The organism is Lysobacter antibioticus (assembly GCF_001442535.1).
GTDB lineage: Bacteria > Pseudomonadota > Gammaproteobacteria > Xanthomonadales > Xanthomonadaceae > Lysobacter > Lysobacter antibioticus.
This window is the reverse complement of the sequence record NZ_CP013141.1, coordinates 171,763-284,134: the sequence shown is the minus strand read 5'-3', so window position 1 is coordinate 284,134 and position 112,372 is coordinate 171,763. Positions and strand designations below refer to the sequence as shown.

General features: G+C 67.7%; 95 protein-coding genes, 2 tRNA genes and 1 pseudogene (1 of these 98 cut by a window edge). 32 read left to right on the top strand and 66 right to left on the bottom strand.

Annotation, left to right across the window (positions count from 1 at the left end; all coding sequences use genetic code 11):
* Positions 1-85: 85 nt before the first annotated feature.
* Together GLA29479_RS25530 and GLA29479_RS01160 are read left to right on the top strand one after the other, a co-directional pair.
* Positions 86-709, top strand: a complete 624-nt coding sequence (locus tag GLA29479_RS25530; RefSeq protein ID WP_081930626.1) for an antitoxin Xre/MbcA/ParS toxin-binding domain-containing protein — start codon at positions 86-88, stop codon at positions 707-709.
* A gap of 34 nt (positions 710-743) precedes the next feature.
* Complete coding sequence (locus tag GLA29479_RS01160) at positions 744-1,220, top strand: RES family NAD+ phosphorylase (protein ID WP_057918208.1); 477 nt, start codon at positions 744-746, stop codon at positions 1,218-1,220.
* Positions 1,221-1,336: 116 nt separating this feature from the next.
* Here the strand turns inward: GLA29479_RS01160 and GLA29479_RS01155 are convergent, their stop codons facing one another.
* Genes GLA29479_RS01155 through GLA29479_RS01140 form a run of 4 tightly spaced genes read right to left on the bottom strand, consistent with a single transcriptional unit; the run spans position 1,337 to position 4,786 of the window.
* On the bottom strand, positions 1,337-2,065 hold the full coding sequence (locus GLA29479_RS01155) for a DUF4166 domain-containing protein (protein ID WP_057918209.1): 729 nt from the start codon (positions 2,063-2,065) through the stop codon (positions 1,337-1,339).
* Entirely contained in the window at positions 2,031-3,602 is a 1,572-nt protein-coding gene (locus tag GLA29479_RS01150; protein WP_057970526.1) for a TIGR01777 family oxidoreductase, read from the bottom strand. Before GLA29479_RS01150 ends, GLA29479_RS01155 begins: the two co-directional genes overlap by 35 nt.
* A gap of 13 nt (positions 3,603-3,615) precedes the next feature.
* Entirely contained in the window at positions 3,616-4,053 is a 438-nt protein-coding gene (locus GLA29479_RS01145) for a thiol-disulfide oxidoreductase DCC family protein (RefSeq protein ID WP_057970525.1), read from the bottom strand.
* A gap of 55 nt (positions 4,054-4,108) precedes the next feature.
* Positions 4,109-4,786: a GbsR/MarR family transcriptional regulator gene (locus tag GLA29479_RS01140; protein WP_082638185.1), complete on the bottom strand. Its 678-nt coding sequence runs from the start codon at positions 4,784-4,786 to the stop codon at positions 4,109-4,111.
* Between the two features lie 383 nt (positions 4,787-5,169).
* Here GLA29479_RS01140 and lexA point away from each other — a divergent pair, with 383 nt between their 5' ends.
* From lexA to GLA29479_RS01120, 4 genes and pseudogenes are all read left to right on the top strand, one after another.
* The gene (gene lexA, locus GLA29479_RS01135) at positions 5,170-5,868 is read left to right on the top strand and encodes a transcriptional repressor LexA (protein ID WP_057970524.1); all 699 of its coding nucleotides are present in this window, start codon (positions 5,170-5,172) and stop codon (positions 5,866-5,868) included.
* 8 nt (positions 5,869-5,876) lie between these two features.
* Positions 5,877-6,500 (top strand): annotated as a pseudogene (gene imuA, locus GLA29479_RS01130) (translesion DNA synthesis-associated protein ImuA); the annotation flags it as partial.
* Between the two features lie 217 nt (positions 6,501-6,717).
* On the top strand, positions 6,718-8,157 hold the full coding sequence (locus tag GLA29479_RS01125) for a Y-family DNA polymerase (RefSeq protein WP_057970523.1): 1,440 nt from the start codon (positions 6,718-6,720) through the stop codon (positions 8,155-8,157).
* Complete coding sequence (locus GLA29479_RS01120; protein ID WP_057970522.1) at positions 8,154-11,279, top strand: error-prone DNA polymerase; 3,126 nt, start codon at positions 8,154-8,156, stop codon at positions 11,277-11,279. Before GLA29479_RS01125 ends, GLA29479_RS01120 begins: the two co-directional genes overlap by 4 nt.
* Positions 11,280-11,475: 196 nt before the next feature.
* On the opposite strand, the gene pssA is transcribed toward GLA29479_RS01120, so the two are convergent.
* Positions 11,476-12,090 carry a CDP-diacylglycerol--serine O-phosphatidyltransferase gene (gene pssA / locus GLA29479_RS01115; RefSeq protein ID WP_031370836.1) on the bottom strand — a complete coding sequence of 205 codons (615 nt, stop codon included), beginning with the start codon at positions 12,088-12,090 and terminating at the stop codon, positions 11,476-11,478.
* 280 nt (positions 12,091-12,370) lie between these two features.
* Entirely contained in the window at positions 12,371-14,344 is a 1,974-nt protein-coding gene (locus GLA29479_RS01110; protein WP_248842780.1) for a D-(-)-3-hydroxybutyrate oligomer hydrolase, read from the bottom strand.
* A gap of 111 nt (positions 14,345-14,455) precedes the next feature.
* On the opposite strand from GLA29479_RS01110, the gene GLA29479_RS01105 reads away from it, so the two are divergent.
* Entirely contained in the window at positions 14,456-15,121 is a 666-nt protein-coding gene (locus tag GLA29479_RS01105) for a response regulator transcription factor (protein ID WP_031370838.1), read from the top strand.
* A gap of 349 nt (positions 15,122-15,470) precedes the next feature.
* Here GLA29479_RS01105 and GLA29479_RS01100 read toward each other — a convergent pair whose 3' ends face one another.
* Positions 15,471-18,821, bottom strand: coding sequence for a hybrid sensor histidine kinase/response regulator (locus GLA29479_RS01100; RefSeq protein WP_057970521.1), 3,351 nt, complete (start codon positions 18,819-18,821; stop codon positions 15,471-15,473).
* Positions 18,822-19,269: 448 nt separating this feature from the next.
* Entirely contained in the window at positions 19,270-21,456 is a 2,187-nt protein-coding gene (locus tag GLA29479_RS01095; protein WP_057920081.1) for a TonB-dependent receptor, read from the bottom strand.
* Positions 21,457-21,759: 303 nt separating this feature from the next.
* Between GLA29479_RS01095 and GLA29479_RS01090 the strand changes: the two genes are divergently transcribed.
* The gene (locus GLA29479_RS01090) at positions 21,760-23,157 is read left to right on the top strand and encodes a GntP family permease (protein ID WP_057970520.1); all 1,398 of its coding nucleotides are present in this window, start codon (positions 21,760-21,762) and stop codon (positions 23,155-23,157) included.
* 105 nt (positions 23,158-23,262) lie between these two features.
* Here GLA29479_RS01090 and GLA29479_RS01085 read toward each other — a convergent pair whose 3' ends face one another.
* Positions 23,263-25,353, bottom strand: coding sequence for a S8 family serine peptidase (locus GLA29479_RS01085; protein ID WP_057970519.1), 2,091 nt, complete (start codon positions 25,351-25,353; stop codon positions 23,263-23,265).
* A gap of 513 nt (positions 25,354-25,866) precedes the next feature.
* On the opposite strand from GLA29479_RS01085, the gene GLA29479_RS01080 reads away from it, so the two are divergent.
* A complete protein-coding gene (locus GLA29479_RS01080) occupies positions 25,867-26,979 on the top strand; it encodes a glycoside hydrolase family 99 protein (RefSeq protein ID WP_057970518.1) in 1,113 nt (370 codons plus the stop codon).
* 199 nt (positions 26,980-27,178) lie between these two features.
* Here the strand turns inward: GLA29479_RS01080 and GLA29479_RS01075 are convergent, their stop codons facing one another.
* A complete protein-coding gene (locus GLA29479_RS01075; RefSeq protein WP_057918220.1) occupies positions 27,179-27,721 on the bottom strand; it encodes a response regulator transcription factor in 543 nt (180 codons plus the stop codon).
* Entirely contained in the window at positions 27,718-28,926 is a 1,209-nt protein-coding gene (locus tag GLA29479_RS01070) for an ATP-binding protein (RefSeq protein WP_057970517.1), read from the bottom strand. The genes GLA29479_RS01075 and GLA29479_RS01070 overlap by 4 nt, the downstream gene beginning before the upstream one ends.
* Before the next feature lie 228 nt (positions 28,927-29,154).
* Here GLA29479_RS01070 and GLA29479_RS01065 point away from each other — a divergent pair, with 228 nt between their 5' ends.
* A complete protein-coding gene (locus tag GLA29479_RS01065; RefSeq protein WP_057970516.1) occupies positions 29,155-29,565 on the top strand; it encodes a hypothetical protein in 411 nt (136 codons plus the stop codon).
* Between the two features lie 92 nt (positions 29,566-29,657).
* Here GLA29479_RS01065 and GLA29479_RS01060 read toward each other — a convergent pair whose 3' ends face one another.
* Positions 29,658-32,399 carry a TonB-dependent receptor plug domain-containing protein gene (locus tag GLA29479_RS01060; protein ID WP_057970515.1) on the bottom strand — a complete coding sequence of 914 codons (2,742 nt, stop codon included), beginning with the start codon at positions 32,397-32,399 and terminating at the stop codon, positions 29,658-29,660.
* Between the two features lie 106 nt (positions 32,400-32,505).
* Here GLA29479_RS01060 and GLA29479_RS24165 point away from each other — a divergent pair, with 106 nt between their 5' ends.
* From GLA29479_RS24165 to GLA29479_RS01050, 3 genes are all read left to right on the top strand, one after another.
* Positions 32,506-32,805: a hypothetical protein gene (locus tag GLA29479_RS24165; protein WP_144436278.1), complete on the top strand. Its 300-nt coding sequence runs from the start codon at positions 32,506-32,508 to the stop codon at positions 32,803-32,805.
* Between the two features lie 76 nt (positions 32,806-32,881).
* On the top strand, positions 32,882-34,639 hold the full coding sequence (locus GLA29479_RS01055; RefSeq protein ID WP_057970514.1) for a DUF1800 domain-containing protein: 1,758 nt from the start codon (positions 32,882-32,884) through the stop codon (positions 34,637-34,639).
* Positions 34,640-34,651: 12 nt separating this feature from the next.
* Positions 34,652-36,085 carry a DUF1501 domain-containing protein gene (locus GLA29479_RS01050; RefSeq protein WP_057970513.1) on the top strand — a complete coding sequence of 478 codons (1,434 nt, stop codon included), beginning with the start codon at positions 34,652-34,654 and terminating at the stop codon, positions 36,083-36,085.
* A 261-nt stretch (positions 36,086-36,346) separates the two neighbouring features.
* On the opposite strand, the gene GLA29479_RS01045 is transcribed toward GLA29479_RS01050, so the two are convergent.
* Entirely contained in the window at positions 36,347-37,252 is a 906-nt protein-coding gene (locus GLA29479_RS01045) for a LysR family transcriptional regulator (RefSeq protein WP_057970512.1), read from the bottom strand.
* 154 nt (positions 37,253-37,406) lie between these two features.
* On the opposite strand from GLA29479_RS01045, the gene GLA29479_RS01040 reads away from it, so the two are divergent.
* Both GLA29479_RS01040 and GLA29479_RS01035 read left to right on the top strand, forming a co-directional pair.
* Entirely contained in the window at positions 37,407-38,159 is a 753-nt protein-coding gene (locus GLA29479_RS01040) for an SDR family oxidoreductase (RefSeq protein ID WP_057970511.1), read from the top strand.
* An 89-nt stretch (positions 38,160-38,248) separates the two neighbouring features.
* The gene (locus tag GLA29479_RS01035) at positions 38,249-39,163 is read left to right on the top strand and encodes an SDR family oxidoreductase (protein WP_057970510.1); all 915 of its coding nucleotides are present in this window, start codon (positions 38,249-38,251) and stop codon (positions 39,161-39,163) included.
* Between the two features lie 46 nt (positions 39,164-39,209).
* Here the strand turns inward: GLA29479_RS01035 and GLA29479_RS01030 are convergent, their stop codons facing one another.
* Positions 39,210-39,650: a hypothetical protein gene (locus tag GLA29479_RS01030; protein ID WP_057970509.1), complete on the bottom strand. Its 441-nt coding sequence runs from the start codon at positions 39,648-39,650 to the stop codon at positions 39,210-39,212.
* Positions 39,647-40,297, bottom strand: coding sequence for a DUF5671 domain-containing protein (locus tag GLA29479_RS01025; protein ID WP_057918230.1), 651 nt, complete (start codon positions 40,295-40,297; stop codon positions 39,647-39,649). The genes GLA29479_RS01030 and GLA29479_RS01025 overlap by 4 nt, the downstream gene beginning before the upstream one ends.
* Positions 40,298-40,818: 521 nt before the next feature.
* Between GLA29479_RS01025 and GLA29479_RS01020 the strand changes: the two genes are divergently transcribed.
* Positions 40,819-41,154, top strand: a complete 336-nt coding sequence (locus tag GLA29479_RS01020) for a nuclear transport factor 2 family protein (RefSeq protein ID WP_057920082.1) — start codon at positions 40,819-40,821, stop codon at positions 41,152-41,154.
* A 93-nt stretch (positions 41,155-41,247) separates the two neighbouring features.
* Here GLA29479_RS01020 and GLA29479_RS01015 read toward each other — a convergent pair whose 3' ends face one another.
* A complete protein-coding gene (locus GLA29479_RS01015) occupies positions 41,248-41,691 on the bottom strand; it encodes a helix-turn-helix transcriptional regulator (RefSeq protein WP_057970508.1) in 444 nt (147 codons plus the stop codon).
* A gap of 372 nt (positions 41,692-42,063) precedes the next feature.
* Between GLA29479_RS01015 and GLA29479_RS01010 the strand changes: the two genes are divergently transcribed.
* Positions 42,064-43,599 carry a discoidin domain-containing protein gene (locus GLA29479_RS01010; protein WP_144436277.1) on the top strand — a complete coding sequence of 512 codons (1,536 nt, stop codon included), beginning with the start codon at positions 42,064-42,066 and terminating at the stop codon, positions 43,597-43,599.
* A gap of 142 nt (positions 43,600-43,741) precedes the next feature.
* Here GLA29479_RS01010 and GLA29479_RS01005 read toward each other — a convergent pair whose 3' ends face one another.
* The 28 genes from GLA29479_RS01005 to tpiA form a co-directional block, all read right to left on the bottom strand.
* Positions 43,742-44,773 (bottom strand): TraB/GumN family protein, encoded by a 1,032-nt coding sequence (locus GLA29479_RS01005; protein ID WP_082638180.1) that lies wholly within the window; start codon positions 44,771-44,773, stop codon positions 43,742-43,744.
* 166 nt (positions 44,774-44,939) lie between these two features.
* Positions 44,940-47,048, bottom strand: coding sequence for a polyribonucleotide nucleotidyltransferase (gene pnp, locus GLA29479_RS01000; protein WP_057918234.1), 2,109 nt, complete (start codon positions 47,046-47,048; stop codon positions 44,940-44,942).
* 256 nt (positions 47,049-47,304) lie between these two features.
* Positions 47,305-47,565, bottom strand: a complete 261-nt coding sequence (gene rpsO / locus GLA29479_RS00995; protein ID WP_031370860.1) for a 30S ribosomal protein S15 — start codon at positions 47,563-47,565, stop codon at positions 47,305-47,307.
* A 226-nt stretch (positions 47,566-47,791) separates the two neighbouring features.
* Entirely contained in the window at positions 47,792-48,406 is a 615-nt protein-coding gene (locus GLA29479_RS00990; RefSeq protein ID WP_144436276.1) for a hypothetical protein, read from the bottom strand.
* Between the two features lie 51 nt (positions 48,407-48,457).
* Positions 48,458-49,390 (bottom strand): tRNA pseudouridine(55) synthase TruB, encoded by a 933-nt coding sequence (gene truB / locus GLA29479_RS00985; protein ID WP_057970504.1) that lies wholly within the window; start codon positions 49,388-49,390, stop codon positions 48,458-48,460.
* The gene (locus tag GLA29479_RS00980; RefSeq protein WP_200875798.1) at positions 49,374-49,748 is read right to left on the bottom strand and encodes a GlcG/HbpS family heme-binding protein; all 375 of its coding nucleotides are present in this window, start codon (positions 49,746-49,748) and stop codon (positions 49,374-49,376) included. The genes truB and GLA29479_RS00980 overlap by 17 nt, the downstream gene beginning before the upstream one ends.
* Before the next feature lie 246 nt (positions 49,749-49,994).
* Positions 49,995-50,408: a 30S ribosome-binding factor RbfA gene (rbfA, locus tag GLA29479_RS00975; RefSeq protein ID WP_057918238.1), complete on the bottom strand. Its 414-nt coding sequence runs from the start codon at positions 50,406-50,408 to the stop codon at positions 49,995-49,997.
* Between the two features lie 108 nt (positions 50,409-50,516).
* Positions 50,517-53,159 (bottom strand): translation initiation factor IF-2, encoded by a 2,643-nt coding sequence (gene infB, locus GLA29479_RS00970; RefSeq protein ID WP_031370865.1) that lies wholly within the window; start codon positions 53,157-53,159, stop codon positions 50,517-50,519.
* Positions 53,160-53,366: 207 nt separating this feature from the next.
* Positions 53,367-54,854 carry a transcription termination factor NusA gene (gene nusA, locus GLA29479_RS00965; RefSeq protein ID WP_031370866.1) on the bottom strand — a complete coding sequence of 496 codons (1,488 nt, stop codon included), beginning with the start codon at positions 54,852-54,854 and terminating at the stop codon, positions 53,367-53,369.
* Between the two features lie 76 nt (positions 54,855-54,930).
* Positions 54,931-55,527 carry a ribosome maturation factor RimP gene (gene rimP / locus GLA29479_RS00960; RefSeq protein ID WP_057970503.1) on the bottom strand — a complete coding sequence of 199 codons (597 nt, stop codon included), beginning with the start codon at positions 55,525-55,527 and terminating at the stop codon, positions 54,931-54,933.
* Positions 55,528-55,820: 293 nt separating this feature from the next.
* Positions 55,821-55,897 (bottom strand) — tRNA-Met (locus tag GLA29479_RS00955).
* A 448-nt stretch (positions 55,898-56,345) separates the two neighbouring features.
* Positions 56,346-57,791 (bottom strand): NADH-quinone oxidoreductase subunit NuoN, encoded by a 1,446-nt coding sequence (gene nuoN, locus GLA29479_RS00950; RefSeq protein ID WP_057918241.1) that lies wholly within the window; start codon positions 57,789-57,791, stop codon positions 56,346-56,348.
* Between the two features lie 158 nt (positions 57,792-57,949).
* The gene (locus tag GLA29479_RS00945; protein ID WP_057970502.1) at positions 57,950-59,467 is read right to left on the bottom strand and encodes an NADH-quinone oxidoreductase subunit M; all 1,518 of its coding nucleotides are present in this window, start codon (positions 59,465-59,467) and stop codon (positions 57,950-57,952) included.
* A gap of 19 nt (positions 59,468-59,486) precedes the next feature.
* On the bottom strand, positions 59,487-61,625 hold the full coding sequence (gene nuoL, locus GLA29479_RS00940) for an NADH-quinone oxidoreductase subunit L (protein WP_057918243.1): 2,139 nt from the start codon (positions 61,623-61,625) through the stop codon (positions 59,487-59,489).
* 6 nt (positions 61,626-61,631) lie between these two features.
* Positions 61,632-61,958 (bottom strand): NADH-quinone oxidoreductase subunit NuoK, encoded by a 327-nt coding sequence (gene nuoK, locus GLA29479_RS00935; RefSeq protein ID WP_057918244.1) that lies wholly within the window; start codon positions 61,956-61,958, stop codon positions 61,632-61,634.
* Entirely contained in the window at positions 61,955-62,593 is a 639-nt protein-coding gene (locus GLA29479_RS00930; RefSeq protein ID WP_057918245.1) for an NADH-quinone oxidoreductase subunit J, read from the bottom strand. Before GLA29479_RS00930 ends, nuoK begins: the two co-directional genes overlap by 4 nt.
* An 11-nt stretch (positions 62,594-62,604) precedes the next feature.
* Positions 62,605-63,093, bottom strand: a complete 489-nt coding sequence (gene nuoI / locus GLA29479_RS00925) for an NADH-quinone oxidoreductase subunit NuoI (RefSeq protein ID WP_031370873.1) — start codon at positions 63,091-63,093, stop codon at positions 62,605-62,607.
* A 13-nt stretch (positions 63,094-63,106) separates the two neighbouring features.
* Positions 63,107-64,183 carry an NADH-quinone oxidoreductase subunit NuoH gene (nuoH, locus tag GLA29479_RS00920; protein ID WP_031370874.1) on the bottom strand — a complete coding sequence of 359 codons (1,077 nt, stop codon included), beginning with the start codon at positions 64,181-64,183 and terminating at the stop codon, positions 63,107-63,109.
* 5 nt (positions 64,184-64,188) lie between these two features.
* Positions 64,189-66,420, bottom strand: a complete 2,232-nt coding sequence (gene nuoG / locus GLA29479_RS00915; protein WP_057970501.1) for an NADH-quinone oxidoreductase subunit NuoG — start codon at positions 66,418-66,420, stop codon at positions 64,189-64,191.
* Between the two features lie 103 nt (positions 66,421-66,523).
* The gene (gene nuoF / locus GLA29479_RS00910) at positions 66,524-67,888 is read right to left on the bottom strand and encodes an NADH-quinone oxidoreductase subunit NuoF (RefSeq protein WP_057918248.1); all 1,365 of its coding nucleotides are present in this window, start codon (positions 67,886-67,888) and stop codon (positions 66,524-66,526) included.
* A gap of 11 nt (positions 67,889-67,899) precedes the next feature.
* Positions 67,900-68,427 carry an NADH-quinone oxidoreductase subunit NuoE gene (gene nuoE, locus GLA29479_RS00905; RefSeq protein ID WP_057970500.1) on the bottom strand — a complete coding sequence of 176 codons (528 nt, stop codon included), beginning with the start codon at positions 68,425-68,427 and terminating at the stop codon, positions 67,900-67,902.
* 151 nt (positions 68,428-68,578) lie between these two features.
* Complete coding sequence (locus tag GLA29479_RS00900) at positions 68,579-69,868, bottom strand: NADH-quinone oxidoreductase subunit D (protein ID WP_057920083.1); 1,290 nt, start codon at positions 69,866-69,868, stop codon at positions 68,579-68,581.
* Positions 69,869-69,888: 20 nt separating this feature from the next.
* Positions 69,889-70,608, bottom strand: a complete 720-nt coding sequence (locus tag GLA29479_RS00895) for an NADH-quinone oxidoreductase subunit C (RefSeq protein ID WP_057970499.1) — start codon at positions 70,606-70,608, stop codon at positions 69,889-69,891.
* The gene (locus tag GLA29479_RS00890; RefSeq protein WP_031370880.1) at positions 70,605-71,192 is read right to left on the bottom strand and encodes a NuoB/complex I 20 kDa subunit family protein; all 588 of its coding nucleotides are present in this window, start codon (positions 71,190-71,192) and stop codon (positions 70,605-70,607) included. The genes GLA29479_RS00895 and GLA29479_RS00890 overlap by 4 nt, the downstream gene beginning before the upstream one ends.
* Positions 71,183-71,539 carry an NADH-quinone oxidoreductase subunit A gene (locus GLA29479_RS00885; RefSeq protein WP_031370881.1) on the bottom strand — a complete coding sequence of 119 codons (357 nt, stop codon included), beginning with the start codon at positions 71,537-71,539 and terminating at the stop codon, positions 71,183-71,185. Before GLA29479_RS00885 ends, GLA29479_RS00890 begins: the two co-directional genes overlap by 10 nt.
* A gap of 178 nt (positions 71,540-71,717) precedes the next feature.
* Positions 71,718-71,802: transfer RNA gene (locus tag GLA29479_RS00880), tRNA-Leu, on the bottom strand.
* Positions 71,803-71,924: 122 nt separating this feature from the next.
* Complete coding sequence (secG, locus tag GLA29479_RS00875; RefSeq protein WP_057970498.1) at positions 71,925-72,419, bottom strand: preprotein translocase subunit SecG; 495 nt, start codon at positions 72,417-72,419, stop codon at positions 71,925-71,927.
* 73 nt (positions 72,420-72,492) lie between these two features.
* Positions 72,493-73,245 carry a triose-phosphate isomerase gene (gene tpiA / locus GLA29479_RS00870; RefSeq protein WP_057970497.1) on the bottom strand — a complete coding sequence of 251 codons (753 nt, stop codon included), beginning with the start codon at positions 73,243-73,245 and terminating at the stop codon, positions 72,493-72,495.
* Between the two features lie 201 nt (positions 73,246-73,446).
* On the opposite strand from tpiA, the gene GLA29479_RS00865 reads away from it, so the two are divergent.
* Together GLA29479_RS00865 and GLA29479_RS00860 are read left to right on the top strand one after the other, a co-directional pair.
* On the top strand, positions 73,447-73,983 hold the full coding sequence (locus tag GLA29479_RS00865) for a DNA-deoxyinosine glycosylase (RefSeq protein ID WP_057970496.1): 537 nt from the start codon (positions 73,447-73,449) through the stop codon (positions 73,981-73,983).
* A gap of 547 nt (positions 73,984-74,530) precedes the next feature.
* The gene (locus GLA29479_RS00860; RefSeq protein WP_057970495.1) at positions 74,531-75,679 is read left to right on the top strand and encodes a trypsin-like serine peptidase; all 1,149 of its coding nucleotides are present in this window, start codon (positions 74,531-74,533) and stop codon (positions 75,677-75,679) included.
* Positions 75,680-75,967: 288 nt separating this feature from the next.
* On the opposite strand, the gene GLA29479_RS00855 is transcribed toward GLA29479_RS00860, so the two are convergent.
* Entirely contained in the window at positions 75,968-76,903 is a 936-nt protein-coding gene (locus GLA29479_RS00855) for an isopenicillin N synthase family dioxygenase (RefSeq protein WP_057970494.1), read from the bottom strand.
* A gap of 313 nt (positions 76,904-77,216) precedes the next feature.
* Here GLA29479_RS00855 and GLA29479_RS00850 point away from each other — a divergent pair, with 313 nt between their 5' ends.
* A complete protein-coding gene (locus GLA29479_RS00850; protein WP_057970493.1) occupies positions 77,217-79,076 on the top strand; it encodes a DUF3413 domain-containing protein in 1,860 nt (619 codons plus the stop codon).
* A 406-nt stretch (positions 79,077-79,482) separates the two neighbouring features.
* Here GLA29479_RS00850 and glmM read toward each other — a convergent pair whose 3' ends face one another.
* The 4 genes from glmM to trpB form a co-directional block, all read right to left on the bottom strand.
* Entirely contained in the window at positions 79,483-80,823 is a 1,341-nt protein-coding gene (gene glmM / locus GLA29479_RS00845; protein ID WP_057918257.1) for a phosphoglucosamine mutase, read from the bottom strand.
* Between the two features lie 184 nt (positions 80,824-81,007).
* Positions 81,008-81,898 carry an acetyl-CoA carboxylase, carboxyltransferase subunit beta gene (gene accD / locus GLA29479_RS00840; RefSeq protein WP_031370889.1) on the bottom strand — a complete coding sequence of 297 codons (891 nt, stop codon included), beginning with the start codon at positions 81,896-81,898 and terminating at the stop codon, positions 81,008-81,010.
* 115 nt (positions 81,899-82,013) lie between these two features.
* Complete coding sequence (gene trpA / locus GLA29479_RS00835; RefSeq protein ID WP_057918258.1) at positions 82,014-82,814, bottom strand: tryptophan synthase subunit alpha; 801 nt, start codon at positions 82,812-82,814, stop codon at positions 82,014-82,016.
* Between the two features lie 983 nt (positions 82,815-83,797).
* Positions 83,798-85,015 (bottom strand): tryptophan synthase subunit beta, encoded by a 1,218-nt coding sequence (gene trpB / locus GLA29479_RS00830; protein ID WP_057970492.1) that lies wholly within the window; start codon positions 85,013-85,015, stop codon positions 83,798-83,800.
* A 105-nt stretch (positions 85,016-85,120) separates the two neighbouring features.
* On the opposite strand from trpB, the gene GLA29479_RS00825 reads away from it, so the two are divergent.
* Entirely contained in the window at positions 85,121-86,017 is an 897-nt protein-coding gene (locus GLA29479_RS00825; protein ID WP_057970491.1) for a LysR family transcriptional regulator, read from the top strand.
* Positions 86,018-86,189: 172 nt separating this feature from the next.
* On the opposite strand, the gene GLA29479_RS00820 is transcribed toward GLA29479_RS00825, so the two are convergent.
* The 7 genes from GLA29479_RS00820 to prmB all read right to left on the bottom strand — a co-directional run bounded on the left by GLA29479_RS00820 (position 86,190) and on the right by prmB (position 94,932).
* Positions 86,190-86,858, bottom strand: coding sequence for a phosphoribosylanthranilate isomerase (locus GLA29479_RS00820; RefSeq protein ID WP_031370892.1), 669 nt, complete (start codon positions 86,856-86,858; stop codon positions 86,190-86,192).
* Positions 86,855-87,634, bottom strand: a complete 780-nt coding sequence (gene truA / locus GLA29479_RS00815; protein WP_057920084.1) for a tRNA pseudouridine(38-40) synthase TruA — start codon at positions 87,632-87,634, stop codon at positions 86,855-86,857. Before truA ends, GLA29479_RS00820 begins: the two co-directional genes overlap by 4 nt.
* A gap of 112 nt (positions 87,635-87,746) precedes the next feature.
* Positions 87,747-89,714, bottom strand: coding sequence for a motility hub landmark protein FimV (locus tag GLA29479_RS00810; RefSeq protein ID WP_057970490.1), 1,968 nt, complete (start codon positions 89,712-89,714; stop codon positions 87,747-87,749).
* A gap of 382 nt (positions 89,715-90,096) precedes the next feature.
* Positions 90,097-91,119 carry an aspartate-semialdehyde dehydrogenase gene (locus GLA29479_RS00805; protein WP_057918262.1) on the bottom strand — a complete coding sequence of 341 codons (1,023 nt, stop codon included), beginning with the start codon at positions 91,117-91,119 and terminating at the stop codon, positions 90,097-90,099.
* Positions 91,120-91,225: 106 nt separating this feature from the next.
* Entirely contained in the window at positions 91,226-92,272 is a 1,047-nt protein-coding gene (locus GLA29479_RS00800; RefSeq protein ID WP_057918263.1) for a 2-hydroxyacid dehydrogenase, read from the bottom strand.
* Positions 92,259-93,374: a chorismate synthase gene (gene aroC / locus GLA29479_RS00795; protein WP_057970489.1), complete on the bottom strand. Its 1,116-nt coding sequence runs from the start codon at positions 93,372-93,374 to the stop codon at positions 92,259-92,261. Before aroC ends, GLA29479_RS00800 begins: the two co-directional genes overlap by 14 nt.
* A gap of 628 nt (positions 93,375-94,002) precedes the next feature.
* Entirely contained in the window at positions 94,003-94,932 is a 930-nt protein-coding gene (prmB, locus tag GLA29479_RS00790) for a 50S ribosomal protein L3 N(5)-glutamine methyltransferase (protein WP_057918265.1), read from the bottom strand.
* 237 nt (positions 94,933-95,169) lie between these two features.
* On the opposite strand from prmB, the gene GLA29479_RS00785 reads away from it, so the two are divergent.
* The 3 genes from GLA29479_RS00785 to GLA29479_RS00775 are packed head-to-tail and all read left to right on the top strand — an operon-like array spanning position 95,170 to position 97,695.
* Entirely contained in the window at positions 95,170-95,817 is a 648-nt protein-coding gene (locus GLA29479_RS00785) for an SCO family protein (RefSeq protein WP_057970488.1), read from the top strand.
* Positions 95,814-96,662: an archaetidylserine decarboxylase gene (gene asd, locus GLA29479_RS00780; protein WP_057918267.1), complete on the top strand. Its 849-nt coding sequence runs from the start codon at positions 95,814-95,816 to the stop codon at positions 96,660-96,662. Before GLA29479_RS00785 ends, asd begins: the two co-directional genes overlap by 4 nt.
* A gap of 40 nt (positions 96,663-96,702) precedes the next feature.
* Complete coding sequence (locus GLA29479_RS00775; RefSeq protein WP_144436274.1) at positions 96,703-97,695, top strand: hypothetical protein; 993 nt, start codon at positions 96,703-96,705, stop codon at positions 97,693-97,695.
* A gap of 51 nt (positions 97,696-97,746) precedes the next feature.
* Here GLA29479_RS00775 and GLA29479_RS00770 read toward each other — a convergent pair whose 3' ends face one another.
* The 6 genes from GLA29479_RS00770 to GLA29479_RS00755 form a co-directional block, all read right to left on the bottom strand.
* Entirely contained in the window at positions 97,747-99,525 is a 1,779-nt protein-coding gene (locus GLA29479_RS00770) for an XVIPCD domain-containing protein (RefSeq protein ID WP_057970486.1), read from the bottom strand.
* Between the two features lie 76 nt (positions 99,526-99,601).
* Complete coding sequence (locus GLA29479_RS00765; protein WP_057970485.1) at positions 99,602-100,066, bottom strand: hypothetical protein; 465 nt, start codon at positions 100,064-100,066, stop codon at positions 99,602-99,604.
* A gap of 107 nt (positions 100,067-100,173) precedes the next feature.
* On the bottom strand, positions 100,174-100,860 hold the full coding sequence (locus GLA29479_RS00760) for a lysoplasmalogenase (protein WP_057970484.1): 687 nt from the start codon (positions 100,858-100,860) through the stop codon (positions 100,174-100,176).
* Entirely contained in the window at positions 100,857-101,120 is a 264-nt protein-coding gene (locus GLA29479_RS24160) for a hypothetical protein (RefSeq protein ID WP_144436273.1), read from the bottom strand. The genes GLA29479_RS00760 and GLA29479_RS24160 overlap by 4 nt, the downstream gene beginning before the upstream one ends.
* 39 nt (positions 101,121-101,159) lie before the next feature.
* Positions 101,160-101,285, bottom strand: coding sequence for a hypothetical protein (locus GLA29479_RS25910; RefSeq protein WP_257720574.1), 126 nt, complete (start codon positions 101,283-101,285; stop codon positions 101,160-101,162).
* Between the two features lie 26 nt (positions 101,286-101,311).
* Complete coding sequence (locus GLA29479_RS00755) at positions 101,312-102,892, bottom strand: transglycosylase SLT domain-containing protein (RefSeq protein ID WP_057970483.1); 1,581 nt, start codon at positions 102,890-102,892, stop codon at positions 101,312-101,314.
* 241 nt (positions 102,893-103,133) lie between these two features.
* On the opposite strand from GLA29479_RS00755, the gene GLA29479_RS00750 reads away from it, so the two are divergent.
* The 4 genes from GLA29479_RS00750 to GLA29479_RS00735 all read left to right on the top strand — a co-directional run bounded on the left by GLA29479_RS00750 (position 103,134) and on the right by GLA29479_RS00735 (position 106,303).
* Positions 103,134-104,669, top strand: coding sequence for a helicase HerA-like domain-containing protein (locus GLA29479_RS00750; protein WP_057970482.1), 1,536 nt, complete (start codon positions 103,134-103,136; stop codon positions 104,667-104,669).
* Between the two features lie 120 nt (positions 104,670-104,789).
* On the top strand, positions 104,790-105,290 hold the full coding sequence (locus GLA29479_RS00745; protein ID WP_082638176.1) for a copper resistance protein NlpE: 501 nt from the start codon (positions 104,790-104,792) through the stop codon (positions 105,288-105,290).
* A 10-nt stretch (positions 105,291-105,300) separates the two neighbouring features.
* Positions 105,301-105,816: a transcription elongation factor GreB gene (gene greB, locus GLA29479_RS00740; RefSeq protein WP_057918274.1), complete on the top strand. Its 516-nt coding sequence runs from the start codon at positions 105,301-105,303 to the stop codon at positions 105,814-105,816.
* A gap of 7 nt (positions 105,817-105,823) precedes the next feature.
* On the top strand, positions 105,824-106,303 hold the full coding sequence (locus GLA29479_RS00735; protein ID WP_057970481.1) for a GNAT family N-acetyltransferase: 480 nt from the start codon (positions 105,824-105,826) through the stop codon (positions 106,301-106,303).
* A gap of 72 nt (positions 106,304-106,375) precedes the next feature.
* On the opposite strand, the gene GLA29479_RS00730 is transcribed toward GLA29479_RS00735, so the two are convergent.
* Positions 106,376-107,020 (bottom strand): hypothetical protein, encoded by a 645-nt coding sequence (locus GLA29479_RS00730; protein ID WP_057918276.1) that lies wholly within the window; start codon positions 107,018-107,020, stop codon positions 106,376-106,378.
* Positions 107,021-107,175: 155 nt separating this feature from the next.
* A complete protein-coding gene (locus GLA29479_RS00725) occupies positions 107,176-107,580 on the bottom strand; it encodes a hypothetical protein (RefSeq protein WP_057918277.1) in 405 nt (134 codons plus the stop codon).
* Positions 107,581-107,712: 132 nt separating this feature from the next.
* On the opposite strand from GLA29479_RS00725, the gene GLA29479_RS00720 reads away from it, so the two are divergent.
* From GLA29479_RS00720 to GLA29479_RS00705, 4 genes are all read left to right on the top strand, one after another.
* On the top strand, positions 107,713-108,531 hold the full coding sequence (locus tag GLA29479_RS00720) for a helix-turn-helix domain-containing protein (protein WP_144436272.1): 819 nt from the start codon (positions 107,713-107,715) through the stop codon (positions 108,529-108,531).
* 91 nt (positions 108,532-108,622) lie between these two features.
* Positions 108,623-109,042 (top strand): ArsR/SmtB family transcription factor, encoded by a 420-nt coding sequence (locus GLA29479_RS00715; RefSeq protein ID WP_057970479.1) that lies wholly within the window; start codon positions 108,623-108,625, stop codon positions 109,040-109,042.
* 44 nt (positions 109,043-109,086) lie between these two features.
* On the top strand, positions 109,087-109,638 hold the full coding sequence (locus tag GLA29479_RS00710; protein ID WP_057970478.1) for an SRPBCC family protein: 552 nt from the start codon (positions 109,087-109,089) through the stop codon (positions 109,636-109,638).
* A 189-nt stretch (positions 109,639-109,827) separates the two neighbouring features.
* Positions 109,828-110,250 (top strand): FKBP-type peptidyl-prolyl cis-trans isomerase, encoded by a 423-nt coding sequence (locus tag GLA29479_RS00705; protein WP_057920086.1) that lies wholly within the window; start codon positions 109,828-109,830, stop codon positions 110,248-110,250.
* A gap of 1,351 nt (positions 110,251-111,601) precedes the next feature.
* Here the strand turns inward: GLA29479_RS00705 and GLA29479_RS00700 are convergent.
* A complete protein-coding gene (locus GLA29479_RS00700) occupies positions 111,602-111,829 on the bottom strand; it encodes a hypothetical protein (RefSeq protein ID WP_144436271.1) in 228 nt (75 codons plus the stop codon).
* Between the two features lie 250 nt (positions 111,830-112,079).
* Positions 112,080-112,372 carry the final stretch of an LLM class flavin-dependent oxidoreductase gene (locus GLA29479_RS00695; RefSeq protein WP_057970476.1) on the bottom strand. It continues 691 nt past the right edge of the window, so 293 of the gene's 984 nt are visible here — the last part of the coding sequence; its start codon lies off the right edge, out of view; its stop codon occupies positions 112,080-112,082.

Sequence of the window (112,372 nt, the reverse complement as noted above, 5' to 3'; positions counted from 1 at the left end):
GGGCGGCCCGGGCGGGCCCGGCGCCACTTGTGATGGCCGTCCAGTTTTGTGCTAGAGTGAGTCCCGATCCAGACAGAGCCCCGCCATGAGCAAAGCCGCCAAGAAGCCCTCGCCGGCCAAGCCGCTCGCCAAGTCGGCGGGGCGCGCGCAGTCCAGCGTGCACGAAAGCAAGCTCGGCCTGCAGGAATCGCAGGCCTACCCCGCCTCCCAACGCCAGCGCGGTCTGTCGGTCAAGGAGCCGCCGCTGGACGTCCACGGCGCCCCCGCCACGCTCAAGGGCTACGTCAGTTATCTGCGCTCGGCGACGCCGCTGCAGCGCGTGGCGGCCGAACGCCAGGGCGTGCCGGCGCAGGTCGTCAAGCACATGGCCGCGAGCATGGAGCTGCCGGCAGTGCGCATGTTCAACATCCTCGGCATCGCCAAGGCCACCGCCGAAAGCAAGGCCGCGCAACAGGCGCGCATCGCCGGCGCCAGCGGCCAGGCCGCGCTCGGCATCATGCGCTTGCTCGGCATCACCGAGGCCATCGTCGATGCGAGCACCGCCGAAGGCGCGCGCGGCTTCGATTCGGCCAAGTGGCTGGGGCGCTGGATCGAGCAGCCGCAGCCCGCGCTCGGCGGCCGCAAGCCGGCCGATCTGCTCGACACCCCGACCGGCTTCGATGTCGTCGCGCGTTTGCTCGGCTCGCTCGAAAGCGGCTCCTACCAGTGACGTCCGGCGCAGCCGCAAGGACGAGGCCGGCCTCATGAAACTCTGGCGCATCGCCACCGAAACCCGCGCCTATCGCGCCGACGATCTCAGCGGCGCCGGCGCGGCCGCGCGTCCCGGGCGTTGGAACGACGACGGCCAGCGGGTGCTCTACACCGCCACCTCATTGGCGCTGGCGGCGCTGGAAACCGCGGCCTATGTCGATGCGCACGGTCTGCCCTTGAACCGGCACGTGGTGTCGATCGACGTGCCCGCCGCGGTTTGGAAGGCGCGCCTGCAGCTGTCGCCGCAGGAACTGCCGGGCGCTTGGGACGCGGTGCCGGCGGGCATGGCCAGCGTGCGCGTGGGTTCGCAATGGCTGGCCAGCCAAGCCTCGGCGATTCTGTTGGTGCCGTCGGTGATCGTGCCGGAGGAATACAACGCCCTGATCAATCCCGAGCACCGCGACGCCAGGAAACTGCGCGCGACCACCGGCCGGCGCTTCCACTACAACGTGTTGTTCCGGGTGGCCTGAGCCGCATCGGTGCTGCGTGGCGCGGTGCATTCCCTGCCCCGCGCCAGGCCGTCCATGGCCCCTGCGCCGTCCTTGTCGGCGCTTCCCTGCGCCCTTCCCGGCGTCTCCTTCGCCGGTCAGACCCGCGCCGCTTCCATGCGCTCGAAGGTTCCGTCCTGATGGAACAGCGGTCCGAACCACGGGTGCACGACATCGATCGTGACTTCGAAATGCGCTGCGTCGAGGTCTCTATGCACAAGAACGAAGCGGCCCGGCCAGAACGGCCGCGGCAACGGCAAACGCAGGCCGCGCCAGTGCAGGAAAAACCCCTGGTCGACGAACACCAGCCGGTTCGGCAGCACCTCCAGGCGCACGCGCATGCCCAGGCCGCCGCCGAAATGCTCGAGCAATTCGCCGTTTTCGCCGAGGACCATGCGCGAGCGGAAACTGAACACCTCGTCGATGAAGTGATAGGTGCGGGTCTTGATCCAGCCCAGGCCGCTGCGCAAAGGTTGCACGTCGAAACGGAACGGCACCTCGTCGGCGTTCTGGTGCGGCAGCACGCGCGCGTAGCGGATCGCGCGCGCGAACAAACCGCCCAGGCGCGTGCAGCGCACCTGGTGCATGTTGCCGACGTACTCGGCCTGCGCCTCGCCGTCGCCGAGAGTGAAGCGCGCCTGGATATGCGGATGCAGCAACTTCCAACGCGCTCCGAGCGCAGCCCGCAGCAAGGCGGCGAGATCGCCGGATGCTTCGGGTAAACGCGTTTCGCCGCGCGTACCGGCAAGGCCGCGTTCGGTCGCGGTTGCCTCGCTCGCCGTTGCGACGGGCTTAAAGCAGGCCAGAATGTATGCGGCCCGATTCATCACAGCCTGCTTCATGACGGAGTGATTCATTCCGGCCCGATTCAACAGTTCCATGTTGGTCCCCTGGGTGTTCTTCACCCGAATAAGTAGAACGGCAAGCGCGCTCGCGACCGGCGCTGAGTGCGCCGTCGAGATCGGGATGCAGGAAGCGATAACGCTGATCGAGCAGTCGGCGCGGTTCGACCTTCGGCCCGTCGAGCAGCATCGTCGACATCTCACCGAGCGCTTGGCGCAACGGCCAGGCCGGCATGCGCAGCCAGGCCGGCCGATGCAGGCCGCGCGCCAACGCGCGAGTGAACTCGGCCTGGGTGCAGCCGCCCGGCGCGACCAGGTTGTAGGGGCCGCGCATGCCGACGTGCTCGACGGCTTGTTCGACGAAGCGCAGCACGTCGTCCAGATGCACCCAGGCGAACCACTGCTTGCCGTCGCCGAGCACCGCGCCGGCGCCGAGCGAGGCCGACAGCGACAGCATCGGCAACACCCCGCCGCTGCGGTGCAGGACCAGGCCCAGGCGCATCGTGGTCAGGCGCACGCCCCACTCGCTGACCGGCGCGGCGGCGCGTTCCCAGTCGCGACACAGCTCGCTGGCGAAATCGCCGGCCTGCGCCGCGGGCTCGCGCAATTCCGGCCCGCTGCGCGCATGCGCGCCGTACAGGCCGATCGCGCTGGCCTGCAGCCACAGCGCCGGCTTGTGCTGCGAACGCTCGCACCAGGCGCGCAAGGCATGGGTGGTGTCGAGGCGGCTCGCGCGCAACGCATGCTTGCGCGTTGGCGTCCAACGCGGGCCGACCACCGGTGCGCCGGCAAGATTGACCACCACGTCGATGGCTTCGTCGCCGCGCAATTCGGCGGTATCGGCGATGCAACGCACGCGGCCGCCGAAGCGCAAGGCGGCGCGGCGCGGATCGCGACTGAGCACGGTCACGCGATGGCCGCCGGCGACCAGGCCCTCGACCAGCGCCGTACCGATGAAACCGGTGCCGCCGCTGATCAGGAAACCGGTCTGCGGCTGGCCGGCGAGCAAGGCGCGCGGCGCCGGTTCGGCAGCATTGACGCGTGCGGCGAGTCCATCGCGCAGCGCCGAGACGCCGATGCCGAGCGCCGCGGCGGTCAGCGCCCATGACGCCCAACCGTGCGAGATCGGCAGCAAGGCGCTCGGCGCGCTCCAGTCCTGTGCGGTCGCCAGGGCGTACACGGCGAACATCGCGCCGCCGTTGACGGCAAGGACGGTGTGCAGCACGCGCTCGGTCGGCGGCAGCAGGCGGGTCGCATCCTCGACCACGAAATCCCACAGGGTGATGGCGACCTCGACCAGCACCAGCGCCCACACCAGCGCCAGCCACAGGCCTTGCGGATGCAGCCAGGCGAACACCAGGAACAACGCGCCGTAGATGAAGGCGCGCGCCGAATGCAGTTTCAGTTCGAGCGCGGCGCTGCGGCGGTTGGCGAGTTTTTCCATCAGTTCGTGATGGGCGACGGTGTCGATCGCGCCCAGTACGACCTGGAGCAGCAACAAGGCGATGAAGACACGTTCCATGATCGCGCTCCGCTCAGAAGTGGGTCGGGCAATGCTCGTTGTCGCAGCGCGGCGCGGGCTCGTGCCCGGCCTCGCGATAGCCGAGCCAGCGCGACACGCGGTGCCGGTTCGGCGCGATCCAGCGGTAGGCGCGCGCGGCCATGCGCCCCGCTCCCGGCACGCGCAACGGCCAGGTCAGCCAGCCCAGGCCGACCGCGCGATAGGTCTCGGCGATGCCGGGCACGCCGATCCGCCATTCGCCGTTCGGCAGGCGCACATGCAGGGCATTGCGCAGCGCCTCCAACTCGAAGCCCCACTGCGCGGCATCGAAGTCCGGCGCGGCGATGTCGATCAGTTGCAGGCGGCCGCGACGGTCGTGGGCCTTCAATCGGTGCATCTCGGTGCGGCACAGCGGACAAGCGTGGTCGTACAGGGCGATGACGGCGTGCGGGGCGGGATCGTGCTTGCTCATGGCCTGCTCCTACAGTTATTTCGGTAATTAGAGAAATTGCCGGGCAAAAAAACGCTCAGGACGGGTCGTCCCCGGCGCGTGCGCGGCCGGCTTCGGGCTGGCGCGCGTCGGGCTGGCCTGCTTCGGGGTCTGCTTCGAGATCGGCAACCGCCCCGGCATAAGGCTCGACCGGCGGCGCCTGCGCAGGCGGCAGCGGCTTGACCGGGCCGCGCACGTACTGCTGGATGCGCGCGCCCATCTTGAGCAGCTTGATCAGGGTCTTGGGGTCGAGCCGGTTCATCTCGTCGATCCAGCTCGTGCCGGTCTCCATGAAGTCCAGCACCTCGCGCATGCGCTCCAGGGTGCGCTGGTCGCGCGGATCGGCCGGGTGGCTGGCGCTGTCGAGCACCGAGCTGCGCAGCATGCTCAGGGTCGGCTCGATCTCGCGCCGGCGGCGCTCCTGGACCACGGCGCGGAAGATGTCCCAGACGTCCTTGTAGGTCTCGAAGTGGTCGCGGCGGTCGCCGAGCACGTGGGTGACCCGGGCCAGGTTCCAGCCCTGCAGCTCCTTGAGGCTGGTGCTGACGTTGGAACGCGCCAGGCTGAGGGTCTCGCAGATCTCGTCGGCGGTGATCGCGCGCTCGGACAGGAACAGCAGCGCGTGGATCTGGGCGACCGTGCGGTTGACGCCCCAACGGCTGCCCATCTCGCCCCAGTGGAGGATGAATTTCTCTTGGAGCGGGCTGAGCTGCATGGGCCTTCTCTTATTTCTGTTTAGACAGAAATTAAAGAATGAACCGACCGGAGTCAATCTCCGTTCGTCGGCGCGCCGCCGGTTCGGATCAAGGCTTCAAAGGGTAGGAGCGGCGCAAGCCGCGACCGCCCGAAGCCTCGAATACGCAGGCCCTTCAGATCATTTCGAAGCCGCACAGCTTGCGGCCAGCGACGACCTCCCGGCCGGGGTCGCGGCTTGCGCCGCTCCTACCCCGAATTCCCGTCCCCCGGAATCCCGAGCACGAAGCCGCGATCTCAGCCTGCGCGACCGGCCCGACGCAGGCTCGCGCTGCGAGCCGGACCATCCGTCGGCTGCCTCGATCAAGTCTTACCGGCTTGCCCATTTGTTACTAAGATTAGTACATGAGCCTGACCGATACCCGCCGCGCCCTCCTCGCCTACCTGCGCGAACGCATCGCCGCCGACGGCCTGCCGCCGTCGCAGCAGGAGATCGCCGCGCATTTCGGCTTCCGCCAGAACCGTTCGGCCGGCTACCACCTGCAGGCCTTACAGGCCGAAGGGCTGATCGAGCTGCTGCCCGGCCGCGCCCGCGGCATCCGCCTGGTCCACCAGGGCGGCCTGGACGGCGGCTTCGATACGAGCGGCTTCGATACGGGCGACTTCGACACCGGCAGCTACGACCACACCGACCGCGCCGTTGTCGCCGCCAGCGACGATTCGCGCCTGCCCCTGCCGATCCTCGGCCGGGTCGCCGCCGGCGCGCCGATCGGCGCCGCCGCCGAGGCCGAGAGCCACGTCCTGATCGACCGCCTGCTGTTCTCGCCGCGCCCGGACTACCTGCTGCGGGTCAAGGGCGATTCGATGCGCGAAGACGGCATCCTCGACGGCGACCTGGTCGCCGTGCACCGCACCCGCGACGCCGCCAACGGCCAGACCGTGGTCGCGCGCATCGGCGAGGAAATCACCATCAAGCGCCTGAAGATCACCGCCGACGGCATCGAGTTGCTGCCGCGCAATCCCGACTACGCGCCTATCGTGATCGCCGCCGACGCCGACTTCGCCATCGAAGGCATTTACTGCGGCCTGGTACGCCGGGCCTGAGCGCGGCCATGAGCAACATCGTCGCGTTGGATCGCTTGATCGACACCCGCCAGGTCTGGCGCGGGCAGTCGGCGAACCTGGCGCCTTCCTCGCAATCCACCGGTCACGCCGCGCTCGACGCCGCCCTGCCGACCGGCGGCTGGCCCGAGGCGGCCTTGAGCGAATTGCTGTTGCCGGCCAACGGCGTCGGCGAACTGGAACTGCTGTGGCCGGCGTTGGCGCGGCTGTCGCAGGACGACGCTCTGCACGGCGGCCGCATGATCGTCCTGATCGACCCGCCGTTCGTGCCGTATGCACCGGCCTGGCGCGATGCCGGGGTGGCGCCGGCGCGCTTGCAATGGGTGCGCGCCCAGCATCGCGATGCCTTGTGGGCGGCCGAGCAATGCCTGCGCTCAGGCGCTTGCGCCGCAGTGCTGTGCTGGCCGCAGCGCGCCGACGACCGCGCATTGCGCCGGCTGCAGGTCGCGGCCGAGACCGGGCAATGCCTGGGCTTCGCCCTGCGCGACAGCCGCGCGGCGTTAAACCCTTCGCCGGCGGCGCTGCGCATCGCCATCGACACCGCGCCGCGGCAGCTGCGCGTGCTCAAGTGCCGCGGCGGCAATGCGCCGGCCCGGCCGATCGCCTTCGCCCATGGCGCGCGCAGCGGCATCGCCGATGCGGCGGCGTCGACGCGCATCGAAACGATCCGTAGCGAAAGCGAACCGGGCCACAGCGAACCCGCCGTGCCGCCACCGATCCGCCTCGCCGCGCAGCCGAGCCCAGGCGCGCGTGTCGATCCCGCGCGTCCCGACCCGTCGCCGGCGCGTCCCGCGCAGGTCCTGCCCCTGCGCCCGCGTTGAGCCGACGGACATGCGCTGGGCCTGCCTGCTGTTGCCGCAACTGGCGCTCGACGTGGTCCTGCGCGGACATGCAGAACCGGAACGCGCGCTGGCCCTGGTCGACGGCCCGCAAGCGCGACGGCGTTTGTATGCGGTCAACGCCGGCGCACGCGCACTCGGCCTGAAACCCGGCATGTCGCTGATCGCCGCGCAGGCGATCGCCGACGGGTTCCAGACCGTCGACCACGATCCGCAAGCCGCCGAACACGCGCGCCAATTGCTCGCCGCCTGGGCCTATCGCTACAGCTCGCAGGTCAGCACCGTTTTTCCGCATGCGATCGTGCTTGAGGTCGGGCGCAGCCGGCGTTTGTTCGGGCCGTGGCCGCAGTTGCGCGAACGGCTCGCGCAGGAATTGCACGAACTGGGTTTCCGCCATCGCATCGCCGCCGCCCCGAACCCGCATGCCGCGCGCGTGCTGACCAACATCGAAGACGGGCTGTGCTGCGACGACGACCGGCTCGAAGCGATGCTGGCGAAGTTGCCGATCGAACGCAGCGGTTTCGACGCCGACACCGTCGAAGCCCTGCAGCGCATGGGCCTGCGCAAACTCGGCGCGGTCTTCGCCCTGCCGCGCGCGCCGCTGGCGCGGCGCTTCGGCCAGGACGTGCTGACCCGGCTCGACGCATTGCGCGGCGCGGCGACGCCGCCGTTGGTCTATTTCCAACCGCCGGACGCCTTCGACGCGCGCATCGAGCTCGGCCACGAAGTCGAATCCAGCCTGGCGTTGTTGTTTCCCCTGCGCCGGCTCACCGCCGACTTATCGGCCTATCTGTCCGGCCGCGACGGCGGCGTCGAACGCTTCAAGCTGATCCTCGAACACGAGCGCCACGCCCACCACCTGAATCATCCGCCGACCGAGGTCGTCGTCGGGCTGCTCGCGCCGGAACGCGATGCGACGATGCTGTTCGAACTCGCGCGCGGCCGCCTGCAGCAGGCGCAGCTGCCGGCCGCGGTGGTCGGCTTGCGCCTGCTTGCCGAGGCCTTGCCGCCGTTCGTGCCGGCGCGCCGCGACCTGTTCGACACCCGCCCGCAACAGGCGCTGCCGTGGACGCAGTTGCGCGAACGCCTGCGCGCGCGGCTCGGCGACGATGGCGTGCAGGGTCTCGCGCCGCAAGCCGACCATCGTCCCGAGCGCGCCTGGCGCAGCCTGCCCGGCGATGTCGCCGCGCGCGCCGACAAGCACGCACGCAAAGTGCTGCGCCCGGGTTGGCTGCTGCGCGAACCCGAGCCGCTGCACGACAAGGTCGCCCGGGTCCTGGCCGGCCCGGAGCGCATCGAATCGGGCTGGTGGGACGAAGGCGACGTGCGCCGCGACTATTACCTGGTCGAAACCGTCAAAGGCCAGCGCGCCTGGGTCTACCGCAGCGCCGGCAGCGACGGCCCGCTGATCCTGCACGGCTGGTTCGCATGAGCGCCCCGCCCGACCGCGCCCTGCCCGACTACGCCGAACTGCATTGCCTGTCGGCTTTCAGTTTCCAGCGCGGCGCCTCGATCGCCAGCGAATTGTTCGAGCGCGCGCAAGCGCTGGGCTATCGCGCCCTGGCGATCACCGACGAGTGCACCCTGGCCGGCATCGTGCGTGCCTGGCAGGCGGCCAAACAGACCGGCCTGGCGCTGATCGTCGGCAGCGAGATCCGCATCGACGGCGGGCCCAGAATCGTGCTGCTGGTCGCCGAACCGGCCGGTTACGCCTCGCTGTGCGGATTGATCACTACCGCGCGGCGACGCGCGAAGAAAGGCGAATACCGCTCGCTGCCCGAGGATTTCGACGGCCGCTGCGAAGGCCTGCTGGCGCTGTGGCTGCCCGACGGCGACGACCGCGACGACGCCCACGCGGCCTGGCTACGCGAGCGTTTCGGCGCGCGCCTGTGGCTGGCGGTGGAACTGCATCGCGGCCCCGACGACGACGCTCGCCTGGTCGAGCTGCAGGCGCTGGCGGCGCGCCATGGCCTGGCGACCGTCGCCGCCGGCGACGTGCACATGCACGAACGCGCGCGCCGGCCCTTGCAGGACGTGTTGACCGCGATCCGCCACCGCACCACCGTCGCCGAGGCCGGCCACCGCCTGTTCCCGAACGGCGAGCGCCACCTGCGCATCCGCAAGGCGCTCGCGGCGATCTATCCGCGCGCGATGCTCGAAGAAAGCGTGAGGATCGCGGCGATGTGCCGTTTCGACCTCAAGCGCGACCTCGAATACCAGTACCCGCACGAGTTGATCCCGGCCGGCGAAACCCCGAAGACCTGGCTGCCGCGGCTGGTCGCCAAAGGCGCCGCCGCGCGTTGGCCGCACGGCGTGCCGGCGGATGCGCAAAAGCAGATCGACCACGAGCTGCGCGTCATCGCCCACCTCGACTACGAGTCGTATTTCCTCACCGTCCACGACATCGTCGATTTCGCCCGTTCGCAAGACATTCTCTGCCAGGGCCGCGGCTCGGCGGCGAATTCGGTGGTCTGTTACGCGCTGGGCATCACCGAGATCGACCCGGTCCGCATGGGCATGCTGTTCGAACGTTTCATGTCGATCGAGCGCAACGAACCGCCGGACATCGACGTCGACTTCGAGCACGAACGGCGCGAGGAAGTGCTGCAATACGTGTTCAACCGCTACGGCCGAGAACGCGCGGCGCTGACCGCGGTGGCGATCAGCTACCGCGGCCGCAGCGCGGTGCGCAACGTCGCCGCCGCCCTGGGCATGCCGCAGGACCAGATCGGCGAACTCGCGCGCACGCTCGACCGCTGGAGCGAGGACGTGCCCTTGCCCGAGCACCTGCGCGAACGCGGCTTCGACCCGGATTCGCCCCTGCTGCAACGCGTGGTCGCGCTGTCCGCGCATCTGGTGCAACAGGGCTTCCCGCGCCATCTGTCGCAGCACCCGGGCGGCTTCGTGATCTCCGAGCGGCCGCTGCACACCCTGGTGCCGGTCGAGAACGCGGCCATGGACGACCGCACCGTGGTGCAATGGGACAAGGACGATCTCGACGCCCTGGGCATCCTCAAGGTCGACTGCCTGGCGCTCGGCATGCTGACCGCGGTGCGCAAGACCCTGGCCTCGCTCGAGCGCCAGGGCCACGGCCAGCTCGACATGGCCGGCATCCTCGCCCGCGGCGAGGACGAGGCCGTCTACGACATGATCTGCGAGGCCGACACCATCGGCGTGTTCCAGATCGAATCGCGCGCGCAGATGTCGATGCTGCCGCGGCTGCGCCCACGCACTTTCTACGACTTGGTGATCGAGATCGCGATCGTGCGGCCCGGGCCGATCCAGGGCGACATGGTCAACCCCTACCTGCTGCGGCGCAAGAATCCCGAGTTGGTCGAATACCCCTCGGAAGCGCTGCGCACGGTGCTGGTGCGCACCCTCGGCGTGCCCCTGTTCCAGGAACAGGTCATGCAGATCGCCATCGTCGCCGCCGGCTACGAGCCCGGCGAGGCCGATGAGCTGCGCCGCTCGATGGCGGCCTGGAAACGTCACGGCGGGCTCGAACCGCATCGCGACAAATTGCGCGAGGGCATGCTCGAACGGGGCTATACGGAAGACTTCGCCCACCGCATCTTCGAGCAGATCAAGGGTTTCGGCAGCTACGGCTTTCCCGAGTCGCATGCCGCCAGCTTCGCCCTGATCACCTACGTCAGCTGCTGGCTCAAGCATCACCACCCGGCCGCGTTCGCCTGCGGGGTCATCAACTCGATGCCGATGGGCTTCTACACGCCCGGGCAAATCCTCCACGACGCGCGCCGCCACGGCGTCGCAGTGCTACCGGTCGACGTGCGCTACAGCGAATGGGACTGCACCCTGGAACCGGTGCACGGCCGGGTCGGCAAGCATCCGCATGCGATCCGCATGGGGTTGCGCCTGATCAACGGTTTCGACGAGGCCTCGGCCGAGCGCATCGCCGACGCGCGCGTGCGGGCGCCGTGGCGCGACGTCGAAGACCTGTGCACGCGCGCCGCCATCGACACCCGCGTGCGCGCCCTGCTCGCCGATTCGGGGGCGCTGCGCGCGCTCGCCGGCCATCGCCATCGCGCGCGTTGGGCGGTCGCCGGCGTCGACACCCAGTTGCCGCTGTTCGCCGGCGTGGCCCGCGACGAAGCGCCGGTGTCGCTGCCGCTGCCGACCGCCGGTGAGGACGTGCAGGCCGATTACGCCCTGCTCGGCACCACCCTCGGCCGCCATCCCTTGTCGCTGCTGCGCAGCGCCCTGCACGCGCGGCGCTGCCGGCGTTCCTCGCAACTGGCCAAGACCGAGTCCGGCACCCTGATACGTTTCGCCGGTCTGGTGACCGTGCGCCAGCATCCGGAAACCTCCGGCGGGGTGACCTTCCTCAGCCTCGAAGACGAGGACGGCACGGTCAATGCGATCGTCTGGCGCGATCTCGCCCAGCGCCAGCGCCGGGTCCTGGTCGAAGCGCGGCTGATGGCGATCGACGCGCGCCTGGAACGCGTCGACGGCGTGCAGAACCTGATCGTCTCGCGCATGGAAGACCTGACCGCCCTGCTCGGCAGCCTGAGCACGCATTCGCGCGACTTCCACTGAGCGCCGCGGCCGTGCCGCGATGGCTTCGTCCCCCCCTTTGGAAAAAGGGGGGATTTGCTCCTGCCCGTCGAACACCTGCCCATCGAACGCTTGGCTCGGGGCCGCAACCTATCCAGCGTGGTTGCGCAGACGGGATCGGTCCACTGCGCGCGCCACCGCCGTCGAGGCAGGACACGACCACGCGCAAGGCTTTCGATCAGGGCTTGGGAATACGCAAGGTCTTGCTGATCATCAACGAACCCGACAGCGCGAACATCAGCACCAGCGGATGGAACTGCCAGGGCCCGAGCTTGAACATGCCGAGCCACAGATCGGCGCCGATGTCGCCCTGCACCGCGGCGATGGCGAGCACGATCACCAGCAGCAGGCTCGTCGGGATCGGCGTGCCCTCGAAGTATTTGACCTTGCCCTCGTCGCCGGCCAGGGCTTCAGCGGTGACGTTGTAGCGCGCCAGGCGGCTGACGCCGCAACCGACGAAATAGCTCAGCACCACCCAGTCCCAACCGCCCTGCAGGCCGCAGGCATAGGCCAGCGCCGCCGGCGCGACGCCGAAGGAGATCACGTCGGCCAGCGAATCCAGTTCGCGCCCGAGCGTGGACGAGGACTTGCGCCAGCGCGCGACGCGGCCGTCGAGCGCATCGAAAATGAAGGCCAGCGGGATCAGCGCCATGCCGATCATCAAATCGCGCACCCCGCCTTCCTGCAGGAAACGCATCGCGGCGAAGATCGCGCCGGTGCCGCAGAAGGCGTTGGCGAGGGTGAACCAGTCCGCGAGATGGAATTCGCGGAGCATCGAAAAATGACGCGCCATGCGGTGCTGCTCCGTGGCGAACGGCCGCGGGGGCCGTCCAGGAAGGGCGTTCAGCCTGCCAAAGCCGATGCGTCCGCCGCAAGAGGCGGAGGTCGCAAAGGCATCGATCCTCGCCGGTGCCGACCCTCGGCACGCCCCCTCGCAAGCGGCAGCGCCGAGCCAGCGAACCACGCAGCGAACCGCGTCGGGCCTGCTTCAGGCCCGCATGGCGGCGGTTGGTGCGCGGATGAACGCCGTGTGCGCGCCTGGCTTGCGCGCCGATGAACGGCGCGCCGGCGCCTCAGCGCGGGATCGCCAGGTCGGCGGCCTTCAAGGCCTGCCCTTGCGCGCGCGGCGTGGTCTGGATCAATGCATCGGCCGGCAAGGGCTGGTCCCGGTCGAGGTGCGCGTCGACGCGGTCGAGCGCCTCGTAGACATAGGGCAACAACGGCAGATAACGCGCGCTCAGCGCCGGCAGGCCGAGGAAGGCGTCGAAGTGCTGGACGTTGCGCACCTGCCAGTAACGCACCTGCGCGCCGGCCTCGCGCGCCATCGCCACGTAGGGCGCGCTGCTGAAGGCCGGCGGGATCAGGCCGTCGTCGAGGCCGTGCACGACCACGATGGGCAGGTCTTTGCGCGGCGCCGCGGCGCGGGTCGCCTCGATGCCCTTGCGCACGCGCTGTTGCGCGGCGGCGAGCGCCAGGCCGCGCTCGGGCTGCTGCTCACCGAGCGCTTCGCCGTTCCACAACTCGCGCAGGCCCGCCAGCGGCGCGAGACGTTGCTCGGGCTGCGCCGCGTTCGGACCGAACAGATACACGCCCGCGCCCGGCGGAATGCCGCTGGCATCGGACCACCAGGCCGCGCGCTCGGCTTCGCTGGCGGCGCGCTCGCTGATCGGCGCGCCCGGAGCGACCTGGCCGGCACTGTAGACATAGCGGACCCAGGGTTGATCGGGACTGCGCGTGCGCGGCTGTTGTGCGGCGCTGAAGCGGCCGTAGGCCGAGGCGTAGGTCGCCGCGACCGCGCGCCACAGATCGAAGTTGACCGACAAGGCGCCGGCACGCAGCGCGTCGTCGCTCCAGCCGTTGCCGCGCATGCGTTCGTAGGCGGCCTGCGCACGCACCTCCGTGCTCGCCTGCCTGGCCGCGTCGCCGAGCAGACCCAAAGCGGCAGCGTAAGTGCAGAACGATTCGGCGCTGTCGCCGCTGATCGGCGCCACCGGCATCGCGCCCAGCGGCTTGTGCAGCAAGGCGCAGGGCATCAGCAAAGCGGCTTCGGTGGTGTAGTCGTACAAGGGCCGCGCACCTTCGACGTAGACGTTCGGCTCGCCGGCCACCACCGCGTCGAGCCAGCCGTTGGCCGATCCATCCTCGTCGCCGAGCTCGGCCGCGCGCAACACCGCGCCGCCGCCGTTGGAAATGCCGACCGCGATCACCCGCGTATTGGCGAAAGTGAAAGGCGCCTGTTTCGGGAAGGCGCGGTCGAGCGAGCGCAAGCCGAACTGCGCGGCCTGGCGCACGTGCCGGCCCCAGTCGGCTTCGGGGTTGTCGCGCGAGTGCGCATGCTTGAAGGCGACGCCCTTCGAAGCTTCGCGTTCGCTCGCATCCGGAGTAAAGGCCAGCCCGCCTTCGGCGACCGGGCCGGTGGTGCCGTCGGCGCGCACACCGATGCCGGCGTCGAAATCGAAATAATCGGTGCCCGCGCCCTTGTCGGTATAGGCCACCGCGCAGCCTTTCGGCAGGCCCCAGGCGCCGGCGACCGCGATCGAGCCGTAGATGCCGCGCGAGCCCGACGAAGCGCTGACCACCAGGCAGCGTTTCTTGGCATCGAACTCGTCGGGCACTTGCACCAGCACGCGATGCGGCTGATGGGCGCCGGGCAAGCTCGCGAACGCGCTGAACTCGCGCCCCTGCACGCGCGCGAGGCTGCCGTAGAGCTCGCCGTAGCCGCCGCCCGGGGCGAGGTCGGCGATGCCGCGCCAGTTCGCCCACAACGCGCGCCGGCGCAACTCCGCAGCGGTGGGGTGCGCGGCGTCGGCGAACGCAGGCGGCACCATCGCGCGCAAGCCGTCGAGGCCGAGGCCGGCGCTGAGCAGGTCGTCGTGTTCGCCACGATGCTCGGTCTGGCGTTCGGCGCTGAACATCGGTGCGGCTTCCTGGCGGGCGTTCGGGGCGGCGGCCCGCGGCTTGGCGGCAACCGCCGGCGGCGAGGCTGCGCAAGCCAGCAGGACGAGGGCGGCGCTGGCCGCGACGGTGCGAAGGGATTGGGCGCTCATCGTCGCAGGCTAGCAAGTCGCGCGCACCGCCTCATCGTACTTTCGTACAGCCCGTGGTTCCCGCGCAGCGGCGGCCGCGGCCGATGCGCCCGGCCTGCTAGGCTTAGGGCGATGCCGACCCTGCTGATCGCCGACGACCACCCGCTGTTCCGCGCCGCGCTACGCCAGGCCGCCGCCGACGCCGTGCCCGACACCATGATTCGCGAGGCCGGCACGCTCGACGACACCCTCGCCGCGCTCGAAGCCGAGCCCGGCATCGACCTGGTCCTGCTCGATCTGCACATGCCCGGCAACCACGGTCTGGCCGGGCTCGCGGCGATCCGCGCGCAGTACCCGGGCACCGCGGTCGCGGTGGTGTCGGCCAACGACGATCCGCGCGTGGTGCGGCGTGCGCTCGACCACGGCGCCGCCGGTTATCTGCCCAAGAGTTCCGGCCTGGACGAATTGCGCGACGCGATCCGCGCGGTGCTCGCTTGCGAGCAGTGGCTGCCGGCCTCGTTGCGCGCTGCGGTCGCACGCACCCACAGCGAGCGCGGCGACGCCGACCTCGCCTCGCGCTTGGCCAGTCTATCGCCGCAGCAGTTCCGGGTGCTGACCCTGGTCGCGCAAGGCCTGCTCAACAAACAGATCGCCGATCGCCTCGACGTGCAGGAACGCACGGTCAAGGCGCATCTGTCGGCAATCTTCGACCGCCTCGGCGTGCGCAACCGCACCCAGGCCGGCGTGGTCTTGCGCGAACTCGAATTGTCCGACCCGGCGCGGCGAATCGAAGACTAAGCGCAAGCGTCGGCTCGGACGTTCCGCGTCCGCCGCTCGACCCCGGAGTCCTTGGTGGCGTCTAGCGTCGGACACTCGCGCCGTCAAGACTGCGCACGCCATCGCGGATCGTGATAGGCCTGCGACGACGCACGTGACACAGACGTCGGCACATTCAGGCTGTTTATCGTTTTCGCCCCCCGTGTTGTCCACACAGCCTGTGGACAAGCCTGCGGACAGTTCTCTTCGAACCACTCGCAACGCATTGCTACACAAGCATTGCAATAGGGTTGGCTAGAAAATGACCACTAAATTTCCTTGACTTTGCTCACGCTTGGTCACCACCCGAAGGTGGGCGCGGCAATGCCGCTCAGCGCTCGATTCCGCCCGCGGCGAGCAAACGGTCGAGCACCGATTTCAGGGCCAGCGGCTTGACCGGTTTGGCCAGCAGCGACCAGCCGGCGGCATGCACCGATTGCCGCACCGCAGCACCGGTGTCGGCGCTCAACAGCAGGCAGGGCCGCGCGCCGAACTCGTCGCTGAGCCGCTGCGCCAGGGCCACGCCGGTGTCGTCGTCGTCGAGGTGGTAGTCGAACAGCCACAGCGCTGCAGGCTGCTCGCGCATCGCCCGGCGTGCGTCCTCGCCGACGCTGGCGGTGACCACGGCGCAGCCCCAGCGCCGCAGCGTCTCGCTCAATGCGCCCAAGGCCTGCGGATCGTTGTCCACCGCGAGCACGCGCAACCCGGCGATACCGCGCGTTGCGCCGGCAGGTGCGACCGGCTGCGATGCGATCGGCTGCGGTGCGGGCAGGCTCGGCAGACGCACGCCGAAGGCGGTGCCGTGGCCGACTCGGCTGTGCAGGCTCAGTGGCGCGTCGAGCAATTGCGCGATGCGGTCGGCGATCGACAGACCCAGGCCGAGGCCCTGCCCCGGCGCATCCTCGCCTCGGCGGAATTCCTCGAAGATCATCGTGCGCTGTTCGGCGGCGATGCCCGGGCCGCTGTCGTGCACTTCGATCGACAGCCCGCCGCCGCGCCGGCGCACGCCGATCAGCACCCGCCCCTGCGCGGTGTAACGCACCGCATTGGCAAGGAAGTTCTGCAACACCCGACGCAACAACTGCGGGTCGCTGCGCGTCCATGCGCGCGAGGCGACATAACGGAAACGCAGGCCGCGCGCGGCCGCAATCGCGCCGAATTCGGAAGCCAGCGGCTCCAACACTTCGGCGAGCGGAAACTCACGCGGCTGCGGCACCAGGCCGCCGGCTTGCAAACGCGACATGTCGAGCAAACCGGTCAACAGATCGCCGGTGGAATCGAGCGCGCCGCCGATCTGCGCCACGGTCTCGCGTTGCGCCGGGTCGGCGACCTGCTGCGCCAGCGCATCGGTGAACAACTGCGCGGCGTGCAAGGGCTGCATGAGGTCGTGGCCGACCGCGGCGAGGAAGCGGCTCTTGGCTTCGTTGGCGCGCTCGGCCTCGCGGGTCGCGACTTCGAGGTCGGCGGTGCGCTCGGCGACGCGTTGCTCCAGGGTTTCGTTGGCCTGGATCAGACCGGCTTCGGCGCGCCGGAACGCGGTGACGTCGGTGAAGGTGGCGACGAAACCGCCGCCGGGCATGGGGTTGCCGCGGATCTCGATGATGCTGCCGTCGGCGAGCACGCGTTCGGACAGATGCGCGGTGCCGGCGCGCATGAAGGCCAGGCGCCGCTCCAGCGAATATTCGATCTCGGCCTGCATCGGCAAGCGCTGCATCGCCCAGCGCGCGAGATCGGCGATCGGCCGGCCGACCTGCAGCAACTCGGCCGGATAGCCGAACAGCTCGGCATAGCGGCGGTTCCAGGCGACCAGGCGCAGTTGCGCATCGACCACGCTGATGCCCTGGCTCATGTTCTGCAGCGCCGCTTCGAGCAGACGCTGGTTGAAACGCAGGTCGGCCGAGGCCTCGCCGACGATCGCCGCGACCGTGTCGAGATCACGCCCGGCCTCGCGCCGCGCCGCATCCAGCAACACCCGTGCCGAAGCCGAACCGAGCACCGCGGCGAGTTCGCGTTCGACCCCGGCCTCGACCGTGGCGTCGACCGCGCCGCCGGCCGGCACGCCGTCGAGCAATTGCGCGACTCTTTCGCGCGACAGGAAACGCAGGCCGGCGTCGCGCAAGGTCTGCGCATCGAGCCCGCGGCGGGCGTGGCGCGGCGATTCGCGCCGCCACAGCGCCGCCAGCACGGTGGTCAAGGTGCCGATGAACAGACTGACGCCGACCGCACGACCGAGCCGGCTCCAGCCGGTCAGGCCGAACAAACGCTCCGGCGCCAGCCAATGCCAGCCGAGCGGCCCCTCGTGCAACCACGACGGCGCGATGCCGCGCGCCTCGTACAACAGCGGCAACAGCAACACCCAGGCCCAGGCGAGAAAGCCGGCGACGATGCCGGCAAAGGCGGCGCGCGCCGGCGTCTGCGGCCGCCACACCGCGAACGCCAGCGCCGGCGCCAAGGTCGCCAGCGCCGAGAACGACACCGCGCCGACGTCGGCCAAGGCCTCGCTGCCGGCGATCAGGCGGCTATAGCCCCAGGCCAGCAGCATGATCGCGACGATGCCGGCGCGGCGCAGCGCGAGCACGCGCCCGCGCAAGTCGTCGTTGCGCGCCCAGGCGCCGCGCAACAGGCCCGGCGCGAACCAGTGGTTGCCGATCATCAGGCTCAGGGTCAGGGTGCTGACCACGACCATGCCGGTGGCGGCGCTGAGCCCGCCGAGGAAGGCGAACAGCGCCAGCGACTCGTGCCCTTGCGCCAGCGGCAAGGCCAGCACGTACAGGTCCGAGGGCACCTGGCTGCCGAGCAGCGATTGCCCGACCTTGGCCAGCGGCAGCACCGGCAACGCGATCAGCAGCAGATACAACGGGAACTGCCAGCGCGCGGTGCGCACGTCGGCTTCATCGCGGCACTCGACCACGGCGACGTGGAACTGGTGCGGCAGGATGAACATCGCCAGCCCGCCGAGCAGCACCAGCGGCACGAAACCGCCGGCCGGCTGCGCCGGTGCGTCGACGGCGACCGCCGCGGCTTGCGGCAGATCGCCGAGCCCGAACCAGACGAAGGCGCCGAGCGCGAGCATCGCGGCGAGCTTGAACACCGACTCGAACGCCATCGCCAGGACCAGGCCGCGGTTGTGTTCGGCCGCGCTGGCGCGGCGGGTGCCGAACAGCATCGCGAACAAGGCCATCGCCAAGGCCACGTACAGCGCGCTGTCGCGCCACGCCGGCAGCGCCACGCCGTCGATCGCGCGCGTGGTCAGCATCGCGAAGCTCATCGCCACGGCCTTGAGCTGCAAGGCGATGTAGGGGATCAGGCCGAGCGCGGCGATCAAGGTCACCAGCGCCGCGAGCCAGGCGTCCTTGCCCAGGCGCGTGGCGATCAGGTCGGCCAGCGAGGTCGCGTTGGTTTCGCGCGCCAGCTTGACCAGCTTGACCATGAAGCCGAGCGCGAGCGCGTAGAACAGGATCGAGCCGAGAAAGGTCGGCGGCAACGGCCAGCCGTAGCGCGCCGCCTGGGTGACCGTGCCGTAGAAGGTCCACGAGGTGCAGTGCACCGCGAGCGACAGCGCATAGATATGGCGCCAATGCCGCGCCAGCACGTTCGGCCGCCGCTCGGCGAACAGCGCGGTGCCGAACATCAGCGCCAGCCAAGCCAGGCTGGCCAGCGCGACGACGGTAAGGCTCAGCATGAGGCGGCGAGTGGACGCATCGGCGCAGGATAGCGCAGCGGTTCGCTGCGGCGGATGGGGATTGGCGTGGGTGTGCGCTGGCTTCGGCTGGGCGAAGACAAAAGCAGGAGCACAGGCACAGGCACAGGCACAGGCACAGGCACAGGCACAGGCTAAAAGCTAAAGCCCCCCTGCTCCCTCAACAAAGGGGGGAACAGCAGGGGCTTTGGGTGGGTACGAATCTCCCCGAAGCACTTCCCCGTTTGCACGAGGGAACGGCTGGAGTTTCGCGATCAATCGCACCGCCCCGAAGTACTTCCCCCTTTGGAAAAGGGGGCCGAGGGGGATTTGCTTTTGGCTTTGGCTTTGGCTTCTCCATTCAAGCTCAAGCCAGCCAAAACGAATCCCCGCCATCCGTGGCAGAGGATTCACGCCGTCACGGCGACGTCGTCGGTCGCCGCGGCAACGATCAGAACGCGTACTTCACCGACAGGGTGTACTGGCGCGGCGGGCCGTAGAAGCCGGTGTAGACGCCCAAGGCCGAATTGAGGCTGTAACCGGTGGTGCGGTACTCCTTATCGGCCAGGTTGGTGCCCTGCAGCGACACCGTCCACGGGCCCGGGCTCTTCCAGGTCACGCCGGCATTGACCAGGCCGTAACCGTCCTGGGTGATCGGCACCGCGCCGGTGCGGATGATCTCGGTGGTCGCCACCACGTCGCTCTGGTAGCTGTAGCCCACGCGCGCCGACAGATTGCTGCCGTTGCTCAGGTCGGTGCGGTACTCGACGTTGAGCGCGCCGGAGAAATCCGGGGCATTGGTGAACTCCTGCTCGTCGGCGATGTTGACGCCGGCGTAGATGAAGTCGTCGTACTTGGCGTCGAGCCAGGCCAGGTTGCCCGAAATCAGCCAATGCTCGTTCGGCAGCCACTGGTACTCGACTTCCAGGCCCTGCACGGTGCCGGAGCCGGCGTTGGTGAAATCGCCGAAGAAGGCGTCGTTCGTGCCGTCGCCGTTGCTGTCGTAGGCGGTGAACACCGACAGCTGGATGTCTTTGTAATCGTTGTGGAAGTAAGCCAGGTTCAAGAACAGGCGCTGATCGAAGAAGGCCATCTTGCTTCCGACCTCGAAGCTGTCGACGACCTCGTCGTCGAAGGGCTCGGCCGAACGCGGCACCGCCGCGGCCTGGGCGCGGATGTTGTAGCCGCCGGACTTGAAGCCGCGCGTGGCCAGGCCGTACAGCAGGATGTCGGGCGCGATCTGGTAGTCGAGCGAGATCTTCGGCGAGGTGTTCTTGAAGTTGATCTTGCGGTCGAAATTCGCCGCGACCAGGCCGTTGGGCACGCTGAAACTGGCGTCGCGGTAGCCGCGGTTGAGCACCTTGGCGCGCTTGTCCTCGTCGGTGTAGCGCACGCCGACGTCGAGCTTGAGCTTGTCGGTCAGATCGAAAGTCCAGTCGGCATAGGCGGCGATGCTCTCGGTGAAGACCGTGCCCTGGGTGTCGCCGAAGCTGAGGTTGAAGAAGTTGTTGAGCACCTGACCGCCGGCTTCGCCGTCGAAGGCGTACACGCCCATGACGCCGCGGGCGCGGCCGCCGCCGTCGTAATTGGCCTGCAGCTCGTGGGTGATCTGCTGGTCGCTGTAGAACGCCTTCACGTCGGCGATCTTGTTCTGCAGGGTGTCGAAGTCGATGTTGGTTTCGGTGTCCGACTCGCGCTTGGCCAGCACGTACTTGAAGCTCCAGTCCTCGCTGGCGCGCCAGTTGACCGTCGCCGACGCGCCCTTGATGGTGGTGTCGTTGATGTTCGGCATGCCGCTGCGGATGTCATAGCGCGAATTCAACGGCGCCTGGCCCGGGGCGAAGCGGTTGGCGGCGAGCATCTTGGCGCCGCGCACGCCGGACTGGTCGTCCATCCAGTCGAAGGCGAACTGGATGTCGAGCTCGTCGCTGACGTAGGCGCCGAGGCTGCCGCGCAGGGCCAGAATCTCTTTGTCGCTGACGTCCTGGCCGGTGACGACGTTCTCGCCGAAACCGTCGCGGTTGAGGCTGGCCACCGACAGGCGGCCGCGCAGGGTCGCATCGCCGCCCTGGGTGCTGCCGCCGATCGGGCCGGCGATCGCCGCCTTGACGTCGAGCTGGCCGTAGTTGCCGACGGTGACCGAGGCGAAGCCGTCGAGCGAGGTCGGCAGGCCGCGCGAGATGTACTTGATCGCGCCGCCGATGGTGTTCTTGCCGTACAGCGTGCCCTGCGGGCCGCGCAGCACTTCGATGCGCTCAACGTCGAACACGTCGAGCAAGGCGCCCTGCGGACGGGCGATGTAGACATCGTCCATGTAGATGCCGACGCCGGGGTCGACGCCCCACAGCGGATCGGACTGGCCGACGCCGCGGATGTAGGCGGTGATGGTGCTGCTGGAACCGCGCGCGGCGTAGATGGTCAGGTTGGGCACCTGCGCGTCGAGATCGCTGAGGTCCTCGACATTGAGCCGGTCCAGCGCCTCGGGCGTGAAGGCGGTGATCGCGACCGGCACCTCCTGCAAGGTCTCCTCGCGCTTGCGCGCGGTCACGGTGATCGAACCCAGCGTCTTGGCCTGCGCTTCGGCGGCCGGCGCGGCTTCCTGCGCCCAGGCGGCCGGCGCCAGCAACGCGCCGGCGATCGCCAGGCTCAACGTGCTGTGACCGATCTTGCTGCGTGTCTGCTTGCCTTGCTTCACGTGTGTCTCTCCCCTTGTAGCGGCCGTTCGTAGCGATCGCGGTGGGCCGGTGTCCGCACCGCCGCCATTCCGCCCCCACGCGAGAATGGCGGCGGCAGCTGGACGAAGGCCCCCGTCATGCCGCGCAGACTATGAGGACGCGGTCGCGTCCGGCAGCTGTACCTTCGGACAATGCCCCGCCCGCCCGCGCTTGCCGACACTGCGCGCACCGACGGGCCTGGACGTTCGTCACGGGGAAAGAAACCGATGGCGTTCGTGATCGTGCTGGCCGCGCTGTGCTTCCTGATGTATGTCGCCTACCGCGGCCACAGCGTGATCCTGTTCGCGCCGGTGGCGGCGCTCGGCGCGGTGCTGCTGACCGACCCGAGCCTGGTCGCGCCGATGTTCACCGGCCTGTTCATGGACAAGATGGTCGGCTTCCTCAAGCTGTATTTCCCGGTGTTCCTGCTCGGCGCGGTGTTCGGCAAGCTGATCGAGGTCTCGGGCTTCTCCAAGTCGATCGTCGCCGCGACCATCCGCCTGCTCGGGCGCGAGCGCGCCATGCTGTCGATCGTCGCGGTCTGCGCCCTGCTCACCTACGGCGGCGTGTCGCTGTTCGTGGTGGTGTTCGCGGTGTATCCCTTCGCCGCCGAGCTGTTCCGCCAGAGCGACATTCCCAAGCGACTGATCCCCGGCACCATCGCGCTCGGCGCGTTCACCTTCACCATGGACGCGCTGCCGGGCACGCCGCAGATCCAGAACATCATCCCGACCGCGTTCTTCGGCACCGACACCTGGGCCGCGCCCTGGCTCGGCCTGATCGGCGGCGTGTTCATCCTGATCGTCGGCCTGCTCTATCTGAACTGGCGCCGCCGGGTCGCGCTGCGCACCGGCGAAGGCTACGGCGAGAATCTGATCAACGAACCGGCGCCGTTCGCCGGCGGCCGCCTCGCCCATCCGGCGGTCGCGATCCTGCCGCTGCTGCTGGTCGGCATCGCCAACAAAGCTTTCAGCGTGTGGTTGCCGCAGGTCTACGGCGCGCAGCATCGTTTCGACCCGGCGGTGATCGGCGATGCCGCGCCGGTGGTCCAGGAGGTGTCGAAGATCGCCGCGATCTGGGCGGTCGAAGGCGCGCTGTTGATCGGCATCGCCGCGGTGGTCGTCTGCGCCTGGAAACCGGTGACGGCGAGCTTCGCCGAAGGCAGCAAAGCGGCGATCGGCGGCGCCCTGCTCGCGGCGATGAACACCGCCAGCGAATACGGTTTCGGCGCGGTGATCGCGGCGCTGCCGGGCTTCCTGGTAGTCGCCAATGCCCTGGCCGCGATCCCGAACCCGCTGGTCAACGAAGCGGTCACGGTGACGGCCCTGGCCGGCATCACCGGCTCGGCCTCCGGCGGCATGAGCATCGCGCTCGCGGCCATGGCCGACAGCTTCATCGCCAACGCCAACGCCGCCGGCATCCCGATGGAAGTGCTGCATCGCGTCGCCGCGATGGCCTCCGGCGGCATGGACACGCTGCCGCACAACGGCGCGGTGATCACCCTGCTGGCGGTGACCGGCCTGACCCATCGCCAAGCCTACAAGGACGTGTTCGCGATCACCCTGATCAAGACCATGGCGGTGTTCGTGGTGATCGGGGTGTTCTATGCGACCGGGGTGGTGTGAGGCGGCGCGTTCGCCTGCATCGAGGCTTCGCTACGCACCGCTGCCCTCACCCCTGCCCCTCTCCCGCTGGCGGGAGAGGGGTTCTGCATAGCCGGATGAAGCGAATCAGCTGCCGGCGCAGTTGTAGCAGACCAGGGCGAAGTCCTGGTCGGTGTCGTCGCCGGAGTTCGGCAGTGCGTTGGAGTTGATGTCGGTCGCGCGCACTTCGACGTTGACGCTGCCGCCGTGCTGCACGGGCTGCAGGAACACGCCTTCGCCGTTGTTCCTGGCATCGGCGCTGCCGCCGGTGACCGACCAACCGCTGCTGGAGAAAACATTGCCCAGATAGGTGCTCGCGCCGGCGGTGACGCGCAGGTCGAGGTTGTTGTTCCAGGCCGGCGTGGTGCCGCCGAGGCCGTGGCCGGGCGCATCGGTCCAGACCAGCATGATCCGGATCGGCTGGCTCGGGTCGGCCGCGGTGAAGCTGCGCGTCCAGTTCTCGCCGCTGGCATTGAACACGCGGCTCTGGTCGAGGTACTGCACGCTCTGCGCCGGCTGCAGCACCGGCTTGATCAGCATGCGTCCCCAGCCCTGCTTGCTGTCCGGCGCGGTACCCAGGGTGCCGCCGTCTGCATCGAGACGGCCGATCAGGTTCTGCGCGACCGCGGTGTAGGCGGCCTTGGTCAGCGCCGGGCTCGGGTCGACGCCGAAGCGCGTGCGGTAGTACTGCACGAACAAGGCGCTGGCGCCGGCGACCTGCGGCGAGGCCATGCTGGTGCCGCACATCAGGCCGTGGCCGGTCGCGCTGTTGGCCGAATCGATCGAACACCCCGGCGCGACCATGCTCGGAATGCGGCGACCGTCGAGGGCCGGGCCGTGCGCGGTGTTGCTGGACAAGTCGTTAATCGCGGTCAGTTGCACCGTGGCCGAGGTCTGGCCCTTGGTCGAGCCGATGGTGAAGGTGTTCTTGGCTTCGTCCGGGGTGCCCTGGCTCTGGGTGCCGCCATTGCCGTTCATGAACGACAGCACGTAGTTCAACGGCTGATCGCCGGGCGCATCGGGGTCGGCATCGCGCACGCCGACATCGACTTGGCGGGTAGCGTTGTCGTAACCGCGCGGCGTGCCGGCCGGGCCCCAGCTGTTGCCGGAGATCACCGCGCGGTTGCGCACCGACTGGGTCATCAACAACAACATGCCGCCGGCCTGGCTGTAGGTCGGCGAATAACGCTGCTCGACCAGCTTGGCGCCCGGCGCCACGCCCAGGCCGCGGCGGAAGCTGCCGTTCGCGGTGCTGACGTTGACGTTGGAGGCGCCGTCGCCGGCCATGATCGCCGCGGTGTGGGTGCCGTGCGCGCTGCTCGCCGCCGCGCCGCAGGTGCTGCCCACGCAGGTGGTCATGCGCGCAGCCAGATCGGGATGGGTGTGGTAGATGCCGCTGTCGACGTTGGCCATGGTCACGCCGGTGCCGTCGACGCCGATCGAGGTCAGATAGGCGCGATAGCCGGGCAAGGCGAGATTGCCCGCGTTGACGTTGCCGGCGTTGATCTGGCTGCTGATCTCGCCGCGCAGGCCGCCGTCGGTCGGCACGCTCTGCACGCTGTACACGCCCGGCGTCTGCGCCAGCGCCGAGAGGCGGTCGGCGGACAGACGCAAGGTCTGCGCCTGCAGATGGCGGTCGATCGCGCGCGCGTCGGCGCCGACCTTGCTCGCACCGAGCACGTTCAAGGCGGTGACGAAGCCGGAGTTGCCGCGACGGCTGATCACGTCGACCTCGACCGGCCCGGCCGCGGCCTTGCGCAGTGCGGCCTTGCGCAGTTCGGGCTGCACCCGATACGCAGGCAGGAAATCGCCGCTCCAGCGCACTTCAGGACGACCGGAGAGCCGCGCCAAAGCATCGCGACGGCCCCAGGCGACGTAGGTGTAGGGATGGACGTATTGCACCGGCTCCAGGCCGGCACGGCGCAGTTCGTCGAGCCAGGCCTGGCGCACCGGGCCGCTGAACTGAATCAGGCGCCAATCCTCGCCATCGGCGCGGGTGCGGCCCCAGGCACTGCCGGGTTGCACAGGCGTCGAGGCGAGCGGATCGAAGCGCAACCCGCCGAGGTCGAGTTCGAAACGCGGATCGGCGGCGGACGTAGCGGCCGGTGCCGAGGAGGCGGTGGCGGCGAAGCCGATCGCTACGGCGATGGCGAGATGCAACAGACGACGGTCGGTCATGCGAATTCTCCGATGGATCGATGGAACGCCGTCGTTGCCGACGGCGGCTCGGGTTAGAGAGTGCTGAAGCGCGACTGCGGGCGTCCCTGCTGCTGGCGTCGTGGGACGGCTACCGACACTGCGCCCGGGCCGGGGCGGCGTCCACGTGAATACGAACGGCGTTCCGGCAGCGACGTTGAGTGGCATCACAGAAAGCGATGCGCGCCGGCAGGCGCAGGCAACGCCCCGCCGCAGCCTGAGACGGCGGTCGCGGCTTGCGCGGTGGCGGGGTTGCGCGCCAGGCCGGCGCTCGGGCTCGCGGCGCGACTGTCTGGAAGGCCAAAAAAATCCAAACGGATCAAAAAATATTCGCCTGCCACGAGGTGTCGGCGAGCGCAGCGGCGAAATCACCGGCAACCCGATGCGTTTCGACGATTTCGACATTGCCAAAACCGCTCGCTGCCGCTGCGCGGGCGCTGTGCGCGACGCTCGCGGCGCCCTATAGTCGGGCGGTCGTCGCTGCCCTACTCGTCCATGCGCCTGTTCTTACTGCGTTGCCTGTTGTCGATCGTCTCGCTGCTGTCGCCCTTGCTCGCCTCGGCGGCCGATGCGCGACAAGCCTTGAATCCGCGCGCGATCGCCTTCTACTACAACTGGTACGGCAGCCCGAAGCTCGACGGCGCGCCGCTGCATTGGGCGCACGACGTGCTGCGCGAGAACGACCGCGACCGGACGACCAAGCGTCTGCCCGGCAACGGCGACATCTCGGCCAATTTCTATCCGCAGCTCGGCGAATACAGCAGCGCCGACCCGGCGGTGATCGAGCGCCACATGGCGATGATCGCCTCGGCGCGGATCGGCGTAATCGCGGTGACCTGGCTCGGCGTCGACGACCCGAGTTTCAAGAGCCTGCGCCCATTGTTCGAGGCGGCCCAACGCCATGGCGTGCGCATCTGCTTCCAGATCGAGCCGGTTGCGCGCAAGACCGCTGCCGACGCGCGCGCCTCGATCCGCTATCTGGTCGAAACCTTCGGCGCGCATCCGGCTTTCTATCGCGACCCGGTCAGTAAACGTCCGCTGTTCTTCGTCTACGACTCCTATGTCATCGACGCCAAGGACTGGGCGCAGGTGCTGGGCCGCGATGGCGCCGACAGCATCCGCGGCACCGCCTTCGACGCCGACGTGCTCGGGCTGTGGGTCGGCGCCGACGAGCACGCCTTCTTCGAGCACTCCGGCTTCGACGGCTTCTACACCTACTTCGCCAGCCGCGGCTTCAGCTACGGCGCCACGCCCGAACATTGGCCCGAGCTGCAACGCTGGGCCAAAGCGCACGGCAAGATCTTCATCCCCTCGGTCGGCCCGGGTTACATCGACACCCGCGTGCGCCCCTGGAATGCCAAGAACACCAAGGACCGCGACGGCGGCCGCTATTACGACGCGATGTTCGAGGCGGCGATCGACAGCGGCGCGCCCTTCATCGGCATCACCTCGTTCAACGAATGGCACGAAGGCACCCAGATCGAACCGGCGGTGACGTTCAAGCACGAAGCGTTCGAGTATCTGGAATACGCACCGCGGGCGCCGGACTACTACCTCGAACGCACCGCGCATTGGCTGCAGCGCTATAAGCCCGCCGCCGCCCAATAGCGCCGCTCCAAGGGAAGGAGCGGCGTCCCACGGGGATTTCCTGCGGTCACAAGCCGCGACCGCGCCGCCGCAGAGCCGGCGCAACGCGATGAAAGAGGTCGTGGCTGAAGCGTTCTCGACAAAACCAGGCTGGCGCAGCCGCCCGGGATAGGCGGTCGCGGCTCGCGCCGCTCCTACCCTTGGAGCAAGAGCCGCGGGGTTATCGCTCGCGCACCGGCCGCTTGGCCAGGCGCCGCTGCAGGGTCCGCCGGTCGACGCCGAGCACGCGCGCGGCGGCGGAGACATTGCCCCCGCACTCTGCCAATACGCGTTGCACGTGCTCCCAGCCCTGGCGCCTCAGCGATGGCGGGTCGAGCGGCGGATCCGGCGGCGGCGCTTCCGCCGCGGGCGACTCGAACGACTGCGCCAATGCCTCGATATCGAACGGCTTGGGCAGGTAGTTCCAGGCGCCGCGCCGCATCGCGTCGACCGCGGTGGCGATGCTGGCATAGCCGGTCGCGAGCACGATGCGCGCCTGCGGACAGCGTTCGCGCAAGTCGCGAATCAGCAGCAGGCCGTTGTCCGCACCCAGCTTGAGGTCGAGCAGGATGCCTTCGGGCGCGAACTCGTCCAGGGCCGCCAGCGCGCTCGCCGCATCGTGGCGTGCCTGCACTTCGACGCCACGGCGCTGCAGCAAGCGCGCCAGCACCTGGCAGAAGGTCAGGTCGTCGTCGATCAACAGCATGCGTGCGGGCAGACTCATGCCGGCGCCCCGGTCAGCGGCAGATCGACTTCGGTGACGCAGCCGCCGCCCTCGCGTTCGAACTGGCGCACGCGGCCGCGGCTGCGTTCAATGCTGGCCTTGGAAATCATCAGGCCGATGCCGAGCCCAGGCCCCTCGCTGTCGTGGCGCGGACGCGCGGCGATGCCGGCGGGGCCGGCGCCGCGGTCGAGGATGGTCACCACCAACCAGCCCTCGCGCACCTGCGTGGCGACCTCGACCGGCTCGTCGCGGCCGCGCGCGGCATTGGCGTCGGCGGCGTTGTTGATCAGGTTGATCAGCGCCTGCGGCAAGGCCGCGTCGATGCGCACCTCGCGATCGGCCGCGCCGCCGCGGAACACCGCGGTCGCATTCGGGCGCAGCAAACGCCAGCGGTCGACGCAGGCATGGACGAAGCGGTCGGCATCTTCGACGGTGGCCTCGCCGGCGGCACCGCGACGCGCCATCTCGGCCAGCGCGCGCACATGATCGCGGCAATGCGCGAGTTGGCCGCGCAGCAGCTCGACGTCCTCGCGCGCCGGCGGCGCGTCGCTGGCGATCCAGTCGTCGACCAACAGGCTCATCGTCGCCAGCGGCGTATTGAGTTCGTGCGCGGTGCCGGCGGCGAGCGAGCCGAGCGCCGACAAGGATTCGTCCCGGATCGCGCGTTCGCGCGCTTCCGACAATCGGCGGCGCTGGTCGCGCACGATGGCCATGAAGCGGCTCAGCACCACGCCCATGATCACCGCCGAGAGCAGGAAATTAACCCACATGCCGGTCACGTGCAGCTCGAAATCGCCGCCGTGCACGTGCGGCAGCGGCACGTGGTGTTGCAGCAACCAGGTGTAGAGCGCCGCGGTCAACACGGTCAGGCCGAGCATCGGCGCGATTTCCAGGCCGATCGCCGCCACCGCCACCGGCACCAGGTACAGCGACACGAAGGGGTTGGCCGGGCCGCCGGAGAAATACAGCAAGGCGGTCAAGGTCAGCAGATCGACCAGCAACTGCAGGATCAAGGCGCGCGCGCCGGCGTTGCGATGGCGCAGCCACCAGACATGACTGATCACGTTGAAGGCCAGCAGCCCGGCCGAAATCGCCAACAGGGGCCGGGCCGGAATCGGCAGATTCAGACGCTCGACGACATAGGCGACCGTGAGCATCTGCCCGGCCACCGCCATGTATCGCAGGTAGATCAGCAGGTGCAGCAAAGGCGGTGTCCACGGGGCGGGAGCCAGGATTATCGCATCGGCGCGAATGCGCCCGCGGGCCGACCCGGCCTGCGTCATCTGGTCGCAGCCGCGGCGGGGACTCGTGACGGCCCTGTCAGTTCCGACAGCCCGCAGCTCCAGCCGAAATCCGCACGTTATTCTCGGCCTGGCCAGAATCGTCTGGCCACCTCAGGAACGGACCTCATGAAATCAAAGGGATTGGCTCTCATGAACACCCTGTTCGGCAGCGCTCTCATCGCCGCCGCGGTCGCCGCCTCCGCATTCGCGCCGGCGGCCGCGCAGCAGACCGCACCCCAAGCCATCACCGGGCCGGTGTTGTATTGCTTCGTCAGCCCCAACGACCAGCCGCCGGTGGGCAACTTCGGCCGCTGCACCTCGTTCTATCCGGCCAGCAGCTACACCGCCGCGTTCGAGATCCGCAATCTGCCGGCCGGCAGCTACAGCTATGTCTGGACCACCGAGCTGGGCCTGGTGCTGCCCTGCACCACTTCGAGCTGCAGCCAGCAATACCGCGGCGGCATGGCCATCTCCGACATCATCAACGTGACCTACACCAACCTGGCCACCGGCGAAGCCAAGACGCTGAGCCGCTCGCTGGCGATCAACGGGCCGTTCTGAGCGCAGGCTCGGCCACGTCCGTCAGATAAAAGAAAGCGGGCCGAGGCCCGCTTTCTCTTTGTCGATACAGGACTCGCGCCTGCGCCGCATCCTCAGCGGAAGCGGTAATCGAGCTCCAGCCAGAACTGACGGCCGTAGGGGTCGTAGTTGCCGACCGGATAGAACGGCCAGCCGCCGCCGCTGCGATCCGCCGGCGGCTTGGAGTCGCGCAGGTTGTTGACGATGAAGGCGACCGAACCGCGCTCGTTGAAGCGATACGAAACGCTGCCGTTGTAGCGCGTGTACGGCGCGATGCGGCCGCTGCCGTCGCTGTTGGGCAGGCTGCCGTAACGCAGGGCGACCAGGTTCGAGGTCCAGGGGCCGATGTTCCAGGTCACGCCGGCATTGACCTTGCTGCGCCAGTCGGTCGCCTCGAGCGAGTCGCGGCGGTCGGTCTTCTCGTCGTCGGAGAACTGCTGGTAGTCGTGCTTGAGCACCAGGGTGTAGCCCAGGCGGCTGCTGAAGTCGCCGTAGCGGCCGGCGCTCCAACGGAAGTTGCTCTTCAGGTCGATGCCGTCGGTGCGTTCCGACGCGGCGTTGATCGCATTGATCAGCACGCGGCGGACCTGGTTCGGCTGCACCGCGGCATCGGCCGGGTTGCGCAGCACACGGCTCAGCGCGTTCTGGCACAGCGGCGAGTTGATGTCGCGGCTCTCGCCGCCGACGGTCGCGCCGAGGCGGCAGTCGGCCTCCTCGCGCAGGATGCGGCTGCTGCTGAGGTTGGTAACTTCGTCTTCGAGGCGGATGCTGTAGTAGTCCAGCGACACGTCGAAGCGTTCCGACGGCGACCAGACCAGGCCGAAACCGTAGGATTTGCCGCTTTCCGGCTTCAGGTCGCGGTTGCCGGCGCTGGTGTAATCGATCGCCAGCCCCGAGTAATCGCAATCGTCGTAAGGCTGGCCGGCGGTGCGGCAGCGCCAGTAGTCGGTCATGCCCGGGTTATAGCCGCGCGTTTCCGCGGCGAAGATGTAGTTCATGTCCGGCGCGCGGAAACTGGTCGAAGCGCTACCGCGCAACAGCAGGCTGTCGAAGGGGCGGTACTCCAGGCCAACGTTCCAGGTGCCCTTGCCGGATTTGCGCCCGGCGAAGCGGAACTCGTCGTAGCGCGCCGCCGCCGAGGCGGTCAGGCTGCTGAAGATCGGCACGTTGATCTCGGCGCCGATCGCGTAGCGGTCGCGCTCGCCTTCGGCGCGCGTGCCCGAGCTGGTGTTCCAGAACGTGCCGTTGCCCAGGCGCGCATCGGGACGGTTGCTGTAGCCCTGGTTGCCGGCTTCGAGCACGCCGGCGAAACCGACCGTGCCGGCCGGCAGCTCGAACAGGTCGCCGTTGACGGTGAAGCTGAGGTTCTGGATCCAGGCCGCGTTCTCGCTCTCGTAGAAGCCGGTCAGGCGTTGGTAATCGGCCGGCGTCAGCGGTTGGTACAGACGCGAGGGATCGGGGTTGTACACGCCGATGCCGTTGCGCGTGCCCAGGCGCGGGCCGAGGTAGAACTCGTTGATGCCGCTGAGGAACTGGCGGCGCTTGGTGCGGTTCTCGTAGCGGCCGCGATTGTAGGCGACTTCATAGTCCCAGCCCGATTCGCCGAAGCTGCCGCGCAGGCCGGTGGTGAACGCCCAGGAGCGTTCGAGGAAGCGATTATTGTTGGCGTGCGCCGAACCGATTTCTTCCGGGGCGATGCGGCGGTACCAGATTTCGTTGAGGCCGCTGGCCTGGTTGTAGAAATAGTTGTTGTCCGAGGTCCAGCTCGGCGCGCGGGTGTTGTTCTCGATGCTGGAGATGCCCAGCTGCAGGTCGGCGAACACCTCGGTGCGATCGCTCAAGCGCCACTTCAGCGAGCCGTAGGCATCGGCGTTCTTCTTCTGGGTCTGCACGGTCCAGAACGCCGGCGAGGCCTCGTTGCTGCCGCAGTACCAGCCTTGGCGCGGATTGCGCGTGCGCTGCACCGAGTCGTGATACAGCCCCGACACCGCATCGCAGGCCGCACCGGGGTCGATGAAGCCGTTGCTTTGGGCGTTGCGCCGGTAGGCCACCTGGGTCGGCAACAAGGCCGTGCCCGAGGGTTGGTCGAGCAAAGAGTCCATGAAGTCGCGCTGGTCGCCCCAGATCGCCTGGCGATGCAGCAGTTCGATGCCGAACACCGCGTCGAACTTGTCGCCCGACCAGCCGCTGACCACCTGCAGGCGCTGGTTCTGGCCGCCGCCCTGCTCGGTGCCGCCGACGCGCACGTTGACTTCGGTGCCTTCGAATTTGTCCTTGAGGATGATGTTGACCACGCCGGCGACCGCGTCCGAGCCGTAGATCGCCGAGGCGCCGCCGGCCAGCACTTCGATGCGCTTGATCAGCGCGGTCGGGATGTTGGCGAGGTTGACGACGTTGACCGAGCCCTCATAGGCCAACGGGTAGTCGACCAGGCGCCGGCCGTTGACCAGCACCAGGGTGTGGTTGGGGCCGAAGCCGCGCAGGTTGATGGTGTTGGCCGCCGGCGTGAAGGTATTGCCGAAATCCTCGCCTTGCACCGAGCCGGTGTTCTGGGTCAGCGCGCTGATCGCATCGAAGGCGCTGCGATAACCCTGCGCGTCGATTTCCTCCTTGCTGATGATCGTCACCGGCGACGGCCCTTCCAGGGTCGCACGCGGAATACGCGAACCGGTCACCACGACCTGTTCGAGGTTGGTCGCGGCCTGGTCGGCGGGCGGTGCCTCCGCGGCTTGGGCGGCGGAGGCGGCCATCATCGGCAACGCCAGGGCGAGAACGACGGAAAGCGGACGGCGTTGCAGCCGCAGGACAGCGTGCATGGGGAATCCTTGGCAGAGGGGTGGGCCAGGCCGCCGGGTGTTGCGATCCCCGGACACTGGCGACTGGCGTTCGATTCATCTTTGTTGCTATGCAGCACACACAGAAATGAAGGCGCTGCATCTGCATATGGCGACCGGGAATTTGCTTTGCGCCGCACAGCCTGCCGAGCGCGTCGAAACGGCGATGTGCGCCCGCGCACGAAGCCGATGCGAGCCGCTCGTGAACGTGGCGTCGGCAAATCGACAGAATCGGCAAATCCGCACGCAACGCGATGCGACTCGTACTCGTTATCTGAGTGACCTCGCGCACGTTCGTGGCGATAACTGCGCCATCGGGGTGAATTCGCCTTCACCGGTGCGCATTCGAACAGTGACGCAGCGCATCCCACGGCGGAATGATCTGTGACGCAACCGGGACTTTGCGGCTTGCCCGCCGGCATAAGCTCGCGCTCCCCGCAACGACCGATGACAGGAGCGCGCCGATGACCCGCTCGATATCCGCCTCCGAACAGGCCGCGATCCGCACTCGACTGCAGGATCGGTACGGCACGCTCGGACGCAGCACGCCGTCGAAAGCCGCGCGCGCCAAACTCGACGCCACGCGGAGCGCCGCGCCCGACGTGCAGGCCGCGCCGATGCTGGTCTCGCCGCTCGACCTGCCGCGTCCGCCGTTCGTGGTGCGCGCGCTCGCCAGCCTCAGCTACGGCGCCACCGCGCAATCGATCAGCGAGTTCAATGCGCTCGGCACTACCGACACGCAGCGGCTGGCGAACTACGTCGACTGGCAACTGGACTGGGCCAACATCGACGACAGCGCGGTCGAGACCCGCTTGCTCAACGCCGGCTACACCACCCTGGGCAAATCGCTGACCCAGTTGTGGGCCGACCACGTCAAGCCGAACCCGGCCTACGAAGTGCGCATGCGCCCGGCCTGGGAAGCACAGCGCGCCGCTCTCGTGCGCGCGGTGCATTCCAAGCGCCAGTTGCGCGAGGTCATGGTCAATTTCTGGCACGACCATTTCAACGTCACCGCCAGCGACTACGACGCCGGCCCGGTCTACGTGCACTACCAGCGCGACGTGCTGCGCCCGCATGCGTTCGGCAATTTCCGCGCGATGCTCGAGGAAGTCGCCAAGAGCACCTCGATGCTTTATTACCTCGACAACGCCTCCAACACCCGCGCCGGCCCGAACGAAAACTTCGCCCGCGAATTGCTGGAACTGCATACGCTGGGCGCCGAGCATTACCTGGGTTTCATGGACCCGTTCCAGGTTCCGCCCGATGCCGAAGACCCGACCTACCCGGCCGGCTACACCGACATCGACGTCTACGAAACCGCGTCCGCCTTCACCGGCTGGTCGATCAAGAACGGCCATTGGCAGTACCCGACCGAGAACGACGGCAGCTTCGTCTATCGCCAGGCCTGGCACGACGCCGGCCCGAAGTTCCTGCTCGGCCGCATGCTCTATCCCGAGCAGCCGGCGCTGAAGGACGGGCGCGACGTGCTCGACCGCCTCGCCAGCCACCCCGGCGTGGCCCGCTTCATCTGCAAGAAACTCATCCGCCGTTTCGTCAGCGACACGCCCAGCCCCACCCTGGTGACCAGCGCCGCGGCGATCTTCCGCCAGAACTGGCGCAGCCCCGACCAGATCGCGCTGACGGTGCGCCACATCGTCTTGTCGAGCGCGTTCGCGCAAGCCTGGGGCATGAAGTCGCGGCGCCCGTTCGAAGCGGTGGCCGCGGCGATGCGCACGCTCGGCAGCGACTGGACGATTGCGGTCGGCACGCCGAAAAGCGACGAGTTCGCCTGGCGCATGGGCTTCACCGGCCACGCGCCCTACGAATGGCCGGCGCCGAACGGCTATCCCGACACCCAGGCCGCGTGGTCGGGTTCGGGCAGTTATGCGATGACCTGGAAGATCCTCAACTGGATCACCGAGACCCAGGACGGCGGCGTACCGATGGCGCCGATCCTCGCCACCACGCGCAGCAAGGTGCCGTCGTGGACGCCGACCAAGCTGGTCGATTTCTGGTGCAAGCGCATCCTCGGCTATCTGCCGACCGCGGCGCGGCGCCAGACCTTGATCGCCTTCATGGCCCAGAACGGCGACCCGCTGAACTACGTGGTCACCGACACCAACACCTGGGCCGCGAGCGACCTCAAGCGCCACTACAACCAGGACCGATTGCGCAGCATGGTGTCGCTGATCCTGATGTCGCCCGAATTCCTCAGCCGCTAGCAGGCCGCCGACATGACGCTGACCCGACGCGAGTTTCTCAAAGGCACTGCCGCCGTCACCGCCGGTGCGGTGGGCAGCCCCGCCCTGCTGTTCGCCAACCCCGCTTTCGCCGCCGCCAATGGCCACGACACCGTCGTGCACCTGTTCCTGCGCGGCGGCCTGGACGGCCTCAACCTGGTCGTGCCGATCAGCGGCAACGACCGCAGTTTCTACGAGCAGGCGCGACCGAATCTGTCGATCGCCGCGACCGGCACTTACGGCGCCTTGCCGTTGACGCTCGGCACCGGCGCCGCCACCGGCTTCGGCCTGCACCCCTCGGCAAGCGGCCTGCGCGATCTGTGGAACGCCGGGCATCTGGCCATCGTGCATGGCTGCGGACTCGCCACCAGCGTGACCCGCAGCCATTTCGACGCGCAGCTCTACATCGACCTGGGCACGCCCGGGCAACAAGGCATCGGCAGCGGCTGGCTGACCCGCGCGATGAACACCCAGCCGAACCTGAGCGGCGCGGAAAAACTGCCGGCGCTCGGCGTCGCTTCGCGGCAACCGGCCGGATTGCTCGCCTCGGTGCAGGCGCTGACCATGGCCAGCCCCGGCGATTTCGCCCTCAACGCCGGCGCATGGTCGTGGCAGACGGCGCGGCCCGATTCGCCGGTGGGTTTCCGCGGCGTCAACGAAACCCTGGCCAGCCTGTGGGCCGGAACGACCGCGCTCGAACTCGGCGGCCAACGCGCCGATCGCGCCTTGCAGGTGATAGCGCGTCAGTCCTACAGCGCGCCGCCGGCGGGCTGGCCGAGTAATAGCTTCGCGCAACAACTGTGGACCATCGCCCAGTCGATCCAGTTCGACCTGGGCCTGCATTACGCCACCCTCGACCTCGGCGGCTGGGACACCCACGACGGCCAGGGCACGGCCGGCAGCGGCTATCACTACTACCAGAACAAGATCGCCGAACTCTCGCAGGCCTTGTCGGCGTTCTATGCCGCGCTGGATGCGAGCGGACACGCCTCGCGCGTGACGGTGGTGGTGCAGTCCGAATTCGGCCGCCGCGTGCGCGCCAACGCCAACGGCGGCACCGACCACGGCTACGGCAACCCGGTGCTGGTGCTCGGCGGCCCGGTCAACGGCCGGCGTTTCTACGGCACCTGGTCCGGGCTCGACCCGGAAATCCTGTCGCCGCATTTCGGCGACGTGCCGGTGACCACCGACCATCGCCAGGTGCTGTCGGAAATCCTGGTGCGGCGGATGGGCAATACCGATCTCGCCACGGTGTTTCCCGGCTACACCGGCTACGCGCCGCTCGGGATCATGCGCGACTTCGGCACGCTGGCGAAACCGCTGCCGGAATTGCGCCGCCTGTACAAACCGGCGACGAAGCCGGCCGCGGTCGACGACCCGGATCTGCTCGAACGTTTGCTGCGCTATATGCGCGAGTTGGTGGACTGAGTGCGGACTGTCCGCGCCAGCTGAGGGGCATTGCTGCTTTCTCGTAAGAGCAAGGGCAAATCCCCCGCGCTACGCCTCCGCAGTCTTCACCGATTCCCGTCGGGCGCCGCCCCCTATGCAAAGGGGGCGATAGGTCTGCGCTCGCTAGATGTACACACCTTCCTTGATGCAAGCCCATGATCTCCTTCCCCCCTTTGAAAAAGGGGGCGAGGGAGGATTTGCTGTTGCTGTTGCTGTTGCTGTTGCTGTTCCCCTCCCCGACTACATCCCCCCGAACTTCTCCGCGAACAGCACCGACACCCAGTCGACGAACACCCGCACCCGCGGCGACAGCTGCCGATGCTGCGGATACAACACCGACACCGGTACGCCCGGGCTGCGGTACTCGCTCAGCACCTCCACCAGGCGGCCATCGCGCAGATGCGGCTCGATATGATGCCGCGGCAACTGAATCAATCCGCAGCCGCGCAAGGCCGCGGCGACATAGCATTCGGCTTCGTTGACCGAGATCCATGAGTTCAAGGCAACCTCGCTCAATTCGCCGTCGACGATGAACTCGAACGGATAACGCACATCGCGGTTGCTGGAGAAGAACCCCACCGATTGATGCGCCGACAATTCGTCCGGGTGCTTTGGGGTGCCGAAGTACGCCAGATAATCGGGACTCGCGCAGGTCGCCTCCGGCATCAGCGCCAGGCGTTTGGCGACCAGCGAGGAATCGCGCGGATTGCCGGCGCGCACCACGCAGTCGACGCCCTCGCGCACCAGGTCGACCAGTCGATCGCCGCTGCTGATCGCCAGGTCGATATGCGGATAACGCGCGCGGAACTCGTCGATGCGCGGCAGGATGATGCCGGTCGCGTGCGAGCCGTGCAGGTCCAGGCGCAAAGTCCCGCGCGGATTGTTCGCGACCGAGCGCAGCGCCGAATCGGCGTCGTCGAGTTCGGCCAGCACGTGCACGCAGCGTTCGTAGTAGGCCTGGCCGTCGAGGGTCGGCCGCACCTGGCGGGTGGTGCGTTCGAGCAGGCGCACGCCCAGGCTCGCCTCCAATTCCTTGATCGCATGGGTCGCGGTGGCCTTGGGCAGGTCGAGCACGCCGGCGGCGCGGGTGAAGCTGCCCAGCTCGACGATGCGGGTGAACAAACGTAGGGCCTCGAAACGGTCCATGGCTAGCTCCGGAGCGGCTTATGGCGGCCATTGTTGGCGATTATTGAATTGTATTGCCAATACAGACTGGTTTATCCAACGCAAGACAATCAGCAGACTGCCTCCACCGCGGAACCCTGGCATCCCGCCACCGCCGCCCCACTGGAGTCCAGCCATGTCGTCCACCCAGCCCGTCCAGACCCGGACCGCCCTCGTCACCGGCGCCTCGCGCGGCATCGGCCGCGCCATCGCCCTGCGCCTCGCCGCCGACGGTTACGCGGTCGTCGTCAACTACGCCGGCAATGCCGCCGCGGCCGAGGCCGTGGTCGCACAGATCCGCGACGCCGGCGGCCAAGCCATCGCCGCACAGGGCGACGTCGCCGATCCCGCCGCCATGGAGCGCGTGTTCGCCCAAGCCCTGCAGACTTATGGCCGCCTCGACGCGGTGGTCAACAGCGCCGGCATCATGCCGTACGTGCCGATCCAAGGCGGCGACCTGGCCGAGTTCGACCGCGTCATCGGCACCAACCTGCGCGGCAGCTTCGTCGTGCTCGGCCTGGCCGCGCAGCACCTTGGCGACGGAGGCCGCATCGTCGCCCTGTCCACCAGCGTGATCGGCAAGGCCTTCCCGACCTACGGCCCCTACATCGCCTCCAAGGCCGGTGTCGAAGGCCTGGTGCACGTGCTCGCCAACGAACTGCGCGGCCGCAACATCACCGTCAATGCGGTCGCCCCGGGCCCGGTCGGCACCGAGCTGTTCCTGCATGGCAAGAGCGAAGAACAGATCGCCCACTTCCGCGGTCTGGCGCCGCTGGAACGCCTCGGTACGCCGGAGGAAATCGCCGCAGCCGTGTCCTTCCTCGCGGGCCCCGACGGCAGCTGGGTGAACTCGCAGGTGCTGCGCGTCAACGGCGGCTACGTTTTCTGATCGTCCGCGGCGCGGACTTCGCCGCGTCGTCTCTCGCTACGAATCCCTTCATCCCGGGCGTCGACGACGCCCGTCAGCGGAGCTTCGCCATGAACCAGCAGATCGTTCTCATCACCGGCGCCTCCAGCGGTTTCGGCGCCCTCGCCGCACGCGCCCTCGCCGACGCCGGCCACACCGTCTACGCCAGCATGCGCGACACCGCCGGCCGCAATGCCGTCCAAGTCGACGCCGCGCAAGCCTATGCCCGCGAGCGTCGGCTCGACTTGCGTACACTCGAACTCGACATCGCCTCGCAGGCCTCCGCCGACGCGGCGATCGCAAAGATCGTCGCCGCGCACGGCCGCCTCGACGTGGTGATCCACAACGCCGGCCACATGGCCTTCGGCCCGGCCGAAGCGTTCATGCCCGAGCAGTACGCGCAGCTCTACGACACTAACGTGATCGGCAGCCAGCGGGTCAATCGCGCCGCCCTGCCGCAGTTGCGCGCGCAAGCTCGCGGTTTGCTGCTGTGGGTGTCGAGCAGCAGCGTGCGCGGCGGCACCCCGCCTTATCTCGCCCCGTATTTCGCCGCGAAGGCGGCGATGGATTCGCTGGCGGTCAGCTATGCCGGCGAACTCGCACGCTGGGGCATCGAGACCTCGATCGTGATGCCGGGCGCGTTCACCTCCGGCACCAATCACTTCCTGCACTCGGGCACGCCGGCCGACGCCGTGCGCAACGCCGACTACGAGGCCGGCGTCGCCGCCGGTTTCGGCGAGGAGATCCTGCGCAAACTCGCCGGCACCGTGCCCGAGGACGCCGACGTCGCCCGCGTCGCCGAGGCCATCGTCGAGATCGTCGCGAGCCCTTACGGCCAGCGTCCGTTCCGCGTGCACATCGACCCGGCCGGCGACGGTTGCGACGTCGTCAGTGCGGTCGGCGACCGCGTCCGCGCCGAGTTCTTGCGCCGTGTCGGCTTGGGCGACCTGCTGGCACCGCGCTTGCAGTCGAACGCTCGGGCCTGATGCGGCGGTGCCTGATCGCGGCGGCGGCCGAAATGCCGTCGCCGGCTCAGCCCTCGGGCTTGGAAGCGTCGAGCTCGAAGCAATGCTCGCCGGCCGGATGGCGCCAGCCGCGCGGGTACCCATCGGCCGCAGCGCGCCGCCCAGCGTCCTCGCGCCCGGTGTCGGTGGCGAAGCTCGCGCACAGGCGGAAGCGGCCGGCCTCGCCGGCGACATAGCGATAGGGCGCGGCGGTAACCGGATCGGCCGTGCTCAGGGCCACGCCCGGTTGCTTCGCCAGGCTCGGCAGATCCGCCGGCAGGCGCGCCTGTCGTTTCCAATAGTCGCGCACCTCGTCGTTGATCCGGTCGAGCTCCTGGGTGCGGCGCTGATCGAGCTTGGCCTCGCGCTGCGCGCCTGGGCCGCCCATGACCACGATCGCCGCCGTCACCGCCGCCGCGATCGCCACTGCGGCTGCGATCAGCAGCCAACGTCCGACCGGTGCGCTCATGCCTGGTTCTCCTCGCGACGCAGGTCCCACAGGTAGTAACCGAATACGCTGCCGGCGATCGTCGCGACCACCAGCACTTTCAGCACGAAGCGCAGGCTCAGCTCGCCGCCGAGCAGGTTGTAGACCAACGCGGTCATGTCGCCGATCAGCACCGTCGCGGCGATGAACAAGGTCAGGTAAGTCAGCCAACGACGCACCGGCGACAGGCGCTTGATCGGATGTCGCGCGACGTCCCGGGCGACCCGGTGAGCGACGAAGGCGAACACCGGGAACGCGATCACCAGCGCCGACACCGACCAGCGCAGCGAGTCGTCGAGGCTCTTGCGCCAGAATTCGTAACCATTGTCGGCGGCGTCCGGCCAGGCGACGTTGATCAGGTCGAACAACAGGCTGCCCAGGTTATAGGCGACGAAATACAGGGTGGTAAACATCACCAGATAGGCGAAGGCTTCGCGCGCCGACAACGAGGCGCGCGGCTTCGGCACCGGCAGCACGAAGCCGACGTCGGCATAGGCATCGAGCGCGCCGCGGGTCTGCTCGGCACTCCAGCCGGCCGCCGACAGCGCCTGCGCCGTCGCCTCCTTGGATTGCCCGCGCAATAAGGCTTCGCGGACGAAGCCCTCCAGTTCCTGACTTCCCGAGGCCATGGCCCGTGCTCCATAGAACGACGTCCGGAATGTAGCAGTGTCGTGGCGGCCCCGCGCAGGCACCGGCGAGGTAGCGGAAAACGCTACCCGCGGGAGACCGCCATCGCTACACCGGGTCTTTACCGCGCGGACCCGCCGACAAGCTTCCGCGCCGCGGCGGCCCGCACCGCCGTTCGTCGACCGTGGCCGTAGTCGTTCCCGAATGCAGCTATATTCCGCGAAACCGCCATGTCGCCGGCGAGGCCGGCGCGCGATGGACGAGCCGGCGCAGCCGCGCGAGCCGAAGCCATGGCAGCCGCAGGGAGTACATGCCCATCACAAGCATGCCCCGCCACAGCACGCCCACCACAGGTCGACCCATGCGCCCCACAGACGATGCAAGGCCAGTACGACTGTTGATGCTGGCATCGGCTCTTGTCCTGCTGCTGCCGTGGTGCGGCGCCGCCGCACAAGCCCAAGCCGCGCCCTCGCCAGAAGCGAACAAGCTCGTACCCACGGCCTCTGCGGAAGACTACGCCGCCGTGCGCAAGGTTCTCGATCGCTATATCGAGGCCGGCCGCCAGGGCAAGAGCGAACTCATGCGCACGGCGTTCCTGCCGCAGGCGACCATCCACGGCCTCGCCCCCGACGGCAGCCTGAGCGGCGGCCCGATCCGTAGCCTGTTCGACTACATCGACAGCGCGCCCGCGGCCAAGCAACTGCAGGCGCAGATCGTCTCGATCGAGATCGTCGGCAGCGTCGCGCAGGTGCGGGTCGAATCCGACCATTGGAACGGCGCGCGCTACAGCGACCTGTTCCAATTGCTGAAGGTCGGTGGCGAGTGGAAGATCCTCAGCAAGATCTACCACACCCACTGACCTTCATACTCTGGAGCAGGAGCGTCGCGAGCCGCGACCGCGCTGCGACGGCCACCGACGCAGCGATCCATCCACAACCCAGCGCCCACGACCTCAGGCGCTGCCCGCCTCCGGGGTTTCGCGTTGCCTGACCGGCCGCGTCACCTGCTTCTCCACGCACGGCGGCAGCCCGTCGCTCGCCTGTGCGGCCTCGCGCCGATAGACGCTCGGCGGCACGCCGACCAGTTCGGCGAAACGCGTACTGAAGGTGCCCAGCGATGAGCAGCCGACCTCGAAGCAGACCTCGGTGACGCTGAGGTCGCCGCGGCGCAGCAGGGCCATCGCGCGCTCGATGCGCCGCGTCATCAGATACGAATACGGCGACTCGCCGTAGGCGGCGCGGAACTGCCGGCTCAGATGCCCGGCCGACATGCTCACGCCCTGGGCGAGCGCCTCGACGTCGAGCGGCTGCGCGTACTCGCGGTCGATGCGGTCGCGCACGCGGCGCAGGCGCGCGAGGTCGCGAAGGTAAGTCGTGGCATCGGGGCTGTTGCTCATCGGCGCGATCCTGCCATGCCCGGCGCGAGGCGCCTAGCGCGATCGGTCTTGCACCATCGACTCCGCGCGACAGGCCTAGCGCGATGGGTCCCGTCCAAGCCTCCGCCGCGCGGGTTGCGCCCGCGCTCGATCGAAGCGCGATCCGAAACTGCGGACGGCTGCTCTTAAATCGACCTCCGCGCGGGCACAGGCCCGGGTTGTGCGCCGCCGCGTTCCACTAATCTCGCAATTGGATCGATCTAAACCGTGCCGATCGGTCCCCGTCGCGGCGGCGCCCCGCCGTTCCCGGCCAGTTCCAGTCGTCCCCTGCCGCAGCCCTTTCGCGGCAACGATCGTCGAGCCGGCCGCCTTCGCACCGACAAGGACATCCTCATGCCATCGAGACAGAGCGCTCCACCCCGGCCGGGCCTGCACACAGGCCTGACGTTCACGAGTTTGCAGTTCGCGAGCCTGCTGCTGTGCCTGGGCTTCGCCGGCACGGCCTCGGCCGCCAACCTCGCCCTGAACAAACCCGCCACCGGTTCGGCCGCGTGCAACGCCAACGAAGCGCCGGCGAAAGCCTTCAACGGCAGCACCGGCGGCGGCAACAGCGACAAGTTCTGTTCCGCGGCGGGCAGCAAGTGGCTGCAGGTCGACCTCGGCGCCAGTCGCTCCCTATCGAGCTTCGTGATCAAGCATGCCGGCGCCGGCGGCGAACCGGCCTCGTTCAACAGCAAGAGCTTCAACATCCAGACCTCGGCCAACGGCAACGCCTGGAGCACCGCGGTCAGCGTGAGCAACAACACCGCCAACGTCAGCACCCACCCGATCGCGGCGACCAGCGCGCGCTATGTGCGCCTCAACATCGCCACGCCGACCCAGGGCAGCGACAGCGCCGCGCGTATCTACGAGTTCGAGGTCCACGACGCGCCGCCGGCCACCGAGAAGTTGGTGCAGGTGCTCGACCAGGTACCGCAATTCGGCATCTACCGCAGCACCGAACCGACCACCTACACGCCGCCTGCGGGCGTGCTGATGTGGAAGCGCGGCACCGAGTACGCGCGCAAGCTCAGCGACGCCGAAAAGGCCAAGATCGGCGACGACGTCGCCCTGCGCATCATCTATCACGCCCAGTGCGATCCCTACGATCGCTTCGCCTCGGCCTTCTTCATCAGCACGCCGAAGGGCATTGCGCCGACCGTCGACACGCCGCGGGTGACCTTCACCGATTTCATTTCGCCGTTCAGCGACATGTGGCAGGGCGCGAAGGCGACCCGGGTCTATCCGGACGCGCCGATGAACCCGTATGCCGCGGCGCTGGCCAATCCCGACCGCGACATCTGGGTCGGCATCAGCGGCGGCGCCAATCCGCAATACGGCGGCGATGCCTGCGAGCAGCACGGCGTGACCGACCCGGCGATCGCCGAAGTCGGCTTCAAGTACTCGCTGGCGCTGGTCTCGACCAAGACGCTCACGCCCGCCAGCGACCCGGACGTGATCGGCCTGCTGTCGCGTTCGTCGGAAACCGACGACAGCATCGCCACCGCCACCGTCTCGCACACCGCCAACCTGGGCATCGCCACCCTCGCCGTCAGCATCGCCGGCTACGGCGCTTCCAGCGGCGGCCAGGAGTACACCAACACCAACATCGCGGTGAAGCTCAACGGCGCGCAGATCGCGAGCTTCAGCACCAAGATCGATTGCGCGAGCTACGAGCAATTCAGCCCGCGCGGCAACCCGGGCATCTTCCGCAACAACAACACCACCAACCCGCGCAGTTGGTGCCCGGGCGCGCTGGTGCCGATGCGTTATTTCGACCTCGGCAACATCGCCGGCAAGACCCTGCAGGTCGGCCTCGGCGTCGGCAACCCCTCGCCGTGGACCGCCGACTCGCAGTACGTGACCAGTGTGAGCGTGCTCGAACACTGATCGGCGATCGGCAAGAGGATGCCGGCGCGGCATCGCCGGCATCCTCTCGCCTCGATGAGATCGACCCCGGATCGGCTTCGGATCAGCTCGAGTGGGCACAGCGGACAGGCGCGTCCCGGCGCCTGCACGCGCCTGCGGCCGGCTACGGCGCCTCGACCTCGAAGCCCTTGGCCTGCAGTCTGGCGACGACGCCGTCGGCCTTGAGCAACTGCGATATCGGCAGGATGGTGAAGACCACCCGCTGTTCTTTCAGCGCGCCGTCGACGCTGCGATACCAATGCTCGGCCATCTGCGCCTGGACATCGTCGATGCCGAGCTTCTGCGAGAAGCCCGAACCGGTCAGTGCGCTCAGACAGGCCTCCTGCTGGTCCTCGTAAGGCAAGGCACGCAGCGCGTCGATGTCGCCGGTGGCCCAGGCATTGGCGCGCGTGGTCATGATCGCCAGGTCGGTTTCGAGCCGGTCCAGTGTCTTGCGGAAGCAGGCCACGTCGTCGAGCGTGGTCGCATTGAAGGCCTTGAGGGTCTTTTTCGGGTCCTCGACCTTGAGCGGCAGGCTGGTGGAGCGCGTCTCGATCCCCGCCGCCTCGACCGCCTTGCGGATCGCCGGCCCGACGATGCCGGTTTCGTCGAGACCGCTTTTCTTCAGCGCAGCGCGATACAGCTCGCTCGCCGCGAACAGCGGCCGCCAGCTCTCGACGCTGTCGTCGCGACCGATGTACTTGAGCTTCAACACCTGCCAGCGCGCGTACAAGTCCGCCGGCAACACGTCCTGCAGCTTCGCGCCGCCGGGGTTCTTGCGCAGTTTCAGCATCGAAGGCAACAACGACAGGCGACCGAACAGGCCGATGTCGGCGCTGACCGACAGGCGCGGCGGCTGCAGTGCGAGCTGCGATTGCGCTATCGCCGCGTCCATGTCGCGCGACAGCCAGGTGATGTCCTTGGGCAACGGCGACAGCGTTCCCAGGATCCACAGCACGCGGTCGCCCTTGTGGAATTTCCACAGGCCGGGCCCCGGTTGCACGCCGGACACCACCACCACGTCCATGTCGACGATGGGCGGCGCCGCCACGGCCTCGACGGCAGGCGATGTCCCGCCTTGCCTCGGTGACGGCTGCGCCGCGGCGGGCGCGGCTGCCATCGCGATCGCCAGACCTAACAGCAGCTTCCTTCGCATCTCGGCGTTCTCCTTTGGTCGAACCGCAGTCGATGCCGGGTTCGGCCACGATGGAAGCCCATCCGCGAGCCCGGCGCAAGTCGGTACGCCCAGGTGCAAGGAAGACCGCACAAAAGAAAAGCGGGCCGAAGCCCGCTTTCCTCGAATCCGACGTTGCGCGTGCCGATTACTCGGCGACGACGCCCTCGCCTTCTTCGACGGCCTTCATCGACAGGCGGATACGGCCCTGCTTGTCGACTTCCAGCACCTTGACCTTGACCACGTCGCCTTCCTTGAGCTTGTCGCTGACCTTCTCGACGCGCTCGTTGGAGATCTGCGAGACGTGGACCAGACCGTCCTTGCCCGGCAGGATCGTCACGAAGGCGCCGAAGTCCATGATCTTGGCGACCTTGCCTTCGTAGATGCGGCCCGGCTCGACGTCGGACACGATCTGGTCGATGCGCGCCTTCGCGGCCTGCGCGGCGGCGGCGTTGACCGAAGCGATGACGATGGTGCCGTCGTCCTGGATGTCGATCTGGGTGCCGGTTTCCTTGGTGATCGCCTGGATGGTCGAGCCGCCCTTGCCGATCACTTCGCGGATCTTGTCCGGGTGGATCTTCATGGTCAGCAGACGCGGCGCGTACTCGGACAGCTCGGTGCGCGACTCGGTGAGGGCATGCGCCATCTCGCCGAGGATGTGCAGACGGCCGGCCTTCGCCTGGCCCAGCGCGACCTTCATGATCTCTTCGGTGATGCCCTGGATCTTGATGTCCATCTGCAGCGCCGAGATGCCCTCGGAAGTGCCGGCCACCTTGAAGTCCATGTCGCCGAGGTGATCTTCATCGCCCAGGATGTCCGACAGGACGACGAAGTTGTCGCCTTCCTTGACCAGGCCCATCGCGATGCCGGCGACCGGCGCCTTGATCGGCACGCCGGCGTCCATCAGCGCCAGCGAGCTGCCGCAGACCGAAGCCATCGAGGACGAACCGTTCGACTCGGTGATTTCCGAGACGATACGGATGGTGTACGGGAATTCTTCCATCGTCGGCATCACGGCGAGCACGCCGCGCTTGGCGAGACGGCCGTGGCCGATTTCGCGACGCTTCGGGCCCATCATGCGGCCGGCTTCGCCGACCGAGTAAGGCGGGAAGTTGTAATGGAACAGGAAGTGTTCCTTGTACTCGCCCGAGACGGCGTCGATGATCTGACCGTCGCGCGCGGTGCCGAGGGTGGCGACCACGATGGCCTGGGTCTCGCCGCGGGTGAACAGCGAGGAGCCGTGGGTACGCGGCAGCACGCCGACGCGCGAAGCGATCGGGCGCACGGTGTCGAGGGCGCGGCCGTCGATGCGGACCTTGGTGTCGAGCACCGAGTTGCGCATGGTCTGGTACTCGAGCTCGCCGAATTCCTTCGACAGCTCCGAGGTGCTCCAGCCGTCGGCTTCGGCGCGGCCGGCCAGGCGCTGCAGCACGTCCTTCTTGATCGCGCCGATGGCGTCGCGACGCTGCAGCTTGTCGCGCACCTGGAACGCCGAAACGAGCTGGTCGCCCACGGCTTCCTTAAGCGCGGCGATCAGCGCTTCGTTCTTGACCGGAGCTTCCCACGTCGACGGCTTGGTGCCGGCTTCGACGACGAGCTCGTTGATGATGTTGATGACCTTCTGCATTTCGCGATGGCCGAACATCACCGCGCCGAGCATGACGTCCTCGGACAGCATCTTGGCTTCGGATTCGACCATCAGCACCGCGTTCGAGGTACCGGCGACGACGAGCTCGAGCTCGGATTCGGCCAGCTCGGCGGCGGTCGGGTTGAGCAGGTACTGGCCGTTCTTGTAACCGACCTTGGCCGCGCCGATCGGGCCCTGGAACGGGGTGCCGGCCAGCGCGAGCGCGGCCGAGGCACCGATCAGGGCCGGGATGTCGCCGTCGATTTCCGGATTCATCGACATGACCGTGGCGATGATCTGGACTTCGTTACGGTAGTCCTCCGGGAACAGCGGACGGATCGGACGGTCGATCAGGCGCGAGATCAGCGTTTCCTTCTCGGTCGCACGGCCTTCGCGCTTGAAGAAGCCGCCCGGGATGCGACCGCCGGCGTAGAACTTCTCTTGGTAATCCACGGTGAGCGGGAAGAAGTCCTGGCCTTCGCGCGCGCTCTTGGCGGCGACGGCCGTCACCAGCAACACGGTGTCCTCCATCTTCACGATGACGGCGCCGCCGGCCTGACGGGCGATTTCGCCGGTCTCCAGGGTCACCTGATGGTTGCCGTATTGGAAGGTCTTGGTAATTTTTGCCACGGGTGGGTTCCTTCGGTATCTATGCGTTCCGGTCGGGGCCCTTGCCCCGCTCCGGTCGGTCGCCGGCGCCGGCGACCAATAGGTGGGTGTGCGTTGCGCCGGTCCGACCGGCCGCGTTGCACGTGACCCGGTTTCGCCAGGTCGAAGCCATGCGCTCATCGAGCGCAGGCGGCGTTGCGTCCTGCAGCGCCACGCGGGTTTTCATGCCCGCCAAAACAAACCGCGGCGCATCGCTGCGCCGCGGTTGGGTGTCCGGTTAGCGGCGCAGACCGAGCTTTTCGATCAGAGCCTTGTAGCGATCGCCGTCTTTGCGCTTGAGGTAATCAAGCAGGCTGCGACGACGGTTGACCATCATCAGCAGGCCGCGGCGGCTGTGGTGATCTTGTTTGTGCTGCTTGAAGTGGCCGGTGAGCAACTCGATGCGAGCGGTGAGCAGAGCGACCTGGACTTCCGGCGAACCGGTGTCGGCGGCGCCGCGCTTGTTGTCTTCAATGATCTTGCTGGTGTCGATCGACATGACTTATGTTCTCTGTAGATGCGGGGCCCGCAGAAGCGAATCGGTCGCGACAAAATCGCCCCGACGCACCGCCTGGCCCGCCGCTTGCTTTAGTGAGGATTGCCGCCCAAGCAGGTCCCGTTTGGAAGTGCTTGAAAAGCGGCGGGATTGTACCAGCCTGCGGGCGCGAATGCGACCTGCGCACCAATGATTCCGCACATCCGCGACCGCCACGGCGCCCATCGCGTCAGTCGCCGGCCTGGCCCGGCGTCCGTTCAGCTTTTCTGTCGAGATCGCGCATACGCGCCTGCTTGATGCCGTCGATCATGACCTGGGCCTCAAGCCCCGGCTGCAGCCACCACAGGCCCTGGACCTTGCGCAGGCTGACCAGGTCGACGACCGTGGCCGCCGACTCCGGCCAGCCGAAATCCCCGGCGATGCGCACTACCGCGTGATAACCGGCCTCGCCTTCTGTGGCCGATGCGACGATGGCGGCGCTGTCGATCCGCACCAAGCCCAGGCGCTTGACCCGGCTCAGGGCCTGGGCGAGGAACTCGGCATCGTCCATATCCTTGGCGCGCTTCGCGCTGTCGGCGCCGAACAGGCCGTCCAGGCGCGGGTCGCCGGCGCTTTCTTCGAAAGCCGGGCCGAGCGTACGGCGGAAATCGGCCAAGGCCGCCGGGTCCATGAGCCGGGCCGTGCAGGTGAAATCCTGGCGCTTGGCGCAGGCGATCGCGGCTTCGACCACGGCCTCGGGCCGGGCATGATCGACCTCGGCGCTCGCCGCTATCGCAGGGCTCGTCGCGCAGGCCAGCAGCATGGCCGCCGCGCCGGGCATGGACATCGTCTTGGGCCTGTTCACCGCATCGCCTCCTGGCGCGAATCCTGCTCGTAGCGTCCGGCCCGAAGCCGCTCAGCCGCCCTGCGCCGCCCAGCGGAACAGGCGCTGTGGCTGCAATCGCCCTTCGGCTTGGCGCAGGCCCAGGCCCAGGCAGCGCCCGGCTTCGCCGAACACCGCCACCAGACCCGGCTCGCCGGGTTCACAGCTGACCGCCTGGCCATGGCCGAGGCGCTCGGCCGCGGTCGAATCCAGGCTGACCCGGCCGAAACCGGTCAGCCCGGCCTCGATCGGCAGCAGGCAGGCGTCGAGGGCCAGGTCGCTGCCCTGCTCGGCCAGTTCGCGCAACGCATCCAGCGTGATCATCCGCGGCTGCATGAACGGTTCGACCCAGAGCCGGCGCAAGGTCGCCACATGGGCGCCGCAGCCGAGCGCCTCGCCGAGGTCGCGGACCAGGCTGCGCACATAGGTGCCGGAGCCGCATTCGATATGCAGCTCCAGGCGCGGGCCGTCGCGGCCGGTCACGGTCAAAGAGTGGACGACGACGTCGCGCTCGGGCGCCTCGATGACCTCGCCGCGGCGGGCCTTCGCGTACAGCGGTTCGCCGCCCTGCTTGAGCGCGGAATAGATCGGCGCGCGCTGGCGGATCGGGCCGCGCAAGGGCGCCAGGGCGGCTTCGATCGCCGCATCGTCGAATTCGGGTACCGGGCGTTCGAGCAAGGACGCGCCGTCGGCGTCGTCGCTGTCGGTGGTCAGGCCCAGCACCGCGGTCGCGCTATAGGCCTTGCGTGCGCCGAGCAGCAACCCGGCGATCTTGGTCGCCTCACCGAAGCACAGCGGCAGCAGACCGGTCGCGAGCGGGTCGAGACTGCCGGTGTGGCCGCCCTTCTCCGCACGGAACAGATGACGTGCCTGCTGCAGCGCCTGGTTGGAGCTGATGCCGGGGGGCTTGTCGAGCAGCAGCAAGCCGTCGACGTTGCGCCAATTGCGTTTACGCGTCGTGTTCAAGCAAGCCGTCCGCCCCTGCCTGCGCGATTTGCGCGTCCTGAACCGCCTGCATCCCGGACACGCCGATCGCACCGATCAACTCGCCGCCCACGATCAGGGGCAGCCCGCCATCCAACGGCAACAGACCATCGATTCCGAGCAGTCGCAAGCCCAACCCGCCGGCAGCGACCGCGTCTTCGAACGCCTTGGTCGGACGGCGGAACTTAACCGCCGTCTCGGCCTTGGCCTGGGCCACGGGAATGCTGCCATATTGCGCCTGATCGAGCTTGTGCAACATCACCAGATGGCCGCCGCTGTCGACGATGGCGATCACCATCGGCCATTGCAGGCGTTCGGCCTCGGCCTGCGCGGCGCGCATGACCCGGCCGGCGGTCGCTAACGAAATCGGCGCGCCGTAACGCGGCGGTGGCTGCGACATGCGATGGCTCCTGCTCGGGCAAGAAGAAGGGAAAGAAACCGCCGCGCGAAGGGCGGCCGGGGTGCTGCGGGATACGTCGGGCGCGTGGGTCGCAAGCGGCGGAGCCGCAGACGGGACCTGGCGGGTTGCGACCGGGCAGCGGGCGCCGCACCGATCGACGGACCGGGCGCCGGCGCCTGCCTGCGCTTACTCCGGCTTGTCGTCGCCGTCGGTTTCGCTGGCGGCCTGATCGCCGTCGGCTTCGGCTTCCAGCGGCGGCAGATCGCGCAGCAGGATGCCGATGCGCTCGCCGCGATCGACCGAATCGTCGTAATGGAAGTGCAGTTCGGGCACGTGGCGCAGCTTCATCGCCCGGCCCAGTTGGTAACGCAGCTCGCGCGAGAGTTCCTTGAGCGCCTTGACGGCTTCCTTGGAACGCTCGGCCTGCAGCGCGGTCACGAACACCTTGGCGTGGGCCAGGTCGCGCGAGACTTCGACGTCGGAAACGCTCACCGACGGCAGGTTGTGCTCGCGCACAGCCTCATGCACCAGCGTCCCGAGCTCGCGACGGAGCTGGGCGGAAACGCGGTCGGTGCGATGGAACGATTTGCTGCTGGGCATGTGGATCCGGGAAACGAGAAGCGGGAAAAGAGACGGTAGAGCGGAAGGGGGAACCGGTCGCCGATAACCGCCTTGCGATTGCCGACTCCCGATTCCCGATTCCCTGTCTTACAGCGTGCGCTGCACTTCGATGCGCTCGAAGCACTCGATCTGGTCGCCCGGCTTGACGTCGTTGTACGCCTTCACGCCGATACCGCATTCGGTGCCGTTGCGCACTTCGTCGACGTTTTCCTTGAAGCGGCGCAGCGATTCCAGCTCGCCCTCGAAGACCACGGCGTTGTCGCGCAGCACGCGGATCGGCTTGCTGCGCTTGACCACGCCTTCGACCACCATGCAACCGGCGACCGCGCCGAACTTGGAGCTGCGGAACACGTCGCGCACTTCGGCGATGCCGATGATCTCTTCGCGGATTTCCACGCCGAGGATGCCCGAAGCCACCTGCTTCACCTGGTCGATCACGTCATAGATGATCGAGAAGTAACGCAGATCGACGCCGTTGCCTTCGATGATGCGGCGGGCGGAGGCGTCGGCACGGACGTTGAAGCCGATCACCGTGGCCTTCGCCGTGGCCGCCGCGTTCGCGTCGGACTCGGTGATGCCGCCGACGCCGGAGCTGATCACATTGATGCGGATCTGATCGTTCGACAGCGCCATCAACGACTGGCGCAGCGCTTCGACCGAACCCTGCACGTCGGCCTTGATGACCAGGTTGAGGCTCAGCTGGCCCTCGCCCTTGCCCATCTGGGCCATGATGTCTTCCATGCGGTTGCCGGCAGCGGCGACCAGGCGCGATTCGCGGCGCTTGGCGTCGCGCTGCTGGGCGACGTCCTTGGCCAGACGCTCGTCCTCGACGACCACGAAGTCGTCGCCGGCATCGGGCACGCCCGACAAGCCGAGCACCTGCACCGGGATCGACGGACCCGCTTCCTGCACCTGCGAACCGGTTTCGTCGAACAACGCACGCACGCGGCCGTACTGCACGCCGCAGACGAGGTAGTCGCCCTTCTTGAGCTGGCCCTGCTGGACCAGCACGGTCGCGACCGGGCCGCGGCCCTTGTCGAGCGCGGATTCGATCACCGTACCGGTGGCGCGGCCGATCGGCACCGCACGCAGTTCCAGCACTTCGGCCTGCAGCGAGATCGCGTCGAGCAGATCGTCGACGCCGTCGCCGGTCTTGGCCGACAGCTCGACCATCTGGGTCTCGCCGCCGAAATCTTCGGCGACGATGCCCTCGGCGAGCAGTTCGTTCTTGACCCGCAGCGGATCGGCGCCGGACTTGTCGATCTTGTTGATCGCCACGATCAGCGGCACGCCGGCCGCCTTGGCGTGCTGCACGGCTTCCTTGGTCTGCGGCATGACGCCGTCGTCGGCGGCGACCACCAGGACCACGATGTCGGTCAGCTTGGCGCCGCGCGCACGCATCGAGGTGAAGGCGGAGTGGCCCGGGGTGTCCAGGAAGCTGATCACGCCGCGCGCGGTTTCGACGTGGTACGCGCCGATGTGCTGGGTGATGCCGCCGGCTTCGCCCGAGGCGACCTTGGTACGACGGATGTAGTCGAGCAGCGAGGTCTTGCCGTGGTCGACGTGACCCATGATGGTCACCACCGGCGGACGCGCGACCTTGTCGCCCTGCACTTCCTCGGCGTGCGCGATCAGCGCGTCCTCGGCGGCATTGGCGTTGGTGCGCACGACGGTGTGGCCGAGTTCTTCGGTCACCAGCGCGGCGGTGTCGTGGTCGATGCTCTGGTTGATGGTCGCCATGACGCCCATCTTGAACAGCGCCTTGACCACGTCGCCGCCCTTGAGGGCGAGCTTCTGGGCCAGGTCGGCGACCGTGATGGTTTCGCCGATCGCGACTTCGCGCACGATCGGTGCGGTCGGACGCGAGAAGCCGTGCTGGCCGCCGCCGGAGCGCGACTGCTCGGACTGGCGGCGCGGCTGCGGCCGCGACTTGCCGCGCGAACTGCTGGTGCGGCGGGCGCGGTCGGAGGCGCTCAGGTGCAGCTGGCCGGCGAAGCGGTTGGCCGCATCGTCGTCCTCGACGCCGGCGACCATCGCGTGCGAGCCGCGGGTCTTGTGGCGCGGCGCGTTGTGGTCGACCCGGGCCGGAGCCGGCGCGGCCGGCTTCGGGTGGCCGTGACCATGGGTCGTCGGCGGCTTGCGCACGGCCGTGGTCGTCTCTGCCGCCGCCTCGGCGGCCGCGACGACGACGCTGGCGTCGGCGAGCTTGGTCTTCTGCTCTTCCTCGGCCTGCTCGGCCTTGGCGCGCGCGGCTTCCTCGGCGGCGCGACGCACCGCATCGGCCGCGTCGGCGCGACGCTGGTCGTCGGCGGCCAGGCGCTGCTGTTCGGCGAGGTTGCGCTGCTTGGACTCTTCGAGCTTGCGCAGGATCTCGGCGCGCTCGTCGTCCGGCGAGATGGATTGGCCGGATTCGTTCGGCTTCACCAGCGTCACCTTCTTGCGCACGACCACGTCGACGGTGGTGCGGTTCTTGCCGCCACCGACGGTGATTTCCTGCTTGCGGCTGCGATTGAGCGTGATCTTCTTCGCCGCCTCGTCGGTCTCGGCCGGCTTGTCGACCTTGCCGTGAGCGCGCTTGAGGAAGCCGAGCAGCTTGACTTTCTCGATGCTGGTCACGACCTGGTCGGGGCCGCTGAACTTCATGCCGGCCTCGGCCAGCTGTTCCAGCAACTTCTCGACCGGCGTGTTCACCAGTTCGGCCAGCTTGCGGATGGTGGTTTGCTGCGACATTCGGTTTCCGTGTCCTCGTGGCGCGGGACGAGTCCCGCGCGTGATGGCGCCATTCTAGCTCCGCGCGCGCCGCACGACCGGCTCGCGCAGACCTTTTTGGCCTGCCCGCGGACCGGGCCGATGCCCGATCCTGCGAATCCGAGGCCGGCCAGGCCGGTCTCGGTGTGCCGCAAGACGCTCTTTGAGCCTCTTGCGACGTGTGTCACCTCATTCGAACCAGTGCTTGCGCGCTTCCATGATCAGGGCGGCGGCACGTTCCTCGTCGACGCCTTCGATATCGGTCAACTCGTCGGTCGCCAGGTCGGCCAGGTCGTCGCGCGTGACCACCCCGCGCGAGGCGAGCGTGAAGGCCAGCGATTCGTCCATGCCCTCCAGCGACAGCAGATCGGCGGCCGGCTGGTGCTCGTCGAGCTCCTCCTCGGCGGCCAGCGCCTCGTTGAGCAGGGCGTCGCGGGCGCGGGCGCGCAGTTCCTCGACGATGTCCTCGTCGAAGCCCTCCACCGCCAGCAGCTCGCCGACCGGCACGTAGGCGATTTCCTCGACCGTGCTGAAGCCTTCCGAGACCAGGATGCCGGCGATTTCCTCGTCGACCTCGAGCTTGTCCTGGAACAGCTGACGGGCCGAGGACTGTTCGGCCTCGGACTTCGCCGTGACCTGGTCCTGGGTCATGACGTTGAGCTGCCAGCCCGACAGGCGGCTGGCGAGGCGCACGTTCTGGCCGCCCTTGCCGATCGCCTGGGCCAGGCGGTCTTCAGCCACGGCCAGGTCCATCGAATGCTTTTCTTCGTCGACGATGATCGACTGCACTTCCGCCGGCGCCATCGCGTTGATGACGAACTGGGCCGGGTTGTCCGACCACAGCACGATGTCGACGCGCTCGCCGTTGAGCTCGTTGGACACCGCCTGCACGCGCGAACCGCGCATGCCGATGCAGGCGCCGATCGGATCGGTGCGGTTGTCGTGGGCGAGCACGGCGATCTTGGCGCGGTCGCCCGGATCGCGTGCGCAGGCCTTGATCGAGACCAGGCCCTGGCCGACTTCCGGCACTTCGAGCTTGAACAGTTCCATCATGAATTCCGGGGCGGCGCGGCTGATGAACAACTGCGGGCCGCGCGGCTCGGTGCGCACGTCGAACAGGAAACCGCGCACGCGGTCGCCGGCGCGCAGCACGTCGCGCGGAATGCCCTTGTCCTTCGGGATGATCGCCTCGGCGTTGCCGCCCAGGTCGACATAGATGTTGCCGCGCTCCACGCGCTTGACGATACCGGTGACCAACTCGCCGACGCGGTCCTTCCACTGGTCCACGACCTGGGCGCGCTCGGCCTCGCGCACGCGCTGCACGATGACCTGCTTGGCGGCCTGGGCGGCGATGCGGCCGAAATCCGGGTTTTCGATCTGTTCTTCGATGTAGTCGCCGACTTCCACGCCTTCGACTTCGTCGATCGCGTCCATCAGGCGGATCTGGCGGTCCGGCGACTCCATGACCACGTCGTCGGCGACCACTTCCATGCGGCGGAAGGTCTCGTAGCTGCCGTCCTTCTGGTCGATGCTGACGCGGACCAGCACGTCCTCATCGTGGTAGCGCTTCTTCGCGGCCGAAGCCAGGGCGGCCTCGATGGCCTCGAAGATCACTTCGCGCGGCACGCCCTTTTCGTTGGCCACCGCGTCCACTACCAGCAACAGTTCCTTGCTCATTTCGTCACTCCGCACGGGTCGGCTCGCAGCCGCCGGCTATTGGGATTGGTAATTGGCTGAATCTGAATCGTTCCGATCACTTCTTCTTCGAAGGCTTGGCCTTCGAGGACTTGTTCTTGGGTCGGCCCTTGGCCGGCGCGCCTTGCGGCTCGCCCTTGCTCGGAGCCAGGCCGAGCGCGGCCCAGTCCGGCACCAGACGGCCCTTGTCGATGTTCGAGAACGGCACCGTGAAGGTGGCCGCCTCGACCGTGAACACGACCTGCTCGCCCTCGATGGCATCGATCCGGCCCTGCAGGCGGCGGCGGCCTTCGTGCGGCAGCTTGAGCGCGACCTTGACCGTCTCGCCGACCAGGCGGCGGTAATGCTCGAGCGTAAACAGCGGGCGGTCGATGCCCGGCGACGACACTTCGAGGGTGTAATTGCTGCTGATCGGGTCTTCGACGTCGAGCTGCGCCGACACTTCGCGGCTCACCGCCTCGCAGTCCTCGATCGACACCGAACGCGGCTCGGCGCCATCGGCACCGGCGGCCGCTTCATCGGCGGGCACATCGATATAAATACGCAGCACTGCATTGCCGGCGGCCGGCAGATATTCCACGCCGAGCAGTTCCACGCCCAACGACTCTACCGTCGGGGCGAGCAATGCAGCGATTTGCGTTGCCTTGTCCGTCACGCGCCTGACTCCTGACTCGGGGTTGCGACTGGTCTGACCAATCCTGGTGTAACCAATGTTCGATACGTCATGTTTCCGCTGCCATCCGTTTCGCGGTCCGCAAGCGCATGAACGCGGGACGCCACTCGAAACGAAGCTTCCGGAAACCCAAAAACAACAAGGGGCCCATCGGGCCCCTTGTCCGTACAACTGGATTTCGGTGTGTTCGCGCGAGCAGAGCGCGATCACAAAGCCCGAGCTTCGCGGCCAAAAAAGAAAGCCTCTAGAGAGGCTTTCGATTCGCCAGCCGAAGCTGGTAGCGGGGGCAGGATTTGAACCTGCGACCTTCGGGTTATGAGCCCGACGAGCTGCCAGACTGCTCCACCCCGCATCAGGCCGACCATCATAACGGCCGGCGTCACTTTCTGCAAGCCTGCAATCAGATCTTCATGATTGCCGCTTACCGCTGCATCGAACCGGTGGATTCCCTTGGGAATTCGCGGCGTTGGTGCAGGCCGCAATCTTAATGCGCATTTAAATATTTTCAAGTCTTTTTTGCGATGAGCGTTGCAATCGGTCCGGCGCATGCAAAAACACTGTCGCATTTTTCAATACCAGGGCTGAGCGGCCGTGCCAGCCTCTGCCTGCCCCACGCCGGCCGTACCCGGCCCCTGGGCTCGGGTCGTTGCCTGAATCGATTGCGCGGCGCGAGGCGCGCGCCCTGGGCAAACCGGCGCCAACCGCACCTGCCGGCGATGCCGCGGCCCGATTTTCCTGGCGCCGAAAAAGCAACGGGCCAGCATGGCTGGCCCGTTGCGTAACCGAAATCGCACCGTCGATCAGGACGGGAACGCGCGCATGCACCAGTCCATGATCGGGTTCCAGGCCAGGCCCAGCGCCAGCAGCGCGAGCGCGTTAACGCCGAACACCACGCGCAGCGGACGGTCGTCGCTCGGCGCCGGCATCTTGCCGTCGGGCTCGTCGAAGTACATCGCCTTGATCACGCGCAGGTAGTAGAACGCGCCGATCACCGCGAACACGATGCCGACGATCGCCAGCCACAGCATGTCGCCCTGCAGCGCGGCCTTGAGCACCGCCAGCTTGGCCCAGAAGCCGAGGAACGGCGGCAGGCCGGCCAGCGAGGCCATCACGCACAGGACCATGCCGGCCAGCCACGGGCTGCGCGCGTTGAGGCCCTTGTAGTCGTCGATCTTGTCGGCGTCGAAACCGCGGCCGGACATGACGATGATCGCGGCGAAGGCCGCGGCCGACATCAATGCATAGCTGATCGCATAGAACATCGCCGCGGCGAAGCCCTGGGCGCCGCCGCCGGCCATGCCGAGGAACAGGAAGCCGACGTGCGAGACCGTCGAGTACGCCAGCAGGCGCTTGAGGTTGGTCTGGACCAGCGCGCTGAGGTTGCCGATCGCCAGCGACAGCACGGCCAGGCCGGCCAGCAGCAGGCGCCAATGGTCCTCCTGCCCCGCCGCACCGACTTCGAGCAGGCGGTAGGTCATGCCGAACGCGGCCAGCTTCGGCGCCGAACCGATGAACAGAGTGATCGGGGTCGGCGCGCCCTGGTAGACGTCCGGCAACCACATGTGGAACGGCGCCGCGCCGAACTTGAAGGCGATGCCGGCGACCACGAACACCACGCCGGTGATCATCATCAGCGAGGACGGGCCGACCTGGGCGGCGATCGCGATCTGGTCGAGCATCAGGCTGCCGGTGGCGCCGTAGATCAGCGACAGGCCGTACAGCAGCAGGCCCGAGGCCAGCGCGCCGAGCACGAAGTACTTGATCGCCGCTTCCGAGGCCAGCGGGCTGTCGCGGTCCACCGCGACCAGCGCGTAGGAGCACAGGGCCAGCATTTCCAGGCCGAGGTAGACCATGACCAGGCTGCCGGCCGAGACCAGCAGCATCATGCCGGCGATGGCGAACAGCATCAGCACCGCGACTTCGCCCTTGTACAGGCCGCGCGAGCGCAGGTAGGGCCAGGTGTAGATCATCGACAGGATGCCGACCACGCCGATGCCGAGCTTGAGGCCGTCTGCGGCGGTGTCGCGCACGAACATGCCGCTGAGCACCGTGCCCTGCCCGCCGACGTCGAAGGCGATCAGCGCCGTCGCCACCGCGACCACGACGATCGCGAACACATGGGAAACGATGCGGTTGCGCTCCTCGATGAACAGATCGAGCATCAACAGCGCGAACGCGCCGATGATCACCACCAGTTCGGGCAGCAGGGGCATCAGGTCGGCGATGGTCCGTACAGGCATGTTCATTAGTGCATCTCTTGGCGGATCCGGCCCTGGGCGAGCCTTGCTCTAGGAACGAGTTCAGAGGAGTGAGAAGTGAGCTGCCGCGTTCGCGCTTCCTACTCGTTCCTCACTACTCGCTTCTACTCACTTCTCCACCGCGCGGGCCTGAGCCCACGCGGGGTTCACAACTTACTGGCGACGATCTGGCTGGCCAGGTTCGCGATCGCGGGTTCCATCAGGTCGGTCAGCGGCTTCGGCCACAGGCCGAGCACCAGCACGCCAGCCGCGAACACGCCCAGCACCAGCGCTTCGCGCGGGTTGATGTCCTCCAGCTCGGCGACGTGGGCGTTGCCGACGTCGCCCCAGATCACCCGCTTGACCAGCCACAGGGTGTAGCCGGCGCCGACGATCAGGGTGGTGGCCGCGCCGAACGCGATCAGCGGGTGCTGCTGGAAGCTGGCCACGATCACCATGAACTCGCCGACGAAACCCGAGGTGCCCGGCAGGCCGGAATTGGCCATCGCGAACAACACCACGAACGCGGCGAACCACGGCATCACGTTGGCGACGCCGCCGTAGTCTTTGATCATGCGGCTGTGCATGCGGTCGTAGAGCACGCCGACGCAGGTGAACATCGCGCCCGACACGAAGCCGTGGCTGATCATCTGCACCATCGCGCCCTGCAGGCCGAGGCGCGCGGCATCGGTGCCGTGCGCATCGCCGTTGTGGACCAGGGCGAAGGCGATGAAGGTGCCCAGGGTGACGAAGCCCATGTGCGAGACCGACGAGTACGCGATCAGCTTCTTCATGTCGTCCTGGACCAGGGCGACCATGCCGACGTAGATGATCGCGATCAGGCTCAGCGCGATCACCAGCCACGCCCACTCGTGGCCGGCGTCCGGCACGATCGGCAGGACGAAACGCAGGAAACCGTAGCCGCCGATCTTCAGCATGATCGCGGCCAGGATCACCGAACCGGCGGTCGGCGCCTCGACGTGCGCGTCCGGCAACCAGGTGTGGACCGGGAACATCGGCACCTTGACCGCGAAGGCGATCAGGAAGCCGAAGAAGATCCACATCTGCTCGACCGCGTTGAGCTGCAGCGCGTACATGTCCGACAACTGCCAGCTGCCGCCCTTCAGGTACAGGTAGATCAACCCGACCAGCATGAACACCGAGCCGAGGAAGGTGTACAGGAAGAACTTCACCGACGCGTAGACGCGGCGCGGGCCGCCCCACACGCCGATGATGATGAACATCGGGATCAGCATGCCCTCGAAGAACACGTAGAACAGCATCGCGTCCAGGGCCGAGAACACGCCGACCATCAGGCCTTCGAGGATCAGGAACGCGGCGTAGTACTGGCTGACGCGCTTGTCGATCGAGGTCCAGGCGCTGATCAGCACCAGGGTCGAGGTCAGCGTGGTCAGCGCGATCAGCGCCGCCGAGATGCCGTCTGCGCCGAGGTGGTAGCGGATGTCGTAGGTCGGGATCCAGGCGTGGTCTTCGACCAACTGCATCGCCGCGCTGCCGAAATCGGCATGGGTGAACATCATCACGCTCAGGCCGAGGGTGACGAGGGCCACCACCAGGGCGAACCAACGCGCGGCGTTGGCGCGCTCGTTGCCGAACGCGAGGGTGGCGAAACCGCCGAGGATCGGCAGCCAGATCAGAATGCTAAGCAAGGGCACGGGGCTCACGTCGGGTGTCCTTGTCGGATTAGTGCCAGAACCGGATGACGACGGCGAGCAATGCAATCAGGCCGAGGATCATCGCGAAGGCGTAGTGGTAGAGATAACCGGATTGGACGCGGCGGGTCAGGTTGGCGACGAAGCCGACCAGGCTCGCACCGCCGTTGACGACGGCGCCGTCGATCAGCTTGCTGTCGACCGCGCGCGAGGCCTTGCCGATGCCCACGCCGCCGGCGGCGAAGCCGTCGATCCACAGATTGTCCATGCCGTACTTGTTCTCCAGGATGCGCACCGGCAGCGCGAACAGCTTGCGCGCCTTGGCCGGCAGCTCCGGCTTCCACCAGTACATGACCGTGGCCAGGGCGAAGCCCGAGAACGCGAGCCAGAACGCCGGCGCCTGGAAGCCGTGCAGCGCGAACGCCACCGGACCGTGCCAGGCCTCCTCGCCGACCATCGCGATGGTGTCGCGGGCGGCGTCGAGGTCGATCGCGCCGAGGAAGAACGGCAGCTGCTTGACCTTGTAGTCCAGCCAATCGGTACCGAACAGCATCGGGCCGGCGGTGAAGAAGCCGATCAGCACCGACGGGATCGCCAGCAGGATCAGCGGCACGGTGACCACCCACGGCGATTCGTGCGGCTCGTGCGGACCGTGGTGACCATGATCGTCGTGCGCATCGTCGTGCTTGCCATGACCATGATCGTCATGGGCGTGCGCCGCATGGTCGTCGTGGTGCCCGTCGTGACCGTGCCCGGCATGCGCGTCGCGGAAACGCTCCTTGCCGTGGAAGGTCATGTACAGCAGGCGGAAGCTGTAGAACGCGGTCACGAAGGCGCCGAGCAGCACCGCCCAATAGGCGTACTGGGCGACCCAGTTGGCGTGCTCGCCGTGCGCGGCGTGGTGCGCGGCCTCGATGATGGTGTCCTTCGAGTAGAAACCGGCGAAGAACGGCGTGCCGACCAAGGCCAGCGTGCCGAGCAAGCTGGTCCAGTAGGTGATCGGCATGTACTTGCGCAGGCCGCCCATCTTGCGCATGTCCTGCTCGTGATGCATGCCGATGATGACCGAGCCGGCGGCGAGGAACAGCAGCGCCTTGAAGAAGGCGTGGGTCATCAGGTGGTAGACCGCGGCCGAGTACGCCGACACGCCCAGCGCGACGGTCATGTAGCCCAGCTGCGACAGGGTCGAGTACGCGACCACGCGCTTGATGTCGTTCTGGACGATACCGATCAGGCCGGTCCAGAAGGCGGTGGTGGCGCCGATGAAGAGCACGAAGTTCAATGCCGTCTGCGACAGCTCGAACAGCGGCGACATGCGCGCGACCATGAAGATGCCGGCGGTGACCATCGTCGCGGCGTGGATCAGCGCCGAGATCGGGGTCGGGCCTTCCATCGAGTCGGGCAGCCACACGTGCAGCGGCACCTGCGCCGACTTGCCCATCGCGCCGATGAACAGACAGATGCAGATCACCGTCGGCAGCGACCAGACGATCGGGTGCTCGCCGCCCCACACCTGGATGGTGCGGTCGGCCAGGGTCGGCGCGTTGGCGAACACGGTGCCGTAGTCGAGCGAACCCAGCGCCCACATCACCGCGCAGATGCCGAGCAGGAAGCCGAAGTCGCCGACGCGGTTGACCAGGAACGCCTTCATGTTGGCGAACACCGCGGTCGGCTTCTTGAACCAGAAACCGATCAGCAGGTACGACACCAGGCCCACCGCTTCCCAACCGAAGAACAACTGCAGGAAGTTGTTGCTCATGACCAGCATGAGCATCGAGAAGGTGAACAGCGAGATATAGCTGAAGAAGCGCTGGTAACCCGGGTCGTCGGCCATGTAGCCGATGGTGTAGACGTGGACCAGCAGCGAGACGAAGGTGACCACCACCATCATCATCGCGGTCAGCTTGTCGATCATGAAGCCGACGTGGGCCTCATAACCGCCGACCTGGAACCAGGTGTAGACGTTCTCGTTGAACGGCGGGGCGCCCTGCCCGGCCAGCTGCCAGAGCACGTACACCGACATCGCGCAGCTCGCGGCGACGCCGAGGATGGTGATCGTGTGCGAGCCGGCGCGGCCGACCTTGCGTCCGAACAGGCCGGCGATGATCGAGCCGAGCAACGGCGCGAGCACGATCGCCAGCAGGATGGACTTGGAGATTGCGGGTTCCATGCCGGATCAGCCTTTCATCGTGTCGATTTCAGCGACGTTGATCGTGCGCCGGTTGCGGAACAGCGTGACCAGGATCGCCAGGCCGATGGCGGCCTCGGCGGCGGCGACGGTCAGGATGAAGAACACGAACACCTGACCGGCCGGATCGGCCAGCTGACGCGAGAACGCGACGAAGTTGATGTTGACGGCGAGCAGCATCAGCTCGATCGACATCAGCAACACGATCACGTTCTTGCGGTTGAGGAAAATGCCGGCGACGCTGATGCAGAACAGCACCGCGCCGAGGGCGAGGTAATGGCCTAATGCAAGGCCGGCCCCGAAGAATTCGCTCACGGCTTGGCCTCCTGTGCGACGGGTTCGGCGGGCGCCGGCACCACCGGTTTGACCGCGTCCATCTTGATCAGGCGGATACGGTCGCTGGCGCGGACGCGGGCCTGGGCGCTCGGGTTCTGGTGCTTGGCGCCTGGGCGACGACGCAGGGTCAGCATGACCGCGGCGATCACCGCCACTGTCAGGATCACCGCGGCGATCTCGAACGGCAGCAGGAAGTCGGTGAACAGCGCGTGCGCCAGCCACTTGGTGTTGGAGGCGCCGGCGGCGTCCGCGGTCAGCGGCGCGGCCAGGTTGGCCTTGACCCCGATCAGGGTCAGCATCTCGACCAGCATCACCACCGCGACCAGCAGGCCGAACGGCAGATAGCGGACGTAACCTTCGCGCAGCGGCGCCACGTCGATATCGAGCATCATCACCACGAACAGGAACAGCACCATCACCGCGCCGACGTAGACCAGGATCAGGGCCACGCCGAGGAATTCGGCGCCGGCGATGATCCACACGCAGGCCACCGAGAAGAAGGTCAGCACCAGGCTGAGCGCGGCGTGGACCGGGTTTTTCAGGCTGATCACGGCCACCGCCGACAGCGTGGCCGCGGCGGCGAAGACGAAGAAAGCGATCTGGGCGAGATCCATATCGTGTGTACTCAGCGGAAGGCGGCGTCGGCAGCGCGGCGCTCGGCGATCTCGGTTTCGAGACGGTCGCCGATGGCCAGCAGCTGCTGCTTGTTGACGATGTTCTGTCCGCGTTGGTCGAAGTGATACTCGTGGATGTGGGTTTCCACGATCGAGTCGACCGGGCAGGACTCTTCGCAGAAGCCGCAGAAGATGCACTTGAACAGATCGATGTCGTAGCGCGTGGTGCGGCGGGTGCCGTCGGCGCGCTTTTCCGAGTCGATCGTGATCGCCAGCGCCGGACACACCGCCTCGCACAGCTTGCAGGCGATGCAGCGCTCTTCGCCGTTGGGATAACGGCGCAGCGCGTGCACGCCGCGGAAGCGCGGCGATTGCGGGGTCTTCTCCATCGGGTACATCAGCGTGTACTTGGGCTTGAACAGGTACTTGAGCGTCAGCCCAAGGCCCTGTGCGAGCTCGATCAGGAGCAGGCTCTTGAAATAGGAAACGATGCGGTTCATTAGGATGCCTGTCTCACTGTCCCGGCTGGAAGACGCCGTAGTACGCCATCACCGCGACCACGCAGATCCAGGCGATGGTCAAGGGGATGAAGACCTTCCAGCCCAGACGCATGATCTGGTCGTAGCGATAGCGCGGGAACGAAGCGCGGAACCAGATGAAGCAGCTGGCGAAGAAGAACACCTTGACCAGCAGCCACCACCAGCCGTCGACCGACAGCAGCGGAATGCCCAGGCCTTGGAACGGGCTAAGCCAGCCGCCGAGGAAGAACAGCGAGGTCAGGAAGCTGATCAGGATCATGTTGGCGTATTCGGCCAGGAAGAACAGCGCGAACGCCGACCCCGAATACTCCACCATGTGGCCGGCGACGATTTCCGACTCGCCTTCGACGACGTCGAACGGCGCGCGGTTGGTCTCGGCCACGCCGGAGATGAAATAGACCACGAACAGCGGCAGCATCGGCAGCGCGAACCATTCCAGCGCGCCGGCGTTGCCGGACTGCGCCATCACGATGTCGGTAAGGTTGAGGCTGCCGGCGCCGACCATCACGCCGACCATGGCGAAGCCCATGGCGATTTCGTACGAGACCACCTGGGCCGCGGCGCGCATCGCGCCGAGGAAGGCGTATTTCGAGTTCGACGCCCAACCGGCCAGGATGATGCCGTACACGCCGAGCGAGGTCATCGCCAGCAGATACAACAGACCGGCGTTGGCGTTGGACAACACCAGCTTGGTGTCGAACGGCACCACCGCCCAGGCCGCGAACGCGGGCGCCAGGGTCAGCAGCGGCGCGAGCTTGTACAGGAAGGACTCGGCCTTGGTCGGCTGGATCACTTCCTTGAACAGCAGCTTGAACACGTCGGCGAAGGCCTGGAGGATGCCCATGCCGACGTACATCGGACCACGACGCACGTGCATCCAGCCGATCAGCTTGCGTTCCCAGACCACATAGAAAGCGACGGTGATGATCACCGGCATCGCGATCAGCAGGATCTTGAGCACGATCCACGCGACCGTGCCGGCCATGCCGAACGACTCCAGCCAGGCGTGGAAGGGATCGACCACTTGGGCGATTGCGGTGGCAGTGTTCATCGCGCTCATGCCCTCACCACGTTGACGCGGGCGGCGCCGAGCGGCGCGGTGGCGCCATGCCCGCTTTCGATCCAGACCGTACCCGGCGCGACCTTGTCGCTGATCGCGACCGGCAGCGTGGCGGTGCCGGCGCCGGCGCTGAACTTGCCCACCGCGCCGTCGGAGAAACCGAGCGCGGCGGCATCGCTGGAATGCAGCACCGCACGCGGCTCGAGATTGAGCGGGTGCGATTGCAGCGCGGGCGCGCGGCGCACGGTGGCGTCGCTGCGGTAAATCGCGGTCGAGACCGCAACTTCCATGCCCTCGCCCGCCGCCGTCGGCGCGCGGCCGGCGGCCGGCTTGACGTCGCGGCCATGCAGACCGGCGCGCAGGCCGTCGAGATCGGTGAATTCGAAGCCCTTGGCCGCCAGCTCGCCGCCGAGCGCGCGCAGCACGCGCCAGCCCGGACGCGCCTCGCCCGGCAGCTTGCCGCCGGAGACCGCGCGTTGCTCGATGCCGTCGAGATTGGTCAAAGTGGCGTCGACTTCAGGCAGCAGGCCGATCGGCAGAATCACGTCGGCGACGGACTTGGTCGAACGGCAGGCGTAATGGCTGAAGGCCACGACCTGAGCCGCGCCGAGCGCGCGCAGCGCACTAGCGGTGTCGGCGAAATCCAGACCCGGCTCGATGCCGTAGAGGATGTAGGCGCCGCGTGCTTCGTCGAGCATGCCGCGCGCATCGCGGGCGCTCGGCAACACGCCCTGACGGGCCAGGCCGACCGCGTTCGCGCCCTGCGGAATGCGGCACAGGCGCGCGCCGGTGGCGTCGGCGAAAGCCTTCGCGGCCGCGCGGATCGCGGCGGCGTAGGGGCCGTTCTCGGCCAGCGCGCCGACGATGATCGCCGCATGCGTGGCGTTCTTGGCGACTTCGCGCAGCGCTTCGTCGCCGAGCGCGGCGGCGAGCTGCGATGGCGCGACGATGCGCTTGCCGGCGACGTCGAAGGTGAAATCGAAGTCGACCGGATTGACCACGTGCACTTTGGCGCCGCGGGTGAAGGCCTTGCGCACGCGCTGATGCACCAGCGGCAGCTCGTGGCGCAGGTTGCTGCCGACGATCACGACCAGGTCGGCCGTGTCGATCTCGGCGACCGGCATGGCGAAGGTCTCGGCCACGGCGGCGTCGGACAGGTCGTGCTGGGAGATGCGGTGATCGAGGTTGCCGGTGCCCAGGGCCTCGGCCAGGCGCGCCAGCAACGCGCCCTCTTCGTTCGAGGTCGCCGGGTGCGCGAGCACGCCGAGGTTGTCGCCGCCGTTGTCGCCCAGGATCTTCGCGGCGCGGGCCATGGCCTCGTCCCACGAGGCTTCGCGCCACTCGCCGCCATCCTTGACCATGGGGCGCTGAGCGCGGTCTTCCGCGTACAGGCCCTGGTGCGAATAACGGTCGCGGTCCGACAGCCAGCATTCGTTGACCGCTTCGTTGTCGCGCGGCACGGTGCGCAGCACGTCGCCGCGGCGCACATGCAGGAACAGGTTGCTGCCGAGCGCGTCGTGATAGCCGAGCGACTCGCGCGCGGTAAGTTCCCACGGGCGCGCCTTGAACTGGAACACCTTGTTGGTCAGCGCGCCGACCGGGCACACGTCGATGACGTTGCCCGACAGTTCGGTGGTCAAGGGCTTGCCGTCGAAGGTGCCGATCTGCAGGTTCTCGCCGCGGTACATGCCGCCGAGTTCGTAGGTACCGGCGATCTCGGCGGTGAAGCGGACGCAGCGCGTGCACTGGATGCAGCGCGTCATCTCGGTGGCGACCAGCGGGCCGATGTCCTCGTCGGGCACCACGCGCTTACGCTCGGAGAAACGGCTGACCGAACGGCCGTAGCCCATCGACAGGTCTTGCAGTTCGCACTCGCCGCCCTGATCGCAGATCGGGCAGTCGAGCGGGTGATTGACCAGCAGGAACTCCATCACGTTGCGCTGCGACTTCAGCGCCTTCTCGCTGCGCGTGACGACCTTCATGCCGTCCATCACCGGCGTGGCGCAGGCCGGCGCCGGCTTCGGCATCTTCTCGACTTCGACCAGGCACATGCGGCAGTTCGCCGCGATCGCCAGCTTGTCGTGGTAGCAAAAACGCGGGATCGCGATGCCGGCCTTGTCGGCGGCCTGGATGATCATCGAACCCTTCGGCGCGGCCATCTCGACGCCGTCGATGAAGACGGTGACGTGGTCCGGCGGCAGATTGGGGTTAACCGGTTGAGCGCTCACAGCGAGCTCCCCATCAAAGCGACGAACGAGCCCCTTGAGTCAAGGGGCGCATTGTTCGGACGCAACGCGTTCGAACAATGGGGGTTGTGGTAGTGCGCCGCGCTCATGCCGCCATCTCCACGTTGCCGGCGGCCTGATCGTCGACCAGGAAACGCTTGTTGACGATCGCGTACTCGAACTCGCCCCAGAAGTGATGCAGGAAACCCTGCACCGGCCACGCGGCGGCTTCGCCGAACGCGCAGATGGTGTGGCCTTCGATCTGGCCCGCGGCGGCGCGCAGCATCTGCAGATCGTCCAAGGTCGCCTGCTTCTCGACGATGCGGGTCAGCATGCGGTACATCCAGCCGGTGCCTTCGCGGCACGGCGTGCACTGGCCGCAGCTTTCCTTGAAATAGAACCGGGCGATGCGCTGGCACGCGCGGACCATGCAGGCGGTCTCGTCCATCACGATCACCGCGCCCGAGCCGAGGCCGGAACCGGCCTTCTGCAGCGAGTCGTAGTCCATCGTGCAGGCCATCATCGCCTCGGCCGGCAGCACCTTCATCGAAGAGCCGCCGGGAATCACCGCCTTGAGCTTGCGGCCGCCGCGTACACCGCCGGCGAGTTCCAGCAGATCGGCGAACGGGGTGCCGAGGCGGATCTCGAAATTGCCCGGATTATTGACGTGACCGGAGACCGAAAAGATCTTCGGGCCGCCATTGTTCGGCTTGCCGAGGTTGAGGAACCACTCCGCGCCGTTGCGCAGGATCGCCGGCACCGAAGCATAGGTTTCGGTGTTGTTGATCGTGGTCGGCTTGCCGTACAGGCCGAAGTTGGCCGGGAACGGCGGCTTGTAGCGCGGCTGGCCCTTCTTGCCTTCCAGCGATTCCATCAGCGCGGTTTCTTCGCCGCAGATGTAGGCGCCGGCGCCGAGCGCGCCGTAGATGTCGATGTCCACGCCGCTGCCGAGCACGTTCTTGCCCAGCCAGCCGTGTTCGTAGGCTTCCTTCAGCGCCTGCTCGAAATGCTCGAACGGCTCGTGATGGAATTCGCCGCGCAGGTAGTTGTAGGCCACGGTCGAACCGGTCGCGTAGCAGGCGATCGCCATGCCTTCGACCACCGCATGCGGGTTGAAGCGCAGGATGTCGCGGTCCTTGGCGGTGCCCGGCTCGGATTCGTCCGAGTTGCACAAAATGTACTTCTGGGTGCCGCTGCCCTTGGGCATGAAGCTCCACTTCAGGCCGGTCGGAAAGCCCGCGCCGCCGCGGCCGCGCAGGCCCGAGGCCTTGACCATGTCGACGATCTGCGCCGGGTCGGTCTTCTCGCTGAGGATCTTGCGCAACGCACTGTAGCCGCCGGTCTTGAGATAGTTCTCGTACGACCAGGGGGTTTCGTAATGCAGCGTCGTGTAGACGACCTGGTGCTCCTGCGGAGCCGGGCCGACCGGGCCGTAGCCCTTGGAATAATCGTGGTGACCGTGATGCGCCATCGGGGCCGACCTCACTTCAAACCGTCGAGCAGCGCGTCGACCTGGGTCGCGTCGAGCTTCTCGTGGTAATGACCATTGACGACGACCACCGGCGCGCCGCAGCACGCGGCCAGGCACTCTTCCTCGCGCTTGAGGAAGACGCGGCCGTCGGCGGTGGATTCGCCGAGCTTGCAGCCGAGCTTCTTCTCGGCGTGCCGGACCAGGTCCTCGGCGCCGTTGAGCCAGCAGCTGATGTTGGTGCAGAAAGCGACGTTGTTGCGGCCGACTTTCTCGGTCTCGAACATCGAGTAGAAGCTGGCGACCTCGTAAGCCCACACCGGCGGCAGGCTCAGGTACTTGGCGACCGCGGCGATCAGCTCGTCGGTCAACCAACCGCCGTTCTGTTCCTGCGCCGCATGCAGACCCTGCAGCACCGCCGAGCGCTTACGGTCCGGCGGAAACTTGCTCAGCCAGTGATCGATATGCGCACGCGTCTGGTCCGACAGCGCGAGCATCGGATCGACGTGCTGGGTGGCTTCGAAATTGCCTGTCGCTTTCATAAGGGTAAAGCCGGGAATCGGGAATGGGGAATCGAGAGTCGGGAAAAGCGTAAAAGCGAGAAGGCGGAGCGGGCGAATCGGAGAAGCTCGGCGTAAAACCACACGACCTCAGCTTTATCGATTCCCCTTTCCCGATTCCCGATTGTCGCCTTCACCGATCGATCTCGCCGAACACGATGTCGTAGGTGCCGATCATCGCCACCACGTCGGCGAGCATGTGGCCCTTCACGACCTCGTCCATCGACGACAGGTGGGCGAAGCCCGGCGCGCGCAGCTTGACCCGGAACGGCTTGTTGGCGCCGTCGGAGACCAGGTAGCAGCCGAACTCGCCCTTGGGCGCCTCGACCGCGGCATAGGTCTCGCCGGCCGGCACGCAATAGCCTTCGGAGAACAGCTTGAAGTGATGGATCAGGGCTTCCATGTCGTCCTTCATCTCCTCGCGCTTGGGCGGGGCGACCTTGAAGTTGTCGACGATCACGGGGCCGGGATTGGCGCGCAGCCACTTCACGCACTGCTTGATGATGCGGGTGGACTCGCGCATTTCCGCGACCCGCACCAGGTAACGGTCGTAGCAATCGCCGTTGACGCCGACCGGGATGTCGAAATCGACCTCGGCGTACTTGGCGTAGGGCTGCTTCTTGCGCAGGTCCCAGGCGATGCCGGAGCCGCGGATCATCGGACCGGTCATGCCCCAGGCCAGGGCCTGCTCCGGCGAGATCACGCCCACGCCGACGGTGCGCTGCTTCCAAATGCGGTTATCGGTCAGCAGCGTCTCGTACTCGTCGACGCGCTTGGGGAAATCGTCGGTGAACGCATCCAGGTAGTCGAGCATCGAGCCTTCGCGCCACTCGTTGAAGCGCTTGAGGCTATTGCCTTTCTTCCACGGCGATTCCTTGTACTTCGGCATCCTCTCGGGCAGATCGCGATAGACGCCGCCGGGACGGTAGTAGGCGGCGTGCATGCGCGCGCCGCTGACCGCTTCGTAGCAGTCCATGAGCTCTTCGCGCTCGCGGAAGGCGTACAGGAACACCGCCATCGCGCCCAGGTCGAGCGCGTTGGAACCGACCCACATCAGGTGGTTCAGGATGCGGGTGATTTCGTCGAACATGGTGCGGATGTACTGCGCACGCTCGGGCGCCTCGATTCCCATCAGGGTTTCGATCGCGCGCACGTAGGCGTGCTCGTTGCACATCATCGACACGTAATCCAGGCGATCCATGTAGCCGATCGACTGGTTGAACGGCTTGGACTCGGCCAGCTTCTCGGTGCCGCGGTGCAGCAGGCCGATGTGCGGATCGGCGCGTTGCACGACTTCGCCGTCCATTTCCAGGATCAGGCGCAGCACGCCGTGCGCGGCCGGATGCTGGGGACCGAAGTTGAGCGTGTAGTTGCGGATCTCGGCGTTGTTGAGGCCCGAGGTGCCGCTGTTGACGAACGGCATCGTGGTGGCGGGGTTGGACATCACTTCACCTCGCCGCGCTGGGCGGCTTCGCCGACGGCGGTCTGGTAGCGCGCGTCGTCGCGGATCACGCGCGGCACGCCGACGCGCGGCTCGATCGAGACCGGCTCGTAGACCACGCGCTTCTTCTCGGCGTCGTAACGCACTTCGACGTTGCCGATCAGGGGGAAGTCCTTGCGGAACGGATAGCCGACGAAACCGTAGTCGGTCAGGATGCGGCGCAGGTCCGGATGGCCTTCGAAGATGATGCCGTAGAGGTCGAAGGCTTCGCGCTCGAACCAATTCACACCCGGCCAGATCGAGGTCAGCGAGCCCACCACCGGCAGGTCGTCGTTCTGGGCGAACGTCTTCAAGCGCAGGCGATAGTTGTGCTGGCACGACAGCAGATGGGCGACCGCGGCGAAGCGGCGCTCCGGCGTCGAGGCATCTCCGTTGGGCGACTCGCCCCAACGGAAACGGCCGGCGCTCTTGCCTTCGACGCCGCGCGAGAAACCTTCCGAGGAGACGTCGGTGCTCCACTCGTCGCCGCCGTAGCTCAGGTAGTCGACGCCGCTGACGTCGACGCATTGCTCGAAACCGAACTCGTCGCGCAGGGCGCGCGCCGCGGCCAGCCAGGCGGCCGGAGAGACTTCGAGGGTCAGTTCGCCGCGCGGTTCGGCCACGACGACCAGAGCGTCGGCGAAACGTTCGCGCAGACGCTCGGCAAGGTTCGCAGTGCTCATTCGCGGACGCCTTGCTTGTGATCGCCGAAGTTGGTGCCGCGGCGGATCTTGCGCTGCAACTGCAGGATGCCGTAGACCAGCGCTTCGGCGGTCGGCGGGCAGCCGGGAACGTAGACGTCGACCGGCACCACGCGGTCGCAACCGCGCACGACCGCATAGGAATAGTGGTAGTAGCCGCCGCCGTTGGCGCAGCTGCCCATCGAGATCACCCACTTCGGGTCGGGCATCTGGTCGTAGACCTTGCGCAACGCCGGGGCCATCTTGTTGACCAGGGTGCCGGCGACGATCATCACGTCGGACTGGCGCGGCGACGGGCGGAACACCACGCCGTAACGGTCCAGGTCCAGGCGCGAAGCGCCGGCGTGCATCATCTCGACCGCGCAGCAGGCCAGACCGAAGGTCATCGGCCACATCGAGCCGGTGCGCGCCCAGTTCCAGAGCGTGTCCAGATTGGTGGTCACGAAACCCTGCTGCAGCAGCGGGTTCTCGCCTTCCGGGCGCAGGATGTCGTCGAGGCGGCCTTCCGGGATCGGGTTGTGCATCAGGCCCGAAACCTTGTCGCCAACGGTTTGGATCACTCCCATTCGAGCGCTCCCTTCTTCCAGACGTAAACGAAGCCGAGCAGGAGCATGCTGGCGAAAATGCCCATCTCGATCAGGCCGATCGGTCCGAGGTCTCGGAACACCGTGGCCCAAGGCACGATGAAGATGATTTCCAGGTCGAAGATGATGAACTGGATGGCGATCAGGTAGTAGCGCACGTCGAATTGCATGCGCGCGTCTTCGAAGGCTTCGAAGCCGCATTCGTACGGAGACAGTTTCTCCGCAGTCGGGCGCTTGGGCCCGAGCGTATTGCCTACTACCAACAGGGCGACGCCAATGACGCTGGCGACGATCAGGAACAACAGAGTCGGCAGGTATTCGGCCAGCACGCGGTGTTCTCTCGGCTACTTGTTCGGCTACATGGGCGCGTTTCCGCGACCTTGGCTTGGCGCCCGGGCGCCCAGTCGTTGGGACGGCGGGTCGCGGCCCGCCGTGCGTGCCGCACCTGCGTACCGTGGTGCGAGTTGCGAATTGCTTGGAGCTAGGAGTGTGAAGCTAGGAATGGAATGGTGCCCAAAGGGGGACTCGAACCCCCACGACCTAAGTCGCTACCACCTCAAGGTAGTGCGTCTACCAATTCCGCCATCTGGGCACTGTATCCAACCAAGCCATCCTGGCTTCGACTTCACAAGGGTCTTGCGAAGTCGCTCGGTCATCGCTGACCTGCCCCGCCATCCGAGCGGGGCGCTGGAACTCTATTTTAACCTGTTTATCTCAGCCGCCAGTAGTCGGCTGCTTTGCCGGGGCTGCCTGCTCGGCCGGAACCTGCGTCGGCACGGTGGCCGGAGCCGCCGGAACCTGGGTCGCGGGTGCCGGAGCCGTCGCCGGAGCGGACTGGCTTGCCGGAGCCTGCGGCACGCTGGTGGCCGGAGCCGCCGGGGTGCTGGCGGCCGGAGCAGCGGTCGCCGACGGAGCCGGAGCCGTCGCCTGCGGGACGCTGCCCATGAGACCGACACTGGGCTTGTCCGGGGTGACCGCGGTGCGACTCGCCTGCCAGGCCATGAAGAGGCTGATCACGAAAAACGCGATCGCCAGCCACTTGGTGGCCTTGGACAGGAAGTTCGACGAACCGCGGGCACCGAACACGGTCGCCGAGGCACCGCCGCCGAAACCCGAGCCCGCCTGCGCACCCGCGCCGCGCTGCATCAGGATCAGCGCGATCATGGCGATCGCGATCAACACATAGATGACGTTGAGGAACAACAGCATCGTTAAGGATTCTTCGATTCGGACTGCTTGTTACGACCGTGCCGGGCCCACGAGGTTCATCGGGCCCGCTCGATCAGGGTGCCGCCGCGAGTGCGATGGCGTTGAAGTCCGCTGCGACCAGGGAGGCGCCGCCGACCAGGCCGCCATCGACGTCCGGCTGGGAAAACAGCGCGGCGGCGTTGTCGGCTTTCACGCTTCCGCCGTAAAGGATCGGTAGCGAGCCAGCGATTGTAGCATCGTGTGAAGCGATTTCGCTACGAATGAATGCGTGGACGTCCTGGGCCTGTTCGGGCGTGGCGGTCTTGCCGGTGCCGATGGCCCAGACCGGCTCGTAGGCCACGATCGCGCCTTCCAGCGCGGCCACGCCGAGCAACTCGAAAATCGGCGCCAGTTGTTCCTGCAGGCGCCACTGGGTCTGGCCGTCTTCGCGCTCGGCCAGGGTCTCGCCGATGCACAGGATCGGCACCAGCCCGGCGGCCTTGGCGGCGGCGAACTTGCGCGCGACCAGTTCACTGCTTTCGGCGTGGTACTGGCGGCGCTCGGAGTGGCCGACCAGGCCGTAGCCGGCGCCGACGTCCTTGAGCATCGCGGCGGAGACTTCGCCGGTGTAGGCGCCCTTCTCGTTGCTGCTCACGTCCTGGGCGCCGAAGCTCAGGCCGCGCTCGCCATAGTGTTCGATCAGCTCGCCCAGGTACGGCAGCGGCGGTAGGATCAGGCGTTCGACACCGGACGGCGGCGTTTGCGCTGCGACTTCGTCGAGCAAGGCGAAAGCGAACTCGCGGCTGCCGTGCAGCTTCCAGTTTCCGGCGACGATCCTGCGGCGCATGGCGACTCCCTTGATGCTGAGGCGCGCAGTTTACATTCATCGACCAGGACTGAGTGGAGAGGCGTCAGTGGAGAGGAGCGAGGAACGAGCGCAGCGGCTCGCCGCCCTCGTTTCCGGCGCGTCCGCCCCTACTTAGTGAGATGCCGCCCTGCTCGTTCCTCACTCCTGCGCACTCGATACTCATCCCCTCCCCCGCCCCGCATGAGCCCAACGCCCTCGCCCACCCTGCACAGCTTCGCGCCGATCGAGGCTCCCGACGCCAAAGTACTGGTGCTCGGCAGCATGCCCGGGGCCGCTTCGCTCACCGCAGGGCGCTATTACGCCCATCCGCGGAACCGCTTCTGGCCGATCATGGGCGCGGCGGTCGGCGCCGGCCCGGAATTGGCGTACGAACAGCGGCTGGAGCGCCTGCGCGCCGCCGGCATCGCCCTGTGGGACGTGCTTGCCGAATGCGAGCGCGAGGGCAGCCTGGACTCGGCGATCCGCGACGAGACCGCGGTCGCCAACGACTTCCCCGGCTTCCTGGCTCGCCATCGGCAGGTACGCACCCTGCTGTTCAACGGCGCCAAGGCCGAACACGCGTTCCGCCGCTTCGTCCTCAAGCCGCTGGCCCGCCCGGACCTGATCCTGCGCCGGCTGCCCTCGACCAGCCCGGCCAACGCCTCGCAGCGCAACGAGACGAAGTGGACGGCCTGGCGCGAGGCCCTGCGCGAAGCCGGCGTCGCCGTAGCCGACTGACTCCTCGGCTGATTGCCGGACTGATTGCCGGGCTGAACGCCTGGCCGATCAGAGCCCTCGCCGGCCGATCCGTCCGCGAAACCCGCATCGCGGCCATCGGTGACCGCTCGGCTGCGCCCTCCGGATCGCGGCCCGGGTGATTCACGTCTGCAACATCCGCGGCCCCGGCCCGAACCGGGCCCGGACTGCTGAAACCCGCGCCGCTACGGGCTTTCGGCTTGGCGAAAGCGGCCCCGCCCCTGCCCGCCCGAGACCCTACCGGAGATTTTTTTCCGTCCGACCCTGTCCTGCGCTCCAGGGCACCGCCGTTTGTTGGGGTTAACCGCCCAGCAGGGCCCACCACCATCACTCGATCGCTTGCGGCCCTCCGGGCGCCGCGGGAAGCGGAGCCTTTCGTCCGCACCAACAGGAAGTCGCTGCGCCGTCGTCGTGATCGACACCAGCAGCGCCGAAACGCCGTTCGCGCCGTCCGGGTCGGAGCGCGAGCGGTCACACAGGGACCGACCCGTTCATCCCTCAGGGAAGCGCTACCACAAGGAGCTCCACCATGAAGACCAATCGCCACCGTTCCACCCTGCAGCTCGCCGCGTTCAGCGCGCTCGTACTGCTGTCTTCCACCGCCTCGGCCATCGCCGGCGAGACCGTGATCCGCACCCCGCAGGGCGACATCGCCGCGATCGACGCGCCGAAATCGCAGCAACTCACCGCGAAGACCGCCTACGCCCATCCGTTCGCGACCGAGCGCCAGCGCGCCGCGGCCAAGCCCATGGTCTGGACCGACCGCGGCAACGACGCAGCGCCGCAGGCCGCGGCCCTGACCGACAAACTCGTGCGCACCGCCAGCAGCGCCCCGGGCGGCAGCGCCCCGGTCTTCGGCAATTACCTGGCCCGCAGCCATTTCCGCGCTAACTGGGACAAGCTCGACGCGCTCGATGCACGCCAAGGCGCCGCGCCGGACGCCTCGATCTCTTCCGAGAAAGACGGCGCCCACTACCCGTACACGCGCTTCCTCGGCAACTACTACACCAGCCAGTGGAAGGCCTCGCCCTGGAACAAGATCGGCAAGCTGTACTTCACCAAGCCCAATGGCAGCTCGTCGTACTGCACCGCCAACGTCGCCAGCGGCAACTCGGTGCTGGTGACGGCCGCGCATTGCGTGTATTCGTTCGGCCAGGGCTGGAACTCGAACTTCGTGTTCGTGCCGGCCGAGCGCTACGGCGTGGCGCCGTACGGCCAATTCGGCTGGAGCACCGCGCGCGTGCCGACCAACTGGATCAGCTCGGGCACCCGCCGCTGGGACGTGGCCGTGATCAAGCTGACCGGCGAGCAGACCAGCGGCCTGCCGGTGACCAGCTACGTCGGCTGGCTCGGCCGCGCCTGGAATCAGCCCTACTCGCTGTACACCTACTCGCACGGCTACGCGAGCAATCTGAGCACGCAGTACACCAACATCTGCGCCGGCCAGACCTACGACTCGCCGACCGAAGGCACCAACGTCCTGGTCCAGGGTTGCGATATGACCTACGGCGCCAGCGGCGGCGCTTGGCTGATCAACTACACGCCGAACTCGAGCAGCGGCAACCACGTCAACAGCGTGGTCAGCGGCCCGCACATCGGCGCCTTCGGCACCGCCTGGGTCGGTGCGCGCTTCAACGACGACAACATCGTCCCGCTGTGCACGGCGATCGGTTGCTGATAGCCGGGAATAGGGAATCGGGAGTCGCTGTTGCGATCCCGGCGCCCGGGCCAGGGAGCGGCCGATGCGGTAAAGAAAAAGCCGGCGCAAGCCGGCTTTTTCTTGTCCACGGGCAAGGCCTGCGGAACGCGTTTTAAGGAAAAAGCCCGCCGGTTGGCGGGCTTTTTCTTTCAGGGCGGGAGGTCAAACGACGAACAACCGCTGAAACTCACCGGCCCACCCAGATTACGAAACCTCTCCGATTCCCGAGTCCCGATTCCCGAGTCCCGATTCCCGAGTCCCGAGCGCCTACTTGAGCTTGATCTCGCGCAGGCGCTCTTCGAGGTAGCCCTGGGCGGTGATCGGCTCGGGGTAACGGCTCGGGTTGTCCGAGGTGATCGTCGAGGGCAGCACGTCGATCAGGAAATCCGGGTTCGGGTGCAGGAAGAACGGGGTCGAATAACGCGGCTGACGCGCTTTCTCGCCCGGCGGGTTGACCACGCGGTGGGTGGTCGAGGGGTATACGTGGTTAGTCAGGCGCTGCAGCATGTCGCCGATGTTGACCACGATGGTGTCGGCGTCGGCGGTGAACGGCACCCACTCGCCCTTGCGCGACTTCACTTCCAGGCCGGCCGAGCTCGCGCCGACCAGCAGGGTGATCAGGTTGATGTCCTCGTGCGCGCCGGCGCGCACGTTCGGGATATCGTCGGTGGTGATCGGCGGGTAGTGGATCGGGCGCAGGATCGAGTTGCCCGAATCGGTCTTGTCGGCGAAATACTGCTCCGGCAGGCCGATGTGCAGGGCCAACGCACTGAGCACGCGCGAACCGAGGCGGTCGAGCGACTGGTATAGGCCATAGGCCTGCTCGCGAAAATCGGGTATCTCCTCGGGCCACAGGTTCGGCGGCATCTCGGCGGCGTACTTGGAGTCGCGCGGGATCTCGCGGCCGACGTGCCAGAACTCCTTGAGGTCGAAATGCTTGGAATCCTTGGCGGTCTCCACGCCGAACGGGGTGTAGCCGCGCGCGCCGCCGCCGCCGGCGACGTGATACTTGCGCTTGACCTCTTCGGGCAAGGCGAAAAAACGCTTGAACACGTCGTAGGAGCGGTCGATCTGCTGGTCCGAGATGTCGTGACCGCGAATGCCGGCGAAGCCCCATTCGCGATAGGCCGCGCCGAGCTCGGCGACGAAGGCCTCGCGGTCGGTATCGAAGCGGCGGATGTCCAGGGTGGGAATCTGACTCACGTTGACGTTCCTGTTGATGTTTCTTCCGGGCAGACCGCTATCTTCGCTCAAAGCCGCGGGCTGCGCGCAAGGCCCGCACCGCGGGCCGTCCGTATGGATACAAACCCGCACCGCGGGCCGCCCGTATCGACACAAACCCGCCACGCGGGCCGCCCCTATGGGCAGCCGGCCCCCACACAGGATGAACGCCTTCATGCGCAGCCCCCGCCCCCTCCTTCCGACGGTTCTCCACGGCTTTGTTACACGATAAAGTCGCGCCCCGACCCGGCGTTGCTGACCGGCAGCGCCACCGACCGCCCGAGACGTTCCTTAGATGGATGACTTAGCCGCCCGCCAAGCCTTCACGGTGCGTCGCGCCCTGGCCTGGCTGACCGGGTTCACCCTGACCAACGCGGCGGCGGCGATCGCGATCGCCGGGTTCAACATCCCCTTCGGCCATCTGGCCGAGCACTGGAAGGCGGCGCTCTTCCTGACCGTGGCCCTGCCCGGACACTTCCTGTTCTTCGGCGCCCTGCTCGGCGTGGTGCCGCTGCTGCTGGGCTGGATCGGCCGGCGCATGCGTTGGATGACCGTCGCCGCGGTGATCCTGCAGGCGGCCTGGATCTGCCTGCTGGTGGCCGACGCGAAGGTCTTCGCCCTGTACCGGTTCCACCTCAACGCCATGGTCGCGAACATGGTGTTCGGCGGCGCGATGCAGGACCAGGTGGTGTTTTCCGGTGCGGTGTGGGGGCTGATCGCCGTCGCGGTCGGCTCGGTGCTGGTGCTCGAGATCCTGGCGGCCTGGCTGTGGTGGCAGGCGCTGGCGCGCCGACCGGGCACGATCCGCATCGTCAAGGCCTGGTGGATCGCGGCCGCGGTGATGTTGTTCGGACAGGGCATGGTCGCCTACGCCGACGCCCGCGGCGACCGCGCGGTGATGTCGCAGCTGCCCTATATCCCGTGGGCGCAACCGATCACCCTGAAGGATGCCTTGCATCGCTTCGGCGTCGGCAACGACGAGTCCGCGCGCCTGCCGAGCGAGGGCGAAGGCCTGCTGGCGTATCCGCGCCGGCCGCTGCAGTGCGAGGCCCAGCCCAAGCTCAACGTGGTGGTGATCCTGCTCGAATCGCTGCGCTACGACGTGCTGACCCCGGAGGTGATGCCGAACACCTGGCGCTATGCGCAGCAGTCGCTGAACTTCGAGGATCACTACAGCGCCGGCAACGCCACCCGCTTCGGTGTGTTCGGCCTGCTCTACGGCCTGCCCGGCGGCTACTGGCACAAGATGCTCGCCGAACAGCGCGGCTCGGCCCTGATCGGGCAGATGAAGCGCGACGGCTACGGCATGCACATCTACGGCAGCGCGCCGCTGTACAACCCGGAATTCGACCGCACCGCGTTCTCGGAAGTGCGCGAGCACATCGTCAACGGCCCGCGCGAACGCAAGAGCGCCGAACGCGACCAGACCATCCTGGAACGCCTGCAGGCCGACATCGTCGCGACGCCGGCCGATGAGCGTTTCTTCGGTTTCGTGTTCCTGGATTCGCCGCACCAGCCTTACTACATGCCCAAGGGCTATGTCTCGCCGTTCCAGCCGATGGCGAAAGAAATCAACGTGTTCGAATTCGGGCCGGATCACGATCCGACTCCGGAGTTCAATCGCTACCGCGCCTCGGTGCATTACAGCGACCAGCTGATCGGCCGTTTCCTCGCCCGGCTCCGGGCCAGCCCCTTCGCCGACAATACGGTGGTGGTGATCACCGGCGACCACGGCGAGGAATTCAACGACCTCAAGCAGAATTACTGGGGCCACAACGGCAACTTCTCCGACTTTCAGTTGCGCACGCCGTTCGTGCTGCACTGGCCGGGCAAGACGCCGCGGAAGATCGCCCACACCACCTCGCACGAAGACCTGGTCCCGACCCTGATGCGGCATGCGCTCGGCTGCCGCAACGACAGCGCCGACTACAGCACCGGCCGCGACCTGTTCGGTCCGGGGCAGCCGTCGCGCCCGCTGCTGGTCGAAAGCTGGTCGCAGCGCGGCATCCGCCAGGGCGACCGGATCTATCTGTTCGACAACTACGGCGCCGCCACGGTGGTCGACCGCCAATACCGCCCCCTGCCCGAGGCCAAGGTCGACCCGGCCGCGGTCAAGTCTTCCTGGGAAATGCTGACGCGGTTTCAGCAGCGTTGAGGGGCGAGTTGCGTCGCCGCAACTCGCCACGACCCCTGTAGGAGCGGCGTGAGCCGCGAGGCGGGGGCATCGATGGCTGCGCAGCTACGGACGCATGGCGGTCGCGACTTGCCTCGCTCCTACCCGAAGCCGCGCGCTCTTGTAGGAGCGGGGTGAGCCGCGACTGCGGGGCAGCCGATGGCTGCGAAGGCTCGGATGGATCACGGTCGCGACTTGCGTCGCTCCTACCCCAAAGCTGTGTGCTCTCATGGCAACGACGCGAGCCGCATCCGCGGGGTTGCCGATTGCCGCGCAGACTCGGATGCATGGTGGTCGCGACTTACGTCGCTCCTACATGAGCTTAACCAGGCAAAAAAAATCGCACCGACGCCTGCGCGTCGGTGCGATCGGTATCCGGCTCGCAGCTTCAGACGGCCGCGCGTACGGCGTTGGCCAGCGTGTCGAGCGTGGTCTGCATCAGAGTGGCTTCGTCGGCTTCGACGGTCACGCGCACCACCGGCTCGGTGCCGGAGGGACGCAGGAAGGCGCGGCCGCGTCCGGCCACGGCGGCTTCGGCCTGGGCCAGGGCCTGCTTCACCGAGGCCGCTTCGGTCGGCTTGTTGCTGCCTTCGTAGCGGACGTTGATGGTCTTCTGCGGCACCCGGCTCAAACCTTCGAGCGCGGTGCGCAGGCTCAGACCACGCCGGCCCAGCACTTCCAGCACCTGCAGCGCGCTGACGATGCCGTCGCCGGTGCTGGTGCGGTCCAGGCACAGCAGATGGCCGGAGGCTTCGCCGCCCAGCACGCCGCCGTGGGCGATCAATTGCTGGTGGACGTAGCGGTCGCCGACCTTGGCGCGCAGGAACGGGATGCCGCGCTGCTCGAAGGCGCGCTCCAGGCCGTAGTTGGTCATCAAGGTACCGACCACCGGGCCCTGCAGGCGGCCGCTGTCCTGCCAGTCGGTGGCGAGCACGTACAGCAGGTCGTCGCCGTCGCAGATGCGGCCTTCGCCGTCGACGAACAGCACGCGGTCGCCGTCGCCGTCGAAGGCGATGCCGAGGTCGGCGCCGGTCGAGCGCACCCGCTCGACCAGGGTCTGCGGATGGGTCGAACCCACGCCGTCGTTGATGTTGAGGCCGTTCGGTTCGATCCCGATCGCATCGACGCGGGCGCCGAGCTCGCTGAGCACCAGCGGGCCGCTCTGGTAGGTCGCGCCGTTGGCGCAATCCATGGCGATGCGCATGCCGCTGAGGTCGAAACCGCGCGGCACCGAGTTCTTGCATGCTTCCAGATAGCGGCCGATGGCGTCGCGGGTGCGCACGGCCTTGCCGAGGCGTTCGGATTCGACGGTCTGGAACGGTTCCTCGAGCGCAGCTTCGATCGCCAGCTCGGTCTCGTCGTCGAGCTTCTCGCCTTCGGCCGAGAAGAACTTGATGCCGTTGTCGTAATGCGGGTTGTGCGAGGCCGAGATGACGATGCCGCCGTCGGCGCGCAGCGAACGGGTCAGGTGGGCAACGGCCGGTGTCGGCATGGGGCCCATCAACTGCACGTCCACGCCGGCGGCGACCAGGCCGGCTTCGAGGGCCGCCTCGAACATGTAGTTGGAGATGCGCGTGTCCTTGCCGATGATGACCATCGGGTTGCGCCAGCCGCGCCGGATCAGCGCGTGGCCATAGGCGTTGCCCAGGCGCAGGACGAAATCGGCCGAGATCGGGCCTTCGCCGACCCGGCCGCGGATGCCATCGGTGCCGAAATACTTACGTGCCATACAGTTCAACCTCCAGGTAGCGCGACGCGTCGCACCTGGACGCGCGCGCTGGATGTGATCGGGAAAGGAACGAAGACATCGCCGACGATCGGCGCCCCCAGGCCATCCAGCCCGCCGTCGTGTGCAGAAATCGCTGAGACTGTCTCGACAGCCCCATAGTGACCGCGCGGATACGCCGCTACGATCAAGCCGCTGCCTCGGCGTCGTCTTCGGGTTGAGATTGTTTCATCATCATCGCCAAAAGATGGGCGAGACGATCACGCATTTCGCGACGGTCGCAAATTTGGTCGACCGCGCCGTGCTCGACGAGGAACTCGCTGCGCTGGAAACCTTCCGGCAATTTTTCGCGCACGGTCTGTTCGATCACGCGCGGGCCGGCGAAGCCGATCAAGGCCTCGGGTTCGGCCATGTTGATGTCGCCGAGCATCGCGAACGAGGCCGACACGCCGCCGGTGGTCGGATGCGTCATCACCGAGATGTACGGCAGGCCGGCCGCGCGCAGGCGACCGAGCGCAGCCGAGGTCTTGGCCATCTGCATCAGCGAGAACAGGCTTTCCTGCATGCGCGCGCCGCCGCTGGCGGAGAAGCACACGAAGGGGCTGCCGATCTCCAGCGCGGTTTCGGCGCCGCGGGCGAAGCGCTCGCCGACCACCGAACCCATCGAACCGCCCATGAAGGCAAAGTCGAACGAGCTCGCCACTAGCGGCCGCTGCTTGAGCGTGCCGCGCAGGGTGATCAGGGCGTCGCGTTCGCCGGTGGCCTTCTGCGCGGCCTTGATGCGCTCGGAGTACTTCTTCTGGTCCTTGAACTTGAGCACGTCGGTCGGGCCGAGCTCGGCTCCGATCTCGACCGTGCTGCCGGCGTCGAACAGCGCGTTCAGGCGCGCGCGCGCGCGGATCGGCATGTGGAAACTGCACTTCGGGCAGACCTCGAGGTTTTCCTCGAGCTCGGGGCGGTACAGCACCGCGCCGCAGCGCTCGCACTTCTCCCACAGCCCCTCGGGCACGCTGCGTCGTTTCGCCGCGCCGGATTCGGTGCGGATACCGGACGGCATGAGTTTCTTGAGCCACGACATACGATGGAACCTTCTGTTCAGACAGCTGTTGAAGGACCGGACCGGCGGCGATGAAACCATCGCCGCCGCCAGCCTAGCGGGTCAGTTTAACGCAGCGAACCATACGGTCCGTGGTTCAGCCGTCAAGGGCCTGTCGCAGAGGGGTCAGGAAACGCCGCGCAGCCTGGGCCGCGGCCTGGGCATCGGTGGTCGGCGCCAGTTCGGCCACCAGGGCGCTGCCGACCACCACGCCGTCGGCCTCGCGGGCCATGGCCGCGGCGCTGGCCGCGTCCTTGATGCCGAAACCGGCCACCACCGGCACCCGGCTGCGGGCACGGATGGTGTGCAGGCGCTCGTTGGCGGCGCCGGCGTCGAGGCGGTCGGCGCCGGTCACGCCGGCGAAGCTGACGTAGTACAGGTAACCCTGGGCGTCGTCGCAGAGCAGCGCCAGGCGCGCGTCGGTGGTGGTCGGGGAAGCCAGCAGGATCAGGGCCAGGCCGGTCTCGTTGAAGGCCGCGCGCAGTTCTCCGGCCTCTTCCGGAGGCAGGTCGACCAGCAGGACGCCGTCGACGCCGGCGGCGACCGCATCGCGGGCGAAGCGCGCGTTGCCGCGGATCTCGATCGGGTTCAGATAGCCCATCAACACCACCGGGGTGTCGGCGTCGCGGCCGCGGAATTCGCGTACCGCTTCCAGCACCCAGCTCAGGCCGGCGCCGCGCGCGATGGCGCGCTCGGAGCTGCGCTGGATGGTCGGGCCGTCGGCCATGGGGTCGGAGAACGGCACCCCGAGTTCGAGCACGTCGGCGCCGGCTTCGACCAGGGCGTGCATCACCGGCACGGTCGCCTCCAGCGAGGGATCGCCGGCGGTGACGAACGGGATCAGGGCCTTGCGGCCGGCGGCCTGCAGATGTTGGAACTTGGCGTCGATTCGGTTCATGAGGCGAGCAGTGAGTTCAGAAGAGTGAGGAGTGAGTCAAAGCCAAAACCGAGCCGCACGACGGGTGAGATCTCGCAACGACGGCGCGTTGCCGCCCTTGCTCACTGCTCACTCCTACGCACTCGTTCCTCGCTTCAAACCGGTGTTGGAACTTGGCGTCGATTCGGTCCATGGGGCGAGCAGTGAGTTCAGAAGAGTGAGGAGTGAGTCAAAGCCAAAACCGAGCCGCACAACGGGTGAGATCTCGCAACGGCGGCGCGTTGCCGCCCTTGCTCACTGCTCACTCCTACGCACTCGTTCCTCGCTTCAAACCGGTGTTGGAACTTGGCGTCGATTCGGTCCATGGGGCGAGCAGTGAGTTCAGAAGAGTGAGGAATGAGTCAAAGCCGCACGACGGGTGAGACCTCGCAACGGCGGCGCGTCGCCGCCCTTGCTCACTGCTCACTCCTACGCACTCGTTCCTCGCTTCAAACCGGTGTTGGAACTTGGCGTCGATTCGGTTCATGGGGCGAGCAGTGAGTTCAGAAGAGTGAGGAGTGAGTCAAAGCCAAAACCGAGCCGCACGACGGGTGAGATCTCGCAACGGCGGCGCGTCGCCGCCCTTGCTCACTGCTCACTCCTACGCACTCGTTCCTCGCTTCAAACCGGTGTTGGAACTTGGCGTCGATTCGGTCCATGGGGCGAGCAGTGAGTTCAGAAGAGTGAGGAGTGAGTCAAAGCCAAAGCCGAGCCGCGCGACGGGTGAGACCTCGCAACGACGGCGCGTCGCCGCCCTTGCTCACTGCTCACTCCTACGCACTCGTTCCTCGCTTCAAACCGGTGTTGGAACTTGACGTCGATTCGGTTCATGGGGCGAGCAGTGAGTTCAGAAGAGTGAGGAGTGAGTCAAAGCCAAAACCGAGCCGCACGACGGGTGAGATTTCGCAACGGCGGCGCGTCGCCGCCCTTACTCACTGCTCACTCCTACGCACTCGTTCCTCGCTTCAAAAGTGCAGCCCTTCGCGCCCGGCGATGGTATGCACGTCCTTGTCGCCGCGACCGGACAGGTTGCACAACACCACCTGGTCCTTCGGCATCGAGCGCGCGAGCTTGATCGCCTGGGCGATGGCATGGCTGGATTCCAGCGCGGCCAGGATGCCCTCGGTGCGCGCCAGAGTGCGGAAGGCGTCGAGCGCTTCGTCGTCGGTCACCCCGACGTATTCGGCGCGGCCGGCGTCCTTGAGGAAGGCATGCTCGGGGCCGACGCCGGGGTAGTCGAGACCGGCGGAGACCGAATGGGTCTCGATGATCTGGCCGTCGTCGTCGCACAGGACATAGGTGCGGTTGCCGTGCAGCACGCCCGGGCGCCCGGCCGCGAGCGAGGCGGCGTGGCGACCGGTGTCGATGCCGTCGCCGGCCGCTTCGGCGCCGACGATGCGCACCGAGGGGTCGTTGAGGAAGGCATGGAACAGGCCGATCGCATTGCTGCCGCCGCCGACGCAGGCGGTGATCGCATCGGGCAGGCGGCCGTATTCGGCCAGCATCTGCGCCCTCGCCTCGCGCCCGACCACGGCGTTGAAATCGCGGACCATACGCGGATACGGGTCCGGGCCGGCGACGGTGCCGATGATGTAGAAGGTGTCGCGCACGTTGGTGACCCAGTCGCGCATCGCTTCGTTGAGCGCGTCCTTGAGGGTCTGCGAGCCGCTGGTCACCGGCACCACCGTCGCGCCGAGCAGCTTCATGCGGTAGACGTTGATCTTCTGCCGCTCGATATCGGTCGCGCCCATGTAGACCACGCACTCCAGGCCCAGGCGCGCGGCCACGGTGGCGCTGGCGACGCCGTGCTGGCCGGCGCCGGTCTCGGCGATGATGCGGGTCTTGCCCATGCGGCTGGCCAACAGGGCCTGGCCGATGGTGTTGTTGATCTTGTGCGCGCCGGTGTGGTTGAGGTCTTCGCGCTTGAGCAGGATCTGCGCGCCGCCGACTTCGTCGCTGAGGCGCTGCGCGTGGTAGATCGGACTCGGCCGGCCGACGTAATGGGCCAGGTCGCGCTCGAACTCGGCGATGAAGGCCGGATCGACGCGGGCCGCGTCGTAGGCCGCGGCCAACTCTTCGAGCGGCGCGATCAGGGTCTCGGCGACGAAACGGCCGCCGAAACGGCCGAAGTGACCGGAAGCGTCCGGATAGGCGTGGTAATCCGTGGGCGGGGCTTGGTTCATGGCCTGGGTGCGGAGGCGGATATCGGGACCCGCACTTTAACGCACGGGAAATGGGCTATAAAGCTATAAAATCTCAGTAACGCTTGAGTAAAACTCACCAATACGATGGCTCGAAAACTGCCTTCGCTGAATGCACTGTACGCGTTCGAGGCCGCCGCTCGCCTGCAGAGCGTCACACAGGCGGCCAGCGAGCTGCATGTCACCCACGGGGCGGTGAGCCGCCAGATCAAAGCCCTGGAGGGAGAGCTGGGCAAGCCATTGTTCGCCCGCCAGGGACGCGGCCTGGGCCTGACCCCGGCCGGGCTGCAGTTGCGCGACGCGACCGGTGCGGCGTTCCAACAATTGGAGGACGCATGGTCGGACCTGCGCCGCCGGCGCCTCCCCTCGGCGCTGGTCCTGGGCTGCCAGGGAAGCATCCTGGCCCGTTGGGTCATTCCGCGGCTGCCCCGCCTGGGACTAGAGTTGCCCGACCTGAATTTGCACCTGGTGGTGCACGAGGGAGACTTCGACGCACGCATGGCGGGGCTGGATGCGGCGCTGTTGGTCGGCGAGCCGCCCTCGGACGACGGCTGGCTGGTCCACACGCTGACGACCGAAAGAATCGGCCCGGTGGTCAGTCCACGCTATGCCGGTTTCGACGCGCTGCTCGGACGGTCCGCGTCGTCGTTGCTGGACCAAGCCCTGCTGCAAACCAGTTCACGTCCGCAGGCGTGGCCGGCATGGGCGCGCGCGAATGGCATGGACTCGCAGGCACTGACTTTCGGTGCCAGCTTCGAACATCTTTACTACCTGTTGGAAGCAGCGGTCGCCGGGCTGGGTGTGGCCATTGCGCCGCAGCCGTTGGTCAGCGAAGACATCGCGGCGGGGAGACTGGCTGCGCCGTGGGGCTTCGTCGAAACGCCCGGATGCTGGATGCTGTGTTGCCGACGCAACGATGCCGATTCACGGGTAACGCGGTTGGCCGACTGGTTGCGCCGAGAACTGGACGCCACGCCGGTCTGATTCGCTGTCTCGATCCTGATGCGCGACGGTGGCGACGCCGTGCTCGCCGGCGCCGCTGTCGGCAAGGATGTGCGGGTCTTGTTCGTGCGGCTCGCGATCAGCGGACCCGCGAGACGATCGCCGAATGGCAGCGCAGGGCACGACGCCCTGCACCGCCGTCGTGCGCAAGGCCTCAGTCGACGTGACAGTCGGCGCGCCGCACTTCTTCGACGAAGTGACGCATCTTGTCGCCGTCCTTGAGCCCGGGCGCGCTTTCGATGCCGCTGGACACGTCCACGCCCCAGGGCAGCGTCGCCAGGATCGCCTCGAACACGTTCTCCGGGGTAATGCCGCCGGCGAGCACGAAGGGTTTCTGCACGCCGACCGGAATCCGCGTCCAGTCGAAGGTCTTGCCGCTGCCGCCGCTGCTGCCCTTGGCATGGCTGTCGAACAAAAAACCGGCCGCGCCCGGGTAACGCGTGTGCAGCGCCGAAGGGTGCTGGTCGGCGAGTTCGCCGCCCATCGGGATCGCTTTCAGATAAGGCACGCCGAAGGCGCGGCAGAAGGCGTCGTCTTCGTTGCCGTGGAACTGCAACAGGCTCGGCCGGACTTGACGCACCACCTCGCGCACTTCGTCGACCGGGTTGTCCATGAACAAGGCCACCGCATCGACCAGGGGCGCCAAGGCCTGGCGCATGGCGCGCGCCTCCTCGGCGGCAACGCGGCGCGAGCTGCCGGCAGCGAACACGAAGCCGATGGCGTCGGCGCCGAGCTCACAGGCCAGACGGACATCGCCCGGACGGGTGAAACCGCAGAACTTGATGCGGGTACGGAACAGGGTACGGGGACAGGGCTGGCTCAAAACGTAACCTCGGCAGGCAGCTGGCAATCGGCGGGATAGCGTGGGCCGACGAACACCAGACCCGAGGACGGCGCGGTCGGGCCGGCGACGGTACGGTCGCGTCCGGCCAACAATTCCCCGATCCATGCCTCGGGCTGTTCGCCCCGGCCCACCATCAGCAAGCTTCCGACAATGTTGCGCACCATATGGTGAAGAAAGGCGTTGGCCTGGACCTCCATCTCGACCACCTCGCCGTCGCGGCGCACGCCGATGTACTGCAGGTCGCGGCGCGCATGCGGGGCCTGGCAATGCACGGTCCGGAACGCCGAGAAGTCGTTTTCGCCGAGCAGGGCCTGGGCGGCACGGTGCATGGCGTCGGCGTCGAGCGGGCGGCGCTCCCAGGTCAGGTATTGCCGTTGCAGGGCCGGCCGCACCGAACGGTTGAGGATGCGGTAGCGGTAGCGGCGCGCGCGGGCCGAGAAGCGGGCGTGGAAATCGGCCGCGACCGGCACGCACCAGCGCACGCATACCGAGGGCGGCAGGCGCGAGGTGGTGCCAAGCACCCAGCCGCGCAGGTCGCGCTGGGCACTGCTGTCGAAATGGACGACCTGACAGGAGGCGTGGACGCCGGCATCGGTACGACCGGCGCAGGTCACGTCGACGCGGCCGCCGGCCACGAACGACAGCGCGTCCTCCAAAGTGCTCTGGACGGTGGCTTCGCCGCGCAGGTCCGGCTCGCCCGGGCGCACCAGGCGCTGCCAGCCGGAAAACTCGCCGCCGTCGTATTCCACGCCCATGGCGTAGCGGCGCAGCGGCGCCGCCACTGCGGAGGGAGCCGCCACTACGGAAGAAAGGGCGTCCGTCTCGAAAACTTCGGTCATGCCTGGTTCGGTCGCGTACTGGCGCGGCTCAACTCTGGGATTCGAGTTCGCGCAGCAGGCGCGCGGCCTGTTGGCGCGCCGCGTGGTCGCCGTTGATCAACACCTCGCCGAGCAGCTGGCGGGCGCTGCTTTCGTCGCCGAGGTCGAGGTAGGCGCGGGCCAGCTCGATGCGCTCCTGGCCCGGTGCGGTCGCCGCCTGGGCGTTGCTGCCGGCCAGGTTCGGATCGAGCACCGGCGTGGCGACGAATTCGGGGATCGGCGTCGCCGCCGGCTCGATCCGCGCCGCGCCTGCGCCGGTGTCGGCGGGCGAACGGGCGCTACCGGCCTCGGCGGCGTGCCAGGTCGGCACTTTCGCGCCGCTGCGCGGTTCGGTCTTGGGCGCGGTCCAGAACGGCGCGGCGATCGGTTCGGCGGTCGCGGCGCGGTCGGCCTCGGGTTCGCCGATCAATTGCGCGACCGGGTCGACCAGGGCCGCGGCGGGGTCCGGACGGCGGCGCAGCGAGTCGCCCGAATCGCTCGAGGCGGAATCGGCCGCGGCACGGTCCTGGCTGCCGCCACGGCTCGGCGCATCCGCCGCCGACGCCGGCGCGCGGAAGCTCGGCTTCTTGGGTTCGCGGCGGCTCAGTACCCAGCCGCCGATCAGCAAGGCCAGTACGCCCAGGCTGCCGAACACCCACGGCAAGGGCGAGCCGCCCTCGCTGCGGGACTGGTTTTCGGCCAGCCGCTGCTGGCTCGCGGCCAGTTCGCTGTCCTTCATCGCGATGAGCTTCTGCTGCTGCGTCTGCAACTGCTCCAGCTCGGCGACGCGGCTCTTGAGGTCGGCCAGTTCGGCATCGCGCGCGGCGATGACCTCGTTGGCCTGCTGAATCTCCTGTCGAACCATGCTGCCCTCGCCTCCGGCGCTGATGCCGGACTGTGCGCCCGCCTGGGTGGCTTGGCTGGCCCCCGGCGGGACGATTTCAAGACGCGCGTCGTTGCTGCGCGAGGCCGCGCCGCTCTGCGCGGCCGGTGCCACCGGCGTTTTCGCGACGGCGTCGGACTCCAGGCTGATCGGCTGCGGAACCGGCTGCCGCGCCTGGCGCCATTGTTGGACCTGCACCCGCACCAGCTCGCTGGCTTCGCGCGGATCGATGGCGTCGAGTTGGTTGCCCGGCGGCAGACGCAGCACCGCGCCCTGCCGCAAGCGGTTGATGTTGCCGCCGATGAAGGCCTCGGGATTGGCCCGCAGCAGCGCGATCATGGTCTGGTTGAGGGTGTTCTCGCCGGCCACGCCGGCGGCGATCGCCGACAGGGTCTGGCCGCGCTCGACGGTGATCTCGCCGTCGGCGCCGACGCTCGGCGCGGCCGCCACCGGGCGCGGCTCGCGCGGCGCCTGCGGGATGCGGCCTGCGTTCGCAGGCTCGGCCTGCGGTACCGGGTTGGGCTGGACCGGGATAGGCTCGGGCGCCGCCTGCGGCGGTGCCGCGGTGATCGCACTGCCCGGGTCGTAACGGTCGAGCTGGTTCTCCACCGCCAGCGGATCGGTCGCCTGCGGCTGCGCACCGAACGGCAGCGGCGCATCGAGCGGACGCTCGATGGTGTTGGCGGCGGCGCCGGTCGGGGCCTGGATCGGCGGCTGCATCGGCGCGGACACCGTGCGCGGCGCGTCGAGCAAGGCCGAGTATTCGCGGGTCAGGCGGCCCTGCCCCCAATCGACTTCGATCAGGAAAGTCAGCAGCGGCTGATTGACCGGCTGGGTGCTGGTGACCCGGATCACCGGCTTGCCGGCGTTGTCCAGGGCGAGCACGAAACGCAGGTCGGTGACTATGCCCTGCGGCGGCTCCAGGCCGATGCGTTGGAAGGTTTCCGGCGACGCCAGCCCGGCGCGCAACTGCGCCAGCTCGTTGCTGTCGCTGGAAATAACCGGGATCTCGGCCAGCAAGGGCTGGCCCGCGCGCGATTTGACCTCGATCTGTCCCAGACCGAGCGCACCGGCCGCCCCACTGGCCAGAGCCAACGCGAGAGCCAATGCTGTGCGTGCGAAACCTGATCTCACAGACGATCCCATTACCCTGGTCAGGCGGCGACTCTAGCGGTCGGCGGGCGGAATGCGCAACGCGGCGATGAAGGTCGGCCATCGATTCGGCCTTCGACTCGGTGTTCGATCACCTGAACCGACTCGGCCCGACGCCCTGCGCATCGACAGGAACCCGTATCTGCGCAGAGTGCACCACATCGACGGGTCCACGCCAGCGCCATCGCCCCGCAGATCGCGATATCGGCCCGGGCGCGCGCCCCAGCGCAAACGAATGCCGCCAAACGGGCGGCGCAACGGGCTTCGCAAACGAATCGGGCCCCGCAGGGCCCGATCCGTACTTCACTTCATTGCGCTGCGGGGCTCAGCCTTCGTTCCAGACCAACTCGGCCAGTTGCACGGCATTGGTCGCCGCGCCCTTGCGGATGTTGTCGGACACCACCCACAGCGACAAACCGCGCGGATGCGAGATGTCGTCGCGGATGCGGCCGACGAAAACCGGATCGCGTCCCGAAGCGTGCGTGACCGGCGTCGGATATCCGCCGCCGACCGGGTCGTCGACCACCACCAGGCCCGGCGCCTGCTCGAGCAGCGCGCGCGCGTCGACGGCGCTGAGCTTGTCGCGGGTCTCGATGTGCACCGCTTCGGAGTGGCCGTAGAACACCGGCACCCGCACCACCGTCGCATTCACGCCGATGCTGTCGTCGCCGAGGATCTTGCGGGTCTCCCAGACCAGCTTCATCTCTTCGGTGGTGTAGCCGTTGTCGGTGAAGTCGCCGCCGTGCGGGATCACGTTGAAGGCGATCTGCACCGGATAGACCTCGGCCTTGGCTTCCTGGAAGTTCAACAGCGCCGCGGTCTGCTTGCCGAGCTCTTCCATCGCGCGCTTGCCGGTGCCGGACACCGACTGGTAGGTGGCGATGTTGATGCGTTCGAGCTTCGCCTTGCGGTGGATCGGCGCCAACGCGACCATCAACTGCATGGTCGAGCAGTTCGGATTGGCGATGATGCCGAGCGGGCGGCGCTTGGCCGCTTCCGGATTGACCTCGCTGACCACCAGCGGCACGTCGTCCTGGTAGCGGAACGCGGAGGAGTTGTCGATCACCACCGCACCGGCCGCGGCGAACTTCGGCGCGTATTCCTTGGACACCGAACCGCCGGCCGAGAACAGCGCGATATCGACGCCGCTCGGATCGAATTTCGCCAGGTCCTGGACCACGATGGTTTTGCCGTCGAACTGGATTTTCTCGCCCGCCGAGCGTTCGCTCGCCAACACATGCAGCTGACCGATCGGGAATTTGCGCTCGGCCAGCACCTTCAGCATGGTTTCACCGACTGCGCCGGTGGCACCGACGACAGCGACATTGCAGGACGTCTTGGCGTTCATCTGTTCCTATTTACCTGACTAGTGGGGGCCGCCGGACCCATTTCCGGCGGATGTTGCTCGGGTCGGTGCGCAAGGCACCGGAAAAGCAGGAGCGCGGGCTGCGTCTTCATCGCGCGCCCTGTGCGCCCATTGTGCGGCCGTCGGCGCCGGCGCGCTCGGCGAGCTGCGCGGCGTTCAGCGGCGACGGCGGCCGGCCGGCGTCGGGCCCATAGCCCAGCGCCGCGATCAGATTGTCCACCGCCAGCGCCACCATCGCGCGCCGGGTGGCGAGGCTGCCGCTGGCGATATGCGGGGTCAGCACCACGTTGCGCAGGGCGAGCAGGCGCGGATTGAGCGCCGGCTCGCCCTCGAACACGTCGAGCCCGGCCGCGGCCAAGCGCCCGTGTTCGAGCGCATCGGCGAGCGCGTCTTCGTCGACGATGCCGCCGCGGGCGATGTTGGTCAGGGTCGCGTGCGGCTGCATCCGCGCCAGCGCGGCGGCGTCGATCAGGTGATGCGACTGCGGCGAGTACGGCAGCACCAGGATCAGGTGATCGGCACGTGTCAGCAATTCCTCGAAACCGACGTAGCTCGCGGCCGTCTCGCGTTCGACCGCTTCGGGCAGGCGGCTGCGGTTGTGGTACAGCACGCGCATGCGGAAGCCGGCGGCGCGGCGCGCGATGGCCTGGCCGATGCGGCCCATGCCGAGGATGCCCAGGGTCGTGCCGTGCACGTCGCCGCCGAGCAGCGAATCGAAACTCCACTGCCGCCAATGGCCTTCGCGCAACCAGTGCTCGGCCTCGCTGATCCGTCGAGCCGCGGCCATCATCAAGGCCCAGCCGAAGTCGGCGGTGGTCTCGGTCAGCACGTCCGGCGTGTTGGTGACCAGCACGCCGGCCGCGCTCAGCGCCGGCAGGTCGAGGTTGTTGTAGCCCACCCCGACGTTGGCGATCGCACGCAGGCGGCCGGCGCCGGCGACCTGCGCCGCGCCGATCGGGTCGTTGAGCGTGACCAGGGCGCCGTCGGCCTCGCGCAGCGCCGCGGCGATCGCCTCCGGGCCGTGCTGGGTCACGCGCGCGGTCGCGACGACGTCGAAATGCTCGCCCAGGCGCGCGACGACGTCGTCGAACAACGGTTGCGAAACCCAGACCCGTGGCCGCTCAGGCATCGGCATCGAGCTCCAACTGGGCCGGGATGCGCGGGCTGACCACGCCGACGTCGCCGCACTGGGCGCGATGGCGCAGGGCCTGGTCGACCAGCACCAGCGCGACCATGGCTTCGCAGATCGGGGTGGCGCGGATGCCGACGCAGGGGTCGTGGCGGCCGGTGGTAACCACCTCGACCTCGTTGCCGTGGATGTCGACGCTGCGCACCGGCAGGCGCAGGCTCGAGGTCGGCTTGAACGCGGTCGAGCAACGCAGTTGCTGACCGGTGCTGATGCCGCCGAGGATGCCGCCGGCATGGTTGCTGGCGAAGCCGGAGCGCGAGAGCTGGTCGCGATGCTCGCTGCCCTTGGACGCCACGACCGCGAAGCCGTCGCCGATCTCCACGCCCTTGACCGCGTTGATGCTCATCAGGGCCGCGGCGAGGTCGCCGTCGAGCTTGCCGTAGATCGGCTCGCCCCAGCCCGGCGGCAGGCCGTCGGCGACCACGTCGACGCGCGCGCCGACCGAGTCGCCGGACTTGCGCAGCGCGTCCATGTAGGTTTCCAGCTCGCCGACCTGGTCGGCGGCGGGCCAGAAGAACGGGTTTTCCTCGACCGCCGACAAGTCATAGGCGTTCGGCACGATTTCGCCGATCTGCGACATGAAACCGCGCACGGTCACGCCATAGCGCTCGGCCAGCCACTTCTTGGCGATCACGCCGGCGGCGACGCGCATGGTGGTTTCGCGCGCCGACGAACGCCCGCCGCCGCGCGGATCGCGCAGGCCGTACTTCTGCCAATAGGTGTAGTCGGCGTGGCCGGGGCGGAACTGTTCGGCGATCGAGCCGTAGTCCTTGCTGCGGGCGTCGGTGTTGCGGATGACCAGGGCGATCGGCGTGCCGGTGGTGCGGCCCTGGTAGACGCCGCTGAGAATCTCGATGTCGTCGCTTTCCTGGCGCTGCGAAGTGTGGCGGGTGCGCCCGGTGGCGCGGCGGTCGAGGTCGCGGCGGAATTCTTCCGGCGCGATTTCCAGGCCCGGCGGGCAGCCGTCGATCACGCAACCGATCGCCGGACCGTGGCTCTCGCCGAAGGTCGTCACCGTGAAAAGCTTTCCAAAGCTGTTGCTGGCCACTGATCGAAGTCCTGATGCGTGCCGGTCTCGTCCGGCGTGGGGGGTGCGCGGAGTCGGTGCGAGCGTCGCTTGCGCGAAGCGCCCGTGCCGATGCGCGGCGGCAGGGGTGCGTCTTGCGCCGACGCCATCGCGATGCGCGCCGGACGCAGCCACCTGCCTACGCCGATGGTATGACGCAGCGGTGACGCGCGGCTTCGCGAATCGCAGGGCGACGGCGTCGAGGACAGCGGATTCTATGCCGGCCGACCGCGCGGGCATGCGACGGCGACACGCATCGCCTGCGACTCGCGCCTCATCTCGAATTCCCCCGAATGTGAGGAAAAACCGATGCTGTGGCGTGTGTCGTAGACACCGATCTCGCGCGAACTGCCGACGCGACCTACGTCGTCCACCATAGCCGACGGCGCAGGTTTCCGCTGCAACGATGAGCGAGGCCGCAGTACGGCGCAGTGGTCGGCGAGGTGACCGGCGACCCTACGCCGGAGTATCCGCGCGCCTGCACGAACCAACGCAGACGCCGCGGGGCGCTTGCGGATTCCGGTCGGTCTGGCGCCTGATGCGTGCTGGATCAGCGTTCAGGCGCTGCGGGGACGCGTCGCGTCGCCCGCCACCGGCCGCCGACGCACGCTCAGCCGCGCGCGTCGGCGAGTCGTTTGATGTCGTCGTGGTGTTCGACGAGGTCGTGGCGCTCGGCCACGAAGATGCCCATTTGGCCGACCTTGAACTCGACCCAGGCCAGCGGCAATTGCGGCAGCAGCTCGACCAGGGCGCGTTCGGCCTCGCCGACTTCGCAGATCAGCAGACCGTGCTCGCTGAGGTGATCGGGCGCGTCGCGCAGGATCTTCAGCGCCAGGTCCAGGCCGTCGTCGCCGGCGCGCAGACCGAGCTCCGGCTCGTAGGAGTATTCCTTCGGCAGCGCGTCGGTCTCGTCGTTGGTGACGTAGGGCGGATTGGTCACGATCAGATCGAAGACCTCGCCCTGCAGCCCCTTGAACAGATCGGACTTGCGCAGCTCGACATTGTCGGCGTGCAGGCGGGCCTTGTTCTCGGTGGCCAGCGACAGCGCGTCGTCGTTGATGTCCGCGCCGACCACCTGCCAATCGGGGTGGTAATGCGCTGTGGCGATGGCGATGCAGCCCGAACCGGTGCACAGATCGAGCGCGCGCTCGACCTCGCGGCCGCCGAGCCAGGGCTCGAAGCCCGACTCGATCAATTCGGCGATCGGCGAACGCGGCACCAGGGCGCGGCGGTCGCTCTTGAAGCTCAGGCCGGCGAACCAGGCCTCGCCGGTCAGATAGGCGGCCGGAATGCGCTCGTTGACGCGGCGTTCGAACAGTTCCAGCACCTTGGCCTTTTCTTCGCTGGTCACGCGGCCGGCGCCGTAGACCGGGCTCAGGTCGTGCGGCAGGTGCAGCGCATGCAGGACCAACTGGGTGGCCTCGTCGAGCGCGTTGTCGTAGCTGTGGCCGAAGGTCAGCCCGGCCGCGCCGAAGCGGCTGGCGCCGTAGCGGATCAGGTCGACGAGGGTCAGCTGTTCGAAGGAGGCGGAAGCGGGCACGGCGGGTCCAGGGCAAAACAAGGCGCGCAGTATAGCGGGTGGGCTTGGGGCTCGGGACTCTCCCGGGGCTCTGGGGACTCGGGACTCGGGGTTCGGCAAGAGCAAGAGCCCCCCCTGCCCCCCTTAGCTCCCGCTCCCTCCGCCCCTGGTTCCCGACTCCCAGCCCCTCGCCGGCCCTCGACAAACCAGCCCGCTCCCCGCCCGGTATCATCCCCCGGCGCAACAGACGGAATCGCCATGTTCAATCGCACCACCGCCATCATCCTGGTCGCCGCGCTCGCCGCCGCGGCCGGCCTGTGGGCCTCCAGGCAGTACTTCGGCAGCGTCCGCCATTCGCCCTGGCCGCAGACCAAGGCGGTGCGCCTGTTCGAGCCGCCGCGCACCCTGCCCGCGTTCTCGCTGCGCCAGTCCGACGGCACCCAGCTCATTCCCGGCGAACTCAAGGGCCACTGGACTCTGGTCTTCCTCGGCTTCACCCACTGCCCCGACGTCTGCCCGACCACCCTGGCCGAGCTGTCAGTGGCGCAGAAGCAGTGGGACTCGATTCCCGAATCCACCCGCCCGCGGGTGTTGTTCGTCTCGGTCGACCCGGAGCGCGATCCGCCCGACCGCATCGGCGAATACGCCCATGGCTTCCACAAGGACACCCTGGCGGCAACCGCCGACATCCCGGCGCTGGAGACCTTCACCAAGTCGCTCGGCATGGTGTTCGGCAAGGTGCCGGCGCCCGACGGCGCGCCCGCCGACCAGTACACGATGGACCACAGCGCCAGCATGGCCGTGCTCGACCCGCAGGGCCGCATGGCCGGCCTGATCCGACCGCCGCTGGACCCGAACGCCATCGCCGCCGACCTCGCCGCACTGACCGAAGCCAAGACCCCGTGAGTCTCGTCACCACCCTGACCTATGCCCTGCCGCACCGCGCGCTGTCCTCGATCGCGCGCTCGCTGGCCTATTCCTCCAATCCACGCGTCAAGCAGTGGCTGATCGATACGGTCACGCGCAAGTTCGGCGTGAATCTCGGCGAAGCCGCCGAGCCCGATCCGCAGGCCTATCCGACTTTCAACGCCTTCTTCACCCGCGCGCTCAAGCCCGGCGCGCGCGTGCCCGAGGCCGATCCGCGCACTTTGTTGATGCCGGCCGACGGCCGTATCAGCCAGTGCGGGCCGATCCGCGCCGGCGAGATCTTCCAGGCCAAGGGCCAGTCGTTCACCGCGACCGAACTGCTCGGCGGCGACGAAGCCGCGGCCGCGCCGTTCCGCGACGGCGTGTTCGCCACGGTCTATCTGTCGCCGAAGGACTATCACCGCGTGCACATGCCCTGGGCGGGCACCCTGCGCGAAACCGTGCACGTGCCGGGCCGCTTGTTCAGCGTCGGCCCGGACGCGGTGCGCAACGTGCCGCGCCTGTTCGCCCGCAACGAGCGCCTGGTCTGCCACTTCGATACCGACTTCGGGCCGATGGCGATGGTCATGGTCGGCGCGCTGTTGGTCTCGGGCGTGGAAACGGTCTGGAGCGGAGTCGAGATCCCGCGCTACGGCGATCGCGTCCAGCACAAGGACTATCGCGGCAAGGGCATCGCGCTCGAACGTTTCGCCGAAATGGCCCGCTTCAATTACGGCTCGACCGTGATCGTGCTGTTGCCGCCGGGCGTGGCGAACCTGGCCGACGGCCTCGGCGCGGAAACCGCGGTGCGCCTGGGCGAAGCCCTGGCCCGACGCAACGACTGAATCGCTGCGACTTCGCAGACCTCACCCAAGGAGGGGAACCATGCCATCCCATCATCGCCCGGCCATGCGCCGGGTGTCGTGTCTGTTGTTGATCGCCGCCCTCGCCGCCTGCAGCAGCAAGAGCGAGAACGAGCAGTTGCTCGAGCTGCGCGACGGCCTGGCCTATACCCAATATCGGCGTCTGTCCGAGAGCGGCTTGCCGGGCGCGATCGGCGCCTATCGCAAGGGCATGGAATGGAGTGGCAAGGCGCCGCCGGTCGAATTCGACGAAGCCGACTACTGCGCCATGCACGTGCTGCTCGCTTACGGCGCGCTGGTCGCCGACAAGAGCACGATCGCCCTGGCCGAAAGCGACATCGTCGAGGCGCGCAACTGCGGCAGCTTCGATCGCGTCGCCGCGAACTCGCTGCGCTCGGTGGTGTTCCAGCGTCTGGAATGGCCGCAACTGGCCCAGGCCGAAAGCGACAAAGTCTGGTCCGCGCCGCAGACGCCCGGCACGGACCAGCCGCCAGTCGCGCATGTGATTACCCTGCACGCCGCGCTGACCTATCTGGCGGTCACCGAAAAGCGCTGGGACCGCGCGCAAGTGCATATCGATGCGCTCGGGCAGTTGTTGAAGCAGCCGTGGATGAGCGAGCTGCCGCGCGCCGGCCTGGCATTCCAGGAAGGCCGCACCCGCGACGGACTGGTCACGCTCAAGCGCATGAGCCAGGACCCGAGCGCCCCCGAGCCGGTGCGCAAGGAACTCGCGCGTTTCATCGCCAAGGTCGAAGCCAAGGGCGGCGACGTCGATTCCTTCGTCTTCATGCCGCGGCTGATCGCGGTGCTGACCTGGGAAGCGGTCAAGCAGGAAGGGCCGGACGTGCTGCGCACCACCACGCGCTTCGCCGAGGAGCAGGCCTGGAAGCCTTTGAACGAGTCGGTCAAGGACGGCGCCGGCAAGGCCCGCGAAGTCGCCGGAAGCTGGTGGAACAAAGCCCGCGACGCGGTCTCGTCCGACGCGAAGGCGGCGCCGGAAGCCGCAAAACCGTAGTAACCGCCGCGCCGTCGCACCAGGCGACGGCGGTACCGCCCGCAGCGGGGCTTACATGCCCCGCGCGTGCGGCGGCAACGACTGCTGCTGCGTGTGTTGCTGCTGTTCCTGTTGCGCCGCCTGCTGCGGGCCGAGCTGGCTCAGGCGCTGCTGCGAATCCTGCACCGGCGTATTGGTCGCGTCGGCGGTCGGCATGTGCGCGCGCAGGCTGGCCGGATCGTTGGCCGCCCCCTGCACCACGAACACGTTCTGCCCGGCCCGTTGGGTTTCGGTCTGTTGGCTCAGGAACACGCCGTCGATGCGCTCGAAGCCGTTCTGGCGGGCAAGACAGGCGACGCTGAAGATCATGCATTCGCTGGTTTGGTCCGGCGTGCGTCCGAGCCGGGCATCGAGTTGATTGACCTGGGCCCGCGCCTGCTGCACCAACGGATCTTCCGGCCCGGCACGTCCGCTCGCGTTCGCATGCGGCTGGGTCGCCTGCGGCTGAACCTCCGGCACCTGCACGCCCGGCGTCTGCGTGGCCGGCGTCTGCGCACCGGGCTGTTGGGTAGCAGGCTGCTGCGGAGCAGGCTGCAGAGCCGGATCGGGCGTGGTGCGTAGCACCGGCGCATGCGGGTCGACATGCAGCAGGCGCGTGGTGGCGCCGTTGTGGGTCTGACTGAGGTCGGTAGTGCCGTCGCGATTGCGCACCCGCGACAACTCGTTGCGATCCACGTCCGCCCATACGCCGCCGATATTGGAATGGCCGCTACCGTCGCGATTCCAGACCACGAAGTCGTTGCCGGAGGCGTACAGGCCGGCGGTCGGCCGCCCCGCCCGGCCCTGGCCTTCCTGTTGCGGACGGCCATAGGCATACGCCCCGCCCTGGTCGAGCGCATGGATCAAGGCCGGGGCCTCGACCTTCTGCAGGAACAGGTTCTTGGCGGTGTCGTATTCGGCGGCCAGGTGCGGGCGCGCGGCGTCTTGACCGGTCTGGCTGGGATTCACCAGGGGATTGGCCATCACGTCCTGCCAGGTCTGGTGCATCGGGCTGCGCGAGTCGGCGTTGCGCAGCGCGATCATCACTTCCGCGCCCTGCAGCGCGGCGTCGCGACCGGTCTCCATGTAGTCGCGGTCGCCGCTGGTCCTCGGCAATAAACGATCGATCGCGCCGCTGACGTCGGCAACATTGTTGTGAGTGCCGTTGTTCATGTCGCGCAGCAGCGCCGGGGTCCAGCGCGTGCCGCTCTGGTTCTCGACCTTGGCCACCATCGTGGTCAGACGCACCTGGTCGTCAGGCGTGGAGTTGCGATACAGCGCGGTCTGGCTGACCTGCGCCATGACGCCGCTGACCAGTTCGTTGGCCTGGGCGACGTCGCGGTTGTGGATGTAGGTGACGCCGGCGTCGGAACGCAGGAACTCGTTGAGATTGCCTTCGATGCGTGCGTCCATCGCACGCCCGCCCTGGGCGGTGATGGTGTTGCCGTTGCGGCCGAGGTCGGCGATGGTCTGGGTGCGTTCGGCGGCGCTGAGCACGCGCTCGGGATGATTCGCACGCGCCCAGCCTTGATAAGCGTCGACCAGCGACGGCACCACGTCCGGATGCTGGCCCAGGTCGGTCTGCAAGGTGCCGATCGAATAGCCGCTGTTGCCGACCGGCTGCATCACCCCATTGACGGTGTTGCCGGCGAAGGACAGGTGATTGGAGACGTCGCGGCCGCCGATGCTGCCCTCGGAGCCCACGCCGATGGCGAAATAGGCGATGGCGCGACGTTCGTCGTCGGTCATGACGCGCGGCGGCGGGGCGGCGGGCGGCGTCGCCGCAGCGTCGTTCTGTGCGGGTTGGTTCATGGTCTAGCCTCCTTGCTGCGACGCGGGCCGGAGCGCCCGCGGCTTCGCTGTCTGTTCGGACTCGATGGTCCGCGGCTCAGTTGTCTTTGGGTTCGTCGTCTTTGGCTTCGTCGTCGGCGCACTGGTCGTCGCTCGGCACCTTCTGCCCAGCCTTGGCCTCGTGCAAGGTCAGATACGGTTTGTAGTCGCTGCCGAACTTGCGGTACCAGACCACCGTCGCCTTATCGCGCACGAGATAGGCCGAAGCCTCGCCGTAGCTCGGACAGGCCGGCGTGCCGGTGTCGCTGCAGAACTGCAGGAACAACTTGTCGTCGCGCAGCTCGCCCTTGAGCTTGCCGCTGTCGCCGCCGACGCGGGTGCCGTCGTCCCAACTGCCGGTGTAGGACGGGCCCGAACCGGCCAGGTCCAGGTTGGCGGTGTGGTTCCAGCCGCAGCTTTGCTGATAGCTCCACTGGCCGTCGAAACGCACCCCGGCCGAAGCGCAGGAACACAACAGCAAGGTCAGCAGCGCCGCGGCGGCGCGGTTACATCCTGTAAGCATGACGGACTCCAGACGGACTATGCGCAGCGATTTAGCACGCGCCCTGGCTTTAGTAAACCGATTCCCGGACCCGGGTCCGGTTACGGGGCGATAAAACAAAAGCGCGATCAGCCGCGGCGGACCGACAGCGCGATCAGGGTCTGGGCGATCCAGTAGGTCGCCAGCACCGCCAGCGACGACGCCGCGAACGGTGCGGCGAAACGGTCGATGGCCAGGGTCGCGTCGGAGGCGACGAAAAACGCCCCGCCCAAGGCCGCCAGCGCGGTCGCCCGCGAAGCGCGGCAGCGCCACACCGCGGCGGCCTGCGCCGCCATCGCCGCGAGCACGACCACGTAGACGATCACCGGAACCCGCAGTTCCCCCGGCAGATGCGGCCACAGCACCGACAGCACCGCCGCGGCGAGCGCGGCATAAGCCGGAAACGGCCAGACCGCGGCGAACCACGGTGCGCGCCGGGTCAAACCCACGAGGTAGGCGATATGGGCGCAGAGAAAACTGCCGAGCCCGAACACGAACCAGTCGCCCGGCAACATCAGGAACACGTCGCCCAGGGTCGACAGCAGCAGGCCGACCAGGATCGCGCGCCGGTAGCCCGGACCTCGGTCGGCCTCGGGTTCGGCTTCGCCACCGCGCCTGAGCAGCATCGCCACGATCAACAGCGTGGTCAGCGGCTTGAATACATAGTGCAACCAGGGCGACAGATAACTGCCGGCGATCGCCAGCGCGGCCGACAGCGCGATCGCGGCTAGCCAGGGGTTTCTATTCGAAGCCGATCCCGCTGCAGTGGTATTCATACAGACGCTACTGTCTCCCGATCGCTGCGCTTCGAAACGCGACCGTTGTCGATCAAGGCCTCGATGTCTCGCCGCAAACGTGCCTCTTCAGTACGTAGCGAGGGATCGGCCGCTCCCTCAGCATATCGCCGCGACACAGCCAGTCGTTTGCGGGCCGCTTCCCCGTCGTCGCGCAGTGCCGCTGCCAGGGCGCACAGGCGCGGCACCAGATGCGGCGTGTACCAGAACGCGGGCTGCTTCGCATCCAAGGCATCGAGCACGGCGGGGTTGCCCGCGCGCCAAGCTTGGGAAAAAAGCCATCACGTCGCAACTGCGCCGAACAGGAGGTTAAGCCGGCCGAAGAAGCTCTGCCAACGTGGCGACAAGTCCCAGGCGGCGGACGCCGCCTGGGTCGGTAAACCTTTTTCGTCGGCGGGCGCGTCCATGCGTTCGCTCCGGACTCAACGCCGGCTCAGGGCCCGCAGCCGTTGAGCTTGAGCTTCTGTCCCGGCTTGACCATATAACGCGGGGCCTTGATGCCATTGGCCTTGGCGAGCTGCTTGGTGTCGCACTGGAACTTTTGCGCGACGTCGGTCAGGGTTTCGCCGCGCTGCACGCGGTAGTCGCGCGGCGTCGCCGGCTTCTTCTTCGCCGGCGCTTGCGGCGAAGCCAGGCCGGCCAGTTCGCCGGCGGCGATGGTGGTCGGCTGGGTGCCGTCGACGGCACCGTCGGAAGACGGCAACACGGTCAGCGGGCCGATGCGGACGATGGCATTGCTGGCATCGCTCATGACCAGGGTATGGGCGAGGTCCGCGCGCTTGCCCTGGGTGCACCAGCGGTTGTACAGGCCGACCATCTTGACCGTGGCGTTGAGGCTGGTGCCGGCCGCCAGATAGCTGCTGGGCTGGTAACGCGGGTTGAGGTTGCGCAGGGCGCGCATATAGCCCTCGCGGGTGCCGCCGTTGCCCAGGCAGATGGTCAGCTCGTAGATCGAGGTAGCCTTGCTCAGACGCAGCGGCGCCGGCTTGGCGTCGATACGGGGGAAGCGCAGGCCGTATTCGCGCGGATGCAGGTACAGCCAGGCGGCCGCGATCACCATCGGTACGTAGTCGCGGGTCTCGGCCGGAAACTGGTTGTAGACCGACTCGTCCCAGAAATTGCGCCCGCCGCTGGCGTTGTTGATGCGCAGCGCGCGGCCTTCGCCGCCGTTGTAGGCCGCCAGCGACATCTCGATGCTGTTGTTGAGCTGGCCCAGGCGCTCGTTCAAGTAAGAAGCGGCGGCCTCGGAGGAAGCGCGCGGGTCGTAGCGGGTGTCGAAACCGCTGCCGTCGTCGCCGAGACCGAAGCGCTTGCCGGTGGCGAACATGAACTGCAAGGGGCCGGCGGCGCCGGCGCGCGAGGTCACGTGGACCTTGCCGTTGGACTCCTTGGCCATGATCCCGAACAGCAGCGCTTCCGGCAGGCCGGCGCGCTCGAACTGCGGCCACATCATCTGGCGCATGTACTGGTAGTTCTCATGGGTCTGGATCAACGAACCGCGCATGTCGGTGAGCCAGCGGCGGATGCCGGCCTGCACCGCCGGGTTGTACTGGACCATCTTGACGAAGCGCTGGCCGTCGTCGCTGAGCAGCGCGGCCGCGCGCGCGGCCTCCGGCACATCGGCGCCGAGCCCTTCGCTGTCGAGCGTGCCGCCTTCGTCGACTTCTTCGTCGCCGGCGGCGGTGGAGGCGTCGGCATTGGCCTTGAGCAGGCGCTTATAGCCGGCGAGCATCGTGGTCAGTTGGCAACCCTTCTGCTTCATGCAGGCGGCGATCACGTCCTCCATGTCCTCGAGCGCGGCATCGCTCTCGCGGCGCCCGGCCGGGTCGGCGTTGCGGATCTTGACCAGGGCCGACTGATAACGGGCCTCGCCGGACTGCATGCGCTGGGTCAGGGCATCGACGGCGGCCTGGTCGCGCTTGGACAGCGCGGCGGCATCGGGCGAAAGACAGGACAGCGCGAGCGCGGCGGCGAGCGGCGCGAGTGCGCCAGGGATGCGGAGGGAAGCAGGCATGTGGCGTGCGGCAGGTCCTTGTTGCGGGGGCCCAGGGTAACGGCGGGGTCCGGGCGCGGCAAGAAAACACGACATCGCCGGCTTTTCCGGGTTTGCCGGGTTCATTCCGGCGCCGTCTGCGGCGAATCGCGACCCCGGTCGCGCCGGCGCATGAGCCGGGCCGGATCACAGTTCACGAACCTCATGACGCTGCCGCTAGAATCGGCCCTTCGCTTTCTCTTCATGGATCACGGACGCGGATATGGCTTCGACCCCCGGCGCAACCCAGAACGACATCCTGATCGGCAAGGCCGTGACCACCCCCGACAGCGGCCAGGTGTTCCTGCACACCAAGCTCGGCAACCGCCACGGCCTGGTCGCCGGCGCCACCGGTACCGGCAAGACCGTCACCCTGATGACGCTGGCCGAAGGCTTTTCGCGCCAGGGTGTGCCGGTATTCCTCGCCGACGTGAAGGGCGACGTCGCCGGCCTGGCCATGCCCGGCACCCTCAACGACAAGCTGCAGGCCCGCCTCGGCGAGATCGGCATCAGCGACTTCACCCCCGCCGGCAACCCGACGGTGTTCTGGGACCTGTTCGGCAAGCTGGGCCATCCGGTGCGCACCACGGTCAGCGAAATGGGCCCGACCCTGCTCGCGCGCATCCTCGAACTCAACGACACCCAGTCGGGCGTGCTCGACATCGTGTTCAAGCTCGCCGACGACCGCGGCCTGCTGCTGCTCGACCTGGAAGACCTGCGCGCCCTGCTCGGCCTGGTCGCCGACGAGCGCAAGGACATCTCGACCAGCTACGGCCTGGTCAGCACCCAGTCGGTCGGCGCGATCCAGCGCTCGCTGTTGCGCCTGGAACAGGAAGGCGGCGCCCATTTCTTCGGCGAGCCGGCGCTGGAACTCAACGACCTGATGCGCACCACCAGCGACGGCCGCGGCGTCATCAACATCCTCGCCGCCGATTCGCTGATCCTCAAGCCGCGCCTGTATTCGAGCTTCCTGCTGTGGCTGCTGTCGGAGCTGTTCGAGCAACTGCCCGAAGTCGGCGACCTCGACCGGCCCAAATTGGTGTTCGTGTTCGACGAGGCCCATCTGTTGTTCGACGACGCGCCGCCGGCGCTGCAGCAACGCGTCGAACAGGTCGTGCGCATCATCCGCTCCAAGGGCGTCGGCGTGTATTTCTGCTCGCAGTTTCCCGACGACATCCCCGACAACATTCTCGGCCAGCTCGGCAACCGCGTGCAGCACGCGCTACGCGCCTTCACCCCGCGCGACCAGAAGGCGGTCAAGACCGCGGCCGAAACCTTCGTGCCCAATCCGGCGCTCAAGGTCGCCGAGGTGATCTCCCAGCTCGGCACCGGCGAGGCGCTGGTCTCGACCCTGCAGGACAAGGGCGTGCCGATGCCGGTCGAACGCACCCTGGTGGCGCCACCGCGCTGCCGCATGGGTGCGATCACCGAGGCCGAACGCGCGCAGTTGCGTGCCGGCAGCCCGATCGGGCCGAAGTACGACACCTCGATCGACCGCGAATCGGCCGCGGAAATGCTGGCCAAGCGCGCCGAGACCGCCGCCGTGCAGGCCGACGCCCCCGCCGCCAAGACCCGCGAGCAAGACGACCAGGAAGAAGGCGGCATCGGCCAGTCGATCAAGGACGCGGTGTTCGGCACCAAGCGCCGCCAGGGCATGGTCGAGACCATGGCCAAGCAGACCGCGCGCACGGTCGGCAACCAGATCGGCCGGCAGATCCTGCGCGGCCTGCTCGGCGGCATCTTCGGCGGAAAGCGCTAGCCCTCCGGCACGGCCCGCCGCGACCGCGGTGCGCGGCCGCCCGGCCTGGCCGTGCCTTGTTTCGTCGTAACCCCCATCGGTTTCATCGATCGTTTCCACCATCCCAACCCGGAGTCGCTCATGACCAAGCAATCGCTCGCTCTCGCCTGCCTCGCCGCGCTCGCCCTGAGCGCATGTAATAAGCCCGCCGAAGCGCCGACCGCGCCGGCCGATGCGCCCAAGGCCGCCGAAGCCGCACCGGCCGCACCCGCTCCGGAACCGATCCCGGCCGAAGTGCCGAAGACCGGCTTCGATATCGCCGCCTTCGCCGGCAGCTTCAGCGGCACCCTGCCCTGCGCCGATTGCGCCGGCATCGACACCAAGCTCGAGTTCAAGAGCGACGGCACCTACGCCATCGAAGAGACCTACCAGGGCAAGAAGGACGGCAACGCCAAGGGCGACGGCACCTGGACCGCCGAGGAAGAAGGCAAGCGCCTGCGCCTGGACCCGAACAGCAAGAGCGATCAGGACCGCCTGTTCGAAGTCGTCTCCAAGGAAGAGATCCGCCTGCTCGACCAGGAAGGCAAGGCGATCGACTCGCAGCTCAACTACAACCTCAAGCGCGTCAGCGCGGCGCAGTAAGCGAGCACTCATGGCCCGCTGGCGCCCTCCTGCCGAACACAGCACCGCGCTGATCACGCGCGAGGGCCACGCGCGCCTCAAGCACGAACTCGACGACCTGTGGCGCGTGCGCCGGCCGGAAGTCGTCAAAGCCCTGGCCGCCGCGGCGGCCGAGGGCGATCGCTCGGAAAACGCCGAATACATCTACCGCAAGAAGCAGCTCGGCGAGATCGACCGGCGCGTGCGCTATCTCAGCAAACGCCTGCCGCTGCTGCATGTCATCGAAACCACGCCGAGCGACCCGCGCTCGGTGTTCTTCGGCGCCTGGGTCGAGGTCGAGAACGTCGCCAACGGCGAACTGGCGCGTTATCGCATCGTCGGCCCGGACGAGACCGACGCCAAGCTCGGCCACATCAGCATCGACTCGCCGCTGGCGCGGGCCATGCTCAAGCGCCGCATCGACGACGAGTTCGAGGCGATGCTGCCGGCCGGCCCGCAACGTTACGCGATCGTCGAGGTCGCCTATCGGCCGCCCGCCGAAGAGTGAGCGGCCGATGACCGACGATGTCAGCCTGCGGATCGCCACGACGGCGGACGCCGAAGCCATCAGCGCCCTGGTCCTCACTTCGGCGCAACACTGGATCTTTCCGCTTTGCGACATCGACGGCCGCGCCGTGCTGGCGGCCTCGATAGGCGCCGAGGCCACCCGCGAACGCCTGCTCGCTGGGCATGCTTATCTCGTCGCCGAGGCCGAAGGCCGCATCGTCGGCGTGGCCGCGCTGCGCCTGCCGGCGCATCTCTATAATCTGTTCGTCGACGACCGCTTCCAGCGCCGCGGCATCGCGCGCCGGCTCTGGTCCGGCCTGCGCGCGCACCCCTTATTAAAGGACGCCTGGCCCGCGCAGGTCACCGTCAACGCGTCGCGCCACTCCATCGGCGTCTATCTGCGCCTGGGCTTCGAGGCTCAAGGCGAGGAGCAGACGCGCCGCGGCATACCGTCGACGCCGATGCTGTGGCGGGCGCCGCAGGCCTGATCGAGTCGGTGCCGCGACCGCGCTGACGTTCGGCGCAGATCGGCAGGCGCGGCGATTCGCTCCCTGGCCGTCTTACAAAGACTCCAGCAACGCATCCGGATTCGGTGTGGTTTCCATGTACAGCGGCTTGCTCGGCTTTTTCTCGCGCTTGGCTGGCGCGTAATTGATCGCCTGATCGCCCTGGCCGGAATCGTTGACCTCGCCGCGTTCGACGATGCGGTCGCCGGTCAGCAGATTCCAGCTCAGCTTGACCGTGCCGTGGCTGTTGGTGCGGCTATAGCGCTGCGCGTCCAGGCCGATCAGGCGCATGCGTTCGGCCTTGGGGTCGTAACGATAGCGATAGGTCGACTGGGTCGCGGTGGTCCCGCCGGTCAGGTCTTCGATCAGCAGCACGCCCTTGCGGATCGACAGATCGACATCGCCGAGCGGATAGGGATCGAGTTGCAGCGTGCCGACCGGCTGATGGCCGAAATCGACCTCGCCGCGATACGCCAGCCAGACCATCAGGCTGCGCTGGTCCTCGCCGCGGCCGACAAACACCGTATCGATGTCGCCATCGCCGTTGAGGTCGCCGTCGATGCGCTTTTCCAGTCGGTTGCCGCCGTCGAGCAGGCTGGCGACCTGTTCGGCGCTCATCGCCGGAATCGGACCGGGTTGCGCCGACAGCGGCGCAGCGGTCAGCAACGCCACTGCCAGCAGACACAGGATCGGTTTCATCGCATTCCCCCTTGGCACCGCCGGCGCGGGTTATGCCGGACGATTGATCTGACGCGCAATCTAACGCGTTCAGGCCACGGTGGTGAAACGACAACGGCCCTCGCCTGCGCGAGAGCCGTGACGCGAGCGCTGAGTGCGCAGTCCTGCCGCTCGCCTCAGCCACGCGACTGCCTGCGCAGGCCGAAGAACTGCAGTTCGGCGAAGATCGCCACGACCGCCGCCTGCGCCAACACGTAGCCCATGCCCAGCGGGTTCGGCGCGATCGCGCCTTCGACCAACACCAGGATCGAGGCCGCGACCCAGGCCAGGTTGAGCCCGATGACCGTCCAGGCCAACGACGGCGAAACCGGCTTGCGGGTCAGCACCCAGCCCAGGAAGACGGTCCAGGCCAGCAAAATGATGCCGCTGCGCTGCAGCCAGCCCGCCTCGATGGCCAGCAAGCCGGACAGCGGACCTGCGGCGGCCAGTTGCAACGCGCCGGCCGCGCCGGAAATGACGGCGTCGGCGAGCAGCGCACGGCGCAGAAGAGAAGAAGGACGAGCTTGAGTGGCGATGGCCATGGTCGACTCCTGAAGGTTTCGCGGGTGGAAGGTTGGTGTGGAATTCGGGAGCCATCACACCCCTGCGAGCGCGGCCGGTCGATTACCTGCCAGGTAATGCCGCCGACCGGGTCGTCGGGCTATCGTGGCCGCATGAACGATCTCCGCCCCGTGGGCGAGCTGCTGCGCAATTGGCGCCAGCGTCGCCGCCTGACCCAATTCGACCTCGCCGAAATGGCCGAGGTCTCGACCCGCCACGTCAGCTTCATCGAGACCGGACGCTCGTTGCCGAGCCGCGCGCTGCTGCTGCGCCTGGCCGACCGCCTCGACGTGCCCCTGCGCGAAAGGAACCAACTGATGACCGCAGCCGGCCTCGCGCCGATGTACGCCGAACGCTCCCTCGACGACCCGGCCTTGCGCGAAGCCCACGCCGCCATCGAGATGGTGTTGTACGGGCACGAGCCCCATCCGGCGCTCGCGGTCGACCGGCACTGGAACCTGATCATGCACAACCGCGCGGTCGCGCCGCTGCTCGCCGGCATTCCCGATTTCCTGCTGGCCCGGCCGTCGAACGTATTGCGGGTCAGCCTGCACCCGGAAGGGCTGGCGCCGCGCATCATCAATCTGGGCGAATGGCGCGCGCACCTGCTGCACCGCCTGCGTCACCTGGCCGACACCACCCGCGATCCGTTCCTGTCGACGCTGTACGACGAACTGGCCGCCTACCCCTGCGACGATCCTTACGACGAATCCGAACTGACCGCCTCGGCGCACGTCGCGGTGCCGTTCCGCGTACGCAGCGAGTTCGGCGACCTCGCCTTCATCAGCACCATCACCGTGTTCGGCACCCCGCTCGAAGTCACCCTGTCGGAGCTGGCGATCGAATCCTTCTTCCCCGCCGACGCCGCCACCGCGCAGGCCATGCGCGCCTTCGGCGCCAGCCTCGAACCGGCGCAGTTCGCCGGGCATTGATCGTCGCCGCCGCCTGACCGCTCGTCGGCGTGCCAACCGAAATTATACCAATCAGTTGACAATCGGCCTGGACGGACGGATATTCAACCTCATGGTTGACTATCGCTCCGAACGGCTCGACGCCGTATTCCATGCCCTCGCCGATCCGACCCGGCGGGCGATGCTGCATCGCCTGGCCGAACGCGAGCACAGCGTCGGCGAACTCGCCGAGCCCTATCGCATGACCCTGGCCGCGGCCTCCAAGCACATCAAGGCGCTGGAACGCGCCGGCCTGGTTCAGCGCACCGTGCTCGGCCGCACCCACGTCTGCCGGCTCGACGCCGGGCCGCTGCACGGCGGCTTCGAGTGGCTGCGCCATTACGAACGCTACTGGAACGACCGCCTCGACAGTCTCGAAGCCCTGTTGCGCGCCGAAGACCAAGCCGCGTCCGGCGCATCCGCGCCGAAGGCCAAGCCGTCTGCGACCAGGAAGAAAACCGCCGCCACCGCGCGACGCAAACCTCGCGCCTGACCGCCCCCCCACCCTGGCCGCGCGTGCGGCCTCAGGAGACCGCCATGAGCTTGTCCACGACTCACGACGACTACGGCACCGTCACCGCCGCCGACACGGTGCGCATCGAACGCCTGCTACCCGGCCCGATCGACCGGGTCTGGGCCTATCTGACCGAATCCGACAAGCGCCGCCGCTGGCTCGCCGCCGGCGACATGGATCTGCGTCTGGGCGGTGCGGTCGAACTGGTCTTCAACAACGACCGACTCACCCGCGACGACGACCCGCCGCCGGCGAAATACGCCCAGTACGGCGGCGAGCACCGCGAACGCGGCCGGATCACCGCGATCGACCCGCCGCATCTGCTCAGCTACACCTGGAGCGACACCCCGCCTTCGGAAGTCAGCTTCGAACTCAGCGAGGAAGGCGCGCGCGTGCGCCTGATCGTGACTCATCGCCGCCTCGCCGACCGCGCCATGATGATCAGCGTCGCCGGCGGCTGGCATACCCACCTGGGCATCCTGCTCGCGCTGCTGTCGGGCGAAGAACCTCAAGGCTTCTGGCGCACCCACACCCGGGTCGAGGCCGAGTACGAGCGGCGCATACCTTCGTCGTGAACCGGCGCAGCCGCACGGGGTGCGCCGACAGCGGCTAAGCTTGGCTTCCTGTCGGCGAAAACTCAGAGGTCGCGCGTGTCCATCGGTCGTTCCACATCCTGCTTGTCCGCGAACCCGGTTCCGTCGCGCCTGCGCCGTTGGGCACGCGCCCTGCCGTTGGCCTTGGCCCTGGTTTCGACCGCCGTCGCGGTGAGCGCCTGCCGCAAACCGGCGGCGCAGGAAGAAGCGGCGGCGCCGAAGGTCTTCAGCGGCCGCATCGCCCAGTTCCAGACCATCGACGAACGCGTCGGCACCGGCGAGGTCGCCCAGTCGGGCCAGGACGTGATCGTCCATTACACCGGTTGGCTTTACGACGAGAAGGCTGCCGACAAACACGGCACTAAATTCGACAGCTCGCTCGACCGCGGCAAGCCCTTCGACTTCCTGCTCGGCGCCGGCCGCGTGATCCGCGGCTGGGACGACGGCGTCGCCGGCATGCGCGTGGGCGGCAAGCGCATCCTGATGGTGCCGCCGGAGATGGGCTACGGCCGCGAAGGCGCCGGCGGCGGGGTGATCCCGCCGGATGCGTCGTTGGTGTTCGAGGTGGAGTTGTTGCGGGTGGAGAAGCACTGAGGCGCGTAGCGCCGCTTCTGTCGTTGCCTTTGCCTTTGCCTTTGCCTTTGCCTTTGCCTTTGCCTTTGGCGAGATTTTGATCTGCTTTGCTGCTTTTCTGCTTTGCCGGTCAAGTGGAGACCCGGAGGGCGCCGCACAGGACGTGCGGCGTTTTCCGATAAGACAGGGACGTCTTATCGGAAAATCCCGGCGCAAGCTGCGTGCTCGCAGGGGAGCTTCGTCAAGGAAAAGCACTTTTCTTTGGTGACTTTTGACCGAAGGGAATCCAGACGGACTTTTGGGGCTTTGGCCAAAAGAAAGTTACCCGCACCCTTTAGGGGGCGGAAGCTTTGCACTTGCTTGTGGCTTGTAGCTTCTTGCGTAGCAAGATCAAACGCTAAAAGCTTCCGCCACTAAAGCGGCGGGTTACTTTCTTTTGTCATAAGCAACAAAAGAAAGGTAACCAAAGAAAAATGCTTCTTTTTGAATCACTAGCCCGCACGAGCGATGCCTCCGCAGGGCTTTTTCATACGGGACATCCCTGTCCCGATGAAAAACGGCGCGCATCCCTGCGCGCCGCCCTCCGGGTCTTCGATGGCCTTCGCGAGCGCGAGGCGGCGCACAGCAACGGCAACGCTGCTTCGGGGTAGGAGCGGCGCGAGCCGCGACCGCGATCCGCGGCCGCCGGCGCGAGTGATCGTAGTTGTTTAGTCGCGGCTCACGCCGCTCTTACAGTGGTAGATCACCGTTGCCGTTGCCGTTGCCGTTGCCGTTGCCGTTGCCGTTGCCGTGATGAGCTTGGCGCAGTATCGAGCTCGCGAGAACATCTGAAGACCCGGAGGGCGCCGCACAGGACGTGCGGCGTTTTCCGATAAGACAGGGACGTCTTATCGGAAAATCCCGGCGACAGCACCGCACTCGTGGCCTGTGCCCTTGCAAGGAAAGCCCTTTTCTTTGGTTACCTTTCTTTTGGGCTTAGCAAAAGAAAGTAACCCGGCCGCGTCAGCGGACGGAAGCTCTGCTCTTGCTTGAGGCTTCTCAAAGATCTAGATCAAACACCAAAAGCTTCCGCCACTAAAGCGGCGGGTTACTTTCTTTTGTCATAAGCAACAAAAGAAAGGTAACCAAAGAAAAATGCTTTTCTTTGAATCACAGGCCCGCACGTTCGACGCCGACGCAGGGATTTTTCATACGGGACATCCCTGTCCCGATGAAAAACGGCGCGCATCCCTGCGCGCCGCCCTCCGGGTCTTCGATTGCCTTTGCGAGCACGAGGCGGCGCACAGCAACGGCAACGCTGCTTCGGGATAGGAGCGGCGCGAGCCGCGACCGCGATCCGCGGCCGCCGGCGCGAGTGATCGTAGTTGTTTAGTCACGGCTCACGCCGCTCCTCCAGTGGTAGATCACCGTTGCCTTTGCCGTTGCCGTTGCCGTTGCCGTTGCCGTTGCCGTTGCCGTTGCCGTTGCCGTTGCCGTTGCCGTTGCCGTTGCCGTTGCCGTTGCCGTTGCCGTTGCCGTTATGAGCTTGGCGCAGTAGCGAACTCGCGAGAACGCCTGGAGACCCGGAGGGCACCGCACAGGACGTGCGGCCAGCTTTCACGGAAGCTCTGCTCTTGCTTGAGGAAAACGCAGCGAGATCGCGGCTACGCGGTCGCGGCTCGCGCCGCTCCTACCCCGGCGACAGCGCGCCGCTTCGATGGACGGCATCGGCGTTGTCGCCTCTGCGCGTCCCTTGGTCGCGGCTCGCGCGGCTCCTACCCCGGCGACAGCGCGCCGCTTCGATAGATGGCATCGGCGTTGTCGCCTCTGCGCGTCCCTTGGTCGCGACTCACGTCGCTCCTACAATTGATCTACCCCCGACACGCCTCGGCGGCGATCTCGAACGAACGCAATCTCGCCGCATGGTCGTAAATGTTCGCCGTCAGCATCAGCTCGTCCGGCCGGTGCCGTTCGATGAAGGCGGCGATGCCCTCGCGCACTTCGCCGGCATCGCCGACCACGGCGCAGGCCAGGGCCTGGGCCACGCCGGCTTTTTCGAGCGGGGTCCAGAACGATTCGATGTCGTCGATCGGCGGCGGGATCAAACCGGGGCGGCCACGGCGCAGGTTGACGAAGGCTTGCTGCTGGGTGGTGAACAAACGCC

Excerpts from the sequence above, each read along its gene's own strand:
- GLA29479_RS25530 (WP_081930626.1), top strand. The coding sequence starts at position 86 with ATGAGCAAAGCCGCCAAGAAGCCCTCGCCGGCCAAGCCGCTCGCCAAG.
- GLA29479_RS01160 (WP_057918208.1), top strand. The coding sequence starts at position 744 with ATGAAACTCTGGCGCATCGCCACCGAAACCCGCGCCTATCGCGCCGAC.
- GLA29479_RS01155 (WP_057918209.1), bottom strand. The coding sequence starts at position 2,065 with ATGAATCGGGCCGCATACATTCTGGCCTGCTTTAAGCCCGTCGCAACG.
- GLA29479_RS01150 (WP_057970526.1), bottom strand. The coding sequence starts at position 3,602 with ATGGAACGTGTCTTCATCGCCTTGTTGCTGCTCCAGGTCGTACTGGGC.
- GLA29479_RS01145 (WP_057970525.1), bottom strand. The coding sequence starts at position 4,053 with ATGAGCAAGCACGATCCCGCCCCGCACGCCGTCATCGCCCTGTACGAC.
- GLA29479_RS01140 (WP_082638185.1), bottom strand. The coding sequence starts at position 4,786 with ATGCAGCTCAGCCCGCTCCAAGAGAAATTCATCCTCCACTGGGGCGAG.
- lexA (WP_057970524.1), top strand. The coding sequence starts at position 5,170 with ATGAGCCTGACCGATACCCGCCGCGCCCTCCTCGCCTACCTGCGCGAA.
- GLA29479_RS01125 (WP_057970523.1), top strand. The coding sequence starts at position 6,718 with ATGCGCTGGGCCTGCCTGCTGTTGCCGCAACTGGCGCTCGACGTGGTC.
- GLA29479_RS01120 (WP_057970522.1), top strand. The coding sequence starts at position 8,154 with ATGAGCGCCCCGCCCGACCGCGCCCTGCCCGACTACGCCGAACTGCAT.
- pssA (WP_031370836.1), bottom strand. The coding sequence starts at position 12,090 with ATGGCGCGTCATTTTTCGATGCTCCGCGAATTCCATCTCGCGGACTGG.
- GLA29479_RS01110 (WP_248842780.1), bottom strand. The coding sequence starts at position 14,344 with ATGAGCGCCCAATCCCTTCGCACCGTCGCGGCCAGCGCCGCCCTCGTC.
- GLA29479_RS01105 (WP_031370838.1), top strand. The coding sequence starts at position 14,456 with ATGCCGACCCTGCTGATCGCCGACGACCACCCGCTGTTCCGCGCCGCG.
- GLA29479_RS01100 (WP_057970521.1), bottom strand. The coding sequence starts at position 18,821 with ATGCTGAGCCTTACCGTCGTCGCGCTGGCCAGCCTGGCTTGGCTGGCG.
- GLA29479_RS01090 (WP_057970520.1), top strand. The coding sequence starts at position 21,760 with ATGGCGTTCGTGATCGTGCTGGCCGCGCTGTGCTTCCTGATGTATGTC.
- GLA29479_RS01085 (WP_057970519.1), bottom strand. The coding sequence starts at position 25,353 with ATGACCGACCGTCGTCTGTTGCATCTCGCCATCGCCGTAGCGATCGGC.
- GLA29479_RS01080 (WP_057970518.1), top strand. The coding sequence starts at position 25,867 with ATGCGCCTGTTCTTACTGCGTTGCCTGTTGTCGATCGTCTCGCTGCTG.
- GLA29479_RS01075 (WP_057918220.1), bottom strand. The coding sequence starts at position 27,721 with ATGAGTCTGCCCGCACGCATGCTGTTGATCGACGACGACCTGACCTTC.
- GLA29479_RS01065 (WP_057970516.1), top strand. The coding sequence starts at position 29,155 with ATGAACACCCTGTTCGGCAGCGCTCTCATCGCCGCCGCGGTCGCCGCC.
- GLA29479_RS01060 (WP_057970515.1), bottom strand. The coding sequence starts at position 32,399 with ATGCACGCTGTCCTGCGGCTGCAACGCCGTCCGCTTTCCGTCGTTCTC.
- GLA29479_RS24165 (WP_144436278.1), top strand. The coding sequence starts at position 32,506 with ATGAAGGCGCTGCATCTGCATATGGCGACCGGGAATTTGCTTTGCGCC.
- GLA29479_RS01055 (WP_057970514.1), top strand. The coding sequence starts at position 32,882 with ATGACCCGCTCGATATCCGCCTCCGAACAGGCCGCGATCCGCACTCGA.
- GLA29479_RS01050 (WP_057970513.1), top strand. The coding sequence starts at position 34,652 with ATGACGCTGACCCGACGCGAGTTTCTCAAAGGCACTGCCGCCGTCACC.
- GLA29479_RS01045 (WP_057970512.1), bottom strand. The coding sequence starts at position 37,252 with ATGGACCGTTTCGAGGCCCTACGTTTGTTCACCCGCATCGTCGAGCTG.
- GLA29479_RS01040 (WP_057970511.1), top strand. The coding sequence starts at position 37,407 with ATGTCGTCCACCCAGCCCGTCCAGACCCGGACCGCCCTCGTCACCGGC.
- GLA29479_RS01035 (WP_057970510.1), top strand. The coding sequence starts at position 38,249 with ATGAACCAGCAGATCGTTCTCATCACCGGCGCCTCCAGCGGTTTCGGC.
- GLA29479_RS01030 (WP_057970509.1), bottom strand. The coding sequence starts at position 39,650 with ATGAGCGCACCGGTCGGACGTTGGCTGCTGATCGCAGCCGCAGTGGCG.
- GLA29479_RS01025 (WP_057918230.1), bottom strand. The coding sequence starts at position 40,297 with ATGGCCTCGGGAAGTCAGGAACTGGAGGGCTTCGTCCGCGAAGCCTTA.
- GLA29479_RS01015 (WP_057970508.1), bottom strand. The coding sequence starts at position 41,691 with ATGAGCAACAGCCCCGATGCCACGACTTACCTTCGCGACCTCGCGCGC.
- GLA29479_RS01010 (WP_144436277.1), top strand. The coding sequence starts at position 42,064 with ATGCCATCGAGACAGAGCGCTCCACCCCGGCCGGGCCTGCACACAGGC.
- GLA29479_RS01005 (WP_082638180.1), bottom strand. The coding sequence starts at position 44,773 with ATGCGAAGGAAGCTGCTGTTAGGTCTGGCGATCGCGATGGCAGCCGCG.
- rpsO (WP_031370860.1), bottom strand. The coding sequence starts at position 47,565 with ATGTCGATCGACACCAGCAAGATCATTGAAGACAACAAGCGCGGCGCC.
- GLA29479_RS00980 (WP_200875798.1), bottom strand. The coding sequence starts at position 49,748 with ATGCGCGCCGCGCAGGCCGAGGCCGAACGCCTGCAATGGCCGATGGTG.
- rbfA (WP_057918238.1), bottom strand. The coding sequence starts at position 50,408 with ATGCCCAGCAGCAAATCGTTCCATCGCACCGACCGCGTTTCCGCCCAG.
- infB (WP_031370865.1), bottom strand. The coding sequence starts at position 53,159 with ATGTCGCAGCAAACCACCATCCGCAAGCTGGCCGAACTGGTGAACACG.
- nusA (WP_031370866.1), bottom strand. The coding sequence starts at position 54,854 with ATGAGCAAGGAACTGTTGCTGGTAGTGGACGCGGTGGCCAACGAAAAG.
- nuoN (WP_057918241.1), bottom strand. The coding sequence starts at position 57,791 with ATGAACATGCCTGTACGGACCATCGCCGACCTGATGCCCCTGCTGCCC.
- nuoL (WP_057918243.1), bottom strand. The coding sequence starts at position 61,625 with ATGGAACCCGCAATCTCCAAGTCCATCCTGCTGGCGATCGTGCTCGCG.
- GLA29479_RS00930 (WP_057918245.1), bottom strand. The coding sequence starts at position 62,593 with ATGGATCTCGCCCAGATCGCTTTCTTCGTCTTCGCCGCCGCGGCCACG.
- nuoI (WP_031370873.1), bottom strand. The coding sequence starts at position 63,093 with ATGAACCGCATCGTTTCCTATTTCAAGAGCCTGCTCCTGATCGAGCTC.
- nuoH (WP_031370874.1), bottom strand. The coding sequence starts at position 64,183 with ATGAACACTGCCACCGCAATCGCCCAAGTGGTCGATCCCTTCCACGCC.
- nuoF (WP_057918248.1), bottom strand. The coding sequence starts at position 67,888 with ATGGCGCATCACGGTCACCACGATTATTCCAAGGGCTACGGCCCGGTC.
- nuoE (WP_057970500.1), bottom strand. The coding sequence starts at position 68,427 with ATGAAAGCGACAGGCAATTTCGAAGCCACCCAGCACGTCGATCCGATG.
- GLA29479_RS00900 (WP_057920083.1), bottom strand. The coding sequence starts at position 69,868 with ATGCCGTTCGTCAACAGCGGCACCTCGGGCCTCAACAACGCCGAGATC.
- GLA29479_RS00895 (WP_057970499.1), bottom strand. The coding sequence starts at position 70,608 with ATGAGCACTGCGAACCTTGCCGAGCGTCTGCGCGAACGTTTCGCCGAC.
- GLA29479_RS00890 (WP_031370880.1), bottom strand. The coding sequence starts at position 71,192 with ATGGGAGTGATCCAAACCGTTGGCGACAAGGTTTCGGGCCTGATGCAC.
- secG (WP_057970498.1), bottom strand. The coding sequence starts at position 72,419 with ATGCTGTTGTTCCTCAACGTCATCTATGTGTTGATCGCGATCGCCATG.
- tpiA (WP_057970497.1), bottom strand. The coding sequence starts at position 73,245 with ATGCGCCGCAGGATCGTCGCCGGAAACTGGAAGCTGCACGGCAGCCGC.
- GLA29479_RS00865 (WP_057970496.1), top strand. The coding sequence starts at position 73,447 with ATGAGCCCAACGCCCTCGCCCACCCTGCACAGCTTCGCGCCGATCGAG.
- GLA29479_RS00860 (WP_057970495.1), top strand. The coding sequence starts at position 74,531 with ATGAAGACCAATCGCCACCGTTCCACCCTGCAGCTCGCCGCGTTCAGC.
- GLA29479_RS00850 (WP_057970493.1), top strand. The coding sequence starts at position 77,217 with ATGGATGACTTAGCCGCCCGCCAAGCCTTCACGGTGCGTCGCGCCCTG.
- glmM (WP_057918257.1), bottom strand. The coding sequence starts at position 80,823 with ATGGCACGTAAGTATTTCGGCACCGATGGCATCCGCGGCCGGGTCGGC.
- accD (WP_031370889.1), bottom strand. The coding sequence starts at position 81,898 with ATGTCGTGGCTCAAGAAACTCATGCCGTCCGGTATCCGCACCGAATCC.
- trpA (WP_057918258.1), bottom strand. The coding sequence starts at position 82,814 with ATGAACCGAATCGACGCCAAGTTCCAACATCTGCAGGCCGCCGGCCGC.
- trpB (WP_057970492.1), bottom strand. The coding sequence starts at position 85,015 with ATGAACCAAGCCCCGCCCACGGATTACCACGCCTATCCGGACGCTTCC.
- GLA29479_RS00825 (WP_057970491.1), top strand. The coding sequence starts at position 85,121 with ATGGCTCGAAAACTGCCTTCGCTGAATGCACTGTACGCGTTCGAGGCC.
- truA (WP_057920084.1), bottom strand. The coding sequence starts at position 87,634 with ATGGGCGTGGAATACGACGGCGGCGAGTTTTCCGGCTGGCAGCGCCTG.
- GLA29479_RS00805 (WP_057918262.1), bottom strand. The coding sequence starts at position 91,119 with ATGAACGCCAAGACGTCCTGCAATGTCGCTGTCGTCGGTGCCACCGGC.
- GLA29479_RS00800 (WP_057918263.1), bottom strand. The coding sequence starts at position 92,272 with ATGCCGATGCCTGAGCGGCCACGGGTCTGGGTTTCGCAACCGTTGTTC.
- GLA29479_RS00785 (WP_057970488.1), top strand. The coding sequence starts at position 95,170 with ATGTTCAATCGCACCACCGCCATCATCCTGGTCGCCGCGCTCGCCGCC.
- GLA29479_RS00775 (WP_144436274.1), top strand. The coding sequence starts at position 96,703 with ATGCCATCCCATCATCGCCCGGCCATGCGCCGGGTGTCGTGTCTGTTG.
- GLA29479_RS00770 (WP_057970486.1), bottom strand. The coding sequence starts at position 99,525 with ATGAACCAACCCGCACAGAACGACGCTGCGGCGACGCCGCCCGCCGCC.
- GLA29479_RS00765 (WP_057970485.1), bottom strand. The coding sequence starts at position 100,066 with ATGCTTACAGGATGTAACCGCGCCGCCGCGGCGCTGCTGACCTTGCTG.
- GLA29479_RS00760 (WP_057970484.1), bottom strand. The coding sequence starts at position 100,860 with ATGAATACCACTGCAGCGGGATCGGCTTCGAATAGAAACCCCTGGCTA.
- GLA29479_RS25910 (WP_257720574.1), bottom strand. The coding sequence starts at position 101,285 with ATGGACGCGCCCGCCGACGAAAAAGGTTTACCGACCCAGGCGGCGTCC.
- GLA29479_RS00755 (WP_057970483.1), bottom strand. The coding sequence starts at position 102,892 with ATGCCTGCTTCCCTCCGCATCCCTGGCGCACTCGCGCCGCTCGCCGCC.
- GLA29479_RS00750 (WP_057970482.1), top strand. The coding sequence starts at position 103,134 with ATGGCTTCGACCCCCGGCGCAACCCAGAACGACATCCTGATCGGCAAG.
- GLA29479_RS00745 (WP_082638176.1), top strand. The coding sequence starts at position 104,790 with ATGACCAAGCAATCGCTCGCTCTCGCCTGCCTCGCCGCGCTCGCCCTG.
- greB (WP_057918274.1), top strand. The coding sequence starts at position 105,301 with ATGGCCCGCTGGCGCCCTCCTGCCGAACACAGCACCGCGCTGATCACG.
- GLA29479_RS00735 (WP_057970481.1), top strand. The coding sequence starts at position 105,824 with ATGACCGACGATGTCAGCCTGCGGATCGCCACGACGGCGGACGCCGAA.
- GLA29479_RS00730 (WP_057918276.1), bottom strand. The coding sequence starts at position 107,020 with ATGAAACCGATCCTGTGTCTGCTGGCAGTGGCGTTGCTGACCGCTGCG.
- GLA29479_RS00725 (WP_057918277.1), bottom strand. The coding sequence starts at position 107,580 with ATGGCCATCGCCACTCAAGCTCGTCCTTCTTCTCTTCTGCGCCGTGCG.
- GLA29479_RS00720 (WP_144436272.1), top strand. The coding sequence starts at position 107,713 with ATGAACGATCTCCGCCCCGTGGGCGAGCTGCTGCGCAATTGGCGCCAG.
- GLA29479_RS00715 (WP_057970479.1), top strand. The coding sequence starts at position 108,623 with ATGGTTGACTATCGCTCCGAACGGCTCGACGCCGTATTCCATGCCCTC.
- GLA29479_RS00710 (WP_057970478.1), top strand. The coding sequence starts at position 109,087 with ATGAGCTTGTCCACGACTCACGACGACTACGGCACCGTCACCGCCGCC.